Source organism: Komagataeibacter xylinus NBRC 15237 (genome assembly GCF_001571345.1).
In the GTDB taxonomy this organism is placed as follows: Bacteria; Pseudomonadota; Alphaproteobacteria; order Acetobacterales; family Acetobacteraceae; genus Komagataeibacter; species Komagataeibacter xylinus.
In genome coordinates, this window is the sequence record NZ_BCTP01000011.1 from 1 (window position 1) to 98145 (window position 98145).

Consider the following 98145-nt stretch of genomic DNA (forward strand, 5'->3'; position numbering starts at 1 on the left):
AAACTAGCAAATCTACCGGAGAAGCTCAAGAAGTTTCCTCAGCGCCGCCGGTGATTGGGGATATAGGACCACCACCCACAACCGTCAATTGGAAAAATGGCCGGGCAGTGAAAAAAGTTCCCGCCCGGCAGGCACCACTGCCCCAAAAAGCCCGTTAGGACGCCGCTTTCCGGTCCATCAGCATATTTGTCACTGCGGACTTGAATGGCGAGAGGGCATCCGCCACGCGGAGTCCAGCCTGCCTGAGCACGCGGAAAGCCGGTTCATCACGCGTATAAAGTGTGGCGATTCCATTGGTGGCGGCAAACAGGGGCGCTGTTTCCATCCGGTGCCGCCGCTCAAAACGCCGCAATGAGGACAGGCTGCCCACGGGCTCGCCCCGCGCCATGCCAGCCGCCACTTCCTGCGCCAGAGCCTCCTGCCCTTTCAGGCCCAGGTTGAAACCATGGGCCGTAATGGGGTGCATGCCCACGGCGGCATCGCCCACCAGCGCGAAGCCGGGGGCGGCAAAACGATGGGCATACACACCCCGGAGCGGATAGGCATGCCGCGTGCTGACCAGCCGCATGTTGCCCAGTCGCCTACCCACGCGCTCCATGATCTCGGCATTGAAGGCATCGCGCTCAAGCGTGCGCAGCCGCTCGATCTGCTCGGTCGGTAGCGTCAGCACAATGGATGAAGCCCCGCCATTGACCGGCAGGAGGGCAACGGTCTGCCCCTCATCAAACCACTGGGTGGCCACATGGTGGTGCGGCAGGTCATGCGCCATGCGGCAGACCAGCATGGAACGCCTGAAGTCATGCACGATCGCCCCGATGCGCTGCGAGCGCCTGATTTGGGAAAAACGCCCATCAGCCCCGATGGCAAGGCGCGACGTGATCTCGCCCCCCTCATGCACCACGACCATATCCTCCCCGATGCGGCGGATATGGCGGGTAGCGGTGCCCCCAAGCAGGCTGATGCCGGGGCGCTGGCTGGCTGCCATATATAAGCCATGGCGGATGCTGTGATTGGAGACAAGATAGCCCAGCGCATCCACGCCCCGCCCCTGCGTATCAAACTGGAGGGGATGATTGCCCCGCCCGGTCTCGACCCGCGCCTCGCGCAGGGGCGAGATGGCGACTTCAGGGATATGCGGCCACGCGCCAAGCTCCTTGAGCACCGCGACCGAATGATGGGTCAGCGCGATCTCGCGTCCATCAAAGGCCGGTTCCGCCCAGGGGGCCTGCGGCGTGCGCTCGAGCACAGCCACGGACAGGCCACGGGCCTCAAGCGACAGGGCGGCGGCAAGCCCTGCCGGGCCGCCACCCATTATGGTGACATCATGATAGGTCATGGCTGGGTTCCTGTCCGTGTGTTTTTTCAGGGGTTACGCATCCGCGCCAAACACGGCGGGCGCGCCAGTCCACCGGGCCACGTAATCATCAACCGGGCGGCGCGTCGGAGCTTTCGCCTGTGCCGTGGGCGTGCCGACAAACAGGAAACCAGCCAGCTTGTGCGGCGCGGGGAAGCCCATCTCGGCCGCGAATTCCGGGTCATGGGCCACATCGCCGCTCACCCACACGCCGCCAAAGCCCGTGGCGTGCAGGGCGTTGAGAATGTTCATGGCGGCCGCGCCCACGGCCAGTTCCTGCTCCAGCAGGGGAATCTTGTTTTCGGGCCGCAGGTGCATGCCCAGCACGATGGTCATGGGCATGGTGGACATGCGCGAGAAGCGCTTTTCCACCTTGGCGGGGGCCACATCGGGGTCAAGCCGCTTCATGCTGGCCACCACGCGCTCGGCCAGCTTCACCCGCGCCTCCCCCTGCACGATGGCGTAGCGCCACGGGCGCAGCTTGCCATGGTCGGGCGCGCGCATGGCGGTGGAGAGGATGGCCTCGAGCACGTCACCCGCAGGGGCCGGTTCCGCCAGCGCATCGGTGGAAAACCGTGACAGGAGAAGATCGAGCGATGTCATATGGTCATTCCCTTGATATGAAGGCACGCGGCAGCGAGCCTGAAGCCTGCGCGCGCGACACCATGCCGCAACGGCCCGGCCCTGCCAATACGCATGCCCGGGCGGCGCGGCGCGGGCGGGATCGGTATGGATTCCGGCCCCGGCCTTCTGTAGAAGGGGAGCATGAACAGCCCGCGCACAGCCACGGTCCATCGCGCCACCAGCGAGACCGACATTACCGTGACCATCAACCTCGATGGCACCGGCCAGACCCGCATCGACACCGGGATCGGCTTCCTTGACCACATGCTGACAGCCCTTGGCCGCCATAGCATGTGCGATCTCGACATTGTTGCCAAAGGCGACCTGCATATCGACTACCACCACACGGTGGAAGATACAGGCATTGCCCTGGGCAAGGCCTTCGCGCAGGCGATCGGCGACAAGCGGGGCATCCGCCGCTACGGCAGCGCCACCGTGCCGCTTGACGAGGCGCTGTGCGAGGCGGTGGTCGATATTTCCGGCCGTCCCTTCCTGGCGTGGTCCGTCACCTTCGGGCGCGACAAGATCGGGGAGATGGATACCGAACTGTTCGAGGAATTCTTCCGCGCCTTCGCCATGAGCGCGCTGGTCACGCTGCATGTGATCCAGCGCGCGGGCCATAACTGCCACCATATTGCCGAGGCCGCCTTCAAGGCCCTGGCCCGCGCCCTGCGCACCGCAAGCGAGCCTGACCCGCGCGCGGGCGGCATCATCCCCTCCACCAAGGGCAGCCTGTGACATTCTATTCCGCCCTGCTGCCGCCTGCGGGCCGCCCCGATACGCGGGCCTGGCCGGTAATGGTGGCCTGCCGCATGTCGTGGCTGGTGCTACTGTGTGGCTGGGGCGGACTGCTGCTGCGGGGCTGCCTCGTCAGCGGGCTGCTGGCAGGCGGCGTGAGCATTCTGCTGGTCACGTTCGTGCCGCTGGCCTTCGCCCTGCCCATGCTGGGCGGGCTGCACCTGCTGCTGGCCCTCAACACGCCGGAAATCCGGCAATGGGAACTGCAACTGCGCGGCTATGCTTCAGCCGCAGGCGTTTACGCGCCAGACCGTAGCGCAGCCCTTGTGCGCTGGCTGGAGCATAACCGGCCTGTTCCCCCCCCTTCTCCCGTATCATGAGGCAGACCATGCCCGCGCCCGCACCCTCGCGCCCCCAGTCCATTGTGGTGATCGACTACAATGGCGGCAACCTCGCCTCCGCCGCCCGCGCCCTGACACGAGCCGCGGCTGATAGCGGCATCGACGCCACCGTCACCATCACGGCGGACCCGCAGGCCGTCCTGCAGGCCGACCGCATCGTTTTGCCCGGTCAGGGTGCGTTTGCCGATTGCGCGGCAGGGCTTGCAGCCCGGCCCGGCCTGCGCGATGCGATTGTTGCGGCAACCGATGGCGGCGTGCCGTTCCTGGGCATATGTGTTGGCATGCAACTCATGGCCGAGCGCGGGCGCGAGCATGGCGTGACCCCCGGCTTTGGCTGGATCGCGGGTGAAATCGCGCTGATGGAGGCTCCCGGCCTGCGCCTGCCGCAGATGGGCTGGAACGAACTGGCCTTCACCCCCGGCGCCCACCCCCTGACCGAAGGGCTGGCGGCGGATGCGCATGGCTATTTCGTCCATTCCTTCGCCCTGACCGGCTATGACGGCGCTGATATGGTGGCCACCACCGATTACGGCAGCCCGGTGCCCGCCATCGTGGCGCGCGGCAACCGGGCGGGCACCCAGTTCCATGTGGAAAAAAGCCAGCAGGTGGGGCTGCGCATCCTGTCCAACTTCCTGCGCTGGACGCCTGTGCCGGACCCCGCGCCATGACCCGCCAGCCCACCCTTGACGGCACGCTGCATGCTGAACGCCTGCAAGAGAACATGCACGAGGACGACCTGCACGCCCTGTGTGACGCGACCAACGCAGCCATACTTGATGGCGGCGGCTTTGGCTGGCTGGCCCCGCCACCGCGCGAGACGCTGGAGCGTTACTTCCGCGGCGTGCTGCTGGTGCCCGAGCGGCAGATGTTCGTGGCCCGGCTTGATGACATGATCGTAGGCTCCGCCCAGCTCGTGCGCCCGCCGCGCAACAACGAGGCGCAGGCCATGAGCGCCACCCTCATGCATTTCTACATCGCCCCCTACGCGCGCGGGCTGGGTCTGGGCCGCCTGCTGCTGACCGAGGTGGAAAGCTGTGCCCGCAGCATGGGCTACCAGATCATCAACCTCGACGTGCGCGAGACCCAGGCGGAGGCCGTGCGGCTGTTCCGCAGCAGCGGCTTCCACCACTGGGGCACCCACCCCAGCTATGCCCGCACCGATGGCCGCACCGTGCGCGGCCTGTTCTTCACCAAGCGCCTGCAGGACAACGAGCGGATCGTACCCGCCCACCCGCAGGCAGCCTCCACTCCCATCCCTGCAGCAGGACATGCCCCCGTGACCGGACACAGCCTGACCCTCTACCCCGCCATCGACCTCAAGGATGGCACATGCGTGCGCCTGCGCCGTGGCGAAATGGACAATGCCACCGTCTATTCCGATGATCCCGGCGCGCAGGCGCGGGCGTGGATCCATGCCGGCTGCTCGTGGCTGCATGTAGTTGACCTCAACGGCGCCTTTGCCGGGCGCTCGGCCAATACCGAGGCCATCGAGGCCATCATCGCCAATGCCTCGGTGCCCGTGCAGCTCGGCGGTGGCCTGCGCGACCTTGAAAGCATTGGCAAATGGCTCAATGCCGGAATCAGCCGCGTGATCCTGGGTTCGATCGCGGTCAAGAACCCCGAGCTGGTGCGCGAGGCGTGCCGCCTGTTCCCCGGTCGCATCGTGGCGGGCATTGACGCGCGCAGCGGCCAGGTGGCGACCGAAGGCTGGGCCGAAACATCGGAGATGAAAGCCGTCGATCTCGGCCTGCGCATGCAGGATGCCGGAGTGGCGGCTGTCATCTTCACCGAGATCAGCCGCGACGGCATGCTGACCGGCATCGACATCGAGCAGACCGCCGACATGGCCAATGCGCTTTCCATCCCGGTCATTGCCAGTGGCGGGGTGGGCAACCTGGCCCACCTTGAGGCCCTGCGCGCGGCCACCGCACGGGCACCGGGCATCGAGGGCGTGATCGTGGGCCGTGCGCTGTATGATGGCCGCATCGACCTTGGTGAAGCCCTGCAGGTCCTGTCCTGATGCTCAAGCTGCGCGTCATTCCCTGCCTGGACGTAAAGAACGGCCGGGTGGTCAAGGGGGTCAACTTCGTCTCGCTGCGCGATGCGGGCGACCCGGTGGAACAGGCCGCCGTGTACGACGCGGCGGGAGCGGATGAACTCACCTTTCTCGACATCACCGCCAGCAACGAAAACCGCGACACCATCCTCGACGTGGTCAGCCGCACGGCAGAGCGCATCTTTCTGCCGCTGACGGTAGGCGGCGGCGTGCGCACCACCGATGACATGCGCCGCCTCCTGCTGGCCGGGGCCGATAAATGCGCCATGAACTCGGCTGCCGTCTCACGCCCCGAACTGGTCAGTGAGGCTGCGCAGAAATTCGGCAGCCAGTGCGTGGTGGTCGCCATTGATGCCCGCAGCGACGGCCATGGCGGGTGGGAGGTGTACACCCATGGCGGCCGCACCCCCACCGGGCGCAACGTGATTGACTGGTGCAGGGAAGTGGCGGAACGTGGCGCGGGTGAAATCCTGCTGACCAGCATGGACCGCGATGGCACCGGCAAGGGCTTCGACCTTGACCTGCTGCGGGCGGCGAATGCGGCGGTGCGCATTCCCATCGTGGCCTCGGGCGGGGTTGGCGCGCTCGACCATTTTGTTGAAGGCGCGCGCGCGGGTGCAACCGGCCTGCTGGCAGCCAGCGTATTCCACTTCGGGCAGTTTACCATTCCACAGGTCAAGCAGGCGCTGGCACAAGCGGGCCTGCCGGTCAGACAGACCGCCTGATCTCCCTTTTCCGCCTATCGGAGCATTGTCATGGCCAAGCCAGAAAAAACCCGCAAGAACGCGCCCTCCAAGGCCACCCCGGCCAAACCGGCCTCCGGCAAGGCGGCAGGCAAGGCCCCTGCCGCGACCATCGAGATCGCGGCCGTCGGCCCTGCAACGCCTGATGTGCTCGACCGCCTGTTTGATGTTGTGGAATCACGCCGGGGCACGGACCCCTCCGTCAGCCATTCCGCCCGCCTCCTTGCCCGGGGCCGCCGCAAGATCGCGCAGAAATTCGGCGAGGAAGCCGTGGAATGCCTGATCGAGGCCGTGGCGGATAACCGCGAGGAACTGATCAGCGAAAGTGCTGACGTGCTCTACCATCTCATCGTGATGTGGGTGGATGCGGGCGTGAAACCGGCGGAAGTCTGGACCGAGCTGCTGCGCCGCGAAGGCACGAGCGGCGTGGCCGAGAAAGCCGCCCGCCCCCGTGACCCGCTGGCCTGAGCCACCCCGACAGGAGACAAGACCCATGCCCGTAAATGGCACCGGCGCGTATGACCCCCAGAACGTGTTCGCCCGCATCCTGCGCGGGGAACTGCCGTGCAAGAAGGTGTATGAAGATGAATACGCCCTTGCCTTCCATGACATCGCCCCCAGGGCGCCCGTGCATGTGCTCATAATCCCCAAAGGGGCCTATGTTTCCTTTGCCGATTTCAGCGCCAAGGCCGATGATGCGACCATCGCGGGCTTTACCCGCGCGGTGGGTACGGTCGCGCGTGACCTCGGGCTGGAAGCACCGGGCTACCGCCTTGTATCGAACACCGGCATTGAAGGTGGGCAGGAAGTGCCGCACTTCCATGTGCATCTGTTTGGTGGCCGCCCGCTTGGGGCCATGCTGCCGGGCTGAAGCCGGGCAGACAGGAGCGGTTGCCTGATGGCGCTACTCCATAAAGCACACGCATGACACAGCTTGCAGGGCGCCGCTTTTTATAAAAAGGGCGCCCTTGTTTTTTATTCTGATCCAGATAATCTATTGACTGAATATTATGCATTCCTATTACATAAAAGAATTAATTTGTTCGAGTATTGTATTTAAATATAATAATACGCATCTTTTACACAAAGACGCGATATGAGCCAGGAACATTATGAACAGCAGAAGATTGCCATGGATAAAGTAGCAAACCTTCTTGTCATTGCCGTGCCGGAAGACGAAGAAAATTCTGCCTGTTTATTTCAATGAAAATGGAATTTATCGATAATGGCGAAGAAGGCCATAACACGGCTGAATTCAAATTCGTTTATGAAAAAAAGAATGGTGAAGTCGTAAACTTCAGCCCGTTCTGGAATTTCGGTCCCCAAAACCATTCTCGCTATATAGACGACATGGAAAAACTGGTAACGGATTTAAGAGATGTATTTGCCCAACACCTGAAAAAAACGACCAGGCGGCCAGAAACAGCATGGCCATGAAGGTCAATCTGGTCAAGAAATCCTATTATATTAATTTCTACTATCCGGAAACCAACAGTCTCCCTGCATGAATTTAAAATATAAATTATTAGAAAGTAAAAGTTTTTAGGTGCCGTCTTTTTTAAAAGACGACGCTCCCTGAAGCTTTTTAAAAAAAGCTTCACCAAAAACTTTTTATACTGAACAGTGTTTTACAGGGACTGAAGTTCAAACAGGTCACGATACAGCCCGCCTTCGCGCTGCATCAGGGCGGCATGGGTGCCATCCTCGCACACCCGGCCATGGCGGAAGACAATGATGCGGTCCAGCCCCATCACGGTGGAAAGCCGGTGGGCGATGACCAGCACCGTGCGCCCGGCCATGAGGCGCTCCATCGCCTGCTGCACCTGCACTTCGGACTGGGAGTCGAGGCTGGACGTCGCCTCATCCATGATCACGATGCGCGCCTGGCTTAAAAAAGCACGGGCAATGGCAATGCGCTGGCGCTCGCCGCCCGAGAGCTTGACCCCACGCTCGCCCACCATGGTGGCGTAGCCGCGCGGCAGGCGGTCGATGAAGTCCGCCGCATTGGCCTGCCGGGCGGCATGGGCGATCTCGGCGGGCGTGGCATCAGGGCGGCCATAGGCAATGTTCTCGGCCAGCGAGCGGTGAAACAGCAGCGGTTCCTGCGGCACGATGGCAATCTGCCCGCGCAGGCTGGCCTGCGTCACCGTGGCAATATCCGTGCCATCAATGGTGATGCGCCCGGCCTGCACGTCATAAAGCCGTTGCAGCAGCCGCGTGAGCGTGGTCTTGCCCGAACCCGACGGGCCGACAAGAGCCACCCGGCTGCCGGGCGCAATATCAAGGTTCAGGTCATCAAACAGCACGCGCCCATGCTGGCGCACATAGCCAAAGCGCACATGCTCGAAGCGGATATGCCCTTGCGTTACGCGCAGCGCCAGGGCGCCGGGCCGGTCCGCCACGCCGGGATGCATGGCGAACAGGGCCACAAGTTCCTCCATCTCGTTGACCGAGCGCTGCACGACCGAAATCTGCTGGCCGATATCACGCAGGTAACCCTGTATGACGAACATCATGGTCAGCACATAGGCCACATCACCCGGCCCGGCACGGCCCCGCACCCACAGCACCGCCACCCCGGCAATCAGCGCCATGCGCATGAGCAGGGCCGCAAGGTTCTGCAGATTGGCGCTATCGGTGCCGCGCAGCCACGAGCGCACCGTGCGCTGTCGCCACCTTCCCGCCACCCAGGCCAGCCGGGCATCCTCGCGCCCCTCCGCCCCGCAGGCCTTGACCACGGCATTGCAGGTTACGGCATCGGACAGGGTGGCCCCCATGCGCGTATCCCACGCATTGGCCAGCCGGGCGGATGGCGCGACATAATGCAGCGTCAGCACGACCGACAGCCCCACAAGCGCTGCCGCCCCCACCGCCAGCACCAGCCCCATGAACGCCCAGTGAAAGGCCAGCACGCCAGTCGTGGCGCACAGCACGATCACCTCGGGCACCAGCATGAGCAGCACCGTATCGCCCAGCGTGTCGATCGCCCCCAGCCCGCGCGTGATGCGCCGCACGGTCGAGCCTGCGAAGTTGCTGGCATGCCACTCGCTGGAGAAACGCTGCACGCGGCCAAACGCCTCCGTCACGATGCCGGTCATGACGCGGGAGGTCAGGTGCGAGATGGTTACATATGCCATGCGCCGCGCCATGATGCCGCCCACGCCCAGCCCGGTCAGCCCCGCCACATCGCGTATGGCATGGTGGATGGTGGCGGCCTGCGCAGGGTGCGACACGTCATCGACCAGCCAGCCCGCCAGCAGCGGCATCATCACATCTGCCACCGTAGCCAGCGCGATACCCGCCAGCGTGCCCGCCAGCAGGGCAGGCCACGCCCGCCACCGGCGCCACACAAAGCCCAGGACGGCGGCGAATTCATGCCGCCGCGTAAGGGATCGGGAAGAGGAATGAAGCCATGCCCACCACGCCAGAATGCAAAAAAAACGCGGCCACGACCGGCCACGGCAAAGGGCTGGAACGACTAGCCCCGCCCCGCGTGGCATGCAAGGCCCCTGCCGGGTTATGAAGGCCCGGGGCAATTTACAGACCCCACCCCCACGCCGCACAATGCGCCCGACCTATCCCAGCGAGTAGCCGATGCCAACACCCTCCGCCCGCACCAGGGCCAAGCCCGCCCGCCGCGCCATGACACTGGCCGAAGTCCGTGCCTTCATCAGCCTGCTGGCCACCGCCAACCCCGATGCCGAAAGCGAACTCGACTTTGTCGATGACTACACGCTGCTCGTGGCCGTCGTGCTCTCGGCGCAGGCCACCGATGCCTCGGTCAACAAGGCGACCGTCAACCTGTTCCGCGATGCCCCCACGCCACAGGCCATGGTGGACCTTGGCGAGGAAAAGGTGGGCGCGCATATCCGCACAATCGGGCTGTGGCGCACCAAGGCGCGCAACGTGGTGGCGCTGTCACGGCAGTTGCTCGACCGCTTTGACGGCAAGGTGCCTCACGACCGCGCGGCCCTTGAATCCCTGCCCGGTGTCGGCCGCAAGACCGCGAACGTGGTGATGAACGTAGCCTTTGGCGACAGCACGATGGCGGTCGATACCCACATCTTCCGCATCGGCAACCGCACGGGGCTGGCGCCGGGTGCGACCGTGCGCGCGGTGGAGGACCAGTTGGTGCGCCGCATCCCGCCCGACATGCTGCGCCCGGCCCATCACTGGCTGATCCTGCACGGGCGCTATGTGTGCAAGGCCCGCAAGCCCGAATGCTGGCGCTGCCCCGCCTTTGAACCGTGCCAGTACCGCATGAAGGATGAACTGCGCCTGGCACCGGCCTGAACAGATAGACGTTTTTGAAAAAAGGCGGCACCCAGAACTTTTATTCCGCCTGCGCCAGCGGCAGGTTGGGCAGGCCTGCCCCGCCGGGACGCATCACCCAGGGCCGCGCCCCGCGCACGGCGCGGTCCGTCTGCACCACAAGCCTGCCATCGGGCTGCCGGTAAATGCCATAAGCCCCGTTGCGCCACAGGTCGAAACGCCCGATGGAGGGCACGCCGTCACACCCCCACGTGCCCGGCAGGTTGACCAGCAGCCTGGCCCCCCGGCACAGGCCGGGCGCAGGCGGGCGATTGGCAAGAACCAGCACGATATCACCCACGCGGCAGACCCCGGCATGGCATGCCACCTGCCCCGCCGTTCCCTCGGCAGGCAGCATGCCTGCGGGCAGGCCGGTGACGCGCTGCCATTCACGCAGTACGAAGGGATCAGGGTGCGGGCCGGGACCGGTCAGCAGGCGGCTCTCCGCTACGATGCCCGCCATCCGCCCATCCGGCGCCAGCATGATGACCGGCCGCGCAACCAGCCATGGCGACAGGACCGCCAGCATGATGGGCGCAAGCCCCGCCAGCCGCACACGCCCACCCCACAGGCACAGCCAGCACAGCCCAACAAAAAATAACGCAAGCCCTGCATTGTTGATGGCCGGCACGCCAATGCGCGCGGCTGGCAGCCCGGCCACCAGATGCGCAAGCCACGTCACCACGCCAAGGCCCCAGCCCATGGGCACAAGGGCCAGTTTTTCCAGCCCCAGCGGCATCAGCCCGAGTGCCACCAGCCCCCATGGCATGATCCACACCGACATGAGCGGCACCGCCAGCAGGTTGGCCAGCACGAACCACGGCTGCACCGTGCCAAAATGCGCCATGCCCACCGGCAGGCACGCGCTCCCCGCCAGCACGCTGGCCACAAGTGGGTGGGCCAGACGGGCCGCCACCCGCCGCAGCCACACATCATCATGCTCCCAGCCCGACAGGGCGGGCCGCAGCGCGTCAAACCCCGCAATCAGCGCCATGACGGCGGCTACTGACATCTGGAGTGGCAGTTCGGTCACGCCCTCCGGGTTCAGGGCCATGAGCACCGTCGCCGCCACCGCCAGCGCGCGCAGCGAGAGCGGTCGCCTGCCCGCCAGCAGCGCCATGACCGCCAGCCCCGCCATGAGCAGGCTGCGCTGGGCGGGCAGGTGCGCGCCGGTCAGCGCCACGTAGCCTGCCCCCGCCAGCAATGCGCCCACCGCCGCGATCTGGCGGCATGGCCAGTACAGCGCCGCCCGCTCGCTCAGCGCCAGCCCCGTACGCAGCCCCACCATGGCCAGCCCTATCACGATAGCCAGATGCAGCCCCGCCACGGCCAGCAGGTGAGCCAGCCCCGCATCGGCAAAGGCCGCGCGCTCGGGGGCCGCCACCACGGCATCGGCGCCCACAAGAACGGTCGCGGCAATATCGCCCCGCGTGCCGGGCAGGGCCGTTCTTATCCGCTCCGCCAGAATGTGCCGCCTGCCCGCAAGCCAGCCCGCCACGCCGCCGCCCACCCGCGCAGGCGTGATCGTGGCCGGGTCCAGCGCACGGCCATGCCCCGCCTGGCCTGCAAACCACGCCCGGCGCTGGGCGTCATACCCGCCCGGTATGTCGGGGAAGGCAGGCGGCGACAGCAGGGCGCGCACTCGCAACCCATCACCCGGCATGGGCCGCGCCGGGTCATCGGCCTGCAGGCGCACGGACAGCCACCGCCGCAGGGGCGGCATGCCAATGCTGATTCCATTATCAAGGCGCACGCCGCGCAACGCCACGCGCAGCGCCTGCGTGCCATCGGCCAGACGCTGCACCTCAACCCCACTCACCTGTCCAGACAGATGCACCGCCCGGCGCGGCAGGTCGGGAAAAGGCGGCATGCGCCCTGCCTGCCCCCATGCCAGCAACAGCCCTGCCGCCCCCATCCCCACCACGCCTGCGCCGAGCCGCACGGCCAGACGGTGCGGCCACAGCAGGCGACAGGCGAGCGACGCCAGGCAGGCCAGCACGCCCCCCGCCACGACCACTCCGCCCGGCTCGGTCGGCAGGGCAAAATACGCGATGACGCCACCCGCAAGAGCCACCGGCAGCCACAGCACCAGGCGACTGTTCTGCCCCCACAGCCACGCGGTGAGCGCGGCCCGCAGGCGCAGCAGGCCCCCGCCTGCCAGCACCCGGCTCACAAACCACCCCGCCCGGCGGGTGCTGCCGCACGGCCCGGAATCGGCACCCGCCCGGCACCTGCCCACGCAACGATGGCCTGCCAGCAGCAGCGGCATTGATGGCGAATGGCAGACAGACCCGACAGGAGACCCCCATGATGCGCGTAAAAGGCGTGGCAGGAATGCACACCCTAGCGGGCGGAACGGTTTTCACGCCAGAGTGCCCCCTGTCAGCAGGGCGAAAACATGCTAGGAACCCGGTTCATGACTGTCCGTACGCGTTTTGCTCCCAGCCCCACCGGCCTGCTGCATATCGGCAACGCCCGTGCCGCCCTTTTCAATTTCCTCTATGCCCGCCACCACGGCGGGCAATTCGTGCTCCGCATCGAGGATACCGACCGCGAACGCTCGACCCAGCAGGCGGTCGACGTGCTGTTCGACGGCCTGGCCTGGATGGACATCGAATCCGACGAGAAACCGGTCTTCCAGTCCACGCGTCAGGCCCGCCATGCCGAGGTGGCGCATGAACTGCTGGAAAAGGGCCTGGCCTATCGCTGCTACTGCACGGCCGATGAACTGAAGGACATGCGCGAGAAGGCGATGGCCGAGGGCCGCCCCCCCCGCTACAACGGCATGTGGCGCGACCGCGACCCCGCCGAGGCCCCCGCAAACACCCCCTACACCATCCGCATCAAGGCCCCGCGCGAGGGGGAAACCACCATCCACGACCTGGTGCAGGGCGACGTGCGCGTAGCCAACGCCGAACTCGATGACATGATCATCCTGCGCGCCGATGGCACGCCGGTCTATCAGCTTGCCGTGGTGGTCGATGACCATGACATGGACATTACCCACGTCATCCGTGGCGATGACCACCTGACCAATACCTTCCGCCAGGCCATGATCTACCGCGCCATGGGCTGGAGTCTGCCGCATTTCGCGCATCTGCCGCTTATTCACGGGCCTGACGGGGCCAAGCTGTCCAAGCGGCACGGGGCACAGTCGGTCGTCGAGTTCCGCGAGATGGGCTACCTGCCCGAGGCGCTGAATAACTACCTGCTGCGCCTTGGCTGGGGCCACGGCGATGCCGAGATCCTCTCGCGCGAGGAACAGATCAAACTGTTCGACCTTGATGGCGTGGGCCGCTCGCCCTCGCGCATGGATTACGCCAAGCTGCTGCACATCAACGGCGTGTGGCTGCGCCAGGCCGATGACACCCGCCTGACCAGCGACGTGATGGAACGGCTGGCCAGGATGGACGGCGTGGACACATCGGATGCCACCCGTGCGAAGGTACTGGCCCTGATGCCCGGCCTGAAGGAACGCGCCAAGACGCTGGTGGAACTGGCCGATAACGCGGCCTTCCTCGGCCGTTCGCTGCCGCTCGCCTTCGACCCCAAGGCCGAAAAGCAGCTCACGCCGGAAAACCGCGTGATGCTGGGCAGGCTGGCCACGGCGCTGAAGGCCACCGAGCCGTTCAGCAAGGAGGCGATCGACGCCACCCTGCGCCAGTTTGCCGAAACGCATGAGATGAAGCTGGGCAAGGTGGCCCAGCCGCTGCGTGCCGCCGTAACCGGCAGCACCATGTCGCCCGGCATTGATGACACGCTGGCAGCCCTTGGCCGTGACGAGGTTCTGGCACGCATCAACGCGGTCGCCGCCCATGAATGAGCGCGGCAGCCACGGCAGCAACGTCTTCGCCACCCCGGCCACACGCCACCTGCTGGGCGTGCAGGGCATGCATCCGATCCGGATCATGCCCATACTGGACCTGGCCGAGCACTACGCCCTGCTTAACCGCTCGCGCAAGACCCCACGCGACCTGTTGCGCGGGCGCACGCTCATCAACCTGTTCTTTGAGGACAGCACCCGCACCCGCACCTCGTTCGAACTGGCGGGCAAGCGGCTCGGCGCGGATGTGGTGAACATGACCGTGGCCAGTTCCTCGGTCAACAAGGGCGAGACGCTGCTCGATACGGCAGCAACGCTCAACGCCATGCATGCCGACCTGCTGGTGGTGCGCCACGCCCAGTCCGGCGCGCCCGCGCTGCTGGCGCAGAAGGTGCAGGCCAGCGTGGTCAATGCGGGCGACGGCACGCATGAACACCCCACGCAGGCCCTGCTCGATGCGCTGACCATCCGCCGCCATTTCGGCACGTTCGAGGGGCTGACGGTGGCGATCTGCGGCGATGTGAGCCACAGCCGGGTCGCACGCTCCAACATTCACCTGCTCACCGCACTGGGCTGCCAGGTGCGCGTGGTGGGGCCGCCCACACTGGTGCCCGGCGCCATTGGCGCGCTGGGGGTCAGCATCCATCACACCATGGAAGACGGCCTGCGCGGCGTGGACGTGGTGATGATGCTGCGCGTGCAGCGCGAGCGCATGAAGGGCACGCAGGTGCCCAGCGCGCGGGAATATTTCCGCTTCTATGGCCTCGACAACAAGCGCCTCGCGCTGGCGAAGCCGCATGCGCTGGTCATGCATCCCGGCCCGATGAACCGGGGCGTGGAAATTGACAGCCGCGTGGCCGATTCCGACCAGAGCGTGATCCGTGAACAGGTGGAAATGGGGGTTGCGGTGCGCATGGCGGTGCTCGACCTGCTCGCACGCGGGGGAGAAGGCGCATGAAGCCGGTCGTTTTTGAAAATGTGCGCCTGATCGACCCCGCCAGCAACACGGACCGCCCCGGCCGCCTGCTGGTGCAGGACGGCCTGATTGCAGGCACCGACGCCCCGAACGCCGAAGGCGCGCCCGAGGGGGCGGATGTGATTGATGGCGGCGGCCAGCTCGTGCTGTGCCCCGGCCTTGTTGACATGCGCGTGACCATTGGCGAGCCCGGCTATGAATACCGCGAGACGGTGCTCTCGGCCGCGCGCGCCGCCGTGGCCGGTGGCATCACCACCATCGCCGTGCTGCCCAATACCAGCCCGACCATCGACAACCCCGCCCTTGCCCGCCTGCTGCGCGCGCGTGGCGAGGAAACGGGCATGATCGACATCCTGCCCTATGGCGCCCTGACCCGTGAATGCGCGGGCCGGGAAATGGCCGAGATCGGCCTGCTGGCCGAAGCGGGCGCCATTGCCTTTACCGATGGGCCGCAGGCCATTGCCGACAGCCGCATGATGCGCCAGATGCTGACCTACGCCCGCGGCTTCAACGCCCTGATCGTGCAGCACCCCGAAGACCCGTCGCTCGCGCGCGGCGGCTGCGCGACGGATGGCGAACTGGCCACCCGCCTCGGCCTGCCGGGCATTCCGGCGGCGGCCGAGGCCATCCTGATCGCACGCGACCTGCGCCTTGCGCGCATGACTGGCGGGCGGCTGCATTTCGGCCATGTCTCGACAGCCGAGGGGCTGGACCTGATCCGCAACGCCAAGGCCGATGGCCTGCGCGTGAGCTGTGATACCGCACCACCCTATTTCGACCTCAACGAGACGGTGATCGGGGATTTCCGCACCTATGCCAAGCTCTCGCCGCCGCTGCGCACCGAGGCCGACCGCCGCGCCGTCAGCGCCGCCCTGGCCGATGGCACGATCGACGCCATCGCATCCGACCACATGCCATGCGACGCCGATGACAAGCGCCAGCCTTTTGCCGTGGCCGCTGCCGGTGGCACCGGGCTGTGCACGCTACTTGCGGTAACACTTGCGCAGGTGCATGCGGGCCATCTTGGCATGATGGAGGCCATTGGCCTGCTCACGCACCGCCCGGCTGCCGTGCTGGGCGGCAAGGCGGGCACGCTGGCCGTGGGCATGCCTGCCGATCTGTGCCTGTTCAACCCCGATACCGCCTGGGTGGTGCGCGCGGGCGACCTGCCGGGCAAGGCGCAGAACACCCCGTTTGATGGCCGCGCGCTGGAAGGCCGCGTGCTGGGCACGTGGAAGAAGGGCGTGCGCGTGTTCGGGGCACAGGCTGCATGATCTACGGCATCCCTACCTACGACCTGCCGCTGATGGGCGGCGTGGCCTTCCTGTCCTACCTCATTGGCAGCATTCCCTTTGGCCTGGTGCTGACCGCGCTCTCGGGCGGGGGCGATATCCGCAAGATCGGCTCGGGCAATATCGGAGCGACCAACGTGCTGCGCACCGGGCGCAAGGGGCTGGCCGCGGGCACGCTGGCGCTCGATGGCACCAAGGGCGCGTTCGCGGTGTTCTGCGCCTTCGTGCTGTGCCCGTTCCACACGCTGGCCGCCGAATCGCTGGCCGCCATCTTTGCCGTGGCCGGGCACTGCTTTCCCGTCTGGCTCAAGTTCAGGGGTGGCAAGGGCGTGGCCACCGGGCTGGGCTGCATCCTGGCGCTCATGCCCGGCGTGGGGCTGTGCTGCTGCGCGCTGTGGCTGATCTTTGCCAAGGTCACGCGCATTTCATCAGCGGGCGCGATCATCGCCTTTGCCGCCCTGCCGCTGCTCATGATCCGGCCGGGGCGGATTGACTTCAACTCCCCCGCCTATCTGGCCGGGGTGCTGATTGCGGTGATGATCCTCATCCGCCATCACGCCAACATCACCCGGCTGCTCAAGGGCACCGAGCCAAAAATCGGCCAGAAAAGCACATGACTCCCCCCGATGCCGAAACGGCGCTGGCCTGCCTGCGGCTGGCGCGAACGGACGGCATCGGCCCGGTCAGCTACCGCAAGCTCATCCGCACCCATGGCAGCGTTGAAGCAGCACTTGCCATGCTTGAGCGCGGGGCCACCCGCATCAGCCGCACCATCGGCCCGCTCTACCCGCGTGATGACGGCCTGCGCGAGCTTGAGCGCCTGCAGGCGCTGGGCGGCACGTTGCTGGTGCACGGCCAGCCCGGCTACCCGGCCCTGCTGGCCGCCCTGCCTGACGCACCGCCCGTGCTGTCGGTGCTGGGCGACGTGACGCTTCTGTCCGCCCGCATGGTGGGCATCGTGGGTGGGCGCAATGCGTCATCAGGCGGGCTGCGCATGGCCGAAAGCCTGGCCGCCCTGCTCGCGGCCCATGGCGTGCACACCGTATCGGGTCTGGCGCGCGGCATTGATGGCGCGGCCCATCGCGGCGCCATGACAGCGGGCCGCACGGTTGCCGCCATCGCGGGTGGGCTGGACTGCCCCTACCCGCCCGAACATGCCGCCCTGCAGGCCGAGATTGCCCGCACCGGCGCGGTCGTGACCGAGGCCGCGCCGGGCACGGTGCCGCAGGCGCGGCACTTTCCGCGCCGCAACCGGCTGATTGCGGGCCTTGGGCTGGGCTGCGTGGTGATCGAGGCTGCACTGCGCTCGGGCAGCCTGATTACCGCGCGCATGGCGCTTGACTACGGGCGCACCATCTTCGCCGTGCCCGGCTCGCCGCTTGATCCGCGCTGCCGGGGCAGCAACGACCTGCTGCGCCAGGGCGCGATTGTGACCGAAACCGAGCGCGACATATTGCGCGAACTCCCTGAAACAATAGAGGAAAACGACCTGTTTTCCGCACTACCCCACCCCGTGCGCCACAATGCTGCCCCATCGGGCGGGCAAGCCTTGGACCCGCCGCGCACAGACCCGGCCCCACCCCCATCCGCCCAGGGCGACCTGCATGAAATGGTGGAAGGTTTTCTATCTTTCACGCCATCGCCTGTTGACGATCTCGTACGGCGCTGCCAGTTCTCGACAGCAGCAGTCCTGACCGTCCTGTCGGAAATGGAGATTGCGGGCACGATCGAATTCCTTGCGGGGGATCTGGTCGTGCGGCGTCCACCCCCGGCCTGAGCGCGGGATAGAGCAAGGTTTTGAGAATCGTGATCCGGAGACAGAATGACTGACGTCGTGGTGGTCGAATCGCCAGCCAAGGCGAAAACGATCAATAAGTATCTGGGTGATAACTATACGGTTCTGGCCTCGTTCGGGCATGTGCGCGACCTTCCGCCCAAGGATGGCAGCGTCAAGCCCGACGAAGGCTTTGCCATGGTGTGGGAAACCGACGAGCGCGGCAGCCGCCAGATCGCGGCCATCGCCAAGGCGCTGCGCGGGGCGACACATCTGTACCTCGCCACTGACCCCGACCGCGAGGGGGAAGCCATTTCGTGGCATGTGCGCTCGATCCTGGAGGAGAAGAAGCTCCTCAAGGGCATCGAGGTGCAGCGCGTCACCTTCAACGAAATCACCAAAAGCGCCATCAAGGCCGCGATGGCCCACCCGCGTGAGCTCGACTTTCCGCTGATCGAGGCCTATCTCGCCCGCCGCGCGCTCGACTACCTCGTGGGCTTCACGCTCTCGCCGGTGCTGTGGCGCAAGCTGCCCGGCTCGCGCAGCGCAGGGCGCGTGCAGTCGGTCGCACTTAGGCTGATCTGCGAGCGCGAAGCCGAGATCGAGATTTTCAAGCCGCGTGAATACTGGTCGGTGCTGGCCCGCATGACCACGCCCGCGGGGGCCGCCTTTACCGCGCGGCTCACGCATCTTGATGGCCACAAGCTTGATCAGTTCGACCTCAACAATGAAGCCGGCGCCCTGGCGGCCAAGGCCGCGGTCGAGGCCGGTGACTTCGCGGTGGAGAAGGTCGAGCGCCGCAAGGTGCGCCGCAACCCGCCGCCGCCGTTCACCACATCGACCATGCAGCAGGAGGCCTCGCGCAAGCTGGGCATGGGGGCCCAGGTGGCCATGCGCACGGCCCAGCAGCTTTATGAGGGCATCGACATCGGTGGCGAGACCGTGGGCCTCATCACCTATATGCGAACCGACGGCGTGCAGATGGCGGGCGAGGCGATCAGCGCCATCCGCGGCCATATCGGCCACAGCTTTGGCGCGGAGTACGTGCCCGACAAGCCGCGCATCTATTCCACCAAGGCCAAGAACGCGCAGGAAGCCCATGAGGCCATCCGCCCGACCGACGTGCGCCGCACGCCCGCCGACATGGCGCGCCATCTCTCGCCCGAGCAGAAGAAACTGTATGACCTGGTGTGGAAGCGCTCGGTCGCCAGCCAGATGCAGTCCGCCGAGCTCGACCAGGTGGCGGTTGACATGGAGGACCGGCAAAAGCGCGTGACCCTGCGCGCCACGGGGTCCATGATCGCGTTTGACGGCTTCCTGAAGCTTTATAGCGAAGGCCGTGACGACTCGCCCGCCAAGGCGGAGGACGAGCAGGACCGCATGCTGCCCGCCATGAAGGAGCACGATGTCATCGGGCGTGGCGAGGTCACGGCGGACCAGCACTTCACCCAGCCGCCGCCGCGCTATTCGGAGGCCTCGCTGGTCAAGAAAATGGAAGAGATCGGCATTGGCCGCCCTTCCACCTATGCCTCCATCCTGACCGTGCTGCGCGACCGCAATTACGTGCAGCTTGAGAACCGCCGCTTCATCCCCGAGGATCGCGGGCGGCTGGTCACGGCCTTCCTCACCTCGTTCTTCGAGCGCTACGTGGACACGCAGTTCACCGCGGGGCTTGAGGAACAGCTTGATGACATTTCAGGCGGGCGGGCCAACTGGCGCGATGTCATGTCCGCCTTCTGGTCCGACTTCTCGCACGCGGTGGACCAGACCAAGGACCTCAAGATATCCGACGTCATCACGGCGCTGGATGCGGACCTTTCGCCCTATTTCTTCCCCGCGCGGGAGGACGGGCAGGACCCGCGCCTGTGCACGGCGTGCAACACCGGCAGGCTGGAGCTCAAGCTGGGGCGGTATGGCGCGTTCATCGGCTGCTCGAACTACCCTACGTGCCAGTACACCCGCAAACTCGTGGCCGACCCGAAGGAAGGCGATGATGCCGCCGCCCTGAAGGATGGCATGCGCGTGCTCGGTGCCGCACCCACCGGCGAGGACGTGACCGTGCGCCGTGGTCCGTGGGGGCTGTACGTGCAGCAGGGCGAACCCGACCCCGAGGACAAGAAGACCAAGCCGAAACGCGCCACCATTCCGCGCGGGCTCGATGGCGACAAGATCACGCTCGAGCAGGCGGTGGGCCTTCTGTCGCTGCCGCGCATCGTGGGCATTCACCCCGAACTGGGCGAGCCGATCGAGGCGGGGCTGGGCCGCTTCGGGCCGTATGTGAAGATGGGCGCGGTCTATGGCTCGCTGGACAAGGATGACGACGTCCTGACCGTGGGGCTGAACCGCGCGGTCGATGCACTGGCCAAGAAGCTGGCCTCCATCCGCACCATCGGCCCCCACCCCAAGGATGGCGAGCCGGTCATGGTGCGCAAGGGCCGCTTTGGCCCCTACGTTCAGCATGGCTCCATCGTGGCTACCGTGCCGCGTGGGCAGGACATGAACGACGTGACCATGGAGGAAGCCCTGACGCTGCTGGCCGAAAAGGGCAAGCCGCTCAAGGCCAAGGGCAAGAAGGCCACCACCACCCGCAAGCCCGCGGCCCGCAAGACAAAGGCCAAGGCGGCGGAAGGCGAGGATGCCGCGCCCAAGAAGGCTGCACCGAAGAAAAAGGCCGCCCCGAAAAAGACGGCGGCCAAGCCAGCCGCCAAAAAGACCACCACCACCCGCAAGAAGGCCGCTCCGGCCAAGACTGAAAGCGAGACGGACTGATCATGAAACGGCAGCGTCCAGCAACTCCCGAGATGCCGGACCGCCTGCCCACGGGCACGCCGCCAGCCCGTACGGGTGGCCTGCCCGATCGTGAGCAGCTCCGTGCGTTTATCGAAGGGGCGACAGGGCGCATCGGCAAGCGCGAGATCAGCCGCGAATTCGGTCTCGGGCCGGAGCACAAGGCGGCATTGCGCGAGATGCTGCGCGACATGGCGCTTGATGGCACGCTCGCCCCTGCTGGCGCCCGGCGCTTTCGCGTATCGGACCGGCTGCCCGAATCCATGGTGGTGCAGGTCACCGGCACCGATGCCGATGGCGACCCCATCGCAAAACCCGTGCAGTGGGATGGCGAAGGCCCGCCGCCTACCGTGTTCATGCACCCCGAACTGCGTGGTCGCGCGGCTTTGGCACCGGGCGAGCGCGTGGTGGCCCGCCTGCGCCGGGTGGGGCCTGGCAGATATGAAGGCCGCACACTGCGCCGCGTGAGCGATGCACCCATCCAGATCGTGGGCCTGTTCCGCACCCTGCCGCCTGATGACCCGGCAGCCAGCACCCCGGCCCGATTCCGCCCCGCTGGCCGCCTCACCCCCGCTGACCGGCGCGCCAAGGCCGAATGGGTCATTCCTGCAGGCGAGGATGACGACGCGCCGGATAACGAGATTGTCATCGCCACCCCCCTGCCCCAGTCCGGGCCGGGGCTGCACCCCGCGCGCATTATCGAGCGGCTTGGCCCGCAGGGCGATGCGCGGACCATCAGCATGGTGTCTGTCGCCATGCTGGGCATTCCCCACGTCTTCCCCACCGAGGCGCTGGCCCAGGCAAAATCCGCCCGTGGCATAGCCCCCGCAGGCCGCACCGACCTGCGCGAGATGCCGCTGGTCACGATCGATGGCGCGGACGCACGAGATTTTGATGATGCCATCTACGCCGAACCCGATGGCGAGGGCTTCCGCATCACCATCGCCATTGCCGACGTGGCCTGGTACGTGCGCCCCGGCACGGCGCTCGACCGCGAGGCCCGGCTGCGCGGCAATTCGGTCTACTTCCCCGACCGGGTGATCCCGATGCTGCCCGAGGACCTTTCGAACGGCTGGTGCTCGCTCCGCCCCGATGAGGACCGGGGCTGCCTGTTCGTGACCATGAACGTGGCGCCCGATGGCGCGACCAGCAACGCCCGCTTCGGGCGCGGCATCATGCGCAGTGCCGGCCGCCTGACCTATGAGCAGGTGCAGGCCGCGCGCGATGGTGCGCCCGACACCACCATGCAGGCCCTTCCACCGGGCCTGCTCGACAGCCTGTTTGGCGCGTGGACCTGCCTCACCCATGCCCGGCGCGCGCGCGGCACGCTGGACCTCGACCTGCCCGAGCGGCTGGTGCGGCTGGGTGATGGAGGAGAGATCACGGCCATTGCGCCGCGAATCCGCCTCGACAGCCACAGGCTGGTCGAGGAATTCATGATCGCGGCCAATGTCGCCGCCGCACGCTGCCTTGAAGCGCGGCATATTCCCTGCCTGTACCGCATCCACGCGCCGCCTGCGCCCGAGCGGCTGGAAAGCCTGCGCCGCACGCTCGACCTGATGGGCCTGAAGCTGCCGCCCGTGGGTAGCCTGCGCGCCACCGACCTTGACCGCGTGCTGGACAGCGTGCGCGACACCGATCAGGCCGGCCTGGTCAATGAACTGATCCTGCGCGCGCAGAACCAGGCGGAATACAGCCCCGAGCCGATCGGTCATTTTGGCCTCTCGCTTGCGGCCTACGCGCATTTCACCAGCCCCATCCGCCGCTATGCCGATCTGCTGACCCACCGCGCCCTGCTCGTGGCAACCGGGCTCGAACCCGGCCCGGCACCCGGCCATGAGGCGCTGGAAGAAGTGGGCGAGGCCATTACCCGCACCGAGCGCCGCGCGGCCCAGGCCGAGCGCGAGACGCTGGAGCGCTACGGCGCGACCTGGCTGGGCGCGCGGATTGGCACCGAAATGGACGGGCATGTTTCCAGCCTGTCCCGATTCGGTATTTTTGTCGTGCTGGATGCAACAGGAACCTCCGCCCTGCTGCCCATGTCTGCCCTGCCGGAAGATCAATGGCATCACGATGAAAAAACGCAGACATTGCACGCACGCGACACGACCATGGCATTCCGCCCCGGTCAGGCTTTGCGCGTACGGATAGAAGAAGCATGCGCCATCCGGGGCACCGTCCTTCTGGCCCTGCCCGACGTGGCACCCCGCCTGCGGAAACGCAGGCCGTGAAACGCGCCCTGTTTCCCGTCATCATCGCCCGGCCCGTGGGGCGGGGCGGCGAAGGGGCGGGCACGTGGCGGCGGCGCATGGCCACGCTGGGCCATATTCCGCGTGATACGTTCATCCTGCTGCTCATCATCGCCCGGCTCACCACCGCCGCCTGCGCCGATGACCTGCCCGCGACCCCGCGCGCGCCCACGCCCCAGCCGCCACTGCATGAAGACAGCATGGAAAACCCGGACATGCCCGGCATGGACCTTGCCGTGCTGTCATCGGTCATGCAGGCGAGTCTGGCCTTTCTCCAGCCCCGCACGCTGGAAAGCCACACGATTCACGATTTCGCCCTGTGGGGGCTGAACGGGCTGAGCGCGCTCGACCCCTCGCTCAGCATTGACGAGCAGCACGGCTTCCTGCAACTCGCCGCCACCCAGAAGACCGTGCTCGCCCTGCCCGTGCCCGCACCGGATGACGTGGCGGGGTGGAGTGGGGCCATCACCCGCATTCTAGACGTGGCGTGGCAGCACTCGCCCGCCATGCGCAATACCGGGCAGGACGGGGTGCTGCAGGGCTTCTTTGATGAACTGTTCAATCATCTCGATCCCTACTCACGCTATATCCCGCCCGGCGCCGCCGTATCGGACCGCAGCACCCGCACCGGGGGCGAGGCCACGGCAGGGCTGACGCTGGGGCTGGACCACCACGCCATCAGGATCGCGGCGGTCAACGCCAACGGCCCGGCCTGGCCCACCAGCCTGGCGGCGGGGCAGATCGTGCGCGCGGTCAATGGCCGCTCCACCGAGTCCCGCACGGTCGATACCGTGACCTCGTGGCTCGATGGCCCGGCTGGCAGCCTCGTGCGCATTACGGTGGAAGCGAAGGGGCGGCAGACCACGGTCACCCTGCATCGCGCCTCCACCCCGCCCGAGACGGTGTTCGCCTATACCAGCGGCAAGCATGTGGTGCTGCACATCACCGCCTTCTCCGCCAACACGGCGGAGGAAATGAGCCAGTACCTCGACGAGGCCATGAACGTGCCCGGCATTGCGGGTCTGATCCTTGACCTGCGCGGCAATAGGGGCGGCGTGCTGCAACAGGCCGTGACCACGTCGGCCCTCATGCTCGACCACGGCGTGGCCGCCATTACGCAGGGGCGTGACCCGCAGGCCAACCATGTCTGGGCCGTGCAGGGCGGCGACATGACCAATGGCCTGCCCATTATCGTGCTGGTTGATGGCCGGACCGCGAGTGCCGCCGAAATTCTCGCCGCCGCCCTGTCCGACCAGAAGCGCGGCGTGGTGATTGGCAGCGCAACACTGGGCAAGGGCCTGGTGCAGACCATTGGCCAGATGCCCAACGGGGCCGAACTGTTCGTAACATGGAGTCGCGTGCTCGCGCCGCTGGGCTGGCCGCTACAGGGGCTGGGCGTGATGCCGCAGGTGTGTACCAGCCGGGGCGAAAGCGAACTCGAACGCCAGTTGCAGAACCTGGCCGAAGGCACGGCCGACAGCACGCAGTGGGTGGTGGCGGCACGCCAGGTGCGCTCACCGGTCGACCTGTCGCATGTCCTGGCCATCCGCAAGGCCTGCCCTGCCGCCATTGGTACCGATAGCGACCTTGATGCCGCGCATTCCCTGCTCGACAACCCCGAGGAATACCGCGCCGCCCTGTCGGCCATACCGGAAGAAGACGCGCCCCTCCCGAACGGGGGATGAGTCGCCCGGGCGGGCGCAAACTGTGCTATTCCTGCATGCCACCCTCTGTTTTTATGCATTACCGGAGAAATCAGACCCCATGGATGAACCCCGCCTGAAAACCGGCCTGTGGGTCCGGGCAATGCTGCGCCAGGCTGGACAAAAGGGAAATCCGGGCATGGTGCTGCACCACGGCGATGATGATGCGGGGGGCGTGCTGGTCGTGCTCATGGGGCGGCAGGGGCGGATGTGCGTGCTGGCCCGGACCCTTACCCCCGATGGACGCCGGACATGGTTCCGCGCTACAGGGGAGACGGATGTTGATCAGGCTGGTGTTGACGCCTATGTCACACGGCAGATGGAACGCGACCCCGACTTGTGGGTTGTTGAATTCGATGCCCCTGATCTGGCGCCGCCGTTTGAAGCAAGATTGATATGAAAGACGTGATTCCACGGGTTTGAAAGCAGGGAAACCGATCCGGCCGGCAAGGTGTGGCATCTGGCACACAGTCAGCCATGCCAGTGGGCCACACACGCCCGAGTAACGGGTTAAGGTGGTGGCAAGGATTGTCAGGGGCGGTTTCTTTCAGCAAAAGAATGCGGATGCTGATCAGTCCAGGGAATATGGCACGTGCACCCGACCGGGCCTATATGCCGGAAGAGGCCCGTCGAAGGGAGAAAAAGAGTATGAATCTGCGGTACGGATTGCTTGCAGGGTCTTTATTGGCTGCCTCGGTTACCCTGGGCTCCGTGCTGGTCTCCGCTCCTGTATTCGCCCAGCCTGTTCAGGGCCTGTATATGAGCGGTGAAGGTGGTGCGACCTTCAACCAGGGCCAGGTCATACGGAATTCTTCGGCACGTGATCAGTTTCGCACCGGCGCCATTGGCCTCGGCGCGATTGGCTGGGGGCTTGGCAATGGCTTCCGCGTGGAACTTGAGGGCCATTATCGCAACAACGACCTGAAAACCGTGGGCGGCAATGCCGCCTATCATGCCCGTGCCGATGGCCGGCAGCAGGAATCGGGGCTGATGGCCAATGCGCTGTTCGACCTTGATATCGGCAAAAGCTGGCTGTTCCCGTATTTTGGCGCGGGTATCGGCTATGGCTGGCAGAACATGAATACCACCATCACGGGCAACGTGAACGGGGCGAGCTACAACCAGCATGTGAGCGGCAGCTACGGCAACTTCGCCTATCAGGGCATATTCGGCCTCTCCTTCCCCATGCCATGGGTGGTGGGCCTGTCGGCTACGGCGGAATACCGGTTCTGGACCATGCTTGGCCCGCAGTCGCACCACTCCGTGGTGACAGGCAGCGAGACCACGCTTGCGGCCATGAATGGCGATTACGGCTTTCGCAACGGCAACCGCGACAGCCGCACCGACTTCAACCATTCGCTGATGCTTGGCCTGCGCTACGAGTTCAACCCGGCCCCCCCGCCGCCGCCGCCGCCTTCCACCAACGCCGTGCCCGCCCCCGCCGAGAACCGGACCTATCTCGTGTTCTTTGACTGGGACCGCAGCGACCTGACCGACCGCGCCCGTTCCATCGTGGCCGTCGCGGCCCAGGCCTCGACCAACACCCAGACCACGCGCATCGAGGTCAATGGCTATACCGACAACTCGGCGGCCCATCCTGGCCCGCAGGGGGAAAAGTATAACCAGGCCCTCTCGCTCAAGCGCGCGCAGGTCATCAAGGCCGAGTTGGTGCGTGACGGCGTGCCCGGCCCCGCCATCGACATTCACGGCTATGGCGACGCCAACCCGCTGGTGCAGACCGCCGCCAACACGCGCGAGGCCCAGAACCGCCGGGTGGAAATCATCCTGCACTGATCGCCCATTTTCACGTCCGGGCATGGAAAAGCAAAAAGCGGCACCGCAAGGGAGCCGCTTTTTTCCATATAGGGGTGTCTGAACCAGCTTTCCGAAAAAAGCTTCACCAAAAACCTCTTTATGATTTCTGGATGTTTGCGGGCTGACTGGTCAGACACCCTGCAAACGTTTCGGACGCCGCTTTTTTAAAAGCGGCGTTTTCTGATCTAGACCAGTCCGGTGAACAGGGAGGTTGACAGGTAGCGCTCGGCAAAGGAGGGCGCGATGGTCACGATGGTCTTGCCTTCGTTTTCAGGCCGCCCGGCCAGTTGTATGGCCGCATGCAGCGCCGCCCCCGATGAGATGCCCACGGGCACCCCGTCCAGCCGCGCGCAGCGACGGGCAGCGGCAATGGCCTCGCGCTCCGATACCGGCAGAACGCCCGCCAGCGCCGCGAGATCGAGCGTGCGGGGGCAGAAGCCCGGCCCGATTCCCTGAATGCCATGCGGCCCCGGCTCATCGCCATTGAGAATGGCGCTTTCCATCGGCTCCACGCCATAGACCTCGATGCCCGGCTTGTGGACCCTGAGCCCATGGGCAATGCCGCTCGCCGTGCCGCCCGTGCCCAGGCCCGCCACGACAATATCAACCGCCCCCGCCGTATCGACCCAGATTTCCTCTGCCGTGGTGGCGGCATGGATTGCAGGATTGGCCGGGTTGTCGAACTGGCGCGGCATCCAGGCATTGGGGGTCTTTTTCAGGATTTCCTCGGCACGGGCGATGGCGCCCGCCATGCCCAGGCGGGAGGGAGTGAGTTCAAGCTGCGCATCGAGCAGGCGCAGCATCTTGCGCCGCTCGATCGAGGCGCCCTCCGGCATGGTCACGATCAGCCTGTAGCCCCGTGCCGCCGCGACAAACGCCAGCGAAATGCCGGTATTGCCCGAAGTCGGTTCCACCAGCGTGGTTTTGCCGGGATGGATCTCGCCACGCGCCTCGGCATCCTCGATCATGGCAGCGCCAATCCGGTCCTTGACCGAGGCGAGCGGATTGAAGAATTCCAGCTTCATCAGCACGCGGGCGGCCAGGCCATCCTCGCGGGTCAGATGCGGCAGCGCGACCAGAGGCGTGCCCCCCACGGTCTCGACAATGGAGTCGTATATCCGCCCGCGCGGGGCGGCAAAACCGTACGTGCGATCGGGCGGGGTGGTTTTCGTCATCCGGTATCACTCCTTGGTGCGGCAATGGCCTATTCACGCGTGCAGTCTGATATAATCCACCATCCTCCTGAACAGAAGCGTGGAACAATCGCCTCATTACTGGTAAGTGGTGGGAAACCGGTTTTTCATCGAGGCAAGGCGAGGCTGAACGATATGCTGCTGCGGCGTGACAGGACCATGATTGCCATACTGATCATGCTTGACGTGGCCTTTCACGCGGGGCGGAACGGCACCATAAGTGCTGCCGACATCGCCGAGCGCGCGGGCCTGGCCCGGCGCGGGATCGAGCCGCTGCTCCAGACCCTGTCACGCTCGGGCCTGCTGGAAAGCGTGCGTGGCCCCCGTGGCGGCTACCGCCTCGGTCGCCCGCGGCGCGATATCATGCTTGCGGATATCCTTGCGGTCATCACGGCGGAGGACAACACGGATGACGGCCCGATTGGCGGCCTGTTCCAGAAGGTTGTCGAGCCGTGCTGGCAGGAATTCGATACGATGATCGATGAACAGTGCCGCAAGATCAGCCTTGATGACCTTGTGCGCCGGGCCGAGCATGCGGGCATGCGCCGCCCGCTGCCCGAACCGATCACGTTTTCGATCTGATCTGACCCCACCTGCCAGCCCTGCCGCAGCAGGGCCGACAGGCCGCCGGATTATTTCGCGGCGGTGACTGTGGTGGTCACATCCATGTATTCACGCGGCTTGCCCCCACCGGGAATCAGCACGACACGGAACTTGTCCGGGCCGGAATAGGCGGTGTTGGCCGTGTACGTCACATAAGTGTGATCGTTATAATTATAGATGAACACCTTGCCGTGATCGGGCGCCGGAGAGACGCCAAACGAGGCATAGGGATGACCTGCCGAGGCCCGTGTCTCGATGGCACAGTAGCCATCATCGCTACGGACCTGCATGGTGGTGGACTTCGTGTTCCTGCCCGCATCGGCAAGGCTGCCCACCTGGCACTGGCCGGAGGCCTTCATGTAGTTGTAGGGATTGGGGGTTCCGGCAATGCCACCAAGGTTTACCGCCGGTTTGTTGTCACATCCGGCGAGCAGAATGCCCGTCGTCATCATGATTGCAGACAGTCGCAGTCGCACTCGTCAGCTCCGCTGTGTTTGATACATCACCCGTTAAGGACCATTGCGCCTGCGCTGCCCCGTAACGGTCAGGATTGGCGCACGGGCCAACCACCGTGGCATACGCTGTAGAACAACGCACCAAGGCGGGAAAGCCCCACCCGTTGCTTTTGCGCAGGCATGCACGCCCTGCCCGTGTGGCATACCCGGCTCACGGGGCGCTGTCATCCCATCGTGCATTCATAACGCATGTTTTTGAACGCGGGTCTGCCGCGCGCCCTTTTGGCGGCAGCATGTTTGCGCTATAGACCTGATCCGGATTTCATCGTGCCGGAATATGCGGGGTCCGTGCATTACCCCCATTGGCAACCGCCCCACCATCTCTGGAGAACCCGTCCTGATGTCCATGTCGATCTGGCGCGCTGGCGCTGCAGCTCTTGCCCTTGTGGGACTGGTTAATGGCGGGCAGGCGCTGGCTGCCGGTCCGTGCTCCCCCTCGCCCGCGCATGAGGCGTTTGACGTGCAGGGGCTGAAGAGCCAGCTCATGGTCACCGCGTTGTCCTGTGGCGTGCAGGACAAGTACAACAACTTCGTCGTCAAGTTCCGCCCCAAGCTCGCGGCCGAGGAGCATGTGCTCAACGGGTATTTCTCCACCACCTATGGCCGCAACGCCCAGCGCCAGCATGATGACTACATCACGCAGCTCGCCAACGTGCAGTCCGAGCGCGGCCTGCAGGCAGGCACGGCATTCTGCCAGCAGCATGTTTCCATGTTCGATGAGGTGCAGGAACTCGAAAGCACCGCCGACCTGTCGAACTACGCCCAGGCCAAGGACATCGTCCAGCCCGCCTCCTACCTGACCTGCACGGCCCCCAACCGCCCGGCCGCAGCCGCCGCCCGCCCGCGCACGCCCGCGCGCCGCACGGTGCGGAGCTGACCCGCGCGCCAGCCTGCGCGGCAATACGTTAAAGAAAAATCGGGGCCGGGCTTTGTCCGGCCTTTTTCATGCCCGCAAGTGCGGGCATAGTCAGCGCAAGGAGACAGGCCGCGCAGCTTGACAGGACGTGACCTGACAGAACAAAGAACGCTTCATGAACGACGATCTTTTTTCCACGCCTGCGCCCCCTGCCCGGCCCACCTCGCACAAGGTTCCCCCCGCCGCCATGCCAGACCCCGCAAAAAACGGTCCCGATTCCTATGACGCCAGCGCCATCGAGGTACTGGAAGGACTCGAACCCGTGCGGCGGCGGCCGGGCATGTATATCGGCGGCACGGACGAGACGGCCTATCATCACCTCGCCTCCGAGATCCTCGATAACGCGATGGACGAGGCTGTGGCAGGCCATGCCACCACCATCGACGTAACCCTCGAGGCCGGTGACTACCTGACCATCCGCGATAACGGGCGCGGCATTCCGGTGGACGCCCATCCGCGCTTTCCCGACCGTTCGGCGCTGGAGGTGATCCTGACCACCCTGCATGCGGGTGGCAAGTTCTCGGGCAAGGCCTATGCCACATCGGGCGGGTTGCACGGGGTTGGTTCATCGGTGGTCAACGCGCTGGCCTCACGCATGGAAGTCGAGATCGCGCGCGATCGCGCCCTGTGGCGGCAGGTCTATGAGCGCGGCCGCCCGCTGGCAGGCGTGGAGAAGGTCGGCCCGGTGAATAACCGACGCGGCACCCAGATCCGTTTTACCCCTGACCCCGAGATTTTCGGGCGGCTGCATTTCTCGCCCGCGCGGCTGTACCGGCTGTGCCGCTCCAAGGCGTTCCTGTTCCGTGGCGTCACCATCCGCTGGTCGTGCGATCCGGCGCTGATCAAGGACCACGACATCCCCGCCGAGGCGGTGCTGCACTTCCCCGGTGGCCTGGCCGACAGCCTGCGCGACGAACTGGGCGAAAAAGCCGCCCTGCTGACCGACCTGTGGGCCGATGACGCCGACCTGCCCACCGGGCCTGACGGGGCCGATACGGGGCGCATGGAATGGGCCATCGCCTTCCTTGAGCAGGGGCCTGCGGCGCTGGCGTCGTACTGCAACACCATTCCCACCCCCAATGGCGGCACGCACGAGACCGGGTTCCGCAACGCGCTGGTCAAGGGCCTGCGCAACTGGGGCGAGCAGCGCGCCAACAAGCGCGCGGCCAACATCAACGCCGATGACATCATGGGCTGCATTGCGGCCAAGCTGTCGGTGTTCATCCGTGACCCGCAGTTCCAGGGCCAGACCAAGGAAAAGCTGACCAGCGGCGAGGCCAGCAAGCTTGTCGAGACCGCGCTGCGCGACCGTTTTGACCACTGGCTGGCGGGCAACCCGCCCCAGGCGGACAACCTGCTGGCCTTCGTGGTCGAACGCGCGGAAGAGCGCCTGCGCCGCAAGGAGCAGAAGGACACCCCGCGCAAGAGTGCGACCCGCCGCCTGCGCCTGCCCGGCAAGCTGACCGACTGCACGCGCGAGAACGCAGCCGAGACCGAGATCTTTCTGGTCGAGGGCGATTCGGCTGGTGGCTCCGCCAAGCAGGCCCGCAACCGCGAGACGCAGGCCGTGCTGCCGCTACGTGGCAAGATCCTGAACGTGGCCAGCGCCTCGAATGAGAAACTGCGCGGCAACCAGGAACTGCGCGACCTTGTCGAGGCACTCGGCTGCGGCACGGGCGAGCGCTTTGATCTCAGCAAGCTGCGCTATGGCCGCATCATCATCATGACCGATGCCGATGTGGATGGCGCGCATATCGCCTCCCTGCTCATGACGTTCTTCTACCGCGAACTACCCGGCCTGATCCGGGGCGGACATCTGTACCTGGCCCAGCCGCCGCTCTACCGCCTGACACAGGGCAGCAAGAGCATTTACGCCATGGATGACGCTGATCGCGAGCGCAAGCTGAAGAAGGTATTCAAGCCCAACAGCAAGGTCGAGGTCTCGCGCTTCAAGGGCCTGGGGGAAATGCCGCCTGCCGACCTCAAGCAGACCACGATGGACCCCAGGCACCGCACGCTGCTCAAGGTCATCACCCCGCCCGAGGACCGGGCATTTACGCTCGAACGCGTGGAACACCTGATGGGCCGCAAGGCGGAGCTGCGCTTCCGCTTCATTCAGGAACACGCCAATCAGGTCGATAACCTCGACGTATGAAAAAACCCGGCCTCCATCTGGAGGCCGGGCTTTAAAAGCAGAAGTTTTTTGGTGAAGCTTTTTTTCCAAAAAACTTCAGAAGAATGCCGCCTTGTGAAAAAGGCGGCACCCAGAACCTTTATCCCGCCACATGCGTGATCTGCGCCGGCTCAACCGCAGCCACGGTGGCCAGCGGGTGCAGCAGGTAGGTCACGGCCGGGTCGAACACGCGCAGGAACGAATTGGGGTGCACCCCCATCCACACCGTGACGATGGCCAACGGCACCAGCACGGCCAGTTCCTGCCCGGTCAGGTCGCGCAGCAGGGCCACGATGCCGCCCCGATCCGCGCCAAACAGCACGCGGCGGTAGAGCACCAGCATATAGACCGCCCCCAAAATCATGCTCGTGCCGCCAAGGAAGGCCAGCCAGAACGAGACATGCAGCGCGCCGACCATGACAAGGAATTCACCCACGAAGGCCCCCGTGCCCGGCAGGCCGATATTGGCCATGACAAACAGCATGGCCAGCGTGGCCAGCACCGGCATCTTGTGGGCGACACCTGAGAATGCGCTGATCTCGCGCGTTTCCGCCCGCCACGACACGGCGGAGACACAGAAGAACAGCGCCGCGATGACGATGCCATGCGACAGCATCTGGAAAATCGCGCCATCAATCCCCTCGGGTGTCAGCGTGAACAGCCCGATGGCGATCACCCCCATATGCGAGAACGAGGAATACGCGATCACGCGCTTCATGTCGGTCTGCGCCAGCGCGATGATGGCGGCATAGATCACCGCAATCACGCCCAGCGTCAGCACCACGGGGGCGAACAGCCGCGCCGCATCGGGGAACATCATCACGCCAAAGCGCAGCAACCCGTATGCCCCCGCCTTTGACAGCACGCCAGATAGCATGACCGAGGCCGGGGTCGGTGCCTCCGTGTAGGCATCGGGCAGCCATGCATGCAGCGGGAAAAGCGGCAGCTTGACGCCAAAGGCGATGATGAAGCCCGCCAGCAGCCAGCACTGCATGCCGTGGCCAAAGCCATGATGCTGCAGGGCTACGATGTCGGTGGTGCCGGTGGCGTTCCACATGGCCAGCAGTGCGAGCAGCATGAACAGCGAGCCGCCAAAGGTGAACAGGAAGAACTGTAGCGAAGCCCAGACCCGGCGCGGGCCGCCCCACACGCCTATCATGAGGCTGGCGGGCAGCAGTGTTGCTTCATAGAACACATAGAACAGCACCAGATCGAGCGCCGAGAACAGGCCAATCAGCGTGGTTTCCAGCACCAGCATGGCCACCATGTAGTCGCGCACCCGCCCCGTGACCTGCCGCCACCCGCCAATGATGGCCAGCGGCGTAAGGAAGGCGGAAAGCAGCACGAACATGAGGCTGATGCCATCAACCCCCACATGGTAGGACATGCCCGCGCCACTGGCCCAGCCCACCTGCTGCTCGAACTGGATGCCGGGCCTTGCGGGGTTGAACTGCGCCCACATGACAACAGCCAGCACGAACACGATGCCGCTGGTCCACAGCGCCACCCAGCGCGCGGCGGTCTCGATGTTCTGGGCCGTGCCGCGCGTGAGCAGGATGGCCGCAGCGCCCGCAAGGGGCAGATACGTAACTAGGGAGAGCAGGATCGGATGCACATTCGGTCTCACATCATCCATGAATGATGCGCTGACCCTAGGAGGGTTGAATGGAGAGAATCCAGCCACGCCCCGCTCACATTATGCCGAGCAACCCCGGCATGCCGCTAGCCGCCCCCCCCTGCCCACGTGTTTGCAGGCCCCGTTGCGCGACCTAGCGACGGCCGAACATCCGCTCAAGATCGGCCTTTTCCAGCTTCAGCCAGGTCGGACGACCATGCGAGCATGTGCCCGCGCGCGGGGTGCGTTCCATGTCGCGCAGCAGGGCGTTCATTTCCTCGTGTGTAAGCCTGCGGCCCGCCCGCACGCTGCCGTGGCAGGCCATGCGGGCAATGATCGCATCCATGCGGCTGTCCAGCGCATCGGCCTGCGCAGGGGTGGAAAGCTCGTCCGCCTCCAGTTCCTCGGCCAGGTCGCGCAGCATGGAAGCCGGGTTTTCCTTGCCCAGCAGCGCGGGCAGGGCGCGCACCAGCACCGCCGTGCCGCCAAAGGGTTCGATCTCGATGCCCAGCCGGGCCAGCGCGGGCGCGAAAGGCAGCAGCACGTCCACCTGCCGGGCTGGCAGGTCCACCACCTCGGGCAGCAGGAGACGCTGGGCGCGGATCTCGCCGTCCAGATACTGCGCGCGCAGGATTTCATGCGTCAGGCGCTCATGGGCGGCATGCTGGTCCACCAGCACCAGCGCGCCATCCGCCGTCTGTGACAGGATATAGGTGCCCAGCACCTGCGCCACCGCAGCACCCAGCGGATGCGCCATGGCGGCAGCGGTGTCCGTATGCGCCAGCACGGCTTCGGGCACCGCCTTGCGGGCGGCGGGCAGGGCTGCAAGCGGCAGCGACGACTCGGCAAAGCCAGGGGGCAGGCCATGATCGGCCTGCGGGGCTGGCGCCAGTGGCGCTGCCATGCGGGTGGACAGGCCTGCCGCGTCATTCCCACGCTCGGGCGGGTACCAGATGCGGGCGGCTGACGGCCCGCGCGACTGGAGGAGGTCGGGCCGCACGCCCGCAATACCCGCCCCGGTGCCAAGAACCCGCCCCAGCGTGCCAATGACCAGCGCGCGCACCGCAGCCGAGTCGGCATAGCGCAGCTCGGTCTTGGCGGGGTGTACGTTCACATCCACCTGCTCGGGCGGAATTTCGAGCGACAGCGCCACCACCGCATGTCGCCCGTGCTCCATCACGTTGCGATAGGCCACGCGCACGGCGGTGCGCAGCACGGGATCGACCACCGGCCGCCCGTTGACCAGCAGCATCTGCCCGTTGGCCGTGGCCCGGTGCACCGAGGGCGCGCAGATATAGCCACTCAGCTTCAGGTCGCCGCGCTGGCCTTCAACCAATAGCAGCCCATCGGCCTGCCCCGCCTCAAGAATGGCCGCAACACGCGCAGCCCGGTCCTGCGCGGGCAGGTCAAGAACCACGCGCTGGTCAAATTCCAGCCGGAACGCCACATGCGGGGCAGACAGCGCCAGCCTGCGCACCACGTTCTCGGCATGGCTGGATTCAACACGCGGGCTCTTGAGGAACTTGCGCCGTGCGGGCGTGGCAAAGAACAGGTCTTCCACCAGCACGCGGGTGCCCGCAGGCCCGGCACAGGGTTCAGGCTGGCCCACAGCCCCCCCTTCCACGCAGATCGACCATGCCGAATCCGCGCCATGCCGCCGCGACATGACCGTCAGCCGTGCCGCAGCCCCGATGGAGGGCAACGCCTCGCCCCTGAAACCAAGGGTGGAAATCCGCACCAGCGTCTCGTCACGCAGTTTGGAGGTACAGTGCCGCTCGACAGCCAGGCACAAATCATCGGGCGACATGCCGCAGCCGTCATCAGTCACTTCGATGCGGTCGATCCCGCCCCGGTCGAGGCGGATGCCGATGCGTTTCGCCCCCGAATCCAGCGCGTTTTCCACCAGTTCCTTCAGGGCCGCGGCCGGGCGTTCAATCACCTCGCCCGCGGCAATGCGATTGACCACCTGCTCTGACAGGCGACGGATAACCGGCAGTTCAGGCGTGGAAGACGTGTTCATGCGGATAAACCGGGGGTTGTGGAATACGCGGATGCCGCGCCCATGCGGGCCAGCCCGCTGGAGGCAGCCATAAAAGCCCGTCCAGCACACATCCCCCAATCATAAGGACGTTGCTGGTGGATCCATTTTAGAAAAACTTCAGCGGATGTCGCTTTTTTGGAAAAAAACGGCACGCGAAAATTTTTATCGTTTCCTGTCAGCGCGTTATTACAGGAAATGTCTTATTTGGTCGGGCCGCTGACGGTGGGCGTTGCCCCCTGGGTCAGGTTGCGGCCAAGGGCCGAATCCTCACGCAGGCGGGCGTTTTCCGCCTTGCCATTGACCAGGTTCCCTGCCCCGCCGCCATGCCAGAACATCAGCTTGTCCACAAAGCTGGTGTCAGCCCGGCCCATCTCGCCCTTGTCGGGCTCGTTCGCGGCTTCCTGTGCCTGACCCACAAGGGCGGTCTGCCCCACGCTGCCCGTGCCATCAGCCCCCTGCAGCGCCACGTTGGGCGAGAGGGTTTCAAGCGCCTGCATGCGCGGATTGGTGTCCTGCGCGCGCTGGACCGCATTGCTGTTGGGCGCACCGAGTTCATCCGATGGCGGCATGGACAGGGGCGCGCGGGTGGTGACGGTGTATTCGTCGGGCAGGCTGCGCTCGAGCCCGAACGCGCGCGACACATCGGCACCCGTGCACCCCGAGAGCATGAAGCCACTGGAGACAAGCAATGCACATGAAAGGGGTCTGAGAGCTGAAATCGCCATATCTCGCCTATTACCGTGAGTGGAACGCTTCGGCAAGCATGTGCGCGCCGCATCCACTTTAGTTTGCATCGCGATCACGCAGGTTGTCGATGATCAGGATCGCAACGCCACAATCTATCAGCGCATCGGCGATGTTGAACACCGGCCATGACCAGCCATAGGCATGGGCATGGATGAAATCGACCACCGCGCCAAAACGCAGCCTGTCGATGACGTTGCCAATCGCCCCGCCCATGACCATGCCCAGCGCCACCGCCACCCATTGCCGCCGGGTGCGCGCCATCCATACGCCCAGCCCCGCCACGATCAGCAGCGCCGCGAGCGAGAAAATGATGCGGCCGGCAGCCCCCGCGCCCCCCAGCATGCCAAAGGTGATGGCGTGGTTCCACACCATGGTCAGGTTCAGGCCCGGCAGCACCGGCACGCTTTCACGCGCTGGCAGATCGTAGATGTTGAGGATCCAGTATTTGCTGGCCTGATCGGCCACCAGCGCGCCGAGCAGGCAGGCGGCACCCAGAACGCGGTTGTTCATCGCGGCTATGCCTTGCCCTGCACCACATCGACACAACGCAGGCACAGCTCGGGGTGAATGGCGTTCTGCCCCACTTCATCGAGCACCTTCCAGCAGCGCGCGCATTTATGGCCCGTGGCCACGCTGATGGTGGGAATGCCGTGGGGGGTGCCCTCCTGCGCCTCGTCCTCGCCCAGATAGATCGAGCCGCTGCCCGCCACCACCGTCACATCGGCCTGCGAGACAATGCTGAGTTCCGCCCAGTCCACGCCCGCAAACCGCGCCGCTTCCGCCTCCGACAGGGGCAGTTCAAGCGCTGCCTGCAGCGAGGACTTGACCAGCCCGTCGCGCCGCGCGGTCTCGATCTCGGTGGTGATGATGCGACGCACGGCGCGCAGCATGGCCCAGCGCTCGCCCAGTTCGGGGTCGTTCCACCCGGTGGGCAGTTCCGCGAAGGATTGCAGGTGCACGCTCTCGGTATTGCCGGGGCGGGCCAGCCAGGCTTCCTCCGCCGTAAACACCAGCACCGGGGCCAGCCATGCGCACAGGTTGCGGTGCAGGTGGTCGAGCACGGTGCGGGCCGCGCGACGCTTGAGGCTGTGGGGGCCATCGCAGTAGATGGTGTCCTTGCGCACGTCGAAGTAGAAGGCCGAAAGGTCGGCAGCACAGAAGCCGTGCAGCGCGGGGTACACGCCCACCCATTCATGCGTTTCCACCGCGCGGGCCACGAGGCCGCCGAGTTCGGTCATGCGGTGCAGCACCCAGCGCTCAAGCTCGGGCAGTTCACCGTAGGGCACGCGCTCGGCCTCGGTAAAGCCGTCGAGTGCGCCGAGCAGCCAGCGCAGCGTGTTGCGCAGGCGGCGGTAAAGCTCGCCCTGCTGCTTGAGGATTTCCTTGCCGATGCGCAGGTCCTCGTTGGTGTCCGAGTTCATGACCCACAGGCGCAGGATATCGGCGCCAAGGCTGTCATTGACATCCTGCGGCGCAATGACATTGCCCAGCGACTTCGACATCTTGCGGCCCTGCTCATCGAGCACGAAGCCGTTGGTCACCAGCGCCTTGTAGGGGGCTACGCCGCGCGTGCCGACACTTTCGAGCAGCGAGGACTGGAACCAGCCGCGATGCTGGTCCGAGCCTTCAAGATACAGGTCGGCGGGGAAGGGCATGTCGCCATGACCGAGCACGAAGGCATGGGTCGAGCCACTCTCGAACCACACATCCACGATGTCGAACACCTGCTCGTAATCATCGGGGTTGCGGCCTTCGCCAAGGAAGCGCGAGGCGGGCGAACTGTACCACGCATCCGCCCCTTCCGCGCGGAAGGCGGTGACAATGCGCTCCATCACCTCTTTATCGCGCAGCACCTCGCCGGTGCGCTTTTCCACGAACACGGCAATGGGCACGCCCCAAGCGCGCTGGCGGCTGATGCACCAGTCGGGCCGCCCTGCCACCATCGAGGTCAGGCGGTTACGCGCCTGCGCGGGCACGAAGGTCACTTTCTCAAGGGCTGCCAGCGCACGGTCGCGCAGGTGCCCCTCGCCATCCATGCGGATGAACCATTGCGGGGTGGCGCGATAGATGATCGGCGCGCGCGAGCGCCAGGAATGCGGGTAGGAATGCACCAGCACCGCCCGCGCCACCAGCCCGCACGGCGCGGTGCCAGCACTCACGGCACGCTGCATGGCCTCAAGCAGGGCCTGACACACCGGCTCGGCGGCCTTGAACACATGGCCACCGGCAAAGAGCGGCACATAGTCGGCGTAGCGGCCATCATCCATCACCAGTTCGGTGATTTCCAGGCCATGGGCGCGACCAAGGTTGAAGTCGTCCTCGCCATGGGCGGGCGCGGTATGCACGAGGCCGGTGCCCGCCTCGGTGGTGACGTGGTCGCCGGGCAGCAGCGGCACGTCAAAATCGTAGCCCTGCCCGCGCAGCGGATGGGCGCAGATCGCGCCTTCCAGTGCACTGCCCGGCAGGGTGTAAAGAACGTGGTGGGCCGTAACGCCAGCAGCATCGCAGAAGGGCGCGATCAGATCCTCGGCCACCAGCACCTTTGCTTCGGGCTCCAGGGTCGCACTCTCGCTCACGCCATCAACCCGCACCACGGCATAGGTGATGTCGGGGCCGTAAGCGATGGCGCGGTTGGCGGGAATGGTCCACGGCGTGGTGGTCCAGATCACGGCCGCCACGTCTTCGAGCGCCTTCGCGGGCGTCGGGTCGGTCACGAAGGGGAAGGCCACGTGGATGGCGGTGGACTCGTGATCGCGGTATTCGATCTCGGCCTCGGCCAGCGCGGTCTTTTCAACCGGGCTCCACATGACCGGGCGCAGGCCACGATACAGCAGGCCGTTAAGCAGGAACTTGCCGATCTCGCCCGCAATCGCCGCCTCTGACGAAAAATCCATGGTGGCGTAGCGGTTCGCCCACTCCGCCTGCACGCCCAGCCTGCGGAACTCGGCAGCCTGCGTGTCGAGCCATTTCTGGGCATAGGCGCGGCACTCGGCGCGGAACTGCAGCACGGGCACGCTGTCCTTGTCCTGCCCGCGCTTGCGGTATTCCTCCTCGATCTTCCATTCGATCGGCAGGCCGTGGCAGTCCCAGCCCGGCACGTAATGGATGCCGTAGCCCGCCATGCGGTGAGCGCGGTTGATCACGTCCTTGAGGATCTTGTTCAGCGCGTGGCCGATATGCAGGTGGCCGTTGGCGTAGGGCGGACCATCATGGAGCATGAACACGTCACGCCCCCTGGCCTGCTCGAACAGGCGCGCATCGAGCTTTTCGCCGTCCCACCCCGCCAGAATCTCGGGTTCCCGCCGGGGCAGGTTGCCACGCATGGGGAAGGAGGTCGTCGGCAGGAAGACCGTCTCCCGATAGAGATCCTGTGGTTTTGACTCGGACATGGCCTGTTCTGTTCTTCTGGCAGGGGAAAGTTCAGTTGCCCCCCGGGGGCGCAACATCTAGGGGCGCAACCTTATGAGTGCGGCGGCGCGGCGCGGTCAAGCCTTGGCAGGTGGGCCGCCTGTCTGGTGCAGGGCAAGCCAGGCGCTGGCCTGCGCGGAATCACGCGCGATCTGCGCCTTGAGCGCATCAAGCCCGTCAAACCGGCGCTCGGCGCGCAGCAGCGTATGCAGCGCCACCGACAGGGTCTGGCCATACAGGTCGCCATCAAAGCCGAGCAGGTGCACTTCCAGCCGGCTTTCCTGCCCGTCATTGATGGTGGGCCTGCGGCCGATATTGGCAACGCCGGGGCAGACCCGGCCATCGGGCAGGCGCACGCTCACGGCATAGACCCCGCGCGCGGGTTCGAGGTGGCGGCCAAGGGCGATGTTGGCCGTGGGGAAGCCAAGCAGGCGGCCACGCTTGTCGCCATGCTGCACCACGCCGCGAATCGACCATGGGCGCCCGAGTTCCTCCGCCGCGCGCTCGGGGTAGCCATCCTGCAACAGCCTGCGGATGCGGCTTGAGGAATACGGCCCCAGCGAATCGGAAAGCGGCGGCACCACGGTCAGCCCGATGCCCAGCGCCTCGGTCTGCCCGGTCAGGAAATCGACATTGCCCTGCCTGCGGTGGCCAAAGGCGAAATCCATGCCACAGGCGACATGGCGCAGGCCAAGCCCTTCATGCAGCACGCGGGTGACGAAATGCTCGGCGCTCATGGCACTGAATTCCGGGTCAAACCCGATCTGGAACACATGCCTGACCCCAAGGGCGGCAAGGGCTGCAAAGCGCTCCTCGGGCAGGGTCAGGCGAAAGGGCGGGTCCTGCGGGCGGAAGAGTTCGCGCGGGTGCGGCTCGAAAGTCACCACCGCCAGTTCACGCTCGGGGCGGGCGGCATGCAGCGCATGGACCAGATGGGCATGGCCCAGATGCACGCCGTCAAAATTGCCCAGCGCCGCCACGCATCCCCGCGCGCTATCGGGGGTGTGCCGCCAGTCGGTATGCAGCCGCGCCTTCATGCCACCTCCGGGTGCGGCAGGCCGAAACGCTGCGCCACCTCGGCCAGCGAGCCTGCCACCGGGTGCGTGGTGCCGGGCTGCGTACCGTCCTGCGCATGCACGATCTGGCAGGTGCGCAGGCCCGCCTGTGCCGCCGCGTCAAGCTCGGCCACCACATCGGACAGGAACAGCACATCGCCCGCCTGCCAGCGCGCGGCGTCGAGGATGCGGCGATAGCTTTCGGCATCGCGCTTGCCGCCCATCTGCAGGTCGTAAAACCCCACGAACACGCTGCTCAGGTTGCCTTCTGTCGTATGACCATAGATCAGCTTCTGCGCCGCGACCGAGCCGGAGGAATAGACCGCAAGCGACAGCCCCGCCGCCGCCCAGCAGCGCAGGGCGGGCACCACGTCAGGGTAAAGGGTCGCCTTGAGCGCGCCCTCGGCATAGCCCTGCGCCCAGACCATGCCCTGCAATGCCTTGAGCGGCGCCACCTTGGCATCCGCGTCCATCCATGCCTCAAGCTGGCGCAGGGGCGAAACCCCGGGGGCAAGCCGCGCGATTTCCGCGATCTGGGCCTTGACCACGGGGTCATCCGCATGGGTGCGCAGCAGGGCAGGCAGCGCCTTGCGGGCATAGGGGAACAGGGTCGCATGGACGAAGGAAACCGGAATGGTCGTCCCCTCGATATCCAGCAGCACCGCGCGTAATGGCGGCTGCGTGGCCTGGGTCACGGTCTTGTTCTCCTTCGGGTGCGGCTCAGGCTTCCGCGGGGAAGCTGGCTGCGATGTCACTGCCGGTATAGCGCGCGATCCAGCCATCGGGGTTGGTGAAGATGCGCAGCGTTACGAAATCGGGCGTCTCGCCGCCATCAAACCAGTGCGGCGTGCCCGCGGGCACCGAGATCAGGTCGCCCGCCGTGCAGCGCACGTCATAGACGCGGCCGTTTACATGCAGGATGAAATCACCCTGCCCGTGCACGAAAAACCGCACCTCGTCCTCGCCATGCGTATGCTCGGACAGGTATTTGCGCCGCGCCTCCGCCCAGCCCTGTGTTTCCGGCCCCACGCGCAGCACATCGGCGGAACCCGCTCCCGTCTCGCCCATCAACTGGTCGAGATAGGGGCGGTAGGCGGCCAGCACCTCGGCCTCGGGGGCCGGGCGATCGGGGGTGACCGGGCTGTTCCACCGCTCGAAGCGCACGCCGATGGGCGCAAGCTCGGATGCGATGCGGGCGGGGTCGGTCAGGTGAATGATGGGCGTGCCGGGATTGTTGTCGGCATAGACATTGAGGCGGCTCATGGGAGCTTCCTTTTTTCCAGTTCGCAGGCGAGCAGGAACTCAAGCCCTTCGAGCCGCGCAAGGGCCATGTCCATGTCCGCCCCCCACACATACACCCCGTGCCCACGGATGATGTAGCCCGCGCGCATGCCATCAAGATGCGGGGCCACCACGCGCGCGAGGCGGGCGATGTCCTGGTCATTGTCGAATATGGGCACGGTTACGCGGGCGGCATGCGTGTCCTGCCCGGCAAAGACCTTCTGCACCTCGTAGCCTTCAAGCACCAGCGCGTCGCCGCCTGCCATCGACAGCACGGTGGAGGCGACGGAGTGCCCATGCAGCACGGCGCCTGCCGCCGGGTCATGCGCATAGACCTGGCAGTGCAGCAATGTCTCGGCACTTGGCCGGTCGCCCTGGGCAAGCGGGCGCCCCTGCGGATCGACGCAGATCACCCCATCCGGCCCGAGCAGCCCCTTGTGCCCGCCCGAACGCGTGATGGCGAGGTTGCCATCAGGCAGGCGGATACTGATGTTGCCTGCCGTGGCGGGCACCCAGCCAAAACGGTCCATGCGCTGGCCCGCGGCAATGATGCGCTCCACCGCACGGCAATAGGCCCCTGCGGGGAAAACGGCCTGCGTCATGCTTTAGCGCTTTCCACCCGCGTGATCGGAAAGCCGCGTCATTTCACGTTATTGGTGGAAGGCTGCGGCGCTTCGGTAAAGGTTGCGTCCTTTTCCTTGCCCGGCCCCTGGATGTGGCCGGAGGCCACGGGCTCGTGCGGCTCGTCATCGGCCATGTTCTTCTTGAACGACTTGATCCCGCGCGCCATGTCACCCATGAGCGAACTGATCTTGCCGCCGCCGCCGAACAGTACCAGCACCACTGCCAGTACGATCAGCCAATGTCCCCAGCTCAAGCTACCCATCGCATCCCTCGATCCGCGTCCATGACGCAAAATGCCGTGTTGGCCGCCCTCCCGCATGGAAGCGGCCTGCCCTCCCCGCCTATGTGAGGGGAGAGCGCATGATATGCAAGCACCCCTGCCGCACGCCACTCAGCCCCGTGGCAGGATGAACCCATAGGCAGGATAGACGGTTTTGCCCATCGCGTGAATGGGGGACCACCAGACCTTGACCTGCGACCAGTCATTGCGCCCCGATACATCGACCACAGGCTCGCCGTGGCCCACCCGTCCGGGCACCCAGTTGGCCTGGTCCACCACGACCTCACGCGGGCTGCGCACCTGGCGCACGACCGAGACATGCCCGTCAGGCAGGCGGCCCGTGGCCCTGAACACCAGCACCGCCCCCGCATGGGGCACATGCGTGCGGGGGTAATGCCCCTGCGCCTGCCCCCACCATGAGGCCGCATCGCCACGCAACTGCACATGGGTCACCTGCCGCGCATAGGGCGCGCACTGCACCGCGCCGTGCCAGCCCTGCCCGCTGCCCCCCGCACAGGCCGCGAGCGACAGGAGCGACAGCCCCGCCGCCCCGCGCGCCAGCACGCGCCTCACGCCATCCTCATACGCATGATCCTGTCCTCCGCCTCGTCACGGTCCATATCCAGCGCCGCGCATGCCGTATCACGCGTGAAGCCCGCGCGCGCCATGGCATCCATCGCGCGGCGGTGGCGCAGGGCCACCTCCGCTTCATCGGCATCGGCCCGCAGGAAAGGCCCAGCCCGGCGCTTGCGGATGAAGACAAGGGCTGCGGCCAGTTCGGTCTCGCGCCCCTCGCCATCGCGCGCGCCCAGCGCTTCCTCCACCGCCACCCCTGCCGTCGCCTCATCCACGCCGCGCGCGCTCAGATGGGCGGCGACCATGCGGCGCGAGCGGCCGGCGCGGGCCAGGGAGCGGGCGCGGAATTCGGCAAAACGGGCATCATCGACCGCGCCCAGCCCCTCCATGTCGGCCACGATGCCCGCAATGCGGGCGCGGGCGGGCTGCACGGCGCGGGCGGCTTCCTCGGCGTCCATCCCGCCATCGACCGCGCGGCGTGCCCAGCGCTCGACATGGCGGGTCAGCACCCGCGTCACCCCCGCCCGCGTGGCCGAGAAGCGGGCCAGGTAGGCAAGTGCCACCGCGCGCAGCGCAGCCCCATCGGGCGCGGGCGGCAGCGGACGGGGTGCGGAACGGGAAGGACGGGCCACCATGATGCGCAGAGTATGCCACAATCAGCCCGCGCGCGCCTATGGCCGTATGGCAGGCATGGCCTCAATGCGGGGTGGAAATGGCGCTGAAGGTTGCATTTCGGCCCATTGCGCCATATTCTTCCGCCTTTCCGGCCCCCCGCGCGGCGAGCGAAGGCCCCGCATGCGGACCGGAAAAAGCAGGGACTGAAAAGATGCCCACCCCGCGCGGTGGGTTATTTTCGTTTCTGGACCATCATTCTTTTTTCTTTGAACTGAAATCACAAGGCCATTCCATGATTTCCGCCCTGATGCCGAATTACAATCGCGCCGACCTCGCTTTCGAGCGTGGCGACGGTGCCTGGCTGTACACGGTGGATGGGCGACGATTCCTCGATTTCGGCTCTGGCATCGCCACCTCCTCGGTCGGGCACAACAACCCGCATCTGGTGCAGGCCATAACGCAGCAGGCGCAGCGCGTCATGCATGTCTCGAACCTGTATCGCGTGCCGCAGGCGGAAAGGCTGGCCGAGCGGCTGGTGGCCAACAGCTTTGCCGATAGCGCCTTCTTCTGCAATTCGGGCGCGGAAGCCAATGAAGGCATGATCAAGATGATCCGCCGCGCGCAGGCCAAGTCCGGCCACCCCGAGCGCACGCGCATCATCTGCTTCAACGGCGCCTTTCACGGGCGCACGCTGGCAACCCTGTCCGCCACCGGCAACGCCAAATACCTCGATGGCTTCGGCCCGCGGGTGGAAGGCTTCGACCACGTGCCGCTCAACAACATGAACGCCGTGCGCGACGCCATCGGCGCCGAGACGGCGGGCATCATGATCGAGCCTGTGCAGGGCGAGAGCGGCATCCATGTGGCCAACCCGCGCTTCATGCGCGAATTGCGGGCGGCGTGCGATGAATACGGCCTGTTCCTGGGCGTGGACGAGGTGCAGTGCGGCATGGGCCGGACCGGCCGCCTGTTCGCCTATGAATGGTCGGACATAACCCCTGACATCCTGTCCACCGCCAAGGGCATTGCGGGCGGCTTCCCCATGGGCGCGGTGCTGACCACCGAGACCATTGCAAAGCACATGACACCGGGCAGCCACGGCACCACCTTTGGCGGCAGCCCACTGGCCTGCGCCGCCGCCAACGCGGTGCTCGACATCATCCTCGCCCCCGGCTTCCTTGAAGGCGTGCAGGCGCGGGCGGCACAGCTTGACGCAGGCTTTGACCACCTGATCGCAACCCATCCGGACATCTTCACCGCCCATCGCGGCATCGGGCTGCTCATTGGCCTCAAATGCAGGCCCGACGTGGCGCTGGTGCAGAACGCGGCCGTGGGCGAAGGCATGCTGTGCGTGACGGCGGGCGACAACGTGCTGCGCCTCCTCCCCCCCCTGACCGTGACCGAGGCCGACTGTGCTGCGGCCCTGTCCATGCTGGACCGGGCGGCTGCGTGCGTGCGCGCCCACATCGCGGCCACCAATGCGGAGAATGTGGCATGAACGCGCTACGCACCCCCACCCATGTCACGCCCCGCCATTTCCTTGACCTCAAGGAAATTGACGCCGCAACGCTGCGCGCCATCCTCGACGTGGCCACCGGCATCAAGCGCATGCAGGACCACCGGGCACGCCCCCTGCACCCCGCCCTGCCGCTGCGTGGCCGCGCGCTGGGGCTGATGCTCTCCAAGCCCTCCACGCGCACGCGCGTGTCGTTTGAAGTGGGCATGCAGCAGCTTGGCGGCAACGTGGTGCTGCTTGCGCCATCTGACATGCAGCTCGGGCGTGGCGAGAGCATTGCCGATACCGCCCGCGTGCTCTCGCGCTTTGTCGATGCCATCGTGCTGCGTACCGGCAGGACCGAGAACCTGCGCGAGCTGGCACGGTGGAGCAGCGTGCCGGTCATCAATGGCCTGACGCCGGATTCGCACCCCGTGCAGATCATGGCCGACATCATGACATTCGAGGAACATCTTGGCCCGATCAAAGGCCGCACGCTGGCCTGGGTGGGCGATGGCAACAATGTCGCCACCTCCTTCATCGAGGCGGCCGCCCTGTTCGGCTTCAGCCTGCGGCTGGCAACGCCATCCACCCATGCGCCCTCGGTCGCCGCCGTGGCCTGGGCACGCGAACATGGCGCCGACATCACGGTCACGACCGACCCGGTTACGGCGGTAAAAGGCGCGGACGCGATCATTACCGATACCTGGGTCAGCATGTCCGACAAGGCATCCGACCAGCGGGTCAGCGCCTTCGAGCCCTACCGGGTTGATGCGGCGCTGATGGCGCATGCCGCCCCCGATGCCCTTTTCCTGCACTGCCTGCCTGCCCATATCGGGGAGGAAGTGACCGAAGACGTGTTTGAAGGCCCCCGCTCCGTCGTGTTCGATGAGGCGGAGAACCGCCTGCACGCGCAAAAGGGCATTCTGGTCTGGGCGCTGTGTGGCGCGGACTGGCAGCAATATGGAAAGGAACCCAACCCATGACCGGCCCCGCCGAACAGCCCGCCCTGCCCACCGGCACCGAAGAGACACCCGAGGTGCCCGGCTGGGCGGAAAAGAGCGTGCGTGACATTTTCGCGGCGCTACCGGTGCATGACGGGCAGCTTGATACCATCCGCGATGCCTATCTGGACTGCCTTGCCGGCGCGGGCCGCACGCAGGACCTGGACATGGAGCATGACCGCTGCCGCCAGCAGGCCATAAGTGCTGTGGAAAACGCGGGCCTGCTGCCAGCCGCCCGGCTTGAAGACCTTGACCAGCGCCTTGCTGCGCTGGAGGCGGATATTACCGCCAACCTCTGATTTCCCAGCGCCCCGCTGCAATGGCAGGGCGTGATGAAGCGGGTTTGTACCATGACCTCCAATATTTCCTCCCCCGCCTTTCTCGACACCAGCCACCCCGACACGCCCGATCTGGTCGTGCCGCAGGGCGTGGTGCCGTTCTATCTTGACAACCGGCCCGTGCGCGGCCGCCTCGTGCGGCCCGGCGTGCTGACCGACATGCTGCTGACCCGCCATGACAACCCCGACTGCGTGCTCCGCCTTGCGGGCGAGGCACTGGCACTGGTGGCGGCACTCGCCTCGGCGCTGAAGTTCCAGGGGTCGTTCTCGCTGCAGGCCAAGGGTGATGGCCCGCTGGGCCTGCTGCTGGCCGACTGCACCGATGCGGGCGCGCTGCGCTTTCATGCCCGATCCGATGACGAGGCGGTGGCCGCACTGCTCAAGGCCAATCCCAACCCCACGACAAGCGACCTGCTGGGCAAGGGCTACATCGCCTTCAGCGTGGACCAGGGGCCCGATACCGACATCCATCAGGGCATTGTCGAGATCAACGGGGAAAGCCTGTCTGAGATGGCGACGCATTACTTCGCCACCTCCGAGCAGCATGCCTGCTGGGTCAAGCTGTTCTGTGACAAGACGGAAGCCGGCTGGCGCGCGGGCGCGCTGGTGATGGAAAAGATCGCCATGGGCGGCGGCATCGAATCCGACGTAACGCCCGAGGAAGGCGATGATGCGTGGGAGACCGCGATCACACTCGCCACCACGCTGACCGCGCGTGAAGTGCTTGATGACCGGCTTGGCTCGGCCGACCTGCTGTACCGCCTGTTCCATGCCGAGGGGCTGATTACGGGCCAGCCCCGCGCGCTGGCCTTTGGCTGCCGCTGCTCGCGCGCGCGACTGTCGAGCCTGCTGGAAACCTTTCCACTCGATGACCTCGACCACATGGCCAAGGATGGCACAATCACCATGAACTGCCAGTTCTGCAACCATGACTTCCACTTCCAGCGCAGCGAGATCAGCGGCAAGACCGCCTGACAGCCCCTATGCGCCCGGCGCGGAACATGGCACGATCATACTCCTGATCGACCGACCGCGCCGCGTGCGCCAGCCGTTATCGGGATATATCCATGCGACCGAACCGTTCGCCGCTTAGCACCCTGTCGTTCCGCCGCAGCCTGCGCGTGGTGCTGGCCGCTGGCCTGCCCCTCATTGCGCTCACTGCGGTCAGCGCGCCCGCCTACAGCCGCCACCATCATGACGAGCCGACCACCTTTGCCGGGCCGCAATATGGCGATGAGCCGCCGCTGAGCCTGAATGTGGCCTCCATATCGGTGGTGGACCGGGGCGGACCGGGCCTGGTGCCGGGCGACCTGTCGGGCCGCGCGCCCAATCCGCCCGATGACCTGCTTAAGCAACTCGCGCATGACCGGCTGCTCGCCGCAGGCAGCGAGGGCAGCGGCACGTTTACCATCGACCGTGTGTCCATCCTGCACGAGCCGGGCGGCATCCTTGACGGGCAACTGAACGTGCATCTGGACGTGACCTCCGCCGATGGCCGCCGCACCGGCTATGCCGTAGCCCAGGTCACCCGCTCGTTCGACCCCAAGAAGAAGCACGGCAACAGCGACACGCCCCAGAACCTGAACACCCTGACCAACCTCATGTTGCAGGACATGAACCAGGAGCTGGAAAGCCAGATCCGCACCAACCTTGGCAACTGGCTGGTCACGCCGCAGGCACCGGGCAGCGTGGCCGCCCAGCCGCTTGATGGCGATACGCCCGCCGTCACCACCACCCCCGCCAGCCCGGCCACCGGGGCGGATACCATGACCATTGGCGGCGGCCCGACCGATGACCACCCGGAAGCCGCCACCACCCCGGCAGCGGCGCCCGCACCCGCGCGGCCCAGGGCCGTCCATGAGGAACCGGATGCGATTTTCCCCGAAGGGTATTCATCCGAAGGCAGCGATACCGCCACCCCGACCCCGCAGTTGCGCTCACCGCCGCCGGGCACCCTGAGCCTGCCGGGCGGCACGGGCCAGTAAGAAGCGTTTTCGGGCACCGCCTTTTTTCAAAAAGGCGGTGTTCTTTCAAAGATTTTTGAAAAAAGCTTTACCAAACACTTTTCTCTGTTCTGCCTGCGCGGGTCATTTCCCGGCAGGCGCAATCGTGTCCAGTACGATGGCGGGGGTGAGGATTTCGGGCAGGATGACTTCCCCCCCGTGGGCGGGGTAATAGGCGTAGAACGGCACCCCGTCGCGCCCATGGGCCTGCAAAAAGGCGGTAATGGCCGCATCGCGCAGGGTCCAGTCACCTTTCATGTACACAATGCCCCGCCGGGCAAAAGCCTTCTGCACGCTCTGGCTCGACAGGGCCACGCGCTCGTTGACCAGGCATGAGATGCACCACGCCGCCGTCATGTCCACGAAGACGGGCCGCCCCTGCCTGCGCAATTCGGCCAGGCGGGTGGGTGAATAGGCGGAACTGCCATCGGCCACCCGCGCAGTGCCCCGGTCATGCAGCGTGGCGGGCGGTAGCACGGCACCACCTACGAAGGCTGCAAGCAGGCTCAATGTCGCCACCGCGCGGTATACTCCTGCCCGCCCCGCCATGGCATCGCGCAGGTCAAGATGGCTGGCGCGCCGCAGGCTCCAGCAACCCACTGCCACCAGCACCAGCCCCACGCCCAGCACGGTGAGGGCATCCATGCCGCCTTCCAGCTTCGCCACCCAGCCCAGCCACACGCAGGTGGCCAGCACCGGCAGGGCCAGCAGGTTGCGCACCGTTTCCATCCACCGGCCCGGTTTGGGCAGCCACGCCAGCAGGCCGGGCATGGCGGCGAGCACAAGATAGGGGGCGGCAAGCCCCAGCCCAAGGGCGGCAAACACCACCACTCCGATCACGGGTGACGCCGCAAGGGCAGCCGCCACCGCTGCCCCCATGAACGGTGCCGTGCATGGCGAGGCCAGCACCACCGCCAGCACCCCGGTCAGGAAATCACCGGCATGGGCAGGCAGGCTGCTGCCCACACCCATCAGCCGCAGCCCGATGGTGAACACGCCCAGCAGGTTGAGGGCTACAGCAAACAGCAGCAGGCAGATGACGGTCACGAACCCCACGGACTGGAACTGGAACCCCCACCCCGCCTCGTGCCCTGCCACCCTTAAGGCCGCGATAGCGCCACCAAGGGCCACAAAGGACACGACCACGCCCGCGCCATAAGCCGCGGCCCCCGCCAGCGCAGCCCCCCGCGCCCCGCGCGCCATGCGCTCAAGGGCGAGGATCTTCATGGCCAGCACGGGAAAGACGCAGGGCATGAGGTTCAGGATCACGCCGCCCGCAAACGCCATGAGCAGCAGCACGCCCACATTGGCCCGCGCGCTCGGTGCCGCCACAGGTGCTGCAAGGGCCTCGACCTTTCCCGGCTCCGGCCTGACCTGCAACCCGCGCTCGCGCCCCATGCCGTCACGCAGTACCACGATGCCGGACAGGTTGGCGCCACCATGGAATTCCGGCCCCGGATGGAGCGCAAGCTGCACCACGCCATCGCGCACCGTGAGCGCCTGCGGGGTATCCTGATCGATCGCGCCTGCCACCTCGGGCATGAACCAGGCATCACGCACGCTGTCGGGCGAAAGTTCGCGCCCACGCAACTGCATGGTTCCTTCAGGCGAGACCCTGGCCGCAAAGGGCGAGGCCACGGGCCGGGCCGCCGCCGCCTGCGCAAAGGCTGCGGCCTGCGCCGAGGGAAGGGATGCCCCACGCGGCAGGCTCAGGCTGAACGTGCCGTGCTCGGGCACGCACACCTCGGCACAGACAAGCCAGTCCGCCACGGCATTGAGCGTGAGCGGGCCATCATTCTCGCCCGCCACGGGGGTGAGCGTGACGGGCAGCAGCACGTCGCCGGTATAGGCATAGGATGTCAGCGGCCCGTCATGCAGCACGCGCGGCGTGGGCCATTCAATGGTGCTGGCCTGCCCGGTGGCCCCGCCCTGCGCGTTCACCACAAGGGTAGGCGCATCGCCCGCATCGCCGGGGTTGAGCCAGTAGGTATGCCAGCCGGGGGCAAGTTGCAGGCGCAGCCCCACATGCAGGGCGCGACCGGGGCTGTAGGTATCATCATCCGTGACCAGCGTGGCGGTGGCGCGGGTCGAGGTTACGGGGTCGCTCTGGGCCGCGCGGGCAACCGGCAGGGCCGTGACCAACATGCACAGGATCGACACAAGCCACAGAAAGGGCACGGACAGTTACTCCACCAAAAACCGGGGATGAGGAAAAACGCAGCCACACGGCACGGCAAGGATTGCCCCGCCACCATGCCCGACGCCATAAGATGAAGATATGGCTTTCGACCCAACCTTGCAAAACCGGCTGCATGCCCTTGTGGCCCAGAACGCCGCCGCCCTGCCCGTGGCTCAGGCCCTGCCAGCCCTTCAGGCCGCACTGGAGCGCACACCCAACGCCGTTCTGGTCGCCCCGCCGGGTGCGGGCAAGACCACGCTGGTGCCGCTGGCCCTGCTCGATGCGCCATGGCGTGGCGATGGGCGCATCCTCATGCTTGAGCCGCGCAGGCTGGCCACGCGGGCTGCGGCCACCCGCATGGCGGAACTGGTGGGGGAGCCGGTTGGCGGGCTGGCGGGCTACCGCACCCGGCTTGATGGCGCGACCTCGGAGCGCACGCGCATCGAGGTGATTACCGAGGGGCTGCTCGTGCGCCGCCTGCTGTCCGACCCCACGCTTGATGGCGTGGCCTGCGTGATCTTTGATGAAATCCATGAACGCTCGGTCGATGCCGATGCAGCGCTGGCCTTCTGCCTTGACCTGCAACGCAGCCTGCGGCCGGAACTCAGGCTGGTGGCCATGTCCGCCACCATGGATGGCGCAGCACTCGCCTCCCGCATGAATGCCGAGCGCGTGGAAAGCGAAGGCCGGATGTTCCCCGTGGAAATCCGCCACGCCACGCGCGACCTCGTGCACCGCCGCGACCTGCCCGATGCCATGGCCGCCGCCATCCGCACGGCCATGGCGCAGGATGAAGGCGACGTGCTGGCCTTCCTGCCCGGCGTGGCCGAGATCCACCGCGCCCGTACCGCCCTTGCCGGCATCGATGCCGACGTGCTGCCGCTTTATGGCGAACTCCCCCCCGCCGAGCAGGACCTGGCGCTTACGCCCCACCCCGCCGGGCGCAGGCGGGTGATCCTGTCCACCTCCATTGCCGAGACCTCGCTCACCGTGCCGGGCGTGCGCATTGTGGTCGATGGCGGGTTCCGCCGCGTGCCCCGGCTGGATGTGGGCACGGGGCTGACGCGACTCGATACGGTGCGCATCTCGCGCGCGGCGGCGGCCCAGCGCGCGGGCCGTGCGGGACGCGTGGCGCCCGGCATCGCCATAAGGCTGTGGACGGAAATGACCACCCGCGCCATGCCGCCGCATGACCAGCCGGAAATGATGGAGGCCGAACTGACCGGCCTGCGGCTTGATGCCGCCGCATGGCAGGAGGCCATGGGCACGGAGCCTGCCGACCTGCCCTTTCCCGATACGCCCCCCAATGGCGCGTTCGAGGCCGGGCGCAGCCTGCTTGAAGCCCTCGGCGCGCTTGACGAGACGGGCCGCATCACCCGTGAGGGCACGCGCATGGCCGCTTTGGGCGCGCATCCCCGCCTGGCCGCCATGATGCTGGCCGCCCGCACGCCCCCCGAACGCGCACTGGCCGCCGACATCGCCGCCCTGCTGGAGGAACGCGACCCGCTGCGCCCCCGCCGCCCCGCAGGCGGCAACCGGGGCGCACCCCCTGCGGCACCGGCCGATATCCGCCTGCGCCTTGACCTGATTGCAGGTGGCGACCACCCCGATGCCGACCGCGCGGCACTCTCGCGCATCCGCCATGCCGCCCGCCAGTATCGCAGGCGGCTGGGGCTGGGCCGCGACATCGAGGCAGCGGGCGATCCTGCCGCCCTGATTGCCGCAGCCTTCCCCGACCGGGTGGCGCAGGCGCGCGGCGATGTCGGTTCCTTCCGGCTGGCGGGCGGTGGCAGCGCACGACTTTCCAAAACCGATGAACTGGCACGCAGCACCCTGCTGGCGGTGGCCGGCATGCATGTGCGCAAGGCTGCCGAGATCTGCCTTGCCGCCCCGCTCGAGCGCGACAACCTGCCGCAAACCCTGCTGGCGCGGGCAAAGGAGCAGGTGGAAACCACGCTCGACACCACCACCGGCAGCGTGCTGGCCCGGCGCAGGCTGCGGCTGGGCACCCTCGTGCTGCGCGACCGCACGGTTACCGCCAGCGCCGATGAGGTCTGCGCCCTGCTCTGCGCGCAGGCGGCGCAGAACCTTGCCGCCACGTTCACATGGTCCGATGCGTGCCGCCAGCTTCAGGCGCGGGTGGAGACCGCCCGCGCGCAGCTTGACCGCCCCGACCTGCCTGACCTGTCGGACACAGCACTCGCCACCACCACCGAAACATGGCTTGCCCCGTGGCTTGCCGGGGTCAACCGCCTGTCCGTGCTGGCGGAGATGGACCTGCTGGCCATGCTGCGCGCCACCATGGACCATGCCAGCCTGAAATGGCTGGACCGCATGCTGCCCACCCATCTTGAGCTGCCCGGTGGCCGCGCCGCGATCGATTACCTGCAACCCGTGCCGGTGGCCGCCGCGCGCGCCCAGACCTTTTATGGCGTGACCCAGACCCCGCGCCTGGCCGATGGCAGGCTCGACCTGCGCATCGCCCTGCTCTCGCCCGCGGGCAGGCCGCAGGCGATCACGGCGGACCTTGCCGGGTTCTGGGCCGGGTCATGGGCGGACATGCGGCGCGACATGCGTGGGCGCTACCCCCGCCATGACTGGCCCGAGAACCCGGCAACAGCCAGCCCGCCACCACCCCGCCCGCGCCGTGGGTCGTAGGAAGCAGATTAAAATAATAAAAGGTTTCGGGTGCTACTTTTTCCCAAAAAAACAGTATTCTCCCGAGGGTTTTTGAAAAAAGCCTCATCCGAAACATCGTGTGGTTTTCAGGCCGTATGGCGCGGGCCTGTCAGGCCGCCCCTAAAAACGCATGCATCAGCCCCCACCATGCCATGCAGACATGGCATTGCCGCTTTTTTCGGATAACATGTCTCATCATGAACGCATTCCCCCGCCCCCCGGCATGACATGGATCGCCACGGCCCGTCCGGCTGCACGCCTGCTCCCGGTCCTGCTGCTGGGCATGACCGGCGCGGGCACGGAGGCGCTTGCACAGGACGTGGCAGCCCCCGTGGCAGCCCCCCCGCCGGGCGTGTCCGCCAGCCCCTCGCTGTTCGCGCCGCCGGTGCCCCCCGTGGTGCAGACCGGGCCGCTGACCTTCGCCCCCCTGGTGCGCCAGGTTGGCCCCGCCGTGGTGAACATCGCCGTATCGCAGGCGCAGGACAGCCATCAGGCCACCACCCGCCAGCCCCTGCCGCCAAGCGTGAAGGGCACGCCGTTCGAGCATAAATTCCGCGAGCGCATGCGCGCCCATGGCGAGGAACTGCTCGGCGCGGGATCGGGCTTCCTGATCGACCCCGACGGCGTGATCGTGACCAATGCGCATGTGGTGGGCGGCGCCGACCAGATTACCGTCTCGCTCTCCGATGGCACGGAGTTCCCCGCCCGCCTGGTGGGCAGCGATGACCTGACCGATATCGCGGTGATCCAGATCCATGCGCCCCACCCCATGCCCTTCGTGCCGTGGGGCGACAGCAGGCTGGTCAATATCGGTGACTGGATCATGGCAGCGGGCAACCCGTTCGGGCTTGGCTCCAGTGTTACGGCAGGCATCGTCTCGGCGCGCGGGCGCGATATCGGCACCAGCCCGTTCGATGACTTTTTCCAGATCGACGCGCCCATAAACCCTGGCAATTCCGGCGGGCCATCCTTCAATCTGGGCGGGCAGGTGGTAGCGGTGAACACGGCCATCGTCTCGCCCACCGGCGGCTCGGTGGGCATAGGCTTTGGCCTGCCATCGGAGATCGTGGCCCCGATTGTGGAGGAGTTGCGCCTCAACGGGCATATAGACCGTGGCTGGCTTGGTGTTACACTGGCCGACGGCGCAGGGCATGGTGGCGTGCAGATCGTGGGAATCGACCGTGATGGCCCGGCCATGAAGGCGCATCTGCGCATTGGCGATGTCATTACGGCAGTCAATGACGAGCCGATCGACACCGCGCGCATGCTGATCCGCTCGATCGCGGCAAAGCGGCCGCATTCCACCGTAACGCTGCACATCCGCCGCCGCCACGATACCATGAGCCTGGAAGCCTGCGTAAGCCACCGCCCCGATGAAGACCTGGACGACTGACCGACCCCGCCCCAACCGACACGAGGCCATTTTGCATATTCTTGTTGTTGAAGATGACCCCACCGTCCGCTCCTTCGTGGCCAAGGGCCTGAAGGAAGCAGGCCACCTGGTCGAGATGACCGATAACGGCAAGGACGGCCTGTTCATGGCCGTGAGCGAAAAGTTCGACCTGATCATACTCGACCGCATGCTGCCCGGCGGCATTGATGGCGTGCGCCTGCTCGAGACCATCCGCGCGCAGAACAACGCCACCCCCGTGCTGCTGCTCTCGGCGCTGGCCGACGTGGATGACCGCGTGCAGGGCCTCAAGGCGGGCGGCGATGACTACGTGACCAAGCCGTTCGCCTTCAGCGAACTGCTGGCCCGCGTCGAGGCCCTCGGCCGCCGGGGCCGCACCGAGACCGCGCCCCAGACCAAGCTGGAAGTGGCTGACCTCGAGATCGACCTGCTCTCGCGCACGGTGCGCCGGGCGGGGCAGAAGATCGACCTCCAGCCGCGTGAATTCCGCCTTTTGGAATATCTCGCCCGCCATGCAGGCCAGGTCGTGACCCGCACCATGCTGCTCGAGGGCGTGTGGGACTACCATTTCGACCCGCAGACCAACGTGATCGACGTGCATGTCTCGCGCCTGCGCCAGAAGGTGGACAAGCCCTTTGGCGCGCCACTCATCCATACCATCCGCAATGCGGGGTACATGCTGCGTGCCGAGTAACAGGCGGCCCGCCGCGCCCTGCGGGAGCAACCGCGCGCCCTGTCTGGCACAGGGCGCAGCCTCCCACGGCACGGCACGGCCCCCGGCGGCAGGGATGCGCCTGCAAGGCCCGGCCCAGGCCCGGTCATGCCCGCATGATTGGTGCCTGCGCGGGTGGCCATGACAACACCCGCCTTTTCCACGCCCGACCTGCCCCGTCGCTCGCGCTGGCGGGCGTGGCGGTCGGCCAGCCTGCGCTTTTCGCTGGCCTATGGCACCATGTTCGCGCTGTCTTCCATCCTGTTCATGTCGTTCATGTGGTGGGGCACGATCGGGTTCCTTGAACGCCAGGTGGAAACCGCCATCAACGCCGATGCGCGCGGCCTGGCCGAGCGCTGGGCCATGGGTGGCCTGCCCACGCTGGCCCTGACCATCGAGGACCGGCTTGAACAGAACCTTGATGATGACGCGATCTATCTGGTCATCGACCCGCAGGGCAATTACCTGACCGGCAACGTCTCCGCCTGGCCCGGCAAGGTCGAGCATACCGACCGGTGGTACAACCTGCCCGATACCCGCGCCGGGCTGCGCGGCATGGCCCAGCTTCATGGCTACAACCTGCCCGGCACGGCCCAGACCCACACCGAAGGCCAGCTTGATAGCGGCTACCGCCTGCTTGTGGGGCGCGATGTGCGCGCGCGCGGCATCCTGCGCCACCTGCTGACCGATTCGCTGTTGTGGGCGTGGGTCATGGTCACGCTGCTGGCCATCAGCGGGGCGGTGCTGGTGCACCGTATCTTCCGCCGCATGGTCAAGACCGTGGCGCGCACCACCTCCGCCATTGCGCATGGCGACCTGAGCCGCCGCATGCCGCTTGTGGGCAATGGCGACGAGATGGACCAGGTGGCCGAGGCCATCAATGAAATGCTCGACCGGATCGTGCGCCTGATGGATGGCGTGCGGCAGGTATCCAACGCCATTGCCCATGACCTGCGCACCCCCATCGCCCGCGCGCGCACCCAGCTTGAAGATGCCGCCCTCCATGCCAGCACGCCCGATGAACTGCGCGGCGCGATCGAGCGCGCGGTAGGCGACCTTGATAACGTGACCGCCGTGTTCGAGGCCCTGCTGCGCATTGCCCAGATCGAGGCGGGGGCGCGCCGCTCGGCGTTCATGACCTTTGACCTCGTGCCCGTGCTGCGCGACGTGGCCGACCTGTACGAAGCCGTGGCCGAAGAACATGGCATTGCCCTCGCACTCGACCTGCCCGGCCGCCTGTTCTTTTACGGCGACCGCTCGCTGGTGCAGCAGGCCGTGGCCAACATGCTCGATAACGCCATCAAATTCTCTCCCCCCGGCGGCACGGTCTTCCTGCGCGCGCACTTGCGCGAAATCGCGCCGGGGCGCCGCGCCGGCCCTACGGGCGAGGGCATGCTCGACCTTTCGGTCAGTGACGAGGGCATTGGCATGAGTGCCGCGGACATGGCGCGCGCGACCGAGCGCTTCTTCCGCGCGGAAAAGGCCCGCCACACCCCCGGCTCGGGGCTGGGGCTGTCGATGGTGCGGGCCATCGTGCAACTGCATGGGGGGCAGATGCATCTCTCCTCGCATGCGCCGGGGCTTACGGTTTCGCTCGCCCTGCCCGTGGCCGCGAGCGCCCTGAGTGAAGCGGAGGAGGATCTGTCCTCATCCACGCACATATCAGGCATGACACAAACGTCACCATTACCCCATCAGCACGACACGAACAGTAGCGTAGAGTAACGTGATGAGCTTGCAATCCTCCGTGACGCCCGCCATCGTCGTGATGAGTTTCTGTCTGTGCGGCGCAGCACCCGCGCCGATCGCGCTGCCGGAGGGCACGCCCCAGATCATGACCGCGCGTGATGGCGGGAGCGACAAGCCGGTGATCATCACCAGCGACACCAAGGCCTATTGCACCCGGCTGCTCAACATCATTGATGCCTACGGCCCCGCCCTGCCGCAGGATGTGGACAGCCTGCGCATGCAGGGCGCTGACATGTGCCGCGAGGGGCATATCCGCTCAGGCATCGTACGGCTGCGTCGCGCGTTGGTCGAACTCAAGGAGACCACGCATTCATGATCAGATCACGTTTTTCATTCCCCGCCCGCGCCAGCCAGAAGGTGGCGCTGTGCGGCCTCCTGGCGGTGGCCGGGCTGCACCCGGCAGCAGGCATGGCCCAGACCCCCGACTCCACCCGCCCCGATGGCACCGAACTCGAACTGAGTGCCACCGGCACCGTGCAGGCCCCGCCTGATGAACTGACCGCCACCTTCACCGCCGAGGCGCAGGCCGATACCGCCGCTGCCGCGCAGGCGCAGCTCAATGCGCTCATCAGCAAGGCCATTGCCGCCACCGCCCATACCGACGGGCTGGTGATCAATGCCGAATCCTATTTCGTGCATCATGATGAAGGCGATGTGCACCAGAACCGCAAGCCGCAATGGGTGGCGCGGCAGGGCCTGCGCCTGACGGCAGCCGACGGCAAGGTGCTGCTGCCGCTCGTGGGCCGCATCCAGGCCGAGAATCTGGCGCTGACCCGGCTGGACTGGTCGCTTTCGCGCACCAGACGCGCGGAACTGACCCGCAAGGCCGAAACCCTGGCGCTGGAAGACATGCAGGCCCGCGCGCAGGCGGCGGCCACGACGCTGAAGCTCAGGGTGGCCTCCATCCGCTCGGTCGCGCTGGAGGAGCAGAACTTCCCCCGCCCCATGCCCATGATGATGATGGCCCGCATGGCCTCGGCCGATGCATCTGCCCCCGAAGCCCCCACCGGCCAGCAGGATGTCACCGCGACAGCACGGGCAACGGTGATCCTGAAGCCCTGAAAAGTTTCCGGGCGCCGCCTTTTTTCAAACAGGCGGCGTTCTTCTGGAGCTTTTTGAAAAAGGCTTCACCAAAAACTGTTATCCATAAAAAAGCCCGGAGGGTGATCCCTCCGGGCTTTTTTTGCGTTCTACACCCGCGAAGGGATCAACGCGGTGCCAGCACCATGATCATCTGGCGGTTTTCAAGCTTGGGCATATGCTCAACCTTGGCCAGTTCATCCATCTCGGCGCGGATACGTTCGAGAACCTTCACACCCAGATCCTGATGCGCCATTTCACGGCCACGGAAGCGAAGGGTCACCTTCACCTTGTCGCCCTCGCCGATGAAGGTCTTCATCGCGCGCATTTTCACCTGATAGTCATTTTCATCAATGTTCGGACGAACCTTGACTTCCTTGATTTCAATGACTTTCTGCTTCTTGCGCGCTTCGTTGCGCTTCTTCTGCTGCTCGTATTTGAACTTGCCGTAATCGAGCACCTTGGCCACCGGCGGCTCGGCGTTCGGGCTGATTTCAAGCAGGTCAAGACCGGCGGCATAGGCGCGTGCCAGCGCATCACGCGTGGACATGATGCCGAGCATCTCGCCCTCTTCATCGATCAGACGCACCTGCGGCACGCGGATCTCTTCATTGACGCGGGGGCCCTCTCGATTTGGCGGAGTGGGCATCGGGGGTCTGGCTATGGTCAGCTCCTGTAACTGTTGCATTCAAACGGCAGGCAAGGCCATTCCCGCTGCCCGCGCCCCGTGGCCGGAGCCATGGAAAACACGCGGGCAAGGAATGACCTTACATTATGGAAAGATATGTGACGCAAAGACGCGCCCCAGATCAAGTACTGTCTTGCCCCGTGCCTGCGAAAACAGCCATGCAGTTCCGGCACGGGACAGAGGCAATCAGCCGCGCTTGCGACGGATATCGGGTGGCAGGGCCTCATATGCAAGGGCCGAGACCGCTTCTTCCAGCGGCAGCACCTCCTGCGTCTTGCCGCCAAGGCGGCGCATGGCCACCGTGTTTTCCTCCGCCTCCTTGCGGCCCACCACCAGAATGACCGGCACGCGCGCCAGGCTGTGCTCGCGAATCTTGGCGTTGATCTTCTCGTTGCGCAGGTCGGCTTCCACCACCAGCCCCGCCTCGCGCAGGCTGTCGGTCACGTGCTGGGCATAATCGGCCGCATCGGTCACGATCGAGGCCACGACCACCTGCGTAGGTGCAAGCCACAGCGGGAAGCGCCCGGCATGCTGCTCGATCAGGATGCCGAGGAATCGCTCGAACGAGCCAAGGATGGCCCGGTGCAGCATGACGGGGCGATGGCGCGCGCTATCCTCGCCCACATAGGAGGCATCGAGCCGCTCGGGCAGCACGTAATCAACCTGCAGCGTGCCGCACTGCCAGTCACGGCCAATGGCGTCACGCAGCACGAATTCCAGCTTGGGGCCATAGAAGGCCCCTTCGCCCGGATTGTGCTCGTAGGTCACGCCCGCCATGTCGCAGGCCACTTTCAGGGCGTTCTCGGCGCGGTCCCATGTCGCGTCATCGCCCGCGCGCTGCTCGGGGCGATCGGCGAATTTGACGCGGAAATGCTCGAAGCCGAGATCCTGGTACACATCGGCCAGCATGCGCACGAAACGCGCGGTCTCGTCAGCAATCTGGTCCTCGGTGCAGAAGATATGCGCGTCATCCTGCGTAAAGCCGCGCACGCGCATGATGCCGTGCAGCGCACCGGACGGTTCATAACGATGGCAGGCCCCGAATTCCGCCATGCGCAGCGGCAGTTCGCGATACGAACGCAGCCCGTGGCGGAAGATCTGCACATGACACGGGCAGTTCATCGGCTTGAGTGCGAGGGTCTTGTCCTCGTCCTCCACGGTGGCGATGAACATGTGCTCGCGGTATTTGTCCCAGTGGCCGGATGCCTCCCACAGGGCGCGGTCAACGAGCTGGGGGGTGCGCACTTCCTGGTAGCCGTTGCCGTCCTGCGCGCGGCGCATGTAGTCCTGCAGCACGGTGTAAAGCCGCCAGCCCTTGGGGTGCCAGAAGATCTGGCCCACGGCTTCTTCCTGAATGTGGAACAGGTCCATCTCGCGGCCAATGCGGCGGTGGTCGCGGCGCTCGGCTTCCTCAAGCTGGTGCAGATGGGCCTCAAGCTCCTTGCGGTCGCGCCAGGCAGTGCCATAGATGCGCGTGAGCATGGGGTTGCGGTGATCGCCGCGCCAGTAGGCGCCCGCCACCTTCATCAGCTTGAAGGCATGGCCCACATCGGCCGTGCCGCGCAGGTGCGGGCCACGGCACAGGTCCAGCCATTCGCCCTGGCGGTAGATCGAGATTTCCTCATCGCCCGGCAGGTCGCGGATCAGCTCGGCCTTGAAGCGCTCGCCCCTGTTCTCGAAGAATTCGATGGCCTTTTCCCGCGGCCACGCCTCGCGCACGAAAGGTTCGTTCGCGGCCACGATCTCGCCCATGCGCTTTTCGATGGCGGCGAAATCCTCCGGGCTGAACGGCTCGTTGCGGTAGAAATCGTAGTAGAAGCCATTCTCGATCGACGGGCCAATGGTGACCTGCGTGCCGGGAAAGAGCGACTGCACCGCCTCGGCCAGCACGTGGGCGGCGTCGTGGCGGATCATTTCCAGCGCCTCGGGGTCCTTGCGCGTGATGAAGCGCAGGCTGGCGTCATGGTCGATCTCGCGGCCAATATCCATGAGCTTGCCATCCACTTCCATGGCAAGGGCGGCGCGGGCGAGACCGGCGCCGATGGACTGCGCCACGGTAGTGCCCGTCACTGCCCCGTCAAAGCGGCGAACGGATCCGTCAGGCAGGGTTATGGCAGGCATGGTTTCATTGCTCCGGTAAGAATATACTGCGCTGTAATGGCGTCAGGCGCGCGTTGCCGCAACCCTGTCAACGCGCACGGTGGCCAGATCATGCACATAAATCACCCGCACCTGCCCAGCCCGCACCCCCACCGGGGCGGTGAGTGCGGGGTTGCTGTCGGCGGAAAACAACACGGTACACTTCACCCCAAGGGCTGCGGCCATGTGCATGGGGCCGGTATCATTGCCCACCGCCCAGGTCGCGCGCGCCAGCACGCCGCCAAGTTCAAGCAAGGTGGTGGTCCCGGTCAGGTCCACCGCATCAGGGCAGGTCTTGCGGATAGTGCGGGCCAGCCCGGCCTCGCCCTTCCCGCCCACGATCACGGGCAGCAGGCCCTGCGCGTGCAGGCGCACGGCAAGGGCCGCGTAGCGCTCCACCGGCCAGCGCTTGGCCGGGCGGTGGGCGGCGGCGCCGGGCACGAGCACCGCATAGGGCGCGGGCAGCACGGGGCCGCCCCGGGCCAGCCATGACAGGTCGGGCACGGGCAGGTGGTCGAGTCCCGCCTGCCTGAGCTGGTCGCGCTGGCGCGCGCGGGTGTGCATGAAGCGCCGCTGGGGGTTGTCATGAACCGCCTGTGCGCCGCGCCCGATTCCCGACCACGCCCTGCGCCCTGAAAGATGAAAATAGCGCGTGCTGCGCCCCGAGGTCTGGAGGTCGTATACGAAATCATACCCGCGCAGCATACGTCGCAGCGCCATGATGGCAGCAATATCGCGCCACGGCGGCCTGCGGTCGAGCAGCACGTGGTCGAACCACGGGCAGGCGCTGCCGAGTTCAGCGAAGGGCGGCTGGGTCAGCAGGTCCACCTCATCATGGGCATGATGGGCGCGGATGGCGGCGAAAGGGGCAAAGGACTGTACGAAATCGCCCAGGGCCCCCAGGCGGATGACAAGAATGCGGGCCATGTCAGGGTGCCTCGGGGTCGGTTTCCAGCAACGCGAGATCCTGACGCGCAAGATCGGCCTCATCCGAATCCGGGGCCTGCTTCACCACGTCGAGCCAGTCGGCGCGGGCCTGTTCCATCTGGCCCTGGCGCTGGTACAGAATGCCGCGTTCAAGCAGGGCCGCGCCGTTATGGGGCATGTCGTGCAGGGCGGCGTTGATGTCGGCCATGCCCTGGTCAATGCGCCCGAGCTTGCGCCACGCGCCTGCCCGCGCCACCAGCGCCTCGTCACGCGCGGCAGGCACGGATGGCAGCGGCGTGAGCATGTCGATGGCGCGCTGGGGCTGGCCAAGCTCCACCGCCACCCGCGCATAGACCAGCTTCAGCGCCGGATCATCAGGGGCCAGCGTCAGGCCATAGGTGGCGCTGTCAAAGGCCTGTTTCGGGCTGTCATCAGCCTGCCAGGCGCGGGCCGCCGCCTCCGCAACACTGGCACGGCGCAGGCGGGAGGCCGGTGTTTCAGCCGTGGCCTGCCTGCCGCCCCGCCGGTTCGCGGGGGGGCCTTCGGGCCAGTCAGGCACGTGGGCAAGACGGTCGAGTTCCGTGGCGGCGGTGGCCACATCGCCAAGTTCCATCTGGGCCAGGGCCGCGCATTGCCCGGCCTCAAGGCCGCCGCCATGGCTGCGCCAGTCCTCGGCATAATCGCGGGCGCCATCGGGGTCATCGGCCAGGGTGGCGGTGCAGTGGCTGAAATCCCAGCTCTCTGGCGCTGCAGGCGCGGGCGGGGTGGATGAGGGCGTGGCGACGGGGGACGGCACTTCTTTTACAGGAGTTTCATCAGCCCGGGCGCGCCCGCACGCAAGGCCCGCGGCCAGCACGAGGCCAAAGGCCATGAAACCCGCGCGCCGGGCGCACGAAAACACCGGCACCGGCCATGCGGCAGGCATGCAGAAGGATGACTGGGCAGAAGGTCTCATTAGCGCATTCGTCGGCCTGCCTGCGGCCAAGGTCAAGAACCAAAGCCCGATTGACCGGCAGACCGTGCAGTTCCATTGCGTTCGTGGTATGGTGAAATGTGATGCAAACCGTTACTGACCGACCCGTCATCCTGCAGGTGCTGCCTGCGCTCGAATCCGGCGGGATAGAACATGGCACGCTGGAAATGGCGCAGGCCATCGTACAGGCTGGCGGCACGGCGCTGGTGGCCAGTGCGGGCGGGCGCCTTGTGCCACGCCTGAAATATATCGGCGCCACCCCCATCGCGCTCGAACTGGGCGCCAAGAACCCCTTCTCCATCATGCGCAACGCCAGCAGGCTGCGCCATGTCATGGCCGCGCACGGCGTCAACCTGGTGCATGCCCGCTCGCGCGCGCCCGCCTGGGCGGCGTCGCTTGCCTGCCGCCGGGCGGGCGTGCCGCTGGTCACCACGTGGCATGGGGTGCATGCGGCCAACCTGCCGGGCAAGAAGCGCTATAACAGCGTGCTGGCCTCGGGCGCGCGGGTCATTGCCATCAGCCAGTACATCGCCACCCGCCTGCGCGATGAATACAAGGTGGGCGACGACCGCCTGCGCCTGATCCCGCGCGGGGCGGACATGCTGCGCTTCGACCCGCATAACGTGCGCGGCAACCGGGTGCAGAAGCTCATGGGGCTATGGCAGATCCCCGATGGCGCCACGGTCATCATGCTGCCCGCGCGCGTGACCGCGTGGAAAGGCCATGCCGTGCTGATCGAGGCGCTGGCCCATCTTGCCCGCACGGAAGGCTTCAGCCAGGACTGGGTGTGCATTTTCGTGGGCGAGGCCAACGCGAAGGAAGGCCGCGCGCTCGTGGCCCAGGCCGAGCGCAGCGGCATTGCGGCCAACCTGCGCTTTGCAGGCCACTGCGCGGACATGCCCGCCGCCATGATGCTGGCCGACATGATCGTGGTGCCCTCACGCAGGCCCGAGCCATTTGGCCGCGTGGTGGTGGAGGCGCAGGCCATGGGCCGCCCCGTGATCGTCGCCGCCCATGGCGCCGCACTGGAAACGGTGGAGAACGGCGTGACCGGCTTTGCCTTCTCCCCCGATGATACGCAGGCGCTCGCCGCGTGCATCCGCCACGTGGCCGACCTGTCGGCTCAGGAACGCGCCGAGCTTGCCGTGCACGCGCGCGAAAACGTGCTGCTGCATTATTCCACCCAGGCCATGCAATATGCGACCCTGTGCGTTTATGATGAACTCCTGCACACCCGGCTGGCGGATACGTTCTATCACGCCACCATGATGGGCAGCCCGGAATGGGATGAGGATGCCCTGACCCAGGCAGGCTGAAGGGCGGCGCGCCGTAATTGTGTCATATGCGGCGCAACAATACCTTGATCTGCCTCATGCCCGCCCCAAAACCGTGGCTGAGCATCCAGCCCGGAGCATGGGCCATATGCAAAGGGCGGTTTTACAGTCGACAACCCGGCTGAAATTCTTCACCCATGGCACATTCTGATTCCTGGCCGACGGGGATGCCCGCTGACCGCCGTTTAACGTGAACACTTCGGGACTGCACCACATGAACCAGATTTCCCCCGTCCAGACAGACACCGCCGCCACGGCAGCCGCGCCCGACCTGCGGCGGGTCAATTCCAACCCGGATTTCTGGTATCCGGTCGCGTGGTCGGCCGACCTGCGCCGCAACAAGACGCTGGCCGTCAGCTTCGCGGGCATTCCCATGGTGCTCGTCCGCCCCGAGGAAGGCAGCGTCTTCGCCCTGTTCGACCGTTGCCCCCACCGCCAGGTGCCGCTGAGCAAGGGCACCGTCAATGGCCAGACCGTGCGCTGCTGCTATCATGGCTGGGCGTTTGGCCGCTCGGGCCGCTGCATCGACGTGCCCTATCTGGGCAAGGGCAAGATGCCCAACGGCGTGCGCACCTTCCCCGTGCGCGAGGCAGGCGGGCTGATCTTTGTCTTCCCCGGCGATGCATCCAAGGCGGACAGCACCCCCTTCCCCAAACTCGCGCAGACCGACAACCCCAAATACAAGACCAAGCATTTCAGCCCGCGCGTGAACTGCCACTATACCTTCATGCACGAGAACCTGATGGACATGAACCATCAGTTCCTGCACCGCCGCCAGATGGGCCAGATCAAGGCGCGCTTCCTTGGCCAGGACAAGGGCGAGGACTTCATCGAGGCCCGCTACAGCTTCATGCGCTGTGCAGGCCAGCAGCCCCTGGCCGAGCGCCTGATCTTTGGCAAACACAAGGACCTCAACGGCAAGGAGCAGCCCGTCGAGGAAGTGGTGACCATCCGCACCGAATACCCGTACCAGACCCTGCGCATCACCGACAAGGACGGTGACCTGATCATGGACCTGTGGACGGCCTACGTGCCGGTGGACAAGGACGAGCGCATCACGCAGTCCTTCGGGCTGCTGTCCATCCTGCGCCCGCAGACCCCGCTGCTGATCGACCTGATCTGGCCCGCGCTGGGCTGGTTCACCAACCGCATCTTCCTTGAAGACAAGGAAATCGTGGAACTGGAGCAGGCAGCGTGGAACGAGGTTGGCCACGATCGCAATGTCGAGATCTTCCCCGTGGTCAGGGCGCTGCGCGAACTGCTCACGCGTTGCGGCACTGCGCAGGATGCGGCACCGCAGGCGGAAGCGGCTGCCGCACCCGCGCCCTGCCCCACCGAACCCGAAACCACGGCCTGAGTGCTGCGCCAGCCACGCCCCGCAGGCGTGGCTGGCCGTGACCCCTGAACGAAACACCACAATGACCGACCGGCCCGACACCCCCCGCCTGACCGACCGGGCGGAAGCCGCCCGCCTTGCCCGCCTCGAGCGCGAGGCCGAAGCCCTGCGCGCCAACCTGCGGCGGCGCAAGCAGCAGAGCCGCGCGCGCACCACACCGCCCGAGGCCGCGCCGCAGGACACATCCGGCAACGAAGCGTGATTTTGCCGGTTGCGGTTGGCCGATCACTTCGTTAGTGGTCGCGCAAGCCGCAGGGCATGCCCTGCGCGCAATCCATGCCGGAGGAACGGACACCATGCCCATAATGCCTGATACGTGGATTCGCCGCATGGCCACGGAACACGGCATGATCGAGCCGTTCGTGGAAAAACAGAGCCGTGAGGGCGTGATTTCCTTCGGCCTGTCCTCCTATGGCTACGATGCGCGCATCGCCAACGAATTCAAGATTTTCACCGACGTGGACAACGCGGTGGTCGACCCCAAGAACTTTGCCGAGAACAGCTTCGTCACCCGCCACGGCGACTGCTGCACCATTCCGCCCCACAGCTTCGTGCTGGCGCATACGGTCGAATATTTCCGCATACCACGCGACACGCTGGTGGTGTGCCTGGGCAAGTCCACCTATGCGCGCTGCGGCATCATCGTCAACGTGACCCCGCTGGAGCCGGAATGGGAAGGGCAGGTCACGATCGAGATCAGCAACACCACGCCGCTGCCCGCGCGCATCTATGCCAATGAGGGCATCTGCCAGTTCCTGTTCTTTCAGGGGGCCAGCCCGTGCGAGGTCAGCTACGCCGACCGCAAGGGCAAATACATGGGGCAGGTCGGCGTCGCCCCACCGCGCATGTAAGCAGGGACTGCAAGCCTATGGACCGTTTCATCATCCACGGCGGCCACGCGCTGCGTGGCGACATCGTTATCGGCGGGGCCAAGAACTCCGCCCTCAAGCTGCTGGTGGCGGGGCTGCTCACGCCCGAGAAGCTGGTGCTCGAAAACGTGCCCCGCATTGCCGATATCCGCACCATGCGCCGCCTGCTCGAGCAGCACGGGCTGAGCGTGGAAGACGTGAGCGGCGATGGCGGCACGCTTTCGGTGGGCGGCGAGATCACCAATACGGAAGCGCCGTACGACATCGTCTCCATGATGCGCGCCTCGATTCTGGTGCTCGGCCCGCTGCTTGCCCGCTGTGGCGAGGCCCGCGTGTCGCTGCCCGGCGGCTGCGCCATTGGCACCCGCCCCGTTGACCTGCACCTCAAGGCGCTGGAAACGCTGGGTGCGAAGATCACGCTCGAGAACGGCTACATCCATGCCGAGGCCCCGAACGGGCTGAAGGGCGAGCGGGTCATCCTGCCTTTCGCCTCGGTGGGGGCGACCGAGAACCTGCTCATGGCTGCCTCGCTCGCCAAGGGCCGCACCGAGATCATCAACGCCGCGCGCGAGCCTGAAATTGGTGACCTGGTGGGCTGCCTCAACGCCATGGGCGCGCGCATCAGCGGCATTGGCACCGGCAAGCTGGTCATTGACGGGGTCGAGGGGCTGCATGGCGCGCGCTACCGCGTCATGCCCGACCGCATCGAATGCGGCACCTATGCCTGTGCCGCCGCCATTACCGGGGGCGAGCTGCGCCTTGTGGGCGGCCAGGTCGAGCATCTCGGCGCCGTGGTGCGCGCGCTGGAGGAAGCGGGCGTGGAAATGGTGCAGGAGGAAGGGGCCGTGCGCGTGCAGCGCACCGGCGCGCTGCGCGGGGTCGATATCATGACCGAGCCCTATCCCGGCTTCCCCACCGACATGCAGGCGCAGTTCATGGCCCTGCTCTCGGTGGCGGAAGGGGCATCGATGGTGACCGAGACCATTTTCGAGAACCGCTTCATGCATGTGCCCGAACTCAACCGCATGGGCGCGCGCATCAACGTGCATGGCTCGTCGGCCATCATCCGCGGCGTGCATTCGCTCTCGGGCGCGCCGGTCATGGCGACCGACCTGCGAGCCTCGTTCTCGCTCATCCTCGCAGGGCTCGCCGCCCATGGCGAGACGATCCTGAGCCGGGTCTATCACCTTGACCGTGGCTATGAGGCCGTCGAGCGCAAGCTCGCACAGGTGGGCGCCCATATCGAGCGCGTTTCAGGCTGAGGCCCCTGCCCTGCCAAAAGGGCGCTTCCTGCATGATGGCGGAATGTGGTATGCGCGCATGTCACTTACGGCCCGCCACGCGATTGCAGCGGGCCTGCCTTCATGCGTGGAGAATGCATTGACCGTCCTGTCACCGGCCCAGACCGCCATTCCGGAAACGGATAGCCCGCTGGTACTCGCCCTGCCCAAGGGCCGTATCCTCAAAGCCGCGGCGCCGCTTCTGCATATGGCGGGCATTGTGCCCGGCCCGGACTTCAATGATGACAAGAGCCGCCTGCTGCGTTTCGAGACCAACGACCCCGGCATAGACGTGGTGCGCGTGCGCTCGTTCGATGTGGCGACCTTCGTGGCCTTTGGCGGTGCGCAGATCGGCATCTGCGGCGCCGACGTGCTGATGGAGTTCGACTACCCCGAAATCTATGCCCCGCTTGACCTGGGTATTGGCGGGTGCCGTATTTCCATCGCCCAGCCCAGGGATCGCAGCGGGCAGGAGGATAACCCCAACCGCCTCTCGCAGGTGCGGGTGGCGACCAAGTATCCCTCGCTCACGCGGCGGCATTTCGCGGCACGCGGCATCAATGCCTCCATCGTGCACCTGCATGGCGCGATGGAACTGGCCCCGGTGCTGGATCTTTCGCACCTGATCGTCGATCTGGTCGATACCGGCTCCACGCTGCGCGCAAACGGGCTGGAGGAAACCCAGACCATCGCCCACATCACCAGCCGCCTGATCGTGAACCGCACGGCATTGAAAACCCAGCCCGAGCGCATTACCGCGATCATCAACCGTTTCCGCGCGGCGCTGGCCAAGGAGCACAAGGCATGAAGCGCCTGACAAGCACCCAGGCGGATTTCCGCGCCGCGTTCAAACGCCTGCTGGCCGAGCGCGATAGCGACACCGCCCGTGTCGATGGCCCCGTGGCCGAGATCCTCGCCGCCGTGCGCAAGCATGGGGACGAAGCACTGTGCGAATTCACCAACCGCTTTGACCGCACCAGTGTCACACCCGCCACCCTGCGCATCACGCCCGAAGAGATCGCGGCCGCCTGCGCCGACGTATCCCCCGAATTGCTTGAGGCGCTGGAAGTCGCGGCCACCCGCATCGAATCCTTCCACAAGGCGCAGATGCCCGCCGACATGAAATATGTCGACGACGCAGGGGTTACGCTGGGCATGCGCTGGACGGCGCTGGACTCGGTGGGGCTGTACGTGCCCGGTGGCAAGGCGGCCTACCCCTCCTCCGTGCTGATGAACGCCATCCCCGCCCATGTGGCGGGCGTCGGGCGCATTGCCATGTGCGTGCCCACGCCCGATGGCGTGCTCAACCCGCTCGTGCTCGCCGCCGCCCGCCGCGCGGGTGTTACCGAGATCTACCGCGTGGGCGGGGCGCAGGCCGTGGGCGCCATGGCCTACGGCACCGCCACCATCGCCCCGGTTGACCGCGTGGTGGGGCCGGGCAACGCCTATGTGGCCGAAGCCAAGCGGCAGGTGTTCGGCACGGTGGGCATCGACAGCATTGCAGGCCCGTCGGAGGTGGTGGTGATTGCCGATGGCAACAACGACCCCCGCGCCATCGCCCTTGACCTGCTGGCCCAGGCCGAGCACGACCCCATGGCCCAGTCCATCCTGATCACGCCCGATGCGGGCATGGCAGCACAGGTGGAACAGGCGGTGGCCACGGAGCTTGAAACCCTGCCGCGCGCCGCAATCGCCCGCGCCAGCTGGGATGCACATGGCGCGATCATTACCGTGCGCGACCTTGATGAAGCCGCTGGCCTTGTAAACGAGATCGCGCCGGAGCATCTGGAACTCATGATCGACAACCCGCAGCCGGTTTTTGACCGGGTGCGGCATGCAGGCGCGATCTTTGTGGGGCGCTACTGCCCCGAGGCGATCGGTGATTACGTGGGTGGGCCGAACCATGTGCTGCCCACCAGCCGCACGGCACGGTTCTCGTCGGGGCTTTCGGTGTTCGACTTCATCAAGCGCACCACGTTCATCGAGGCGCAGGCCGAGTCGCTGCGCAGGATCGGGCCTGCCGCCGTAAGCCTTGCCGAGGCCGAAGGGCTTGATGCCCATGCCCTGAGCGTGGCCGTACGGCTGGCAAAGCTTGACGGCGCGCCATAACGGAACTTGACCCCGGCGGCGAGTCTCCCCACATAAACCAACCGTACTACGTCGCGGGCCCGCGGCAGGACGGCACTTTTGATGATTGAAGGACACGATGTCTAAAGAAGACATGATCGAATTCAGCGGCACGGTTACCGAACTGCTGCCCAATGCCATGTTCCGCGTTACACTGGACAACGAGCACACCATCCTCGCGCATACGAGCGGCAAGATGCGCAAGAACCGCATCCGCGTGCTCGCCGGTGACCGCGTGAATGTGGAAATGACGCCTTATGACCTGACAAAGGGTCGCATCACCTTCCGCTTCAAGTAAGCCGCCCTTGTCGGTCATGACCGGAACCACCGCGCCCGCTGGCGCGGCGGCAGAGGTGCGGCTTGTCCTTGCCTCGGCTTCACCCCGCAGGCTTGACCTGCTGCGCCAGATCGGGCTTGTGCCCGGTCAGGTCTTTCCAGCCAATATCGATGAAACGCCCGGCCGTGATGAACTGCCGCGCCCCTATGCCGAGCGCCTCGCCGCTGAAAAGGCGGCGCATGTGGCGGCCCAGGTTGAAGGCCCGGCCCTCGTGCTCGCTGCCGATACGGTCGTGGCCCTCGGCCGCCGCATCCTGCCCAAGGCGGAAGATGAGCAGACGGCACGCGCCTGTCTCGAACGGCTTTCTGGCCGCCGCCATACCGTTTTTACCGCCATCGCCATTCGCCCCACCGCCGCGTGGGCGGCAGGGCGTGCGGGCAACCGCATCGTTGCCAGCACGGTCACATTCTCCCGCCTCACGCCTGCGCAGATCGATGCGCTCATTGCCGCAGGCGACTGGCAGGGCAAGGCGGGTGGCTACGCCATACAGGGCCATGCGGCGGCGTTCGTGCGCTTTATGTCAGGCAGCTACACCGGCATTGTGGGCCTGCCCCTGTTCGAGACAGCCCAGTTGCTGCGCGGGCAGAAGGGAAGCTGGCTTTCGTGAGCGCGCGCATCTGCGCCAGCAGCAGCCCGGGTGAAATCCGCATTGCCGTAACCCTTGATGGCCTGATGCAGGAATTCGCCCTGTGGCGGCCTGACATGCCCGATGGCGTAGGCGATATTTACCGCGCCCGCGTCAGCGCGCATGCGCCTGCGCTCGGTGGCACGTTCGTAACCCTGCCGGGGCAGGAACAGGCAGGCTTTCTACCCGATTCGGAAGGGCTTGGCCCATTGACGCAGGGGCAGACGGTGCTTGTTACCGTCACCCGCAGCGCACAGGGCGGCAAGGGCGTGCGGCTTGGCGCGCGCAACCTGCCCCCCGACCTGCCCGGCGGCGCCGACCCCCGGCTGCTGCGGCGTGGCCTCACCCCGCTGGAGCGCCTGGCCGGGCGTTACGCCGATGCGCCCATCGTCATTGATGACGCGGCCATTGCCACGCTTTTGCCTGCCAGCCTGCACCCACGCCTGTCACGCGCCAGTTCCGCCTTTGACAGCGACCTGCGCGCCCAGGCCGATGCGCTCGAGGAGGCCACCGTGCCCCTGCCCGGCGGCATGTCGGCCAGCATTACGCCCACCCCGGCTCTTGTTGCGATCGACATGGATGGAGGCGCGGCCACCAGCATGGACCGCCGCCCCAAGCAGACCGCGCAGTTTGCCGCCAACCGCGATGCCCTGCCCGACCTGATGCGCCAGTTGCGGCTGCGCAACCTGTCGGGCGCGATCGTGGTTGACGTGGCGGGGCTTGCCATCCGCAAGCGTCGCGCGCTGGGCGATACGATCGAGACCGTGCTGCGCGATGACCCGCTGCGCCCGCGCTTTCTGGGCTTTACCGCGCTGGGCCTGGCCGAGATCGTGCGCCCGCGCGTGCACCCTCCGCTGCATGAGCTGTTTCATTCGCGCGAGGGCCGCATGCTGCATGCCCTGCGCGGACAGATGCAGGCCTATCGCGGCATGCCGCCCAACGGGCAGCCCGTGCGGCTGGCCTGCGGCTATGGTATCATGCAGATGATGCAGGACCATCCGGCATGGGGGGAGGACTTCATGCGCCTGACCGGGCGCGTGCTTGCGCCCGTTGCCGACCCGGCCCTGCCCGCCCATGGCTGGAGATTTGAACCATGACCGCGCAGCAGCCCAAAGCCGCCCCCTGCCCCATCTGTGGCAAGCCCGCCCACCCGCGCTACCGGCCGTTCTGTTCGCGGCGCTGCGCGGATGTGGATCTCGGGCACTGGTTCTCGGGACAGTATCGCGTGCCCTCGACTGAAATTCCCTCCGAAATGGATGAAAAATACACAAGACGGGTTGATCCCGATGATGAGGTGGGTTAAACGCTTGTCCAACGTCATGACGGCCCTGCCTCATGACATAGCCGGACCAACGGCCCGGTGCCCAAGTAGCTCAGTTGGTAGAGCATGCGACTGAAAATCGCAGTGTCACTGGTTCGATCCCGGTCTTGGGCACCATCTTGATTTCCCTAGAATTACGACAATAAGCTGGTAGTCCACTGCACGCAGCAGGCGGAGCGTGGCTTGGTGCGTCCGTAATCGCCTGTCAGCAGGCCGGATGCCGGCTTGCCCTGCGCTTTGCCACGAAAAGGGCAATCCACGCACTGACCCCGTATCCCCATAGCAGCCACGCCGCGCCAAGACGTGCGGTCCGTTCATCAGTTGTATAGACTGCATGAAACCAGCGCAGCGCAATGCCATCAATAAGCATGGCATCGGCCAGTACAAGCATGCAACCTGCAAGAATCTGCTGCGGCTCAAGTCTGGCCAGGCGGATGGCCAGCCAGATACAGAGCCAGCAGACGGGAATGCTGGTAATGAATCCGATATCCCCCCGCAGGGGATCAGTCACAAACACGGGCATGAAACGAATATAGAGTGTCGCCAGCAACCAGAAGGAAACGGCAAGCGATGTGCAGATCACGATCTGCCTTGGGCGCAACATCATGGTTCGTCCTTTCATATGTAGCACCTACTACATACCAGAACCATGTAGCACGCGCTACATTTTCTGCATGAAACCGTCAGCAGACTGCACGCGTACCGCCCGGGGCGACAAAACGGCCCGCCATGCGGCCCTGACCGCCGAGATCGCGACGATTGTCCTGCATGAAGGGCTGGGCGATATGAGCGTGCGCGCGCTGGCGGCCCGGCTCGGTACAAGCGACCGCATGCTGCTTTATTATTTCACGACCCGTGAGCAGATGATCCTGGCCGTGCTGCATGAAATCAGTGATCGCCTGAGCCACCTGCTGGCGGGGCATAGTACGGGGCCGCGCCTCTCACCGGGGCAGTTTCTGACGCGCGTGCTCGCGCTTGCCCATGAGGCGGACGTGGCCCCCTTCATGCAGGTATGGACCGATGTCATCGCCCGTGGCGCCAGAGGAATGCAACCCTATGACAGCGTCGCGCGCGATGTGGTCCGGGGCTGGATGGCATGGATCGATTCACGCCTGACCGCACCGCCCACGGGTGCCCAGCCGGGCCGGGCGGCCGCCATCCTTTCCATCGTGGAGGGCATAAGCCTGCTGGAAGCCGCCAGTCCGGGCAGCACCGCAGGGGTTTCGGCTTATCTGGCCAGCCTGCTAGACCCCGTGCCGTGCGGGCCTGACAGCCCGTAACGGGTGCCTTGTCCGTGCTATCGGGCGTGCCTTGGGCATGTTGCCTGAACATGCGCGAAAAACAGCCTTTCCATACAATGGACCTGCAAAGCATAAGGCTGTTTTTTTGAAATATTTAATGAATATGTTAGAGACTTTTTGAAAATAATTCGTTGATGGAAAATAGTAAAAATTTCTGGGTGCCGATTTTTTTTCAAAAAGGCAGTGTTATTTGAAGCTTTTTGAAAAAATATCCACCAAAAACTTTCTTATGATTTATGGATATTTCGTGAGCTAAATTTTTAAACAGTCTCTTAAAAATAACGCCGCTTTCCTCAAGAAAAGCGGCGTCCAGACTTTTTTGATTACATGCCGCCAAAGCGGTCTTTCCAGATCACCGCTTTCAGGCGGTCAGCGGGCGATCCGTGGCTTCAAACAATAGCGGCGCACCCTGCGCGGTGGGCGCGATCTGGTTTTCCCACATGACCACATTGCCACGGATGATGGTGCCCATGGGGCGACCGGTCAGTTCATCGCCCACAAACGGCGACCAGCCACATTTGGAGGCCAGCCATTCCTGCTGCACCGTCCAGCGCGCGGCCAGGTCAACCACCGAGAAATCCGCGTCATACCCCACCGCGATGCGCCCCTTGCGCACCAGCCCGAACAGGCGCTGCGGGCCAGCCGATGTCATGTCCACCAGGCGGCGCAACGATAGCCTGCCCTGCGCCACATGGTTGAGCATGAGCGGCAGCAGGGTCTGCACGCCCGGCATGCCCGATGGGGTATCGGGATACGCGCGCTGCTTGGCCGCGAGCGGATGGGGGGCATGGTCCGAGCCGATGATGTCGGGCACGCCCTGGCCCATCCAGTACCACAGCCCGTCGCGATATTTCTGGCCACGGATGGGCGGGTTCATCTGCGCCAGCGTGCCGAGCCGGGCATACGCGTCCTCGCCTGCCAGCGTCAGGTGCTGCGGCGTTACTTCGCAACTGGCAATGTCCTTGTGGCCGGACAGGAACTCAAGTTCCGCCGGGGTGGTGATGTGCAGCACATGGATGCGCCGCCCCGTGCGCCGCGCCAGTTGCACGATGCGCCGCGTGGCGCGCAGGGCCGTTTCCTCATCGCGCCAGACCGGGTGACTTGAGGGGTCGCCTGCCTTGCGCTCACCCATGCGCTCATGCAGGCGGGTCTCGTCCTCGGCATGGATCGCGACACGGCGGCGGCCCGAGCGCAGCACCCGCTCCAGCACCGCATCATCGGACACCAGCAGGCTGCCGGTGGAAGATCCCATGAAAATCTTGATCCCCGCCGTGCCCGGCAGCATTTCCAGCTCGGCGCAGCGATCGGCGTTATCGGTCGTGGCCCCCACATAGAAGGCATGGTCGCACCACATGCGCCCGCGCGCGTGCTCGAGCTTGGCCACCACAGCCTCGGGGCAGTCGGTGGGCGGCTTGGTGTTGGGCATTTCAAACACGGCGGTGACGCCCCCCATCACGGCGGCGAGGCTGCCGGTGGCCAGGTCTTCCGCTGCCGTCAGCCCCGGCTCACGAAAATGCACCTGCGTGTCGATCACGCCAGGCAGGACAGTCAGCCCCGTGCAGTCAATGACCCGGCCCGCGTCGCCCTGGCCACCAATGCGGGCAATCCTCCCGTCACGCACGTAAACATCGGTCACGACCGTGGCGTCCGGCAGGACAACGCTGCCATTTTTCAGACAAAGATCAAAAATGGGTAAGGTCATGGAATTATCCTGTGGCCATGAACCCGTAACCGACCGCATGCGGCAGGCGGGCGCAGGGATTGCTGATCGTATTTGTATGGCATGCGTCCGGCCCCGTGCAAACCACCCATACAAAGACACCCCGGCCCTTGCGGGCCGGGGTGCGGATCATGGATACCGATGCAGGCAGGCGCCTTATTCGCTGGCGGCGCGGCTTTCCTTGGCTTCCTTCAGCACGGCGGAGAGGCGGTCATTGCGCAGCCATTCCTCCAGCTTTTCGGGCGGCATGGGGCGGGCGAACAGGTAGCCCTGCACCACATCGCACCCAAGCTGGCACAAAAGGTCAAGCTGGCGCACGGTTTCCACGCCTTCGGTCACCACCGTCATGCCAAGACGGCCGCCAATGCCGATCACCGCCGTGGTCACGGCCTGGGCGTTGGCATCATGCTCGAGGTTCATGATGAAGCTGCGATCGATCTTGATCTCGGTCAGCGGCAGGCGCGTCAGCCTTGAAAGCGACGAATACCCCGTGCCGAAATCATCCATCGACAGCGCCACGCCAAGGTTGCGGATGGACTGGAGGACCATGTTCGTGTCCTCGTTTTCAGTCATCATCACGCTCTCGGTAATCTCGACCGTCAGGCGATGGGGCTCGAGCTTGCTGTCACTGAGCAGGCGGGCAATGAAGCCGGGCAGGTTGCGGTTGCGGAAGTGCCCGGCGGACAGATTGACCGCCACCGTGGGCACGTAAATGCCGTGGGCATCCCATTCCAGGATCTGCTGCACCGCGCGCTCGAGCGACCAGGTGCCGATCGCCTCGATCTGCCCGGTTTCCTCTGCCACCGCGATGAAGCGCGAGGGGTAGATGTTGCCCAGCGTGGGGTGGTTCCACCGCGACAGTGCCTCCACGCCATACAGCGTGTTGTTGCGCACGTCGACCTGCGGCTGGTACTGCAGGTTGAGCAGGCCCTGCGCCAGCGATTCACGCAGCGCCGAGCCCAGCAGCAGCCGGTCCTGCGCGGCCTTGTTGTCTTCCGAGCGGGCAAGGTGGGTCATGCCCAGCCCCGAGCGCTTGGCCTGCCGCATGGCCTGCTCGGCATAGCTGAGCAGGGATTCGCCATCCGGCCCGTTCTCGGGGAACAGGCTGATGCCAATGCCCAGCGTGGGCACGATCATGTTGCCGCCGATCTCGATGGGCTGCTTGACGCTGTCATGCAGCATATCGGCGAATTTGAGCGCCTCGTCCTGGCGCGTGTTGGGAACGATGATCAGGAACTCGTTCGGGCCGGAGCGGCTGAGCACGTAGTTGCTGCGTGACACCCCCTTGAGCCGCTCGGAAACGGATTTCAGGAAGCCATCGCCATTGATATGGCCCAGCGCGTCGTTGATATCGCGGAAGCGGTCGATATCGATCATGTACAACGCGAAATGATTATCCCCCGGCTGCCCGATCAGCGAGCGGATGACCTTGTGCACCGCCGTGCGGTTGAGGAAGCCGGTCAGCGGGTCGTAATTCGACAGTTGCGAGATGTGCTGGCGCGCCTCGTGCTGCTCGATCAGCACGCCACAGAAAGGCACGCAGCTGTTCACGATCTGCGCGGGCCAGCCGCCCCGGTTGCGCTCGGAGCGCGAATACAGCGCGAAGATGCCCGTAATACGCCCGTTGCGCGTGCGGATGGCCGAAGCCCAGCAATGATGCAGCCCCAGTGAGATGCCAACCGAGCGGTAGCTGTCCCACACGATGGTCGTCGCCTCGTTCAGGTCATTGGCGAGGGCGGCAATATCGGCCTCGGTCAGGCGCATGTCTTCCAGGGCCGCGGCAAAGCGGCGCGGCATGCCGGGGCCAGAGAGAATGCGCAGGCGGCTCTGCTCATCAAGCAGGATCAGCACGGCCACCGTATTGGGCACCAGCGTCTCGACCTCACGGCAGACCATGTCCGCCACGTCCTGTATCTGGATCTCGCTCGATAGCGAGCGGAACACCGTATTCTGGAGTTCGACCACCCGGCTGCGATGGCCCGCGCCGGTAATGCCGCGCACCATCATCAGGCGGTAGCGGCGCCCGTCGGCCCCGACCCGCGCCACCGTCAGGCTGACCTCGGCGGAGATGTAGTCGCCGCTGCGGTTCTCGAACGTGACCTCCCCCGACACCGGCTCAACCGCCTGTATCGAGGCGTTGATGTCAAAGGGCGCTGCCCCATTTTCCACCGACGACGCCATGAGTTCCCCCACGGGCCGCCCTGTGAGCTTGCCCGGGTCGTAGCCCCATAACGTCTCGGCTGCCGGATTGGCATAGAGGATCATGTTATGGTCATCGATGATGACCATGCCATCATGCGCCTGATGCAACAGTTCAAAACTGATCTCAGGAATGGCCACAACGGCTGGTGAAGGAGTAGGATTCTGCGTTTTCATAGGGATCCAAGGTTAAGCAGGCCTGTTTCCAACCAGGCATGGGGACAGCGAACAAGCCAGAAATGGTGGCGAAACTATTTCTTCGTTTTGCTTTCGGCCGTATTCGAGGCAACCAGTTCGAGCGCAAGGGTCTTCGCTGGCCCCTGCGACCATTCAAGCAGTTCCGCCGGCGGCATGGGCCGCGCGAACAGATAGCCCTGCACCACATCGCAGTTCAGGTCCTGCAGCAGCTTGAGCTGGGCCTCGGTCTCGACACCCTCGGTCACGACGGTCATGCCCAGGCGGTTGCCGATGCCGATCACCGCCGTGGTCACGGCCTGGGCGTTGGCGTCATGATCAAGGTTCATGATGAAGCTGCGATCGATCTTGATCTCGGTCAGCGGCAGGCGCGTCAGCCTTGAAAGCGACGAATACCCGGTGCCGAAATCATCCATCGACAGACCAACACCGAGGTTACGGATGGCGGCGAGGCCCTCCATCGTATCCTCGTTCTCATCCATCATCACGCTTTCCGTAATTTCAACGCACAGGCGGTCCGGCGAGATCTGGCGCTCCTTGAGGATGCGCTCGATCAGCGCGGGCAGGCCGCGATTGCGGAAATGGGCAGCCGACAGGTTGACCGATACGGTCGGCACGTAAAGCCCGGCACGCTCCCAGTCGATGATCTGCCTTGTCGCCTCTTCGAGCGACCAGGTGCCGATCGTCTCGATCTGCCCGGTATCTTCCGCCACCGCGATGAAGCGCGAGGGGTAGATGTTACCCAGCGTGGGGTGGTTCCACCGCGACAGAGCCTCCACGCCATACAGCTTGCCGGTCTTGATATCGACCTGCGGCTGGTAGTGCAGGTTGAGCATGCCCTTGGCCAGTGAATCCCGCAGCGCCGAGCCAAGCAGCAGCCGGTCCTGGGCGGCACGGTTATCAGCCGTGCTGGACACGCAGTAGCCGCCGCGCGCCTCCTTCTTGCACCGGCGCATGGCAATCTCGGCATGGCCAAGCAGGGATTCGCCATCCGGCCCGTTCTCGGGGAACAGGCTGATGCCGATGCCAAGGGAGACGACAAGCAGGTTGCCTGCGATCTCGATGGGTTCCTGCATGGCCTTGATCAGGCTCTCCGCAAAATTCGCGGCCTTGGCCTCATCGCAGTCGGGCACGACGATCACGAACTCATCCCCGCCCGATCGGCTGAGGATGTAATTGCTGCGCGACAGGTCCTTGAGCCGCTGGGCCACCGCCTTGAGGAAGGCATCGCCATTCATGTGGCCAAGCGTGTCGTTGATATCGCGGAAACGGTCGATATCGACCATGAACACCGCGAACTCGTTATCACCCGGGCGGTCGATCATCGACTTGATGACCTTGTGGATGGCGGTGCGGTTATGGAAACCGGTCAGCGAATCATGGTTGGCGAGCTGGGCGATGTGCTGCTGCGCCTCGTAGTTCTCGATCACCACGCTACAGAAGGGCACGCAGCCCGACACGATCTTCTGCGGCCAGTCGCTCAGCTTGTACTGGTTGCGCGAATACAGCGCGAAAATGCCCGAAATGCGCCCGTTGCGTGATTTGATGGCCGAGGCCCAGCAGTTGTGCAGCCCCAGCGAAATGCCGAGCGAGCGGTAGCTGTCCCACACGATGCTATTGGCTTCCGACAGGTCATTGCCCAGCGCGGCAAGATCGCCTTCGGTCAATGACATGTTCTCGAGTGCCGCGGCATAACGGCGCGGCAGACCGGAGCCGGACAGGATGCTCAGGTGGTTGTTCTCATCCAGCAGGATAATGACCGAAACCGTGTTGGGCACGAAGCTTTCCACCTCGCGGCACACCAGATCGGCCACGTCTTCAACCAGCATGTCGTTGGAGATGGCCTGGAACACCGTGTTCTGCAGGTCGAGCAGCTTGCGGCGGTGGCTCTCCTCGGTCACGCCTTTCATGAAGGCCATGTAATAGCGCTTCTTTTCCGGCCCGAGCAGCGCGGTCGAGATCGACATCTCGCCCGAGATGTAGTCACCGGCCTTGTTCTCGAACGTCACCTCGCGCGAGGTGCCGACAATGCGGTTCACGCCCGTCTTGCGGTTCTTGTAGATGTAGCTGTCATGATCGCCACGATAGACCGATGGCACGAGGCAGCTCACGTTGCGGCCCAGCACTTCATCCTCCGAATAGCCCCAGAGCTTCTCGGCCGCCGGATTGAAGAAGACCACCTCGTTGCGTTCGTTGATGATGACCACGCCGTCCGTCGCCTGCTCAAGCAGCTGGAGGCTGACATCGGCAGTCATGTCAAGTTCGCGCTTCGGGGTCTGTGCAGACGTCAGCGCGGGGGCATCGTGAGGGTTCATTACATGCTCTTGCTGTTTCATGAAAAAATTCGCGCCTCTCAGGTATCGGGACTGAATACGGGAGAAGAAACGGCGCGTATGGAACTGGCGGGAGACCCCACCCCTGTCATGGCCGCGGCCTGGGCCGACTGCGCAGGGTGGCCGATCAGATATCCCTGGCCTTCGTCACACCCTTCGGCGGAGGCGATGCTGAACTGGCCTCTGGTTTCGATCCCCTGTGCCAGAACCGATATGCGCAGCGCGTGACCCATGAGCAGGATGGAGCGTACGAGCTGCGCCACCACCGGGTCGGTATCGGCCTGCTGCATGAGCGAACGATCGATCTTGAGCTTGGTAAAGGGGAATGCGCGCAACATGTGCAGCACCGAATGGGCGCCCCCAAACTCATCAAGCGCAAGCCGCACCCCAAGGGCCTGCAGGCTGTTGGCCATGGCCAGCGCGCGGTCGGGGTTGCGCTGCACGGTTTCTTCCGTGATCTCGATGACCAGACGGTCGGGCGCAAGCCCGCTGCGGGCAAGATTTTCCTGCACGGCCACGACAAAGCGGGGCTGGAGGAACTGGGCAGCGGACATATTGACCGCCACCCGGATGTTTTCACCCCACCCGGCAGCAGCCGTGCAGGCGGTCTGGAGCACCCATTCGCCAAGCTTGATGATCAGGCCGCTTTCATCGGCAAGCTGCAGGATCTCGGGCGGGGCTATGGCGCCGCGCTCGGGGTGCTCCCAGCGCAGCAGCGCCTCGTAACCCGAGACCTCGCCCGTGGCCACCACGGTCTGCACCTGATAGTGCAGCGAAAGCTGCCCGTCGGCCATGGCGGTCTTCAGGTCCTCGCCAAGCGCGCGACGTTCGCGCATGGTCTCGTCAAGCGCGCTTTCATAATACCAGATGGTATGATGCGGGTCGGTCTTGGCGCGATACATGGCCATGTCCGCACGCGAGATCAGGGTCTCGCTATCGGTCGCATCCACCGGGTAGACCGCAACGCCAATACTGCCGCCACTGGTCACCACGTAATCCTCGATGGGGATCGGCTGGTTGAGTGCCTGCTGGATCCGCTCGACAAAACCATGCAGCTCGGCGCTGTCGGACGTGCGGTGGATGGCGATGAACTCGTCACCGCCAAGACGGGCCACGAACTCGCCCTCCACAAGCAGGGCGCTGAAGCGCTCGGCCAGTGTGGTCAGCACGATATCGCCTGCGGCATGACCACGGGTATCGTTGATTTCCTTGAACTTGTTCAGGTCGATGCCAATAACGGCAAACTGTTCGCCATCGCGGTTGGCCCGGCTGACCTCGTTGTGCAGCCGCTCGTTGAAGCTGATGCGGTTGGGCAGGCCGGTCAGCCCGTCCGACATGGCCATGCGATGCAGTTCCTCATAGGATTCCTGCCGCACGCTGCCATCAATGACAAACGAGGCGATGCCGGCGATGAGCATGAGCATCGTGCCCCCGATGACCGAAAGCCCCAGCACCAGAAGCTGCCCGTTATCATGCGCGGCCAGCATGTGCTGCGGCATCGCCAGCACACGCATGGCCTCCATGCCGGTAAAATGCAGCCCGGCAACAGCGCCGACGAGGGCGAGCGTCGTCTCAATCTCGCGGCGTGGATTGACCGGCCGCAACGCCAGCATGAGTGCGGTGGCGGACAGGGCCATGCCAATGACGATCGACACCACCACAAGCAGGCTGCTCCACACCACGGGCGCATCCAGCCGGTAGGCGGCCATGCCGGTATAATGCATGCCGGCAATGCCAAGCCCGAGCACGATGCCACCGAGCATGCAGCCGCCACGGCCATACAGGTTTACGGCCAGCATGACCGCAAGCGGCACCGCGGCGAGCATGACAAGAAGCGACAGCCCCGTGCGCAGCGGGTCAAGATGTACATCGGCATTGCAGTGATAGGCCAGCATGGCGGCAAAATGCGTGCACCACACGAAACTGGCCCCCGCCATGCTGGCAAGGCAGTACCAGCCCAGCCGCTGACGGCCATGGGTCTGCGCCACCCGCGTGACCAGCCGCATCGTGATCCACGCGCCCGTTACGCATACAATCAGCGCACCGGCGAGCAGGAAGGGGTCATACACCTTCAGTTCATAGATATGATTGCTCATGACTTCCATTTTTGAGCGCCCGATACCATGCGTTTACGAAAACAGTTTCCAACAAACACCAGGCTCCACATGGAGCATTGCGGAAACCTTCTGGCATCAACCGCTTACAACAAGGGCATCCAATGGGTTAATCAGCCGTTTGTTTTTATATTTGCTGAGATTAATCAGATATTAGTAAACATTCATTCATAATACAACAAAAAATTATCCTAAGAAAATTTAATGAATACCTTAGAGCATCATCAGCTTGGATAGTTAAAGGTATTTCCTATTTTAAAAGTGCAACAGATAAATTCCAGAATGGTAAAGTTTAGGCTTATATTCCTATTTTTTTATTTATAGGGATGCACTCTATACCATTCCCGAACGTTATTAGGACAACGTGCCCCATCTACGTCCATCAAGGCAACATCCGTTGAAAAATTCGGTCACGATAAATGAACAGGTGATAAAATCCTGCAAAACCATGAAAGAGCGCCACCCAAAACAGTAACCATGCATTCCAGTGATGTAATCCTGAAAAAAAGGAATGGGTTCCGTGCATCAGCATGGGCAGGGGGGAGTTGATCGGCACGCCAAACGCCATGACCGGGCGCCCGGTAGACCAGCGCGCCATGTAGCCGAACACGATCTCGCCACCGAGCAGCATATAGAGCAGGCGATGCACGCTGCGCGCCACACGGTCCTGCATTGTCACGATAGGGAAATGAATGGCCCGACCGCCGGTCAAGGTCCATGCCACGCGAATGATGAACACCGTGGCCAGCACCACGCCAAGCGAGGTATGCGTGGCGACCAGAAAAGGCCGCCACGGCGCCGTGCGGGCCATGAGATGCCAGCCCACCTGCCCCACCACGAACTGCTCGAGCACAAGCACTGCGGTCAGCCAGTGCAGCCACCGTGTCTCCCAACTGTAATGCGCAGGCGGCGAAGGAAGAGAAGATGCGGTCATCCGGCGACCTCTAATCAAAATTACTTATAAGAAGACCGTGGCTTACCACGGCCCGCCGTCAGTTGACGCCTGGCAGAATTGCGCTGTCTTCGCCACCAATATTCATATTGGTATAGTTGCCATCGGTCATGCCGGGTGCAGCACTGCCCGAGGCCGAGCCAGGCATCATCATCGGGCCGCTCATCTGGTCGGATTCCGCATTGTCGTTATGGAACTGCGGCACGCCCCCGCCGATTCCGGTCTCGGGGGCGCTGTAGGCAGGCGGCATGCCCGCTGCACCATCATCCTGGCCCGCCGCATAGCTGCCCCCGCCTGAGGCCGCGCCTGCCGAGCCGCAGGCCAGCGCTGCGCCAAACGCCACGACTGCCAGCCCTTTCGTGATTTGACCTGCCATGTGGTTACTCTCCCTCTGTGGAGCATGGAGCAGTTCCATGGCCCTCTTTTTAAATTGGGGCAGCAGCCCCATATTACCAATGTTAATCATGCATGCGTGAACGGCTGTGCATTCCTGCCACGCATGAAGCATGCGCGTGCCATGTAACATCATGCTACGCAACACGTAACACCCGCAGGGGTGCATGGTTGTCATGAAACGTAACGGAGCGCACAGTCCGCGCCATCGTCCCCTGGCAACCGCCGCGATGGAGAATGAAAAAATGACCAGACTCGCCACCCTTCCCCTGTCAGACCTGATTGTGGTGCCCGACCTGCTCGCAGCACCGGTCGGCACCGTGATGCTCGCCTCGGAAATCTCGCGCGATGACCAGAAAATCGTCATCCGCAGCCACCTTGTCGGTCCCAACGGCACGACGCCCGGCCTGATCCTGATGACAGCGGATGCGCGGGGCTATTTTGCGCCTGATGAAGCCTGCACCGCCTTCGTGCGCACGGCCATTGATGTCACCACCGCCATGCCGCTGCTCCTGACGAAGATCGTGCCCGGCTTTCGCTACAAATACGATGCCGTGGTGCGCGGCGATGTGTGGCAACTGAAGGACGCGCAGGGCAAGCCTTTCACGGGCCTTGCCATTGGCTCATCGGATGAGGAGGAAAGCAAGGTCTTCGCCTACGCCCGCATCGAAGGCGGCCGGATTGGCGATATCGTGCCCGGCGAGCGCGTGGCCTATCTGGGGCAGCTTGATTTCGGGGCAGGCCCCGCCGTGCCCACGCTGGGCTGAACCCCTTCCCCGCCCGCCTGATGCGGGCGGGGAAAACCACAGGCGCGGGTCATGCCGCGCCGGGCTGGCTTTCAAGGCTGGCCGAACTGGGCGTGCGCGGCAGGAAGAAGCGGATCATGCGCGCAAGGTTGGGCGCAAGCTGCGGCCGCACCAGGCGCGGGTCATAACCCGAGAAGCGACGCTCGTTCTCGATCAGGCAGATATCGATCATGTCACGCAGCTTCACATCGACATCGGCCACTTCCTTGGTGCCGTTGACGGTGAAGTTGTTGTCCTGCTCGTGCTTGTTGCCATCGGCATCGAACGTGGTGACCATGCCCAGCCGCTCATAGAGCAGGAAGAACCATACGCCGATCACGCGCGCCTCGAACCACGGGCGCTTCCACCACGGCATGGTGGCGCGGTGCCAGGCCAGCCAGTTGGCGAACAGAAGGATGTGGCGGCATTCCTCCTGCATCACCGGCTCGAACGTATCGATCAGCGCGGGCGGGAAGAAGGCGGATTTCCGGGCAATGGCAAACAGGCCAAACGCGAAGAAGCTGTCCACGCATTCCGAAAAACCGGTGACCATATAGGCCCATTCCACATCGCGCGGCTCGATGTAGGGCGGCTCGGACGCCAGCGGAATGTTGTAGGCCTCCACCATCTTGGACAGCACTTCCTTGTGCCGGTTCTCCTCCCACGCATTGCGTGACAGGGCATCCTTCATGTCCGGGTCATCGATCAGGCGGGCATAGGCTGCCATGCGCAGGCGGGCCTTGCCTTCGGTCTGGACCGCAATGTCCCAGATCGGCAGGGCGGTGACGCGCTGCAGCGTCTCGGCATCAAGCTTGGGCCACTCGATGACGGATGGCTTGTAGGGGTTGAAGGTCTCGCGGAACATGTCCGCCACGGCCTTCTTGTGCGCGGGCGAGCCCGGCTTGAGCGGGCCAGCAACCGGGCTGGACCAGTGCCGTGCATTGAAATCGGCCTTCGCCACGGCATCCGGCGTGGCGGCACCCGGATCACGGGCTTCGGGCAGTGTTGTGTAAATGTCAGAAAGTGATTTCGTCATGTCGGCTCGCTGTTCGGAACGGTGTCGCGTGAATACGCCGGCCGATGAGGCGTTCATTCAAACTGCCTGACACCCTCGTTGCCGGTTCCTTATCATAAGTCCATGCAAAGTGCAGAACCGTTATCTGGAATCCGCGGAAGGGGTTAACCCCTTCCGCGGAACGGAACACCAGCATTACGGGCGAGCCTGAAACCTCGCCTTGCCCCAGATCAATGCAGGTCCGAGATCTTGTCGATCACGCGCGTCACCAGGCCATAGGCAATCGCTTCGTCAGCCGACATCCAGTAGTTACGGTCGGTGTCCTTGCACACCTTCTCGTAAGACTGGCCGGTCTCGCGGGCGAACAGGCGGTTCAGCCGCTCGCGCCTCTTGATGATCTCGCGCGCCTCGATGTCGATATCGGTGGCAGGCCCCCGCACGCCACCCATGGGCTGGTGCAGCAGGAAGCGCGTGTTGGGCAGGCAGTAACGCCGTTCCTTGTTGCCGGCGGCAAAGATGAGCGCGCCAGCGGAGGCAACCCAGCCCGTGCCGATCATGTTCACCGGCGCCATCGAATCGACAAAGCGGATCATGTCGTGAATGGTGTCGCCGCTTTCCACATGGCCGCCGGGCGAGTTGACATACACATCGATCGGCTTGTCGGACGCACCGGCAAGGGCAAGCAGGCGGCCGGTCACGTCACGGGCGATCTTGTCGTTGATCGGGCCGAACACCAGCACCTTGCGCAGGTCGAACAGGCGGCTTTCAAGCTCGCCAATGGGCGAGGACAGCGTGCGGTTCTTGTCAGGCTCCTCGGTTTCCGGGCCCTGGGGTTCGGGGATATCGGGATCTCTCGGGTCTTCATCATCCATGCGGATGCGGTAGTTCGGCTGCATGCCGTTCATCGGGTTCTCCCTCTTCTCCGGGACTGTCCTGGTCATGCCCTTATCCTGCGCTGCCTTGCGCCCGGTGCCAAGTCCCGAGCTTGCAATCAGGTGGAGAGGTGGCGCACGTCATGACGCAAGTGACGCAACCCCTCTCGCTAAGAGCGGCATTGCAGGCTAGTTTGCCCCGGTCGTGTCGTGTGCAGGCCACAAGGGCCATGGGAGCTAGAGATTGGGAAAGCGGGTGCCATCGCCAAGTCCCGGAAGATTTTTTTTTCCGCCATCATGCAGCGCGCGTGCCACACGGCCCGCCATGCTGGCCCTGTGCGCGGCAGCGCTTGCGGGCTGCGTGCACCACCAGGACACGGTCGATACCGTGACACAGTGGTACCACCAGTACCAGGGCGGCGTGATCAGCCACCAGCGCCCCCCGCCGCCGGGCACCCACCAGCCCTATCCCAAAATCGGGCTTGGCCCGCGCAAGGCGCCTGAACTCCCCTCGCCCGACCTGCGCGAGGACATTACCGCCGACCTCGAGGCCCAGCACGAGCTCAACGAGCGCCAGGATGCGATCATGGGCACCATGCCCACGATGGCGGATATTCCGCCCATCCCCTCGCACACGCAGTTCGGCACGCAGTCCGCCTCGCTCAAGGCGGCGGACAGCCCCGACACGCCTGCCGCCACCGCCACCCGCACCACGGCCAGCCCGGCGGCGGACGGCACGCCCGCAGCCGCCCCCGCCACGCAGACCGGCCCGGACGGGAGCCCGCTTTATGGCAGCAATGGCCAGTTGCTCATGCCCGCGGTCTCGACGCTGGTGAGCGAACACCCCGAGGCCATTCCCGCCAACCTGCCCCCCATCGCCCAGAAAGCGCCTGCCCTGCCCAAGGTTGGCGGCATCAACCTGCCTGACAACGCGGCGCGTGACGGGCTCGACCTGCCCGGCTACCACCTTGCCAGCCCCGATGACGGGCCAACGGTGCACTTCCAGCCCGGCTCGGATCACATTGCCGATGGCGAGGATGAGGTGGTGGACAACGCCGTGAAGGAACGCGGCGACAATTTCGTGATCGTGAACGGCTACGGCAACGCCACCAGCGCCACGGCGGAAGGGCAGACCGCCGCCCTCAACCTCGCCATCCTGCGCACCCGCACCCTCACGGCCATGCTCGTGACCCGTGGCGTGCCCGCATCAAAAATCGTGGTGCGCGCCCATGCCTTTGGCAATGGTGCAAGAATTGCCGTGCTGCGCTAGAGTGGTGCCCGCAGGCCCGGCACGCGGGCCTGCATGACCTGATTCATAACCCGGCGCGCGCCCTCGCCCGCCCGCAACAGAGCGTCCCATGACCGAAGAATTCCATCGTATCCGCCGCCTGCCGCCCTATGTCTTCGCTGAAGTCAACAAGGCCAAGGCCGCCGCCCGAGCGCGGGGGGAGGATATTATCGATCTCGGCATGGGCAATCCCGACACGCCCACGCCGCCGCATATCGTGCAGAAGCTGGTCGAGACCGTGTCGGACCCACGCGCGCACCGCTATTCGGTCAGCCGGGGCATTCCCGGCCTGCGCCGGGCGCTGGCGGGGTATTACGAGCGCCGCTTCAACGTAAAGCTCGACCCCGAGACCGAGGTGATCGCGACCCTTGGCTCAAAGGAAGGACTGGCCAACCTCGCCTCCGCCATCACCAGCCCCGGCGACACCATCCTGGTGCCCAACCCGTCCTACCCCATCCATCAGTTCGGCTTCATCATCGCGGGTGCCTCCGTGCGCTCGATTCCGGCCACGCCGGATGATGAGATGCTCGAGGCCCTTGACCGCGCGGTGCGCCATTCGGTGCCCAAGCCCACGGCGCTGATCGTCAATTTTCCGTCAAACCCGACCGCATACCTGGCCGATCTCGATTTCTACCGCAAGCTCGTGGCTTTTGCCCGCAAGCACGAGATCTGGATCCTGTCCGACCTGGCCTATGCCGAGATCTATTTTGGCGACAAGGTGCCCCCCTCGATCCTTGAAGTGCCGGGAGCGAAGGATATCGCGGTCGAGTTCACCTCGCTGTCCAAGACCTATTCCATGGCGGGCTGGCGCATGGGCTTTGCGGCGGGCAACCCCAAGCTGATCTCGGCACTGACGCGCATCAAGTCCTACCTTGACTACGGCGCGTTCACCCCCATTCAGGTCGCAGCGGTGGCGGCCCTGAGCGGCCCGCAGGACTGTGTTGCCGAAATCCGCGACATCTACCGCAAGCGCCGCGACGTGCTGATTCAGGGCCTGCACGCGGCAGGGTGGGACGTGCCCTCGCCCGAGGGCTCGATGTTCGCCTGGGCGCCGATTCCCGAGCCGTTCCGCGAACTCGGCAGCGTGGGCTTCTCCAAGCTTCTGCTCAGGGAGGCGGGCGTTGCCGTGGCGCCGGGCCTTGGCTTTGGCGAGCATGGCGAAGGATTCGTGCGCATCGGCCTGGTGGAAAACACCCAGCGCCTGCGGCAGGCCTGCCGCTCCATCCGCCATTTCATGACGGAACATGGCGGCCTTGCCCCCACCAGCCAGCAGGCCGCCCCCCTGCCCGATGAACAGCCCGCCCATTCATGACTGACCCTTCGGTTGACGGAAAACAGATGACTTCTACCCCTTGCTGCACCCCCGCACCCAAACCGCCCCTGCGCATCGGCATTGCAGGGCTGGGCACGGTTGGCGCTGGCGTTATGAAACTGCTGCGCGAGAACGCGGCCCTGATCCGCGCCCGCGCCGGCCGCGAACTGGTGGTGACCGCCGTGAGCGCGCGCGACCGCACGCGCGACCGGGGCATTGACCAGTCCGGCGTTGCATGGTGCGACACACCCGAGGAACTGGCCACCCACCCGGACGTGGACGTGGTGGCCGAACTGATTGGCGGCGCCGAGGGTGCCCCCCGCCTGACCGTGACCCGCGCGCTGGAAAACCGCAGGCCGGTAGTGACCGCCAACAAGGCGCTGATCGCCATCCACGGCGCGGAACTGGCCTGCACGGCGCAGGCGGCAGGCGTGCCGCTGATGTTCGAGGCGGCAGTGGCCGGTGGCATTCCCGCCATCAAGACCGTGCGCGAGGGGCTGGCGGCTGACCGCATCCTTAAAATCGGCGGCATCCTCAATGGCACGTGCAACTACATCCTGAGCGTGATGCACGAGACCGGCCGCGACTTTGCCGAGATCCTGGCCGATGCCCAGAAGCTGGGCTATGCCGAGGCCGATCCCTCCACCGATGTCGATGGCATCGACACCGCCCACAAGCTGGCCATCCTGGCGGGGCTGGCCTTCGGGCGACCGGTGGTGTTTGCCTCCCTGTATATCGAGGGCATCCGCCGCATTGGCGCGCTGGACCTGCAGTTCGCGCGCAAGATGGGCTATCGCATCAAGCTGCTGGGCCTTGCCCGCCAGCATGAAAACGGCATCGAGGCCCGCGTGCATCCGTGCCTCGTGCCGCAGGATGCCCCGATCGCGCAGGTCAATGGCGTGTTCAACGCCGTGGTGGCGGAAGGCGCGTTTGTCGGCCGCCTGATGCTTGAAGGCCGGGGCGCGGGCGAAGGGCCGACGGCCACCGCCGTGTGCGCCGACCTGATCGACATCGCGCGCGGGGCCGCCATTCCCGTATGGGGCTGCGATGCCGACAGCCTGACGCAGGCCGTAGCCCTGCCCGCCAAATCGTTCGTGGGCGAATACTACCTGCGCCTGAACGTGGAGGACCGCCCCGGCGTGATTGCCGACATCACCGCCGTGCTGCGTGACAATGGCGTTTCGCTGCGCAGCATGCTCCAGCATGCCGATGCGCATGAAACCCGCCCCGACGGCACCCATGCCGTACCGCTGGTGCTGCTCACCCACAAGACCAACGAGGCGGCCATGCAGCATGCGCTGCATCACATTGCCGAACTGAGCGCCGTGCTGGACGAGCCTGCCCTGATCCGTATCGACGCGGGCTAGGAACGGCGCGGATGGGCACAGCTCCATCCGCGCCCCGCCGCTGATTCTGGCCCCCCGCACAAGGACCTGCCCGTGCCTGTTACCGACCTGACATCGCCCGCCCCCGCCACGCAAATGGCTCAGGACGGGGCAGCGCCCACCGTGCTGGGCGTAACCCACAGCGTGACGGGGCGGCGATGGACATGGCGCGCAGGCAGCCACGCCAGCCATGCCGACCGCATGGGCATGGCCATTGCCCAGCAGACCGGCCTGCCCGAGGTCGTGGCCCGCATGCTCGCACTCCGCCATGTCAGCCCCGAACAGGTGGAGAGCTACCTCAAGCCCGTCATGGGCCAGATACTGCCCGATCCCTCGACGCTGGTGGACATGGACGTGGCCGCCGCGCGCATGGCACGCGCCATACGCGATGGCGAGACCGTCGGGCTGTTTGGCGATTATGACGTGGATGGCGCATGCTCCACAGCACTCCTGACCGCCTTCCTGCGCACGCAGGGCTGCACGGTGCTCACCCACATCCCCGACCGCATGACGGAGGGCTACGGCCCCAACATTCCCGCCCTTGAAGCCATGCAGGCGCAGGGTGCGCGCCTGATCATCTGCCTCGACTGCGGCACGGCGGCGGTCGATGTGCTCGAACATGTCAGCCAGGGCTGTGATGTGATCGTGCTCGACCACCACCAGGTGCAGGGCGCGCTGCCCCGCGTGGTCGCCACGGTCAATCCCAACCGGCCCGACTGCCCCTCTGGCCTGCGCCACATCTGCGCGGCGGCAGTCACCTTTCTGGCGGCAGGGGCCACCACGCGCCTGCTCCGCCGCGAAGGGTGGTTTGACACCCATCCCGACCCGCAACTCAAGAACAGCCTCGACCTGGTGGCGCTCGCCACCGTGTGCGACGTGATGCCGCTGACCGGGCTGAACCGCGCCTTCGTGATCCACGGGCTGAACATCATGGCGCAGCGCGGGCGCACGGGGCTTGCCGCCCTGCTCGAAGCCGCCGGCGCGCGTGACCCGCTCTCCGCCTTTACCTGCGGGTTTGCGCTGGGGCCACGTATCAATGCCGGAGGGCGCATTGCAGATTCCGGGCTGGGGCTGCGGCTGCTGCTGTCACATGACGCCGCCGAGGCGCAGGCGCTGGCCGACAAGCTGAATTCCGTCAACCATAACCGCCAGAGCGTGGAAGCGGGCATTCTGGACCGCGCCATGGAACTAGCCGCCGCCCAGCGCGAACAGGGCCATGCCGTGCTGGTGCTGAGCGGACGCGACTGGCACCCCGGCGTGGTGGGCATCGTGGCCGGGCGCATAAAGGAAAAATTCAACCGCCCCGTGCTGGTGGGCGCGGAACTGGATGATGGCAGCGTGAAGGGTTCGGCCCGCTCCGTGCCAGGGCAGGATCTGGGTGGCGCCATCATTGCCGCACGGCAGGCAGGGTTGCTCACCTCGGGTGGCGGCCATGCCATGGCGGCGGGCTTTGGGTTGCCCGCCGAAGGGGTTCCCGCGCTGCACGATTTTCTCGACCGCTACCTCGCCTCCGCTGCCGACCTGCCTGATGCGGTGGACCTGACCATTGATGCCGTGGTGAACGTGGCCGCTGCCGACGTGGCGCTGGCAACCGACATGGACCGCCTCGCCCCCTTTGGCGCGGGCAATGACGAACCACTCCTCGCCCTGCCCCGCGTGCGCGTGGCCTATGCCGAGCGGATCGGGCGCGAGGGCAATACCCTGCGCCTGACACTCCAGGGCGAAGGCCGGGGGCCACGACTCAAGGCGCTGGTGTTCCGCGCCAATGAAAGCCCGATCGCCCCTGTGCTCGAAGACCGCGACGCGCCCCCGCTGCACCTCGCGGGCTGGCTGCGGGCCGAGAGCTGGAACGGGCGGACATCGGCCACGTTCTTCATCCGCGACGTAGCGATCGCTCAATAATTTCAGTCTTTTTTGCATCGGGGGGTTGACCTGCCCCCCGTGGCGGGATACTTACCGCTCACGCCTTTAGTCCCGTTCGTCTAGAGGCCTAGGACACCGCCCTTTCACGGCGGCAACACGGGTTCGAATCCCGTACGGGACACCACATGCCTATAAGGCATTGATTTTTCAACAAAAATCCAATCTGTCTTCCCTCACTGTGTAACCTGTCTGTGTTACATAAGGGACGCCAGTTTTGCCTACACCCTACATGGTTCGACGTTGCCATACCTGGTATCTCAGGCTTCGGGTTCCTGCTGATCTGACACCCTTTGCAGGTCAGCATATTGTTCGTTCCCTCAAAACCAGTGATAGAACAGTTGCAAGGGCAAAGGCTCTCGGACTTGCTTCAGCGTTCAATGGTATCTGGATGGAACTCAGACAAAGACTGGCAGAAAAGCTTCAAGCCTATTTCAACAGGGAAATCCCTGCTGAAGAGATGAAAGCCTTTGTGCATGAGCACGCTTCGGAAATCGAAGCCATGCCAGAGAACGTTAAAAAACATTTCTCCGACTGGCTGAACGTTGTCATGCAACGCAAGACACAGGAAGCACAGGATGTCCGCGAAAGTGCTGACATGACAGCAACCCTTGCAGATATGTGGAAACAGGCCAAGCAACAGGGAATGCTGGAAGGGATGGAAAAAGCCATTTCCCTTGGTGGATTGGCTCCACAGCCTCCTTCTACCTTGCCCACTTCTCCGGCAAACACAGACTGTTCCGAACCATGGACAAACCTGATTGAACGTTTCCATGACGATAATCCGGGACAGACAGAAAAAACACGTGTCAGCTACCGCATTACCTTCACGCAGTTTCAGGAAATTGTTGGCAATAAAGCCCTGAACCTCCTGACCAAACAGGACATTAAAGCCTATGCGGACTGGCTGAAAAACAAGCCCTCCTTACGTGGGGGAACATTGGGTCATGGCACGATTGTCAGACATCTTGGGGAAGTAAAATTTTTTCTGAAATGGTGCGTCCAGTCAGGTCTGATTGAGGATAAAGGCTTCGCAGATGTCAAAGCCAGAGCCAAGACCCAGAAAGAAAAACTGACCAGACAGGAAGAGGTTCGCAGGGCGTTCACCAATGACGAACTGAAACAGATTTTCAACAGCCCCCTGTTTTCCGGCTACCATAGCAAGCACTTCAAAAGCAGACCCGGCCACCAGACAAAACGTCTGACTGACTTCTGGTTTATCTGCGTTCTTGCCCTGACAGGTGCCAGAATTGGGGAAGTCTCTGATGTTCCTGCCAAACTCTATGACCTGGAAGGGATTCCCTGTCTGGATTTACGCCAGACCGGAACAAAAACAGGAAACAGCCCCCGTCTGATTCCCATCCTGCCAGAACTGCGAAAAATTGGCTTTCTCCACTATGTCCAGAAACAGGCCCAGGCTGGTCTGGGATTAATGCAGTCACGCAGAGGGGAGGTTATCAAGCCTGAATCATGGTCAAAGCGTATCAACCGTTATCTTGAAGATATTGGACTGACAGACAAAAGCCTTGTGGCTTATTCCTTCCGTCATACCTTCAGACAGGCTTTAAGAACCTCTGACCTGAACATGGAAATCATCAATAAAATTTTTGGACATGAAACGGATTCTGTTGGGGCTGGATATGGCTCCAACCTTTCCAGAGGGGAAGCACAGGCTTTTCTGGATAAGGTGAAATACCCCATTTTCCTTGACCATCTGGCAGACAGGAATGGGGTCTTCCTTAAATAGCATCCTGCCTGATGGTTTCAAAAATACTGGTCTGGCGTGTGAACTGGTTTTTCTGTTGCATGGCCTGAACACGTCTGACCAATGTGGCTAAAGATACACCCGCAATGGAAGAGGCATGTCTGTAGCTTTTCCCTGATGCTAAAAGGTCCAGAGCATGTTGCACCTTTGCAGAACTGGCTTTGGGTCTTCCTATGGGACGACCTGTTTTCGTTCCATATTTCTGGGCATGGTCTATGCCACTTCTGATGCGTTCATTAATCGTCTCACGTTCATTTTGAGCAATGACAGACATCAGCAGATAACTGACACGGCTTGACCTGTCTGACGTATCAACCCCCTCTGTCAGACTTCTTACTGTTATTCCTTTCTGGTCAAATTCTTCCAGAAGCCTTGCCAGATGGGCTGTTCGTCTTCCAAGCCTGTCCACCTTCCAAACTGTCAGAACATCCCCCTTGTTTAACAGGTTCAGCAAACTGTTTAACTGTGGCCTGTCTTCTGTTGCACCGGAAATGACATCCATAAAAATTCTTTCTTTTGGAATCCCGGCTTCCAGTAATCGACTGACCTGCATATCAGTCGACTGGTCTCTGGTGCTGACACGTGCGTAACCATAAATCATTGCACACCTCCAAAGACGTGCAGGGCTGTCACTCTGTCCGCAAGGAAATAGCGGGCCAGATAATCTCCCAATGCATAATCATCAGGCAAGTAGCTCTTCAGGATAGAAGCACAGCTACAATCAAGGTCACGATTGAAATAGGACAGGCGATTTTTGCCATCCCCCTTTATGATTTCAATGTCCCTTAAAACGCCTTCCAGAAAAGCCACTATGAAAACGGATAACTGGTCTTTGCCATACTTTTCAATAATCTGTGGAGCGAGCACGTCCAGAATATTCTGGATGGCATCAGAATGATATAAATCTAATAATTTATAGGCTTGGTCTTCTATCGTGCCTTCAAGCTTGTTGCTTTTGGGATATACCGGGAATTCACGCAATGCGGAAATATAGGCTTCCTGCATTGTTTTTGTAATTTTAGAGGATTGCAGGAATATCCTGAAATTCTCCACATATCCTGGTGCGATGTCATCAAACCCCTCAACAGGTGAAAAAATATGATGGATGGTCAGGTTTTTAGTGCGGAATGTAATTTCACTCATAAAATGTCTCCTTAAATTGTTAATCAGGGATTATGTTCTAAAATACTTTTGAATATACAATATTGAATACGATTTTCCCTTTGTATTTACATAGTAAGGTATCTGTATTCAGAAAGTCAAGTTTTTGAAACAGTCTATATTTCGATATTATTGAAATTATTCTTCAATGCATACTACAATGATTTATGTATATATACAAAGGAGGATTTTAAATCATGATTTTAAAAAAGGTAAAAAATGAAATTGGTGCAACAGCCATAGAATATGGGCTTATTGCATCGTTAGTGGCTGTTGTTGCTGTTACTGGCATGTCCGCAGTTGGCAGGAATTTATCGAACACCTACTGCACAATATCCAAACATCTTGGTGGGTCTGGAACCTGTTCAGGTGCATCTACGGGTAATGCTAATGGTGGTGGTTCTACAGTAGGGAGCAACTCTAATGGTGCTAATGGTGGTGGTGATGCTAATGGTTCAGGAAATAGCACCACTGGGAATGAAGGAATTAATTCTATTCAAGATATGGATAATTTAATAAAATCGTTGAAGGATAATTTGGATGGTCGTTATTTAGATACAAGTTTGGGAGGAACTGATGGTTTTTCAGAACAACCCTTAACTGATAGTTTATCAATACAATTATTGTCCCAGATGACAGATCACAATCAGAATTATCCTGATGATAAAATTACAAACGTATTTGGACTTTATGATGCAAAAACTCAACATCCTATCACTTCTTGGTCAGAAGCTTCTAAAGTTCTAAAAGATGCTATCAATAATCCTGGCTATATAGAAAATAATATTCATACAGGAAATAATAATGGTCCATATTTTGAAGTTACGACACAGCAGGGCCATGTGGTTACTATCGATGGTTTATTGAATACAATGATGCCACCACCTCCAACGTATGCACCGATGCCACAAACTCCAACGTATGCACCGATGCCACCACCTCCAATAATGAATGCACCGATGCCACCACCTCCATACTATCCATACTAAAAAAACCACCAGACCGTTTTAGGAGGGGGTCTGATGGTCACATGTCGCTACAACATAAAATCATTATTTTATATATAAATGATAATGTCAAGAAAATAATTTAAAAAAGTTCGATTTTCTTGCATATTAGCAAATACATTTATTATTATATATTCAAGGCATCATAATAATATGGTGTCCAATATTAATATTTGGAGGATTTTCATATGAAAACTTTAGTTAAAACTCGCAAAAATGAAGTCGGGGCAACCGCTATCGAATATGGTCTGATTGCTGCCTTAATTTCAGTCGTAATTATCACTGCTGTCACTACACTTGGTGGAAACTTGAATGATGTGTTCAATAATGTTAGTACTGCTATAGGTAAAGTAGCAACTTCTACACCAACTAATTAATCCACAGAATCAATCACAAGACTTTCACGGAGGAACCTTTCCGGGTTCCTTTTTTTATGCGTATCACATCACATCTTCAAAGTGCTTCCATGGTTTGCAACGTCTGAATTAGTCTGTTTCATCCATGTCATGGCTTCATTGGTCTGTTGGAGAATTTTCGCATTTTCTGCGTCTATCTTCCTGTTCTTCCAGTCTGTTAATTTGTCTTCCAGATAGTCCACATTTATGGAAATCATCTGTGTCAGAATATCCTTGCCATGCAGGTTCAGGAAATCCTCAAACGTGACAGAATTCCCGTTCTGTTCGGCATGAAGCTTCTGATAATTTTTGTAGGACGATTTGTATAAAAGGTAGCTCTGAAACAGGATATCTTCCTGCTGGTCTTCTGACATCATGTTCCATGTCGCATCACTGATGGGAGCAGGAAGTCCAAAATTAATCTCAACAGGTTCAACCTTCTCTCTGATGGTCACAGAACCACCAAAAAACAGGCTCAGGAACAGTTCCACCAGCAAAAGCAGAATGTTGCTGTCAATGCTGTTGTTCCATTGGTCAAGCCAGTATTCCTGGTCTTTAAGGTTCTGATAGGCCCTGCGATAAAAATACCAGTCTTCCTGTTTTGCCTGTTTCAATCGGGCTTTGATGTCCCTGATATAATCCGGGGTTATCAGAACAATATGGGACAGGCTGGCAACATGGGTGATGCGTCTGTTCAGTGTTCCAGTGCAGACAATCTTTTTAATATCTGGCTTTGTGCTGACAGGATTTGAACCTGTTGCTGTGCGATGGTTTCGAGTAACTGCTGTATCTGGTCGATGGGTGAGGGTTTGTCTCCTGTCTGGTTGCTCATCAGGTCGAGAATGTTTTGTGTGTTCTTGTTCGCTCCATAGGCTTCCTTGTAGGTCTGCCGGTATAAAGAAATTCTCTTGGACTGTTCCGAGTTCTGGAAGTGTTCTGTCATTAATTTTTCCTTTCTTTTGAATGTCTGCGTAAAATGGGAGGTCATACCCCCTGACGTAGTTCACAGCCTGTTTTGCTGTGATTTTCAGAGGCTTCCCCTCTGCTTTGGAGGCCATGTTGACCAGCCTGTTCAAAGC

General features: G+C 64.3%; 89 protein-coding genes and 2 tRNA genes. 56 read left to right on the forward strand and 35 right to left on the reverse strand.

The genetic code is table 11. The features are described 5' to 3' along the window. Nucleotides 1–154: 154 nt before the first annotated feature. Complete coding sequence (ubiM, locus tag GXY01S_RS06460) at nt 155–1336, reverse strand: 5-demethoxyubiquinol-8 5-hydroxylase UbiM (RefSeq protein WP_061273304.1); 1182 nt, start codon at nt 1334–1336, stop codon at nt 155–157. A gap of 33 nt (nt 1337–1369) precedes the next feature. Then, nucleotides 1370–1957, reverse strand: a complete 588-nt coding sequence (locus GXY01S_RS06465; RefSeq protein WP_061273306.1) for a nitroreductase family protein — start codon at nt 1955–1957, stop codon at nt 1370–1372. A 162-nt stretch (nt 1958–2119) separates the two neighbouring features. Between GXY01S_RS06465 and hisB the strand changes: the two genes are divergently transcribed. The 8 genes from hisB to GXY01S_RS18010 all read left to right on the forward strand — a co-directional run bounded on the left by hisB (nt 2120) and on the right by GXY01S_RS18010 (nt 7353). Then, the gene (gene hisB / locus GXY01S_RS06470) at nt 2120–2716 is read left to right on the forward strand and encodes an imidazoleglycerol-phosphate dehydratase HisB (RefSeq protein ID WP_061273308.1); all 597 of its coding nucleotides are present in this window, start codon (nt 2120–2122) and stop codon (nt 2714–2716) included. Then, nucleotides 2713–3096: a hypothetical protein gene (locus GXY01S_RS06475; RefSeq protein ID WP_061273310.1), complete on the forward strand. Its 384-nt coding sequence runs from the start codon at nt 2713–2715 to the stop codon at nt 3094–3096. The genes hisB and GXY01S_RS06475 overlap by 4 nt, the downstream gene beginning before the upstream one ends. Nucleotides 3097–3104: 8 nt before the next feature. Beyond that, nucleotides 3105–3785 carry an imidazole glycerol phosphate synthase subunit HisH gene (gene hisH, locus GXY01S_RS06480; RefSeq protein ID WP_061273311.1) on the forward strand — a complete coding sequence of 227 codons (681 nt, stop codon included), beginning with the start codon at nt 3105–3107 and terminating at the stop codon, nt 3783–3785. Beyond that, nucleotides 3782–5137, forward strand: coding sequence for a 1-(5-phosphoribosyl)-5-[(5-phosphoribosylamino)methylideneamino]imidazole-4-carboxamide isomerase (gene hisA, locus GXY01S_RS06485; protein ID WP_061273313.1), 1356 nt, complete (start codon nt 3782–3784; stop codon nt 5135–5137). Before hisH ends, hisA begins: the two co-directional genes overlap by 4 nt. Further along, nucleotides 5137–5898: an imidazole glycerol phosphate synthase subunit HisF gene (gene hisF, locus GXY01S_RS06490; protein WP_061273315.1), complete on the forward strand. Its 762-nt coding sequence runs from the start codon at nt 5137–5139 to the stop codon at nt 5896–5898. The genes hisA and hisF overlap by 1 nt, the downstream gene beginning before the upstream one ends. Before the next feature lie 30 nt (nt 5899–5928). After that, nucleotides 5929–6384: a phosphoribosyl-ATP diphosphatase gene (locus GXY01S_RS06495; RefSeq protein WP_061273317.1), complete on the forward strand. Its 456-nt coding sequence runs from the start codon at nt 5929–5931 to the stop codon at nt 6382–6384. A gap of 25 nt (nt 6385–6409) precedes the next feature. Next, nucleotides 6410–6787 carry a histidine triad nucleotide-binding protein gene (locus GXY01S_RS06500; RefSeq protein ID WP_061273319.1) on the forward strand — a complete coding sequence of 126 codons (378 nt, stop codon included), beginning with the start codon at nt 6410–6412 and terminating at the stop codon, nt 6785–6787. A 338-nt stretch (nt 6788–7125) separates the two neighbouring features. Beyond that, entirely contained in the window at nt 7126–7353 is a 228-nt protein-coding gene (locus GXY01S_RS18010) for a hypothetical protein (protein ID WP_129551395.1), read from the forward strand. Nucleotides 7354–7544: 191 nt separating this feature from the next. Here GXY01S_RS18010 and GXY01S_RS06505 read toward each other — a convergent pair whose 3' ends face one another. Then, entirely contained in the window at nt 7545–9416 is a 1872-nt protein-coding gene (locus GXY01S_RS06505; RefSeq protein ID WP_255210375.1) for an ABC transporter ATP-binding protein, read from the reverse strand. Nucleotides 9417–9510: 94 nt separating this feature from the next. Here GXY01S_RS06505 and nth point away from each other — a divergent pair, with 94 nt between their 5' ends. Next, nucleotides 9511–10209: an endonuclease III gene (gene nth / locus GXY01S_RS06510; RefSeq protein WP_061273321.1), complete on the forward strand. Its 699-nt coding sequence runs from the start codon at nt 9511–9513 to the stop codon at nt 10207–10209. 40 nt (nt 10210–10249) lie between these two features. On the opposite strand, the gene GXY01S_RS06515 is transcribed toward nth, so the two are convergent. Further along, on the reverse strand, nt 10250–12496 hold the full coding sequence (locus tag GXY01S_RS06515) for a ComEC/Rec2 family competence protein (RefSeq protein WP_082770753.1): 2247 nt from the start codon (nt 12494–12496) through the stop codon (nt 10250–10252). A 147-nt stretch (nt 12497–12643) separates the two neighbouring features. On the opposite strand from GXY01S_RS06515, the gene gltX reads away from it, so the two are divergent. The 10 genes from gltX (at nt 12644) to GXY01S_RS06565 (ending at nt 26625) form a co-directional block, all read left to right on the forward strand. Next, on the forward strand, nt 12644–14050 hold the full coding sequence (gene gltX / locus GXY01S_RS06520; protein WP_061273323.1) for a glutamate--tRNA ligase: 1407 nt from the start codon (nt 12644–12646) through the stop codon (nt 14048–14050). Then, on the forward strand, nt 14043–15008 hold the full coding sequence (locus GXY01S_RS06525) for an aspartate carbamoyltransferase catalytic subunit (RefSeq protein WP_061273325.1): 966 nt from the start codon (nt 14043–14045) through the stop codon (nt 15006–15008). The genes gltX and GXY01S_RS06525 overlap by 8 nt, the downstream gene beginning before the upstream one ends. Next, nucleotides 15005–16300, forward strand: coding sequence for a dihydroorotase (locus GXY01S_RS06530; protein ID WP_061273328.1), 1296 nt, complete (start codon nt 15005–15007; stop codon nt 16298–16300). The genes GXY01S_RS06525 and GXY01S_RS06530 overlap by 4 nt, the downstream gene beginning before the upstream one ends. Further along, a complete protein-coding gene (plsY, locus tag GXY01S_RS06535) occupies nt 16297–16935 on the forward strand; it encodes a glycerol-3-phosphate 1-O-acyltransferase PlsY (protein ID WP_061273330.1) in 639 nt (212 codons plus the stop codon). The genes GXY01S_RS06530 and plsY overlap by 4 nt, the downstream gene beginning before the upstream one ends. Beyond that, nucleotides 16932–18095 carry a DNA-processing protein DprA gene (dprA, locus tag GXY01S_RS06540; RefSeq protein ID WP_061273332.1) on the forward strand — a complete coding sequence of 388 codons (1164 nt, stop codon included), beginning with the start codon at nt 16932–16934 and terminating at the stop codon, nt 18093–18095. Before plsY ends, dprA begins: the two co-directional genes overlap by 4 nt. Before the next feature lie 45 nt (nt 18096–18140). Continuing rightward, the gene (topA, locus tag GXY01S_RS06545; protein ID WP_061273334.1) at nt 18141–20861 is read left to right on the forward strand and encodes a type I DNA topoisomerase; all 2721 of its coding nucleotides are present in this window, start codon (nt 18141–18143) and stop codon (nt 20859–20861) included. A gap of 32 nt (nt 20862–20893) precedes the next feature. Continuing rightward, nucleotides 20894–23110: a ribonuclease R family protein gene (locus GXY01S_RS06550; RefSeq protein WP_061273336.1), complete on the forward strand. Its 2217-nt coding sequence runs from the start codon at nt 20894–20896 to the stop codon at nt 23108–23110. After that, on the forward strand, nt 23107–24813 hold the full coding sequence (locus tag GXY01S_RS06555; protein WP_061273451.1) for a S41 family peptidase: 1707 nt from the start codon (nt 23107–23109) through the stop codon (nt 24811–24813). Before GXY01S_RS06550 ends, GXY01S_RS06555 begins: the two co-directional genes overlap by 4 nt. 79 nt (nt 24814–24892) lie before the next feature. Continuing rightward, nucleotides 24893–25231, forward strand: coding sequence for a DUF1491 family protein (locus tag GXY01S_RS06560; protein WP_061273338.1), 339 nt, complete (start codon nt 24893–24895; stop codon nt 25229–25231). 248 nt (nt 25232–25479) lie between these two features. Then, nucleotides 25480–26625: an OmpA family protein gene (locus GXY01S_RS06565; RefSeq protein WP_061273340.1), complete on the forward strand. Its 1146-nt coding sequence runs from the start codon at nt 25480–25482 to the stop codon at nt 26623–26625. Nucleotides 26626–26831: 206 nt separating this feature from the next. On the opposite strand, the gene cysK is transcribed toward GXY01S_RS06565, so the two are convergent. Next, nucleotides 26832–27821 (reverse strand): cysteine synthase A, encoded by a 990-nt coding sequence (gene cysK, locus GXY01S_RS06570; protein WP_061273342.1) that lies wholly within the window; start codon nt 27819–27821, stop codon nt 26832–26834. 153 nt (nt 27822–27974) lie between these two features. Here cysK and GXY01S_RS06575 point away from each other — a divergent pair, with 153 nt between their 5' ends. Continuing rightward, nucleotides 27975–28421, forward strand: coding sequence for an RrF2 family transcriptional regulator (locus GXY01S_RS06575; RefSeq protein ID WP_061273344.1), 447 nt, complete (start codon nt 27975–27977; stop codon nt 28419–28421). A gap of 50 nt (nt 28422–28471) precedes the next feature. Here the strand turns inward: GXY01S_RS06575 and GXY01S_RS06580 are convergent, their stop codons facing one another. After that, nucleotides 28472–28894: a hypothetical protein gene (locus GXY01S_RS06580; protein WP_061273346.1), complete on the reverse strand. Its 423-nt coding sequence runs from the start codon at nt 28892–28894 to the stop codon at nt 28472–28474. 403 nt (nt 28895–29297) lie between these two features. Here GXY01S_RS06580 and GXY01S_RS06585 point away from each other — a divergent pair, with 403 nt between their 5' ends. Continuing rightward, nucleotides 29298–29834 carry a hypothetical protein gene (locus GXY01S_RS06585; RefSeq protein WP_082770760.1) on the forward strand — a complete coding sequence of 179 codons (537 nt, stop codon included), beginning with the start codon at nt 29298–29300 and terminating at the stop codon, nt 29832–29834. 154 nt (nt 29835–29988) lie between these two features. Further along, nucleotides 29989–32028: a DNA topoisomerase IV subunit B gene (gene parE / locus GXY01S_RS06590; protein WP_061273348.1), complete on the forward strand. Its 2040-nt coding sequence runs from the start codon at nt 29989–29991 to the stop codon at nt 32026–32028. Between the two features lie 118 nt (nt 32029–32146). Here parE and GXY01S_RS06595 read toward each other — a convergent pair whose 3' ends face one another. From GXY01S_RS06595 to GXY01S_RS06650, 12 genes are all read right to left on the reverse strand, one after another. Further along, nucleotides 32147–33682, reverse strand: a complete 1536-nt coding sequence (locus GXY01S_RS06595) for an NADH-quinone oxidoreductase subunit M (protein WP_061273350.1) — start codon at nt 33680–33682, stop codon at nt 32147–32149. 133 nt (nt 33683–33815) lie between these two features. Next, complete coding sequence (gene mutL, locus GXY01S_RS06600; RefSeq protein WP_061273455.1) at nt 33816–35681, reverse strand: DNA mismatch repair endonuclease MutL; 1866 nt, start codon at nt 35679–35681, stop codon at nt 33816–33818. Nucleotides 35682–35902: 221 nt separating this feature from the next. Further along, on the reverse strand, nt 35903–36391 hold the full coding sequence (locus GXY01S_RS06605) for a DUF3035 domain-containing protein (protein WP_061273351.1): 489 nt from the start codon (nt 36389–36391) through the stop codon (nt 35903–35905). Nucleotides 36392–36485: 94 nt separating this feature from the next. Continuing rightward, nucleotides 36486–36959 (reverse strand): signal peptidase II, encoded by a 474-nt coding sequence (gene lspA, locus GXY01S_RS06610; RefSeq protein ID WP_061273353.1) that lies wholly within the window; start codon nt 36957–36959, stop codon nt 36486–36488. Between the two features lie 5 nt (nt 36960–36964). Continuing rightward, nucleotides 36965–39838 (reverse strand): isoleucine--tRNA ligase, encoded by a 2874-nt coding sequence (gene ileS, locus GXY01S_RS06615; RefSeq protein WP_061273355.1) that lies wholly within the window; start codon nt 39836–39838, stop codon nt 36965–36967. A 96-nt stretch (nt 39839–39934) separates the two neighbouring features. Then, nucleotides 39935–40894, reverse strand: a complete 960-nt coding sequence (locus GXY01S_RS06620; RefSeq protein WP_061273357.1) for a bifunctional riboflavin kinase/FAD synthetase — start codon at nt 40892–40894, stop codon at nt 39935–39937. After that, complete coding sequence (gene mtnC, locus GXY01S_RS06625) at nt 40891–41607, reverse strand: acireductone synthase (RefSeq protein ID WP_061273359.1); 717 nt, start codon at nt 41605–41607, stop codon at nt 40891–40893. Before mtnC ends, GXY01S_RS06620 begins: the two co-directional genes overlap by 4 nt. Before the next feature lie 25 nt (nt 41608–41632). After that, a complete protein-coding gene (locus GXY01S_RS06630) occupies nt 41633–42175 on the reverse strand; it encodes a 1,2-dihydroxy-3-keto-5-methylthiopentene dioxygenase (protein WP_061273361.1) in 543 nt (180 codons plus the stop codon). Continuing rightward, nucleotides 42172–42795 (reverse strand): methylthioribulose 1-phosphate dehydratase, encoded by a 624-nt coding sequence (locus GXY01S_RS06635; protein ID WP_061273363.1) that lies wholly within the window; start codon nt 42793–42795, stop codon nt 42172–42174. Before GXY01S_RS06635 ends, GXY01S_RS06630 begins: the two co-directional genes overlap by 4 nt. Nucleotides 42796–42833: 38 nt before the next feature. After that, nucleotides 42834–43079 (reverse strand): twin-arginine translocase TatA/TatE family subunit, encoded by a 246-nt coding sequence (locus GXY01S_RS06640; RefSeq protein WP_061273365.1) that lies wholly within the window; start codon nt 43077–43079, stop codon nt 42834–42836. A 129-nt stretch (nt 43080–43208) separates the two neighbouring features. Further along, nucleotides 43209–43670, reverse strand: a complete 462-nt coding sequence (locus GXY01S_RS06645; protein ID WP_061273367.1) for a CHAP domain-containing protein — start codon at nt 43668–43670, stop codon at nt 43209–43211. Next, on the reverse strand, nt 43667–44308 hold the full coding sequence (locus GXY01S_RS06650; protein ID WP_061273457.1) for a regulatory protein RecX: 642 nt from the start codon (nt 44306–44308) through the stop codon (nt 43667–43669). Before GXY01S_RS06650 ends, GXY01S_RS06645 begins: the two co-directional genes overlap by 4 nt. Before the next feature lie 272 nt (nt 44309–44580). Between GXY01S_RS06650 and GXY01S_RS06655 the strand changes: the two genes are divergently transcribed. The 5 genes from GXY01S_RS06655 (at nt 44581) to GXY01S_RS06675 (ending at nt 49110) form a co-directional block, all read left to right on the forward strand. Beyond that, complete coding sequence (locus tag GXY01S_RS06655; protein ID WP_061273459.1) at nt 44581–45786, forward strand: aspartate aminotransferase family protein; 1206 nt, start codon at nt 44581–44583, stop codon at nt 45784–45786. Continuing rightward, the gene (gene argF, locus GXY01S_RS06660; RefSeq protein WP_061273370.1) at nt 45783–46769 is read left to right on the forward strand and encodes an ornithine carbamoyltransferase; all 987 of its coding nucleotides are present in this window, start codon (nt 45783–45785) and stop codon (nt 46767–46769) included. The genes GXY01S_RS06655 and argF overlap by 4 nt, the downstream gene beginning before the upstream one ends. Beyond that, entirely contained in the window at nt 46766–47086 is a 321-nt protein-coding gene (locus tag GXY01S_RS06665; protein WP_061273372.1) for a hypothetical protein, read from the forward strand. Before argF ends, GXY01S_RS06665 begins: the two co-directional genes overlap by 4 nt. Before the next feature lie 33 nt (nt 47087–47119). Further along, nucleotides 47120–48100 carry an Hsp33 family molecular chaperone HslO gene (gene hslO / locus GXY01S_RS06670; protein ID WP_061273374.1) on the forward strand — a complete coding sequence of 327 codons (981 nt, stop codon included), beginning with the start codon at nt 47120–47122 and terminating at the stop codon, nt 48098–48100. A 92-nt stretch (nt 48101–48192) separates the two neighbouring features. Further along, entirely contained in the window at nt 48193–49110 is a 918-nt protein-coding gene (locus tag GXY01S_RS06675) for a hypothetical protein (RefSeq protein ID WP_061273376.1), read from the forward strand. A gap of 102 nt (nt 49111–49212) precedes the next feature. On the opposite strand, the gene GXY01S_RS06680 is transcribed toward GXY01S_RS06675, so the two are convergent. Continuing rightward, nucleotides 49213–51312, reverse strand: coding sequence for a protein-disulfide reductase DsbD family protein (locus tag GXY01S_RS06680; protein ID WP_061273378.1), 2100 nt, complete (start codon nt 51310–51312; stop codon nt 49213–49215). A 94-nt stretch (nt 51313–51406) separates the two neighbouring features. Here GXY01S_RS06680 and hrpB point away from each other — a divergent pair, with 94 nt between their 5' ends. The 6 genes from hrpB (at nt 51407) to GXY01S_RS06710 (ending at nt 58920) form a co-directional block, all read left to right on the forward strand. Continuing rightward, a complete protein-coding gene (gene hrpB, locus GXY01S_RS06685) occupies nt 51407–53965 on the forward strand; it encodes an ATP-dependent helicase HrpB (RefSeq protein ID WP_242501360.1) in 2559 nt (852 codons plus the stop codon). A 181-nt stretch (nt 53966–54146) separates the two neighbouring features. After that, nucleotides 54147–55379 carry a S1C family serine protease gene (locus tag GXY01S_RS06690; protein ID WP_061273381.1) on the forward strand — a complete coding sequence of 411 codons (1233 nt, stop codon included), beginning with the start codon at nt 54147–54149 and terminating at the stop codon, nt 55377–55379. Nucleotides 55380–55410: 31 nt separating this feature from the next. Next, nucleotides 55411–56091 carry a winged helix-turn-helix domain-containing protein gene (locus GXY01S_RS06695; RefSeq protein WP_061273383.1) on the forward strand — a complete coding sequence of 227 codons (681 nt, stop codon included), beginning with the start codon at nt 55411–55413 and terminating at the stop codon, nt 56089–56091. Between the two features lie 159 nt (nt 56092–56250). Further along, the gene (locus GXY01S_RS06700) at nt 56251–57834 is read left to right on the forward strand and encodes a sensor histidine kinase (RefSeq protein WP_061273385.1); all 1584 of its coding nucleotides are present in this window, start codon (nt 56251–56253) and stop codon (nt 57832–57834) included. A 4-nt stretch (nt 57835–57838) separates the two neighbouring features. Next, on the forward strand, nt 57839–58174 hold the full coding sequence (locus GXY01S_RS06705; protein ID WP_061273387.1) for a hypothetical protein: 336 nt from the start codon (nt 57839–57841) through the stop codon (nt 58172–58174). Continuing rightward, nucleotides 58171–58920 carry an SIMPL domain-containing protein gene (locus tag GXY01S_RS06710; protein WP_061273389.1) on the forward strand — a complete coding sequence of 250 codons (750 nt, stop codon included), beginning with the start codon at nt 58171–58173 and terminating at the stop codon, nt 58918–58920. The genes GXY01S_RS06705 and GXY01S_RS06710 overlap by 4 nt, the downstream gene beginning before the upstream one ends. Before the next feature lie 145 nt (nt 58921–59065). On the opposite strand, the gene infC is transcribed toward GXY01S_RS06710, so the two are convergent. The 4 genes from infC to GXY01S_RS06730 form a co-directional block, all read right to left on the reverse strand. After that, nucleotides 59066–59587 carry a translation initiation factor IF-3 gene (gene infC, locus GXY01S_RS06715; RefSeq protein ID WP_061273391.1) on the reverse strand — a complete coding sequence of 174 codons (522 nt, stop codon included), beginning with the start codon at nt 59585–59587 and terminating at the stop codon, nt 59066–59068. Nucleotides 59588–59812: 225 nt separating this feature from the next. Next, nucleotides 59813–61747, reverse strand: coding sequence for a threonine--tRNA ligase (gene thrS / locus GXY01S_RS06720; RefSeq protein WP_061273393.1), 1935 nt, complete (start codon nt 61745–61747; stop codon nt 59813–59815). Nucleotides 61748–61789: 42 nt separating this feature from the next. Then, entirely contained in the window at nt 61790–62692 is a 903-nt protein-coding gene (locus tag GXY01S_RS06725) for a glycosyltransferase family 9 protein (RefSeq protein ID WP_061273395.1), read from the reverse strand. 1 nt (nt 62693) lies between these two features. Next, nucleotides 62694–63563 (reverse strand): tetratricopeptide repeat protein, encoded by an 870-nt coding sequence (locus GXY01S_RS06730; RefSeq protein ID WP_061273463.1) that lies wholly within the window; start codon nt 63561–63563, stop codon nt 62694–62696. On the opposite strand from GXY01S_RS06730, the gene GXY01S_RS18015 reads away from it, so the two are divergent. The 13 genes from GXY01S_RS18015 to GXY01S_RS06790 all read left to right on the forward strand — a co-directional run bounded on the left by GXY01S_RS18015 (nt 63562) and on the right by GXY01S_RS06790 (nt 73071). Beyond that, nucleotides 63562–63765: a hypothetical protein gene (locus GXY01S_RS18015; protein WP_129551400.1), complete on the forward strand. Its 204-nt coding sequence runs from the start codon at nt 63562–63564 to the stop codon at nt 63763–63765. The two genes, GXY01S_RS06730 and GXY01S_RS18015, sit on opposite strands and share 2 nt — an antisense overlap. Further along, a complete protein-coding gene (locus tag GXY01S_RS06735; protein WP_061273397.1) occupies nt 63749–64981 on the forward strand; it encodes a glycosyltransferase family 4 protein in 1233 nt (410 codons plus the stop codon). The genes GXY01S_RS18015 and GXY01S_RS06735 overlap by 17 nt, the downstream gene beginning before the upstream one ends. A gap of 232 nt (nt 64982–65213) precedes the next feature. Beyond that, nucleotides 65214–66356: an aromatic ring-hydroxylating oxygenase subunit alpha gene (locus GXY01S_RS06740; protein ID WP_061273399.1), complete on the forward strand. Its 1143-nt coding sequence runs from the start codon at nt 65214–65216 to the stop codon at nt 66354–66356. A 37-nt stretch (nt 66357–66393) separates the two neighbouring features. Further along, nucleotides 66394–66597 carry a hypothetical protein gene (locus GXY01S_RS06745; RefSeq protein ID WP_408884312.1) on the forward strand — a complete coding sequence of 68 codons (204 nt, stop codon included), beginning with the start codon at nt 66394–66396 and terminating at the stop codon, nt 66595–66597. A 94-nt stretch (nt 66598–66691) separates the two neighbouring features. After that, nucleotides 66692–67246 (forward strand): dCTP deaminase, encoded by a 555-nt coding sequence (gene dcd / locus GXY01S_RS06750; protein WP_061273403.1) that lies wholly within the window; start codon nt 66692–66694, stop codon nt 67244–67246. A gap of 17 nt (nt 67247–67263) precedes the next feature. Continuing rightward, nucleotides 67264–68526: a UDP-N-acetylglucosamine 1-carboxyvinyltransferase gene (gene murA, locus GXY01S_RS06755; RefSeq protein ID WP_061273405.1), complete on the forward strand. Its 1263-nt coding sequence runs from the start codon at nt 67264–67266 to the stop codon at nt 68524–68526. Between the two features lie 58 nt (nt 68527–68584). Next, nucleotides 68585–69352 carry an ATP phosphoribosyltransferase gene (hisG, locus tag GXY01S_RS06760; protein WP_242501361.1) on the forward strand — a complete coding sequence of 256 codons (768 nt, stop codon included), beginning with the start codon at nt 68585–68587 and terminating at the stop codon, nt 69350–69352. After that, the gene (gene hisD, locus GXY01S_RS06765) at nt 69349–70653 is read left to right on the forward strand and encodes a histidinol dehydrogenase (protein WP_061273407.1); all 1305 of its coding nucleotides are present in this window, start codon (nt 69349–69351) and stop codon (nt 70651–70653) included. The genes hisG and hisD overlap by 4 nt, the downstream gene beginning before the upstream one ends. 97 nt (nt 70654–70750) lie before the next feature. After that, nucleotides 70751–70969 (forward strand): translation initiation factor IF-1, encoded by a 219-nt coding sequence (gene infA / locus GXY01S_RS06770; protein WP_010508114.1) that lies wholly within the window; start codon nt 70751–70753, stop codon nt 70967–70969. Nucleotides 70970–70985: 16 nt separating this feature from the next. Then, entirely contained in the window at nt 70986–71615 is a 630-nt protein-coding gene (locus GXY01S_RS06775) for a Maf family protein (RefSeq protein WP_061273410.1), read from the forward strand. Then, nucleotides 71612–72730, forward strand: a complete 1119-nt coding sequence (locus tag GXY01S_RS06780; RefSeq protein WP_174520923.1) for a ribonuclease E/G — start codon at nt 71612–71614, stop codon at nt 72728–72730. The genes GXY01S_RS06775 and GXY01S_RS06780 overlap by 4 nt, the downstream gene beginning before the upstream one ends. Continuing rightward, complete coding sequence (locus tag GXY01S_RS06785; RefSeq protein ID WP_061273413.1) at nt 72727–72936, forward strand: DNA gyrase inhibitor YacG; 210 nt, start codon at nt 72727–72729, stop codon at nt 72934–72936. The genes GXY01S_RS06780 and GXY01S_RS06785 overlap by 4 nt, the downstream gene beginning before the upstream one ends. 59 nt (nt 72937–72995) lie before the next feature. Then, nucleotides 72996–73071: transfer RNA gene (locus tag GXY01S_RS06790), tRNA-Phe, on the forward strand. 88 nt (nt 73072–73159) lie between these two features. Here GXY01S_RS06790 and GXY01S_RS06795 read toward each other — a convergent pair. Continuing rightward, complete coding sequence (locus GXY01S_RS06795; protein ID WP_242501362.1) at nt 73160–73561, reverse strand: DUF5367 family protein; 402 nt, start codon at nt 73559–73561, stop codon at nt 73160–73162. Nucleotides 73562–73628: 67 nt separating this feature from the next. Between GXY01S_RS06795 and GXY01S_RS06800 the strand changes: the two genes are divergently transcribed. Beyond that, complete coding sequence (locus tag GXY01S_RS06800) at nt 73629–74234, forward strand: TetR/AcrR family transcriptional regulator (RefSeq protein ID WP_061273415.1); 606 nt, start codon at nt 73629–73631, stop codon at nt 74232–74234. Nucleotides 74235–74616: 382 nt separating this feature from the next. On the opposite strand, the gene GXY01S_RS06805 is transcribed toward GXY01S_RS06800, so the two are convergent. The 6 genes from GXY01S_RS06805 to GXY01S_RS06830 form a co-directional block, all read right to left on the reverse strand. Further along, nucleotides 74617–75957 carry a dihydroorotase gene (locus GXY01S_RS06805; protein WP_061273417.1) on the reverse strand — a complete coding sequence of 447 codons (1341 nt, stop codon included), beginning with the start codon at nt 75955–75957 and terminating at the stop codon, nt 74617–74619. Nucleotides 75958–76131: 174 nt separating this feature from the next. Then, nucleotides 76132–78351: a sensor domain-containing protein gene (locus GXY01S_RS06810; RefSeq protein WP_061273420.1), complete on the reverse strand. Its 2220-nt coding sequence runs from the start codon at nt 78349–78351 to the stop codon at nt 76132–76134. A gap of 74 nt (nt 78352–78425) precedes the next feature. Further along, nucleotides 78426–80684 (reverse strand): EAL domain-containing protein, encoded by a 2259-nt coding sequence (locus tag GXY01S_RS06815; protein ID WP_061273422.1) that lies wholly within the window; start codon nt 80682–80684, stop codon nt 78426–78428. A 38-nt stretch (nt 80685–80722) separates the two neighbouring features. Continuing rightward, nucleotides 80723–82798 (reverse strand): putative bifunctional diguanylate cyclase/phosphodiesterase, encoded by a 2076-nt coding sequence (locus tag GXY01S_RS06820; RefSeq protein ID WP_061273471.1) that lies wholly within the window; start codon nt 82796–82798, stop codon nt 80723–80725. Between the two features lie 400 nt (nt 82799–83198). Further along, complete coding sequence (locus GXY01S_RS06825) at nt 83199–83750, reverse strand: cytochrome b (protein ID WP_061273424.1); 552 nt, start codon at nt 83748–83750, stop codon at nt 83199–83201. Between the two features lie 58 nt (nt 83751–83808). After that, nucleotides 83809–84144: a hypothetical protein gene (locus GXY01S_RS06830; protein ID WP_061273474.1), complete on the reverse strand. Its 336-nt coding sequence runs from the start codon at nt 84142–84144 to the stop codon at nt 83809–83811. Nucleotides 84145–84406: 262 nt separating this feature from the next. Here GXY01S_RS06830 and GXY01S_RS06835 point away from each other — a divergent pair, with 262 nt between their 5' ends. Next, nucleotides 84407–84928: a hypothetical protein gene (locus GXY01S_RS06835; protein ID WP_061273427.1), complete on the forward strand. Its 522-nt coding sequence runs from the start codon at nt 84407–84409 to the stop codon at nt 84926–84928. Nucleotides 84929–84977: 49 nt separating this feature from the next. Here the strand turns inward: GXY01S_RS06835 and GXY01S_RS06840 are convergent, their stop codons facing one another. Both GXY01S_RS06840 and GXY01S_RS06845 read right to left on the reverse strand, forming a co-directional pair. Beyond that, on the reverse strand, nt 84978–85982 hold the full coding sequence (locus tag GXY01S_RS06840) for a ferritin-like domain-containing protein (protein WP_061273476.1): 1005 nt from the start codon (nt 85980–85982) through the stop codon (nt 84978–84980). Nucleotides 85983–86191: 209 nt separating this feature from the next. Continuing rightward, on the reverse strand, nt 86192–86866 hold the full coding sequence (locus GXY01S_RS06845) for an ATP-dependent Clp protease proteolytic subunit (RefSeq protein WP_061273429.1): 675 nt from the start codon (nt 86864–86866) through the stop codon (nt 86192–86194). 211 nt (nt 86867–87077) lie between these two features. Here GXY01S_RS06845 and GXY01S_RS06850 point away from each other — a divergent pair, with 211 nt between their 5' ends. The 6 genes from GXY01S_RS06850 (at nt 87078) to GXY01S_RS06875 (ending at nt 94485) form a co-directional block, all read left to right on the forward strand. Continuing rightward, nucleotides 87078–88103 (forward strand): OmpA family protein, encoded by a 1026-nt coding sequence (locus GXY01S_RS06850; RefSeq protein ID WP_061273431.1) that lies wholly within the window; start codon nt 87078–87080, stop codon nt 88101–88103. Between the two features lie 88 nt (nt 88104–88191). Further along, a complete protein-coding gene (locus tag GXY01S_RS06855) occupies nt 88192–89433 on the forward strand; it encodes an LL-diaminopimelate aminotransferase (RefSeq protein ID WP_061273433.1) in 1242 nt (413 codons plus the stop codon). Between the two features lie 26 nt (nt 89434–89459). Next, complete coding sequence (locus GXY01S_RS06860; protein ID WP_061273435.1) at nt 89460–90800, forward strand: homoserine dehydrogenase; 1341 nt, start codon at nt 89460–89462, stop codon at nt 90798–90800. 114 nt (nt 90801–90914) lie between these two features. Continuing rightward, nucleotides 90915–92720, forward strand: a complete 1806-nt coding sequence (gene recJ, locus GXY01S_RS06865) for a single-stranded-DNA-specific exonuclease RecJ (protein WP_061273437.1) — start codon at nt 90915–90917, stop codon at nt 92718–92720. A 69-nt stretch (nt 92721–92789) separates the two neighbouring features. Beyond that, nucleotides 92790–92865 (forward strand) — tRNA-Glu (locus GXY01S_RS06870). 90 nt (nt 92866–92955) lie between these two features. After that, on the forward strand, nt 92956–94485 hold the full coding sequence (locus tag GXY01S_RS06875; protein WP_146222756.1) for a DUF6538 domain-containing protein: 1530 nt from the start codon (nt 92956–92958) through the stop codon (nt 94483–94485). On the opposite strand, the gene GXY01S_RS16980 is transcribed toward GXY01S_RS06875, so the two are convergent. Both GXY01S_RS16980 and GXY01S_RS06880 read right to left on the reverse strand, forming a co-directional pair. Further along, on the reverse strand, nt 94478–95104 hold the full coding sequence (locus GXY01S_RS16980; protein WP_082770757.1) for a recombinase family protein: 627 nt from the start codon (nt 95102–95104) through the stop codon (nt 94478–94480). The genes GXY01S_RS06875 and GXY01S_RS16980 overlap by 8 nt on opposite strands. Next, nucleotides 95101–95646 carry a hypothetical protein gene (locus GXY01S_RS06880; RefSeq protein WP_061273441.1) on the reverse strand — a complete coding sequence of 182 codons (546 nt, stop codon included), beginning with the start codon at nt 95644–95646 and terminating at the stop codon, nt 95101–95103. Before GXY01S_RS06880 ends, GXY01S_RS16980 begins: the two co-directional genes overlap by 4 nt. Nucleotides 95647–95861: 215 nt before the next feature. Here GXY01S_RS06880 and GXY01S_RS16985 point away from each other — a divergent pair, with 215 nt between their 5' ends. Then, entirely contained in the window at nt 95862–96653 is a 792-nt protein-coding gene (locus GXY01S_RS16985) for a Flp family type IVb pilin (protein WP_082770758.1), read from the forward strand. A gap of 206 nt (nt 96654–96859) precedes the next feature. Continuing rightward, a complete protein-coding gene (locus GXY01S_RS16990) occupies nt 96860–97048 on the forward strand; it encodes a Flp family type IVb pilin (protein ID WP_082770759.1) in 189 nt (62 codons plus the stop codon). Nucleotides 97049–97116: 68 nt separating this feature from the next. Here GXY01S_RS16990 and GXY01S_RS18020 read toward each other — a convergent pair. Then, the coding region (locus GXY01S_RS18020) for a hypothetical protein (RefSeq protein ID WP_218003158.1) at nt 97117–98145 on the reverse strand (1029 nt) is incomplete at its 5' end.

Coding starts and splice junctions, on each gene's coding strand:
- ubiM (WP_061273304.1), bottom strand. CDS start 1,336: ATGACCTATCATGATGTCACCATAATGGGTGGCGGCCCGGCAGGGCTT.
- GXY01S_RS06465 (WP_061273306.1), bottom strand. CDS start 1,957: ATGACATCGCTCGATCTTCTCCTGTCACGGTTTTCCACCGATGCGCTG.
- hisB (WP_061273308.1), top strand. CDS start 2,120: ATGAACAGCCCGCGCACAGCCACGGTCCATCGCGCCACCAGCGAGACC.
- hisH (WP_061273311.1), top strand. CDS start 3,105: ATGCCCGCGCCCGCACCCTCGCGCCCCCAGTCCATTGTGGTGATCGAC.
- hisA (WP_061273313.1), top strand. CDS start 3,782: ATGACCCGCCAGCCCACCCTTGACGGCACGCTGCATGCTGAACGCCTG.
- hisF (WP_061273315.1), top strand. CDS start 5,137: ATGCTCAAGCTGCGCGTCATTCCCTGCCTGGACGTAAAGAACGGCCGG.
- GXY01S_RS06495 (WP_061273317.1), top strand. CDS start 5,929: ATGGCCAAGCCAGAAAAAACCCGCAAGAACGCGCCCTCCAAGGCCACC.
- GXY01S_RS06500 (WP_061273319.1), top strand. CDS start 6,410: ATGCCCGTAAATGGCACCGGCGCGTATGACCCCCAGAACGTGTTCGCC.
- GXY01S_RS18010 (WP_129551395.1), top strand. CDS start 7,126: ATGGAATTTATCGATAATGGCGAAGAAGGCCATAACACGGCTGAATTC.
- GXY01S_RS06505 (WP_255210375.1), bottom strand. CDS start 9,416: ATGCCACGCGGGGCGGGGCTAGTCGTTCCAGCCCTTTGCCGTGGCCGG.
- nth (WP_061273321.1), top strand. CDS start 9,511: ATGCCAACACCCTCCGCCCGCACCAGGGCCAAGCCCGCCCGCCGCGCC.
- GXY01S_RS06515 (WP_082770753.1), bottom strand. CDS start 12,496: ATGCCGCTGCTGCTGGCAGGCCATCGTTGCGTGGGCAGGTGCCGGGCG.
- gltX (WP_061273323.1), top strand. CDS start 12,644: ATGACTGTCCGTACGCGTTTTGCTCCCAGCCCCACCGGCCTGCTGCAT.
- GXY01S_RS06525 (WP_061273325.1), top strand. CDS start 14,043: ATGAATGAGCGCGGCAGCCACGGCAGCAACGTCTTCGCCACCCCGGCC.
- GXY01S_RS06530 (WP_061273328.1), top strand. CDS start 15,005: ATGAAGCCGGTCGTTTTTGAAAATGTGCGCCTGATCGACCCCGCCAGC.
- plsY (WP_061273330.1), top strand. CDS start 16,297: ATGATCTACGGCATCCCTACCTACGACCTGCCGCTGATGGGCGGCGTG.
- dprA (WP_061273332.1), top strand. CDS start 16,932: ATGACTCCCCCCGATGCCGAAACGGCGCTGGCCTGCCTGCGGCTGGCG.
- topA (WP_061273334.1), top strand. CDS start 18,141: ATGACTGACGTCGTGGTGGTCGAATCGCCAGCCAAGGCGAAAACGATC.
- GXY01S_RS06550 (WP_061273336.1), top strand. CDS start 20,894: ATGCCGGACCGCCTGCCCACGGGCACGCCGCCAGCCCGTACGGGTGGC.
- GXY01S_RS06560 (WP_061273338.1), top strand. CDS start 24,893: ATGGATGAACCCCGCCTGAAAACCGGCCTGTGGGTCCGGGCAATGCTG.
- GXY01S_RS06565 (WP_061273340.1), top strand. CDS start 25,480: ATGAATCTGCGGTACGGATTGCTTGCAGGGTCTTTATTGGCTGCCTCG.
- cysK (WP_061273342.1), bottom strand. CDS start 27,821: ATGACGAAAACCACCCCGCCCGATCGCACGTACGGTTTTGCCGCCCCG.
- GXY01S_RS06575 (WP_061273344.1), top strand. CDS start 27,975: ATGCTGCTGCGGCGTGACAGGACCATGATTGCCATACTGATCATGCTT.
- GXY01S_RS06580 (WP_061273346.1), bottom strand. CDS start 28,894: ATGATGACGACGGGCATTCTGCTCGCCGGATGTGACAACAAACCGGCG.
- GXY01S_RS06585 (WP_082770760.1), top strand. CDS start 29,298: ATGTCCATGTCGATCTGGCGCGCTGGCGCTGCAGCTCTTGCCCTTGTG.
- parE (WP_061273348.1), top strand. CDS start 29,989: ATGAACGACGATCTTTTTTCCACGCCTGCGCCCCCTGCCCGGCCCACC.
- GXY01S_RS06595 (WP_061273350.1), bottom strand. CDS start 33,682: ATGGATGATGTGAGACCGAATGTGCATCCGATCCTGCTCTCCCTAGTT.
- mutL (WP_061273455.1), bottom strand. CDS start 35,681: ATGAACACGTCTTCCACGCCTGAACTGCCGGTTATCCGTCGCCTGTCA.
- lspA (WP_061273353.1), bottom strand. CDS start 36,959: ATGAACAACCGCGTTCTGGGTGCCGCCTGCCTGCTCGGCGCGCTGGTG.
- ileS (WP_061273355.1), bottom strand. CDS start 39,838: ATGTCCGAGTCAAAACCACAGGATCTCTATCGGGAGACGGTCTTCCTG.
- GXY01S_RS06620 (WP_061273357.1), bottom strand. CDS start 40,894: ATGAAGGCGCGGCTGCATACCGACTGGCGGCACACCCCCGATAGCGCG.
- GXY01S_RS06630 (WP_061273361.1), bottom strand. CDS start 42,175: ATGAGCCGCCTCAATGTCTATGCCGACAACAATCCCGGCACGCCCATC.
- GXY01S_RS06635 (WP_061273363.1), bottom strand. CDS start 42,795: ATGACGCAGGCCGTTTTCCCCGCAGGGGCCTATTGCCGTGCGGTGGAG.
- GXY01S_RS06640 (WP_061273365.1), bottom strand. CDS start 43,079: ATGGGTAGCTTGAGCTGGGGACATTGGCTGATCGTACTGGCAGTGGTG.
- GXY01S_RS06650 (WP_061273457.1), bottom strand. CDS start 44,308: ATGGTGGCCCGTCCTTCCCGTTCCGCACCCCGTCCGCTGCCGCCCGCG.
- GXY01S_RS06655 (WP_061273459.1), top strand. CDS start 44,581: ATGATTTCCGCCCTGATGCCGAATTACAATCGCGCCGACCTCGCTTTC.
- argF (WP_061273370.1), top strand. CDS start 45,783: ATGAACGCGCTACGCACCCCCACCCATGTCACGCCCCGCCATTTCCTT.
- GXY01S_RS06665 (WP_061273372.1), top strand. CDS start 46,766: ATGACCGGCCCCGCCGAACAGCCCGCCCTGCCCACCGGCACCGAAGAG.
- hslO (WP_061273374.1), top strand. CDS start 47,120: ATGAAGCGGGTTTGTACCATGACCTCCAATATTTCCTCCCCCGCCTTT.
- GXY01S_RS06675 (WP_061273376.1), top strand. CDS start 48,193: ATGCGACCGAACCGTTCGCCGCTTAGCACCCTGTCGTTCCGCCGCAGC.
- hrpB (WP_242501360.1), top strand. CDS start 51,407: ATGGCTTTCGACCCAACCTTGCAAAACCGGCTGCATGCCCTTGTGGCC.
- GXY01S_RS06690 (WP_061273381.1), top strand. CDS start 54,147: ATGGCATTGCCGCTTTTTTCGGATAACATGTCTCATCATGAACGCATT.
- GXY01S_RS06700 (WP_061273385.1), top strand. CDS start 56,251: ATGACAACACCCGCCTTTTCCACGCCCGACCTGCCCCGTCGCTCGCGC.
- GXY01S_RS06705 (WP_061273387.1), top strand. CDS start 57,839: ATGAGCTTGCAATCCTCCGTGACGCCCGCCATCGTCGTGATGAGTTTC.
- GXY01S_RS06710 (WP_061273389.1), top strand. CDS start 58,171: ATGATCAGATCACGTTTTTCATTCCCCGCCCGCGCCAGCCAGAAGGTG.
- infC (WP_061273391.1), bottom strand. CDS start 59,587: ATGCCCACTCCGCCAAATCGAGAGGGCCCCCGCGTCAATGAAGAGATC.
- thrS (WP_061273393.1), bottom strand. CDS start 61,747: ATGCCTGCCATAACCCTGCCTGACGGATCCGTTCGCCGCTTTGACGGG.
- GXY01S_RS06725 (WP_061273395.1), bottom strand. CDS start 62,692: ATGGCCCGCATTCTTGTCATCCGCCTGGGGGCCCTGGGCGATTTCGTA.
- GXY01S_RS18015 (WP_129551400.1), top strand. CDS start 63,562: ATGAAACCCGCGCGCCGGGCGCACGAAAACACCGGCACCGGCCATGCG.
- GXY01S_RS06730 (WP_061273463.1), bottom strand. CDS start 63,563: ATGGCCTTTGGCCTCGTGCTGGCCGCGGGCCTTGCGTGCGGGCGCGCC.
- GXY01S_RS06735 (WP_061273397.1), top strand. CDS start 63,749: ATGCAAACCGTTACTGACCGACCCGTCATCCTGCAGGTGCTGCCTGCG.
- GXY01S_RS06740 (WP_061273399.1), top strand. CDS start 65,214: ATGAACCAGATTTCCCCCGTCCAGACAGACACCGCCGCCACGGCAGCC.
- dcd (WP_061273403.1), top strand. CDS start 66,692: ATGCCCATAATGCCTGATACGTGGATTCGCCGCATGGCCACGGAACAC.
- murA (WP_061273405.1), top strand. CDS start 67,264: ATGGACCGTTTCATCATCCACGGCGGCCACGCGCTGCGTGGCGACATC.
- hisG (WP_242501361.1), top strand. CDS start 68,585: ATGTCACTTACGGCCCGCCACGCGATTGCAGCGGGCCTGCCTTCATGC.
- hisD (WP_061273407.1), top strand. CDS start 69,349: ATGAAGCGCCTGACAAGCACCCAGGCGGATTTCCGCGCCGCGTTCAAA.
- infA (WP_010508114.1), top strand. CDS start 70,751: ATGTCTAAAGAAGACATGATCGAATTCAGCGGCACGGTTACCGAACTG.
- GXY01S_RS06775 (WP_061273410.1), top strand. CDS start 70,986: ATGACCGGAACCACCGCGCCCGCTGGCGCGGCGGCAGAGGTGCGGCTT.
- GXY01S_RS06785 (WP_061273413.1), top strand. CDS start 72,727: ATGACCGCGCAGCAGCCCAAAGCCGCCCCCTGCCCCATCTGTGGCAAG.
- GXY01S_RS06795 (WP_242501362.1), bottom strand. CDS start 73,561: ATGATGTTGCGCCCAAGGCAGATCGTGATCTGCACATCGCTTGCCGTT.
- GXY01S_RS06800 (WP_061273415.1), top strand. CDS start 73,629: ATGAAACCGTCAGCAGACTGCACGCGTACCGCCCGGGGCGACAAAACG.
- GXY01S_RS06805 (WP_061273417.1), bottom strand. CDS start 75,957: ATGACCTTACCCATTTTTGATCTTTGTCTGAAAAATGGCAGCGTTGTC.
- GXY01S_RS06810 (WP_061273420.1), bottom strand. CDS start 78,351: ATGAAAACGCAGAATCCTACTCCTTCACCAGCCGTTGTGGCCATTCCT.
- GXY01S_RS06815 (WP_061273422.1), bottom strand. CDS start 80,684: ATGAACCCTCACGATGCCCCCGCGCTGACGTCTGCACAGACCCCGAAG.
- GXY01S_RS06820 (WP_061273471.1), bottom strand. CDS start 82,798: ATGAGCAATCATATCTATGAACTGAAGGTGTATGACCCCTTCCTGCTC.
- GXY01S_RS06825 (WP_061273424.1), bottom strand. CDS start 83,750: ATGACCGCATCTTCTCTTCCTTCGCCGCCTGCGCATTACAGTTGGGAG.
- GXY01S_RS06830 (WP_061273474.1), bottom strand. CDS start 84,144: ATGGCAGGTCAAATCACGAAAGGGCTGGCAGTCGTGGCGTTTGGCGCA.
- GXY01S_RS06835 (WP_061273427.1), top strand. CDS start 84,407: ATGACCAGACTCGCCACCCTTCCCCTGTCAGACCTGATTGTGGTGCCC.
- GXY01S_RS06840 (WP_061273476.1), bottom strand. CDS start 85,982: ATGACGAAATCACTTTCTGACATTTACACAACACTGCCCGAAGCCCGT.
- GXY01S_RS06845 (WP_061273429.1), bottom strand. CDS start 86,866: ATGAACGGCATGCAGCCGAACTACCGCATCCGCATGGATGATGAAGAC.
- GXY01S_RS06855 (WP_061273433.1), top strand. CDS start 88,192: ATGACCGAAGAATTCCATCGTATCCGCCGCCTGCCGCCCTATGTCTTC.
- GXY01S_RS06860 (WP_061273435.1), top strand. CDS start 89,460: ATGACTTCTACCCCTTGCTGCACCCCCGCACCCAAACCGCCCCTGCGC.
- recJ (WP_061273437.1), top strand. CDS start 90,915: ATGGCTCAGGACGGGGCAGCGCCCACCGTGCTGGGCGTAACCCACAGC.
- GXY01S_RS16980 (WP_082770757.1), bottom strand. CDS start 95,104: ATGATTTATGGTTACGCACGTGTCAGCACCAGAGACCAGTCGACTGAT.
- GXY01S_RS06880 (WP_061273441.1), bottom strand. CDS start 95,646: ATGAGTGAAATTACATTCCGCACTAAAAACCTGACCATCCATCATATT.
- GXY01S_RS16985 (WP_082770758.1), top strand. CDS start 95,862: ATGATTTTAAAAAAGGTAAAAAATGAAATTGGTGCAACAGCCATAGAA.
- GXY01S_RS16990 (WP_082770759.1), top strand. CDS start 96,860: ATGAAAACTTTAGTTAAAACTCGCAAAAATGAAGTCGGGGCAACCGCT.